The sequence below is a fragment of the Streptomyces sp. NPDC056734 genome (assembly GCF_042790455.1).
In the GTDB taxonomy this organism is placed as follows: Bacteria; Actinomycetota; Actinomycetes; order Streptomycetales; family Streptomycetaceae; genus Streptomyces.
Map to the genome: position 1 here is coordinate 188,295 of NZ_JBHTZD010000005.1, position 85,348 is coordinate 273,642.

Consider the following 85,348-nt stretch of genomic DNA (forward strand, 5'->3'; position numbering starts at 1 on the left):
GCATCGTCCCTGTCCGGGACTCCAAGAATCCCCAAGGGCCTTCGCTGACCTTCCCCGTTGAGCAGTGGCGGAGCTTCGTGGCGCACCTCACTGCCTGATTCTCCGAAGCGCCGACGAGAGCCCCAGCCGTATCGCGCCGCCGTGCACCCGGCCGCCGTCCCGGGCTAGCCGGAGGATCTCCGATCGCCTGTTGCCGCTCCGGTGCGTAGATGTCCGTTCGCCTGCGCCTGTGCCCACATAGGTTCCTCAGCCATCCGCGTGGACGCGGCCGAGGGGCCCGGCGCCTCCCCCGCGCGCCGGGCCCCTTCCCCTCCTGTCCTCCGCTGCTCAGTGGACCAACTCCGGCTCGGCCCCGTCTCGCGCCTCCGCCGGTTCCGGGCCGGACGCGCCCTCGACATGCTGCGCGGAGCGCTTCGGCAGGGCGAACATCACCAGGAAGATCACGGCCATCAGCCCCGCCACCCAGCCGAGCGCCTGCTGGAAGCCGTCCAGGTACGCCGCTCCCAGCCCGCCGCTCCCGTCCGCGCCCGGCGCCGACCGGTCGTCGATCACGCCGAAGAACACGACGGACACCAGACCGAGGCCGAGCGCGTTGCCCATCTGCATCACGGTGTTGACCAGCCCGGACGCGGCGCCCGCATGCTCGCGCGGCACCTCGGACAGCACCGCGTCGGTCAGCGGGGCGACGATCAGGCCCATGCCGACGCCCATCACGATCAGCGGCAGTGCCATCTGCCAGGGCGCGATGTCCAGCCCGTAACGCCCGGACTCCCACAGGTAGATCAGTACGCCCGCGGCCATGGTCGCGGCGCCCGCCTGGAGCACCTTGCGCCCGAACCTCGGCACCAGCTTCTGCACGGAGATCCCCGCCGCCACCGACACGGCGATCGAGAACGGCACCCCGGTCAGCCCGGCCCGCAGCGGCGTCCAGCCCAGCCCGACCTGCATGTACAGCGTCCAGACCAGGAAGAACACGCCCATCACCACACCGAACACGGTCTGTACGGCGATCCCGGCCGCGAAGCTCTTCACCTTGAACAGCGACAGCTCGACCAGCGGGGAGCCGTCCCGCGCCGACTTGCCCCGCTCGTACGCCACCAGCGCGGCGAACACCGCGAGCGAGCCCGCCATCGACACGAAGCCCCAGGCCGGCCAGTCGTTCTCGCGGCCGTGGGTGAGCGGGTAGATCAGCATCAGCAGCGCGGCGGTGACCAGGACGACACCGACGAGATCCAGCCGCAGCGCGCGCGGCGCCTTGGACTCGGAGATGAACCGGCCGCCCAGGATCAGCGCCGCGATCCCGACCGGCAGATTGATCAGGAAGATGGGCCGCCATTCCAGCCCGAAGAGGTTCCACTCCGTCAGCAGCGCGCCGAGCAGCGGACCGGACACCGCGCCCAGGCCGACGATCGCGCCGAACAGGCCGAAGACCTTGCCGCGTTCGTGCGCCGGGAAGGTGGCGTGCACGATCGCCAGCACCTGCGGCACCATCAGCGCCGCCGTCGCGCCCTGGAGGATGCGGGACGCGACCAGCATCTCCGGGTTCGCGGCGAGCCCGCACAGTGCGGAGGCGACGGTGAAGCCGCCGACGCCGATCAGGAAGATCCGCTTGCGGCCGTAGATGTCGCCGAGCCGTCCGCCGGTGATCAGTCCGGCCGCGAAGGCGAGCGCGTACCCGGCGGTGATCCACTGGATCTGGCTGAAAGTCGCGCCCTCGTCGCGCTGGATGGACGGGATGGCGATGTTGACGATCGTGACGTCCACGAGGTCCATGAAGGCCGCCGTCATCACGATGGCGAGCGCGAACCAGCGCCGCCGGTCGCCTGCGGCGCTTTCCGGGGTGCCTGTGCTGTCTGTGGTGCCGGTGGCCCCTTGGCGTCCTGTGCCCTCTCGGCTGCCTGTGGCCTCTTGGCTGCCTGTGGCCGCTGGGCTGCCTGCGCTCTCTGGGTCGGGACTGCTGACGGTCTTGTCCGTGGAGATCATGCGCTAAAGCTATGGGTCCACTAGGCCAGATCATGTCCTAGTGATCAGGCATCCTCGAACTCATGACGACGGACACTCCGGCACGGCTGCTCCAGCTCCTCTCCCTTCTCCAGACACCCCGCGAGTGGCCCGGCGGAGAACTCGCCGGGCGGCTCGGGGTCTCCCGGCGCACGGTCCGCCGGGACATCGACCGGCTGCGTGACCTCGGCTATCCCGTCCAGGCCAGCATGGGTTCCGAGGGCGGTTACCGGCTGGTCGCGGGCAAGGCGATGCCGCCGCTGGTGCTGGACGACGAGGAGGCGGTGGCCATCGCGGTGGGGCTGCGGGCCGGCGCCGGGCACGCGGTGGAGGGCGTGGACGAGGCGTCGGTGCGTGCCCTCGCCAAGCTGGAGCAGGTGCTGCCCGGCCGGCTGCGGCATCGCGTGGCCACGTTCCAGGCCGCGACGACCCCGCTGACCAGCGGCGACGGCGCCAGTATCGCGCCCGAGACACTGACCGTCATGGCCTCCGCCATCGCCGGTCACGAGCGGCTGCGGTTCGGCTACCGCTCCGGCGACGGCACCGGGTCCCGACGGCTCACCGAACCCCATCGACTGGTCTCCACCGGCCGCCGCTGGTATCTCGTCGCCTACGACATCGACCGCGAGGACTGGCGCACCTTCCGCGTCGACCGGGTGAGCGACCCCTTCGCCACCGGCGCCCGCTTCACACCCCGCGAACCGCCTACCGGCGACGCGGCGGAGTACCTGCGGCGCTCTATCAGGGGGCAGCGTCCGTCGTACGACTACGCCGTCACCTTCGCCGCCTCCGCCGAGGACGTGACCGTGAAGCTCCCGGCGTGGATGGGCCCGCCCGAGCCCCTCGCCGCCGACCGCTGCGCCCTGCGCGGCACGACCGAGGACCCGGTGGAGTGGCTCGCGGTACGCCTGGCAACCCTCGGCTTCGAGTTCACGATCCTGGAACCGGCTGAACTTGTCGCGTACGTGCGGGAGTTGGGGGGACGGATGGTGCGGGGGGCGGGGGGTGGGGGGTGACTGTTCTGTGGCTGGGGCGGCCGTCGGGGGGGCGGATTCGGGGGCGGAGCCGATGACCCGCCCGGGAGGGCTGGCCTGAGGGGCAGGGCTGACCCCGGGAGGGCTGGCCTGAGGGGCAGGGCTGACCCCGGGAGGGCTGGCCTGAGGGGCAGGGCTAACCCCGGGGGGGCAGGCCCGGGGGGCTGGCGGGCTGGCCCGGGCTGACTGTCCTACGGTCGGGGGCGGAACGGGCGGCCCGAGGTCGACCCACCAGGCCGCCCGGCGCTGACCGTGCCACCCGGGGACGTCGTCGGCACCGGCGGCTGTGTCTGCGGCTGCGGCTGCGGCTGCGGCTGCGGCTGCGGCTGGAGGTGGGGTCCATCCCGGCGACTCCGCCGCTATGCCGCTATGCCGCTGTGGCAGAATCTGCCATCCGGCGGGCCACCCCGGGGTTCAGGTTCGGGGTGCCCCGCCTTTTACGTCCCCGGCGGCCAAGCCCCGTGACGCCCCTGCCCCGCCGACGAGGCTTGCCGGTGCCCCGCCCTGTGCGTCCCCGGCGACCGCCTTCGCGCCTCCCACGGCCACCCTCACACCCCCGGTGGCCAGACCGCCGCCCCCGGCTACGGCGCCGCGTCCCGGTGACCGCCCTTGCCCATCCCCCGGCGACCGCCCTCACATCCACGGCGACCGCACTCCCCCATCCCCGGACGACCACCCTCACCACCCCGGGCAGCCCCCCACTCACACAGACATGGAGCCGGGCCCTGGCGCCAGGGGGGAGGCGCGCAGAGCCCGGCTCTGGGAAAGTCCCGGCGCCGGGGGGGGTGAAGCGTCGGGACGTGGCTTGATTCTCGGTGTGAACTCCTGTGCCCTGAAGGTTTGTTCCCGGTGCCCCGCCACTTGAAGCGGCATCGCATCGGCCCGTCGCGCCGGCTCGCGGCACCCGGCGTACGCCCTCCCCCGCCGGGGCGGCACGGTGGCTCACGCCACCGCGTCGAACCCGGTGTCCCGCGCCAGCTTCTTCAGCTCCAGCAGCGCGTGCTTCTCGATCTGCCGGATGCGCTCCCGCGTGAGGCCGTGCTCCTTGCCGACCTCGGTCAGCGTACGCTCGCGGCCGTCGTCGATGCCGTACCGCATCTTGATGATCGACGCCGTGCGCTGGTCGAGGCGGCCGATCAGGTCGTCCAGCTCCTCGCTGCGCAGCAGCGTCAGCACCGACTGCTCCGGCGACACCGCGGAGGTGTCCTCCAGCAGGTCGCCGAACTGGGTCTCGCCCTCGTCGTCCACCGACATGTTCAGCGAGACCGGGTCGCGCGCCCAGTCGAGGACGTCGACGACCCGCTCCGGCGTGGAGGCCAGCTCCGCCGCGATCTCCTCCGGCTCCGGCTCCCGGCCCTGATCGCGGTTGAACTCGCGCTGCACGCGCCGGATCCGGCCCAGCTCCTCCACGAGGTGCACGGGCAGCCGGATGGTGCGCGACTGGTCGGCTATGGAGCGGGTGATGGCCTGACGGATCCACCAGGTGGCGTACGTCGAGAACTTGAAGCCCTTGCGGTAGTCGAACTTCTCGACCGCGCGGACCAGTCCGGCGTTGCCCTCCTGGATGAGGTCCAGCAGGGGCAGTCCGCTGCGCGGGTAGCGGCGGGCGACCGCGACGACCAGGCGGAGGTTGGACCGGATGAAGACGTCCTTGGCCCGCTCGCCCGCGGCGACCAGGGCCTCCAGCTCCGCCCGGCTGGCGTCGGCCTTCGTCTCCTCGGAGCCCTCCAGGACCTGGCGGGCGAACACACCCGCCTCGATCGTCTGGGACAGCTCGACCTCTTTCGCGGCGTCGAGCAGCGGGGTGCGCGCGATCTCGTCGAGATACATGCCGACCAGGTCGCGGTCGGCGATCTCGCCGCCAGAGGCGCGAACGCTGTTTGCCGCGCCGGAAGTCCCACCGGCGGCGGTCTTACGACGGGCGACGGCACGGGTTGCCATGCGTGCTCCCTTGCGATGGTGAGGTCAGCGGGTGGCTGTGGGATGCCCGGCACCCTCGGTACGATCACGGCCTCCCGACCGTCTCGGTACCTTCACCGAGTGCCCTGCATTCGATGGAAACAACGACTGGAATCCGGACAGAATTCCCACCCGCTCCCCTGTTTTTCTGATCATGCAGTACCCTGTGCCGCCGCAGCGGGAGGCAGGATGTCATCGGAACCTACAGAGGTGCAGGTCAGGCGGGGAGTCGAGAGCGATCTCGATGCCCTCACCGCGCTCTACAACCACTATGTGTCTGAGACACCCATCACGTTCGACACAGCGGCCTTCACTCCGGAAGAGCGGCGTCCTTGGCTGCTCTCCCATCTGAAAGACGGACCGCACCTGCTGATGGTTGCCACACAGGCGGACTCACGGCAAATCCTTGGTTACGCCACAACCAGCTCTTACCGTCCGAAGGCCGCGTACTCGACCTCCGTGGAGGTCACCGTCCATGTCGCCCCGGACGCGGGCGGCCGGGGCGTGGCCTCCCTCACCTCCCCCACCTGACTCACCCGAACTGCACCGACCGCTTCGCCAGTCCCATCCAGAACCCGTCGATCACCGATCGGCCGGTGTCCGTGGTGTCCGGCGTCTGGGCCGCGCCCAGGGTCACGAAGAGCGGGGCGAAGTGCTCGGTGCGCGGGTGGGCGTAACGGCCGGCCGGGGCCTTGTTCAGGAAGTCGAGCAGGACGTCCCAGTCGCGGGACTCCAGCGCCCGCCGCCCCCAGTCGTCGAACTCCGCCGACCAGCTCGGCACCCCGCCGCCGGTGTGGCGCAGGGCGGCCAGGTTGTGGGTGAAGAAACCGGAGCCGACGATCAGCACCCCCTCGTCGCGCAGCGGCGCGAGGCGGCGGCCGATCTCCATCAGCCGGGCCGGATCCAGCGTCGGCATGGAGACCTGGAGGACCGGTATGCCAGCGGCCGGGAACATCTCGACCAGCGGGACATAGGCGCCGTGGTCGAGCCCCCGGTCCGGGATGTCCTGGACCGGCATGCCGGGGGCGCGCAGCAGCTTGCGGACCGACTCGGCGAGCGCGGGGGCGCCCGGGGCCTCGTAGCGGACCTGGTAGTAGCGCTCGGGGAAGCCCCAGAAGTCGTGGACCAGGGGGACGGTCTCGGTGGCGCCGAGGGCCAGCGGGGCCTCCTCCCAGTGGGCGGAGACCATCAGGATCGCCGTGGGGCGGGGCAGCGTGGCCGACCAGGCGGCCAGTTCGCCGGGCCAGACGGGGTCGTCGGCGAGCGGCGGGGCGCCATGGCTGAGGTAGAGGGCGGGCATGCGCGCGGGCCCGGGGGCGGGGGTCTGAGCCTGGGGGGCGGGGGCCCCGGAGGCGCGGGCCCCGGAGGCGCGGGCGGTGGCGGACATGGCGACCACTCCATCACTCCATCACTTGATTGCCTGATTACTCGATTGCTTGATTGCTTGAAAGCTAAAGCATTACCGATGCCGCCACCGTACGACCACTTTGTTCAAAGTTCAAGCAGGGCGCCGTACAGTTGGGGTATGAACACGGTCCCGGCATCCACCCCCGTCAGCGCCGCGCCCCCGTGGCTCACCGCCGAGGAGCAGCGGGTCTGGCAGGCGTATCTGCATGCCACCACGCTGCTGGAGGACCATCTCGACCGGCAGCTCCAGCGGGACGCGGGCATGCCGCACATCTACTACGGGCTGCTCGTGCAGCTCTCCGAGGCGCCCGGACGGCAGCTGCGGATGACCCAGCTGGCCCGGCACGCGAAGATCACCCGGTCCCGGCTCTCGCACGCGGTCGCCCGGCTGGAACAGCACGGCTGGGTGCGCCGCGAGGACTGCCCCTCCGACAAGCGCGGCCAGCTGGCGGTGCTCACCGACGCGGGGTACGAGGTGCTGCGCCGCACCGCGCCGGGCCATGTCACCGCCGTACGGCAGGCGCTGTTCGCGCGGCTCTCGGCGGAACAGCAGAAGTCCCTCGGCGAGATCATGCAGATCGTCGCCGAGGGACTTCAGCCGAGCGAAGCGGGTGCGGACCTGCCCTGGCTGCGCTGAGCCGCTCTCTCGGCGCGAGCCGGGGCAGGTCCTTCAGTGCCGTACGAGGGAGGCGTCCCCTCCTCCCGCGTGCGACAGGTCACAGGCGCCCTCTCGGGGGCGCGTCAGCGCCGGGTCGGCGCCGAGTCAGCGCCGGGTCAGTGGGCGACCACCGGCACCGGCAGCTCGTCCCCGGCGGACTCGGCGCCGTCGCCCGAGGACGCCACCGGCGTGGAGCCCGGCCGGCCGGCGTTGACCATGGTGGCGGCGATCAGCGCGGCGGCCACCAGGATGCCCACGGCGAACCAGATGGCGCTGGTGTAGCCCTCGACCATGCCGCGCAGCTGCACCAGTTCCTGCGCCGAGCGTGAGGTGCCCGCGCCCGCGATGTTGTCGGCGATGTACGACGTGGTCGCGGAGGCGGCGATGGTGTTCAGCAGCGCCGTACCGATCGCGCCGCCCACCTGCTGCGAGGTGTTGACCATCGCGGAGGCGACCCCGGAGTCGCGCGGCGCGACGCCCTGGGTGGCCAGCGACATGGCCGGCATGAACGCCGTACCCATACCGAGGCCGAGCAGCAGCATCCCCGGCAGCAGCAGGGCCGCGTAGGACGAGTCGATCTTCAGCTGGGTCAGCAGCAGCATGCCGATCGCGGCGACCAGGAAGCCCGGTCCCATCAGCAGCCGGGGCGGGACCCGGGTCATCAGCCGGGTGCCGATCTGGGTGGAACCCACGATCATGCCGACGATCATCGGCAGGAAGGCGAAGCCGGTGCGCACCGGGGTGTAGCCCCGCACGATCTGGAGGTAGTAGGTCAGGAACAGGAACAGGCCGAACATGCCGATCACGGCCAGACCCAGCGAGAGGTAGATCCCGCCGCGGTTGCGCTCGGTGATCACGCGCAGCGGCAGCAGCGGCGCCTTGACCTTTGCCTCGACGGCGACGAAGGCGAGCAGCAGCAGACCGGAGGCGACGAACATGCCGATGGTCAGGGAGTCGCCCCAGCCCTCGGACTCGGCGCGGGTGAAGCCGTAGACCAGCGCGACCAGACCGAGGGTGGACAGGATCACGCCGGGGATGTCGAGCGGCGCGCGGTTGCGGGCGCCCTTGGGCTCACGGATGACGTACCAGGCACCGACGGCGGCGACGATCGCGAACGGGATGTTCACGAAGAAGGTCCAGCGCCAGTTCAGGTACTCGGTGAGGAAGCCGCCGAGGATCAGGCCCACGGCACCACCGCCACCGGCGATCGCGCCGTAGATGCCGAACGCCTTGGCGCGCTCCTTGGCGTCGGTGAACATCACCGCCAGCAGCGACAGCGCGGCGGGCGCGAGCAGGGCACCGAAGACACCCTGGAGGGCGCGGGAGCCGAACATCATGGCCTCGTTGGTGGCCGCGCCGCCGAGCGCGGAGGCCACGGCGAAGCCGACCAGACCTATGACGAAGGCGCGCTTGCGGCCCCACAGGTCGGCGATCCGGCCGCCGAAGAGCAGCAGTCCGCCGAAGGCGAGGGCGTAGGCCGTGACGACCCACTGCCGATTGCCGTCGGAGATGCCCAGGTCCTGCTGGGCGGAGGGCAGGGCGATATTCACGATGGTGGCGTCCAGCACCACCATCAGCTGGGCGAGCGCGATGAAGATCAGGGCTTTCCAGCGGCCCGGATCCGGGACGGACACCGCGGAGGTGCCGGATGCCTTGACGGCACTTTCAGACATGGAGGTACCCACTTCGGGACTTCGTGACGGATAGCTATGGATAGCGACCGATGGCTATGAATAGCGATGGATAGCAACGGATCTACGATGATCCGCCGGGACTATGTGAAATTTCGGGCCTGATCTGAGCCGCGTATGACCTAGGACGGATCAGGCTGGGAGTTTGTGACAGATGTCCGGGAGTTCGTGGTGGGCAGATGTGGTGATGGATGTGGTGGCAGATGTGGTGACTGTGGTGTCTGTGGTGTCTGTGGTGTCTGTGGTGTGGTGACTGTGGCCGGGGGCCGGACTCATCGCACGGCGCTGCTCCGGCGCAGATCCTCCATGGTGACGGCGGTTCCCGGCAGCGTGGAGCGGGCCGGGGCCCGCAGTCCGTCCAGGAACAGCTGAAGATGACGGCGTACGAACGGGTCTACGCCGACGCAGGCCGTCCCGGCCGGGGGCCGGCTGAGCTGGGCGACGGCGAGCATCACATCTCCGACGCCGATGTCCTCGCGCAGCTGCCCGGCCGCCTTGGCGCGGTCGAGGACCTGCTCGATCAGCCCCTCGTACCGCATCCGGGCCGCCTCCAGGTCGGGGTGGCTGCGGTCGAAGGCGTGGGACATCATCGGGCACAGCGCGCTGATCCGTTCGTCGACGGCGGCGTGCGCGATGCGCTCCACGGCCGCGAACGGGTCCTCGCACTCCGCCAGCGCCAGTTCCGCCGCGCGTGCGCTGCGGTCCAGGATCGAGCAGACCACCTCACGGACCAGTGAGTCACGGTCGGGGAAGTTCCGGTACACCGTGGCGTTGCCGACGGCGGCGCGGCGGGCGATCTCGTCGAGCGGGACATCGGCCCCGTGCTCGACGAACATCTCCCGGGCGGCCGCGACGATCCGCTCCCGGTTGCGCAGGGCGTCGGCGCGGGGCCGGGGTGCCTTGCGACGCTCGGGAATCACGGTGTCCACGGTGTCCTCCTCGGGAGCGGAAGCTCGCCGTCCGTCCGGTATCGGGTGGTCGGGTATCGGGTCCGTCCGGCGCTCTGTCCGGTCGACGTCCGGGTCGACGTCCGGTCGACATTCTGCTTGCTCGGCGTGAACCGGGGAATCGGTCCCCGGATCGTCCGTACGCGTGGTTAAACGGGGACCAGGTCCCCGGTTATTTCCCGATCCCGAAGACAATCCATGTGACCTGAGTCACAACTTATCGCGGGCGGAATTCGCTCCCCTGCCGACGGCAACCCCACGTTCGGTCTCCTCCAACGCGCGCCCGCGACCACCTCGACCCAGGGTGAGGACAAGGAAGCAGCCGGTCGCCGGCGGCTGCTCCGGAGCGAAAGGCCCCCTGCATGCAGTCGTCCCGCAGCCGGATACGCCCGCGCCGAATCGCCGCCCTCGCGTCCGTGACCGCCCTGACCTTCGCCGTCAGCACCGCGGCCGGGACCGGCCGGCACACCGTCGGCTCCACGGCGGCCGGGGCGGGCCCGATCGCCCTGTCCCGCTCCTCCGCCCTGGGCCCCTGCATGATCACCGGCCGGGCCGAGGTCCTGATGTCCGAGGGCGTGCCGACCCCCGCCGGCTACTCCCCCTCCACCGGGACCGTGCGCGCGCTCAGCCTGATGGTCGACTTCCCCGACGCGCCCGGCCAGGGCAGTGCGCTGGACCGCTACGGCGAGTTCTTCCCGCAGACCACCCAGTGGTTCCGCACCAGCTCCTACGGCCGCCTCGACTACCGCTCCGAGGCCCCCATCACACACTGGCTGCGGATGCCCAGGACCTTCGCGGAGTACGGCATAGAGCGCGGCGCCCCCTTCGACCCCGGCTACCGCCGGCTGGTCCAGGACCTGGTGGCCGCCGCCGACCCCGACGTCGACTTCAGCCGCTACGACCTGCTGAATGTGCTGGTCACCCCGAACGCGGGCCCGTCCGCGCTGGACACCGTGCTGTCGGTGACCTTCGCCGGGAACCCGGAGGCGCCCACCGCCGACGGCGTCCCGGTGGCCAACGCGTCCTTCGTCTACTCCCGCCAGGACGACGGCTCCGGCTCATACGCGCGCACCGGCTTCCGGGTGCTGCCGCACGAGAACGGCCATGTCTTCGGCCTGCCCGACCTCTACACCCAGGAGGGCGGCGGCGCGGTCGGCCACTGGGACATCATGAGCGAGGACTGGGGCGCCAACAACGATCTGCTCGGCTGGCACAAGTGGAAGCTGGGCTGGCTGGACGCGACCCAGGTCGTCTGCGCGGCCGCCCCCGGCACCACCGAGCACACCCTGACCCCGCTGTCCCGGGCCGGCGGCACCAAACTGGTCGTCATCCCCCTCGACGCGCGCACCGGTTACGCGGTGGAGTCACGCACCCCCGACGGCAACGACGAGGCGGTGTGCCGGGCCGGCGTCCTGATCTACAAGGTGGACGCCGACGTCGACACCGGGCAGGGGCCGGTGCAGGTCTACGACTCCCGCCGGGACAGCGGGGGCTGCACCCGCTCCCCCAATGTGCACGCCGAACTCTCCGACGCGCCCTTCGTCTCCGGCGAGACCTTCGAGGACCCGAAGCTGGGCATCCGCATCGCCGTCGCCTCGGCGGACGCGGACGGGAACCAGGTGGTGCGGGTGACACGCGGGTGACACCCGGCGGGCGGTGGGATGGGTTCAGCCGGTCATGCCGGAGGAGGTGTAGCCCTCGATGAAGCGGCGTTGGAGCAGGATGAAGGCGATGAGGACGGGGATGACCATGATGAGGCCGCCGGCGCTGATGAGGGTGTAGTCCTGGGTGTAGCCGGATTTGAAGGCGAAGAAGGCGGTGGAGACGGGCATCTTTTCGGTGCTCTGGATGAAGGTGACGGCGAGGAGGAACTCGTTGTACGCCTGGAGTCCGGAGACCAGGGCGGCGGTCAGCAGTCCCGGCCACACCATCGGCAGCACCACCCGGGAGAACACCCGCCATTCCCCCGCCCCGTCGAGCCGGGCGGCCTCTTCGTACTCCTTGGGCAGGGCGACCATGAAGGAGCGGACGAGGAGGGTGGCGAAGGGGCTGAAGACGGCCCAGTAGATGATGATCAGGCCGAGGAGGCTGTCGTAGAGGCCGGCCTTGGTCCACATGTAGAACAGCGGGACCAGGAACAGCTGGATCGGCAGGGCTGTGGTGACCAGCAGGTAGTAGATGAAGAAGGTGGAGCCCGCCACGCGCAGGCGGCTCATCGCGTAGGCGGCGGTGCAGGCGATGACGCAGACGCCGAGTGCGGTGGCGGTGACGATGATGAGGCTGTTGCGCAGGCCGACGCCCATGCCGGCCTGCTGCCAGGCGTCGAGGAAGTTGTGCCAGCGCGGGCTGGTGGGCACACCCAGGGGTGACTCGGCGAGGGCGGAGCGGCTCTTGAGGGCGTTGAACGCGAACAGGAGCATCGGGCCGACGGCGAACATCGCGAGGAGCAGCAGGACGGCGTAGACGGCGTAGCGGCCCAGGGACATGCGGCGTGGGCGGAGGGGGGTGGTGGTCATATGTCCCAGCCTTTGCGGCGCAGCCAGAGGAATCCGGAGACGGCGATGACGCTGATGAGGGCCATGACGACGCCGATGGAGGCGGCGTAGCCGGCTTCCTGGTTGGCGAAGGCGGTGCGGTAGAGGAGGGTGCCCAGGACGTCGGTGGAGCCGGCGGGGCCGCCCTGGGTGAGGATGTAGATGTAGTCGAAGATGAGGAATGACCAGATGACGGTCATCAGGCCGAGGAACATGAGGGTGGGGCGGATGCCGGGCAGGGTGACGTGCCAGAACTCCTGCCACATGGTGGCTCCGTCGAGGCGGGCGGCTTCGTAGAGCGAGGGGTTCACGGCCTGCATGGAGGCGAGGAAGATGACGACGAGGAAGCCCCACCACTGCCAGGTGTTGACGAAGGCGACGGTGCCCAGGGCGAGGTCGGGGTCGCCGAGGAAGTTGGTGTCGGTGAGCCAGGGGATGCCGAGGCCGGCGAGGCCGTTGCCGATGCCCTGGTCGGGGTCGAGGAGGCTCTCCCAGATGGACCCGGAGACGACGGTGGCGACGACGTAGGGGATGAAGTAGGCGACCCGGAACAGCATCTGGAACCGTGTGACGCGGGTCAGCAGGAACGCTCCGAACAGGCCCATCGCCATGGGCACGGTGAGGAAGAACGCCGTCCACAGGGTGTTGTGCCACAGCGCGCTGCGGAACTCCGGGTCACCGAAGAGCCGGGTGTAGTTGTCGAGCCCGACGAAACTGGCGGGACCCAGCCCGGTCCAGTCGGTGAAGGAGTACCAGACGGAGAGGGACGCGGGCACCGCGATCACGACGATGTTCACCACGAGCAGCGGCGTCATGAAGGCGAACCCGATGAGATTGCGCCGCACCTTGGAGCGGCGGGCACCCGGGCTGGGCGGCACGTGTGACGCCTTGGGGCGGTCGGCGCGCAGGACGGCCATGGCTCACGCGCCCTTCGGGACGGGCATGGCTGACATGGCGGCTCACGCCCCCTGGGGTGCGGGGATGGGCGGCAGGCTGCCGGCCTTCAGCTCCTCCTGGAACAGCTTGTCCAGGCCCGCGCAGTACTCCGCGGGGCTGACCTGGCCGACCAGCACCTTCTCCAGCTCCTCGTAGATGTAGGTGTCCGACTTGGGCGGCCAGAAGGTCCAGGTGGTGTAGCCGATGTGCTGGGCCTGGCTGAGCTGGAGGTACTGCCGCTTGACCCGGGGGTCGGTGTCGGCCGGGAAGTCCTGCTCGGTGACCTTGACCGGGCTGGGCGGCAGGCCGGTCGCGGCGAGCGAGGCGAACTGGCTCTGCGGGCGGGCGAACAGAAAGTCCAGCACGGCGGCGGCGTCGGCGGGCTGCGCACAGTCCTTGTTGACCGAGGCGGCCATGCCGACCGACAGCGGGTAGACGCCCGCGGGAACACCGTCCCGCAGGGTGGGCAGCGGCGCCCAGTCCCAGGTGGCGTCGTTGCCGGCCGCCTCGCCGAAGTACGCGCCGATCTCGGTGAAGGTCCAGCCCCCATTGAAGAACAGGGCGGTGCCGCCGCGCGCCAGGTCCTCGTAGATGGCGGTGAACTTATTGGTGAAGTACCGGTCGGTGCTCCCTCCGAACCACCCCTTGTCGAACCATCCCTTGAGCAGCGCGATGGAGTCGACGAAGACCGGATCGGTCCACCTCAGCTTCCCCGTGAGCGCCTGATACAGCGCCTCGGGCCCGGCGAAGGCGTTCCACACCCAGGTGACATGCCACTCGGAGGCGGGCTTCCACTCGGCATTGCCCGCGCCGACCGGCGTGAGCCCCTTGCCCTTGGCGTCGGCGCACAGCGCCTCGAACTCGGCGAGGGTGGTGGGCGCCGTCCACCCGTTGTCCTCCAGGGTGCGGGGGTTGAAGTAGACGGCCATGGTCTCGAAGTTGCTGGGCAGCGAGTAGAGCTTGCCGTCGACCCGTCCGACGTCGAGCGCCCACGGCAGAAAGGCGTCCTGCCAGCCGAACTGCTCGACATACCCGTCCAGCGGCCGGAGGTTGCCGTTGCTGACATAGCTGAGGGTCTGGGCCGGACCGGTGGTGGTGACGATGTCCGGTCCGCTGCCGGAGGCGACGGCGGTCTGGGTGAGCCGGTCGAGGGTGTCGATCTGCTTGACGGTCATCTTCAGCGGGAGCGCGTCGGCTCCGGCGGAGTCGTTGTAGCCGTCGATGAAGTGCTGGGCGAAGTAGTTCTCGATGTCCTTGCTGGCGAACGCGCCCCAGAAATCGATCTGGTCGCCGCCCGCCCCGCTCCCGGAACCACAGGCACTCAGCACGGTGGCACCGAGCGCGGCTCCCCCGGTGAGGGCCAGAAATCGACGGCGGGAGAGGGAGGCGAAGGGTGAGGTGGCCGGTACGGGCATGGGAGTGACCTCCGAGTCCTGAGCTGTCCGAAGGCTGTGGTGCGGGTGGTGGTGCCACCGGTACGAGGGAGTCATCTGCGGGTCACCAGCCGTCCGGTCCGTTCGGCGAGGTCCGAGATACGGGACCCGTCGAAGCCGCGGATCGCGCTGCGGGCGGTGTCGTGCAGCGGCTCGGTCCAGTGCGCGGGCACCTTCCCGGCACCGGCGAGGATCCCGGCGACGCTCCCGGCGGTGGCCCCGTTGGAGTCGGTGTCCCAGCCGCCCTGCACGGTCAGCCCCACGGTGGCGCTGAAGTCGCCGTCCCCCCACAGCACCCCGGCCGCGACGAGAGCGGCGTTGTTGACGGTGTGCACCCAGGAGTAGTGGCCGTACCGCTCCTCGATACCGGCCCGCGCCTGCTCCCACGAGTCCCCGGCCGCGTGCCGTTCGAGTACGAAGGTCAGCGCCTCGGCGAGCCGGCTGCGCGGCGGGACACAGGTGAGGGAGACCTCGACGGCGTCCCGTGCGGTGGGCGCGGTGAAGGCGGCGGCGACCAGGGCCGCGGACCACATCTCGCCGTACACCCCGTTCGCGGTGTGCGACAGCACGGCGTCCCGGTAGGCGAGTTCGGCGGCGGCACGCGGGTCGCCGGGATGGACGTACCCGTAGATATCGGCGCGGATCTGGGCGCCGATCCACTCCCGGTAGGGGTTGTCGACCCGCCCGGCGGTGTCCGGGCCGAGCCCGATCACCAGGTTGCGGTAGGTGGCCCGCTCGGCGGTGTAGGTCTGCGTGTACGGCAGCCGGTCCAGCCACTCCGTGGCCACATCGGCGGTCGTGAACCCGAAGCCGTACTCCTCCAGGAGGTGCAGCCCGAGGATCGTGTAGTCGATGTCGTCGTCCCGGGCGCTCTCGGTGATCCGGCCGCGGGTGGTGTACGTCCAGAACTCCCGCAGCTCGTACCCCGCCGGCATCGGGTCGAGGACGGGGAAGTAGTCGCGCAGGGGGTAGGCGTCCGCGAGTTCCAGATACGAGCGCAGGTGCTGGGCGGTCCAGTGGTCACCCTTCTCGACGGGCTTGCCGAGGTTGCAGCCGGCGCACCGGCCGAGCCAGGCGCCGAGCAGCCGGTCGGCCAGCTCGGCCGCCCCGGGAACCTCGGCGACCGGCGTGTCCGGCAGCACGGCGAGGATCTCGTCCAGGCTCTCGGGCTCCTCGTAGGCCCAGTCCGGGTCACGGGTGGTGGTGGCGAGCCGGTCGAGGAACTCGCGGGCGACGGCGGGATCGTCACCTCGGGTGGCGGGTCGGGCGGCCTGGGCGAGATCACCGAGAAGGTAGCCGCTCTCCGCACGCTGGGCCAGCTCGAAGAGGAGGAGGGTGCGGGGGTCGTGGGGCTCGTACTCGAACACGGGTGGGGCTCCTGGTGGGTTGGGGGGTGGGGTTCTTGTGCCGGGGGTGGGGGGTCGTACGACGTACGCGGGAGGTCGTACGGCGTACGCGGGAGGTCGTACGGCGTACGCGCCCGGCGCCGAAGGGGCATGAAGAGGCGTGAAGAGGTACGAAGGGCGATTAAGTGGGCCACATATGGATATTGCGGGTCAGGCGGATTCGCGGCGGACGAAGGACTGGGCGATGACGAGTTCCCGGGCGGGCTCGGAGAGGTTGTCGTCGTCATCGGCGGTGAGCCGGCGCAGCAGGGCCTGGCCGCAGGCGCGGCCGACCTCGCGGGCCGGGTTGACGACGGTGGTGAGGGCCGGGGTGACCAGGGACGCGGCGTCGATGTCGTCGTAGCCGGTGACGGCGAGGGCGCCGGGCACGGTGAGCCGGAGCTTGCGGGCGGTGTCGAGGACGCCGATGGCGATGAGGTCGTTGGCGCAGGCGATGGCGTCGGGCCGGTCGTCGCGGTCGAGCAGCAGCGCGGCGGCGTCGCGGCCGGCGTCGCGGGTGAAGTCGCCGCGGATGACGAGGTCCTCGTCGACGGTACGGCCGATCTCGGCGAGGGCGCGGCGGAAGCCGTTCTCGCGGACGTCGCTGGGCCCGGCGTGCCGGGGGCCGCCGATGTACGCGACGCGCCGGCGACCCTGTTCGAGGAGATAGCGCACGGCCTGGGCCATGCCGCCCTCGTCATCGCTGCGGACCAGGTCACCGAGGTCGGCGTCGAGCGGCCCGGAGCCGAGCCGGACCAGCGGCATGGTCCGCCGCTGGGCGAGCAGGTCTTTGCGGGTGAGCTGGAAGGGGGCGATGACGACACCGTCGACGCGGCGGGTGGCCATCTCCTTGAGGAAGGCGGTCTCCTGTTCGCGGATGCCGTCGGTGTTGCAGACGAGGGTGTGGTAGCCGGCCGGGACGAGGATGTCGTCCAGCCCGCGCAGCACCATCGGGTAGAAGGGGTTGGTCAGGTCGGGGACCAGCAGCCCGACGGTCATGGTCCGCCGTAGCCGCAGCCCTTGGGCGAGCGAGTTGGGCTGGTAGCCCAGTTCCTCGATCACCTTGAGCACCTTGGCGCGGGTGCGTTCGGCGACCGGTCGGCGACCGGACAGCACATGGGACACCGTGGTGACCGAAACCCCGGCCTGTGCCGCGACCTCTGTCATCCCGACCTCTGCCACCTTGAACAACCTCCACGCAAAACGTTTGGCATGACGTGGGAGTCACGGTGAACCCGGGTTCTGGGGGATGTCAAGAGGTGAATCACGCATTGGCGGCGGATTCCTCGGCCAGGCGATACGTCATGACGCGGGTATTGACGATGGCGGGGGTAGGGGTTTGAGTAGGGACGCAAATCGTATTGCGGAGAGGCGCCGGGGGGCTCGGCCCTCACGCCCCGACGACTTGGCTCAGTCCTTGCGCCCCGTGACGGCGACGGTGACCCCGAGCCCGATCATGGCGATGCCTCCGGCGCCCCCGACGGCGGACAGCCGCCGCGGTGAGCGTGCGAACCAGTCCCGCGCGGTCGCCGCGGCCAGCCCCCACACCGTGTCGGAGACGACGCCGATCAGGCTGAACACCAGCCCGAGCAGCAGCATCTGCGCGGCGACGTGCCCCTGCCCGCGGTCGACGAACTGGGGCAGGACGGCGGCGAAGAAGACGATGGTCTTGGGGTTGGTGACTCCTACGGCGAAGCCTTCCCAGAAGGTGCGCAGCCCGCCCTTCCCGTCTCCTTCCTGACCCACCGCGTCCCACAGCGCCCCCCGCGCCCGCCACGCCTTGACCCCCAGATACACCAGGTACGCGGCACCGGTGAGCTTGAGCACGGTGAACACCACCACCGACCGCTCCACCAGCGATCCGATGCCCAGCGCGACGGCGACGATCAGCACATACGCCCCGGCGGTGTTCCCCACGACCGAGGTCAGCGCGGCCCGGCGGCCCTGGGCGAGGGCCCGGCCTATGACGAACAGGACGCTGGGGCCCGGGATCACTATCAGCAGGAACGACATGGCACTGAAGGCCAGCACGCGCTCAAGGGAGACCATGGGGGCATGGAAGCACGGGTGCCCCGGCGGCTTCCAGCCCTATTCCCGGCCCCGCCGGACTTCCGTCAGCCGCGCAGCAGGTCACCGGACCCCACCTGTGCGCACAGGGGTGGCTCCGTTTCTCCCTCGTACCCCAGGTGGAGTTCACGTCGTGCCCGGGTGGCCAGAACGTAGTACGTCATGCGCAGGGCGGCCGAGGTGGGGTCGACCGCCGCGTCCGTATGCGTGTCGGGGATGACGACGGTGTCGAAACCCAGCCCTTTGGCGCTCGCCCGGTGGACCAGGACGATGCCGGGTCGGCCGAGGTCCAGGGTGCGGTAGCGGCCGTGCGGGGCCTGCGCCTTGGCGGTGTACAGCTGTGGCCTGAGCCGGGGTGCTCTGCGCTCCAGGCCGGCGAGCAGCGAGAACTGGGTGTGGGTCGAGTTCACGATCACGCCGATGCTCTGCCGCGGATTCTTCTCCGCCAGGAGTATCAGCAGGTCCACGGCGCCCCGCGGCGGCAGCTGGTGCAGTCGCGGCGGCGGCCCGTCACGTTCGGGAAGAGCGGGCGCGGCGGCCCCCGTGTGGAAGTGGGCGGCGAAGGCGGCGATCTGGCGGGTGTTGCGGTGGTTCCCGTCGAGCTGGGAACTTGTGCACCGGCCCAGGCGCTCGGCGATCTCCGCCAGCGTGGAGTGGGTGTCGGTCAGGCGCTGGCACTCGTCGGCGTACACCGTCGTGCGGGCCTGGAGCAGTCGGCACAGGCGGTAGAACCCGGGCGGCAGGTCCTGGCCCTCGTCCACGACGAGGGTGAGACCGGGAACGGGACCGGTCTGCGCGGCACGGTCGTAACACGCCTCCCAGTCGTACGAGCCGTCGCCGGTACGCGGGACTGTCCCGCCGTACCAGTCGGTGAGCCAGGTATGTGCGGTCGCCACCCGTACGCCGCGGTCCGCCGGGCCCAGTGCGTGGACGATCGCGGCCAGGGACTGCCGCAGGAGGTTGGAGCGGGTCAGCAGGGTCACCGGTGCGCCGGTGAGCGCGAGCATGACGGCCCGCTGGGCGGCCAGGAGGCTTTTGCCGCTGCCCGGCGGACCGCTGACCAGGTGGTTGCCGTCGAAGGGAAGCGCGTCGAGGGATGCCCGCTGCTCCGGGAGGAGGTCGAGGTAGGTGAGTGTCATGTCTGCTCCAGAGCGGTGGCCGCGGCGGCGCGGGCGGCGGCGACGATCACTTCCAGATAGCCGGGGACCCGCTCGCCGCCCACGACGAGGGCGCGGTCGAGGAGCGCGTTGCCGGTCTCGCAGCTGGTTTCGGGGAGCAGGGCGCAGGCATGGCAGGCCGCGCGGTTGAGGTTGCCGAAGCCCTGTCCGGTGTGCTCGGCGCAGAGCGGGTCGGCCGAGCACCAGGCGGCCGCCTCCGCCATCCGCAGCAGCGACTCCGCCAGGCGTGGGGGTTCGCCCTGCCGGACGAGCCCGCCGAGGGTGCCCTCGGCGTCTCCGGCGGCGGTGTAGACGAGGATGCCGTGCTGGTCCTGCTCCGGCCGCGCGTAGATCCGTTCGCGCAGGCTGGCCGTCGTGTATCCGGAGTCGAAGGAGAGCTGGCGGATCAGCAGGTGCGCCAGGGTGTGCAGGAGGACGAACCGGGGTGCGAGTTCCGGTCCGGTGAGGGCCTCCAGCCGGTCCTTCTGGAAGGAGCGGTCGAGGTCGGCGCGGAGTCCGGCCACGCGCCGGCGAACGCGCGCATCGCTCTCCCAGGAGGCCAGACGGCTCTTGTCGAGGGTGAGGAAGATCCCCTCGCCGAAGACCTCCACGGCGGGCAGCCACTTCAGGCGCCGTGCGGTGTCGGCGGGGACGACGGTGGCGTCGGGGGAGACCCGGGTGAAACCGGACAGGGCGCGTACCTCCCGCAGCCGTTCGGCGAGGACGACTGTGCCGAAGCGGGTCCGCAGGCCCGCCCAGGGATCCTCGCTCTCGCCGTCCAGGCCGAGGGTGGTCCCGCGCAGCGCGAAGTCCCGGGTGGCGGGTGGGACGGGTGCCGTGAAAGCGGCCCACTCCTCCCGGCTCAGATCGGGACGGGCCGCGGCGGCGGCCGAGGTCGCCGGGCTCTGTCCGGTCTCCTCGGCGATGAGGGCGTCGAGGAGTTCCTCGTCGGCGCCGGTGTCCTCCTGGATCATCGTGCGGAACACCGTGGCGCGCGGTGTTCCGGCCACCCGGCACAGCGACACCCACAGATCGTGCTCGCGTACCCGGGCGGCGAGGGCGTCGTCGGCGTGGGCGGGCAGGTCGGTCTCGGGAATGTCCAGGGCGGAGTGCACCACCGGGTAGTACAGGTTTCCCGCGGTGCGCTGCACCACCTGCACCGGCTTGACACAGTCCACGGCTTCGCCCGCCCGCTGCCAGGGGTTCCGTCCGGAGCAGCGCATACCGTGGGTGCCGAGCACGTCGAGGAGATCGCGGGTGGCCCCGCAGCCCTTGGCCGTGCAGGCGACGGAGAGCGCTTCGAGTCCGGAGGCGCGCTCGGAGACGAGGAAGCGCAGCTTCTCGCGTTCGCCGCACTGCCGCCGCTCACCGGCCTCGCGCCGTGAATGCGCCCAGAACCACCAGTCGATGTCGCTGAGGTGCCCGGCCGCGCAGATCTGCACGAACCGCATGGGTGCGAGCGTCCGGGCCGGCGAGCAGGAGGGGCAGCGGGGTGGCTGCCCGGCCTTCTCGTCGGCGATGCGCCAGCGTTTCATGCGCCGGCAGGCACCGCAGAACAGCCAGGAGGGGAAGCGGATGTACGGGGCTCCGGGCGCGTCCGGGGTGTCGTAGCGGTCGTTGGCCGTGGCGGGAGCGGCGTAGAAGCCCGTCACTCCGAGCCGCGAGGCGAGCCGGGCCGACTCGACCTTCTGCTTGCCGCGACCGGGCCAGTCGCCGATCCCGGTCGCGACGAACGACTCACCCTGGATGTCGAAGACGGCTCCGACGCCGAAGGGCAGCACGGTCTGTGCCTGGCGTACCCGCAGGGTGCGGCTCACAGGTCGGCCCCCTTCACCATCACCTGGCATTCACGGTCGACATTGCGCATGGAGTTCGGTGTCTCCCACAGTCCGTAGTTCTGCTCGAAGCTCTTGATGAGGTTGGACTGGCCCTTGCCCTGGCTGCGGTAGTAGAGCTCCCGGCCGTCCTTCCGGGCTTCGCGGGCGGCCTCTTCCCAGTCGGCGATGAGATCCGCCAGCTCCTGCCGTACGGCTCCACCGGTCGTCGGCTCGCACACCTCGGCGCGGGCCGCCAGTTCATCGGCCAGGGCTTCCAGTTCGGGTACGCGGTCGAGCACGAGCCCGGCCTGGTTCTCGCCGGTGAGGCCGAGACGGTGCCGGACGAGGATGACGAACGCGGCATGCAGGGCACGACGCCGTGACGGCACCGACCAGGGGGTGACACTGGTGGGTTCCACATGGCGGTAGAGGGAGCGGTGGTAGACGTCGAAGGTCTCGTAGTGCGAACGGTCCCGTGGGCGGGTGGCGTTGAAGAACGCGACGACGAGGCCGGGCACGGTGTGCCGGCCGACGCGGCTGGTGGCCTGGATGTACTCGGCGGTCGTCTTGGGCTGCCCCTGCATGAGCAGCAGCGCGAGACGCTTCACGTCGACACCGACGGACAGCATGTTGGTGCAGGCCAGGAAGGACACGGCCTGCGGGTCCCGCCAGTGTTTCTCCAGCCGGTCGAGCAGTACGGGCTGTTCCGCCCGCGGTAGATTGCTGGTCAGTTCCTTGACCTGATGGTCGGTCAGTTCCCGTGTTCCGGCGCCCGCGTCGAGGCCGGCGAGCTGCGCGGGGATGTCATCGGCGGCGGCGGTGACCGTGCGGCCGAGTTCGCGCAGGCTGTGGTGGTAGGCGACCAGGGTCCAGTAGGCGTCCCGGTCCGCCTCGGGAAGTTCCCAGGCGCCCTGGAGCATGGCGGCGGCGGTGGCGACGGCCGCGCGGCCCGCGGTGTGTCCCTGGGCCATGACGCCGAGATAGCGGCGTCCGGGCCGGGAGGTGTCGGGCTCGGCGAAGTACGAGTGACGGGCGTCGAGCCCGGCGGGCGGGAAGAGCTGGACATCGCCGCCGTACAGGGCCCTGACCTGTTCGCCGGAGCGACGGATCGTCGCCGTGGACGCCACGACCTTGGGTCCGATGCCGTCGGCCGTGGTGCACAGTCCGAGGACGGCCGCCTCGTACAGGCCGACGGTGGTGCCGAGGGGGCCGGTGAGCAGATGCAGCTCGTCCTGGATGACGACCGACGGCGGAAGGTGTCCGCTCCCGGCGCCGAACAGCCGTCCCGCGCGGGGTTCCCAGGCCAGGCGGGCGAACTTGTCCACCGTGCCGAGGACGAAGGTGGGCGGCTTGTCGTAGAGGTGCTCGTCCACGACGGCGACCGGCAGCTCGTCGTGGAAGGCACACTCCTCACGCGGACAGAAAAAGGTGAACGAGTCCGCGGCGGCCCGCACCCCGTAGTCCGCGATGTCGGACGACTTGCGATCGGGCAGGATACGGGTCCCGCACCACGGGCAGCGGTCGAGGATGAAGACATCGTCGGGATGGGTGGCGGCCCGCTCGGCGTCGAAGGCCGCACGCGCCTTTTCGTAGGTGTTCGGGGTGGTGGTCTCGCCCACCCACAGACCGATCGTGAAGGGTTCCTGTCCGTAGGTGGCCGGGTCGGAGCGGCGCTGGGTCTCCAGGGCGCACACGGTGGTCGCCGCCCGCTGGAACTGCTGGGTGGTGAGCAGGCTGAGGGTGTAGCGGCTCAGTACGGCGGTACCGCCCCCGTCGGGCTCGCGCCTGCGGAGCACCATGGCGAAGGCCGCGAGCAGGAGGTACGCCTCGGTCTTGCCGCCGCCCGTCGGGAACCAGATCAGATCGGTGGTGGCCCGGTCCTGGTGCCGGGGGTCCACCACACCGTCGAGGGCGAGGAGGAAGAACGCCAGCTGGAACGGGCGCCAGGCCGCCGCCCCGTCCGGCTCGGGGTCGAGCAGCACGGCCTCGCGCCTGGATCTGCGGGTGCCCGCCAGATCGGGAGCGGAGTGGCGCATCTGGAGAGCCATGGCACGGTTCGCGGCGCGGAAGGCGTGCAGCAGTTCGGGGCGTTGTGGGTCGCAGAGGGTGCGCACGCCGGACTCGATACGGGTGAGGGCCGCGCCGATGCGCGCGAGGATACGGTGCGCGGCGGGACGGCCCCACTCGGGGATTCCGGCGTTGAGCTGACCCACGTACCAGGCCCGGTAGTCCGCGACGAACTCCACCAGTTCCTCACGCAGCTGGTCGACGGGGACACGGGGGTCGGCGAGATGGCGGACGCCGAGGACCGGAGAGCCGCTCATTCCGGCCGCCCGGACTCCGCTGACCTCGGCTTGTGGCATCACGGCCGCCCTGAGGCCGACGACCCGTCCGGTTTCCTGGTCGTGGCGTTCCTCCACCGCACACCCATGACCGACGGCATGCGTGCGCACATGCTCGTACTGGAGGCGCAGTTCCTGTTCCTCCGGGTCGCGGCTGGCCAGGCGGACGCTCGGGTACTGGCGGATCTCCCCGTCCACGGGCCGGGCCTCCAGGCCGGTCTGGAAGAGCATCCGGTCCCATTGAGCGGCCTTGCCGAGAGCCTGCTCCTGGCGTGCGGTGTTGACCAGAGCGACGGTGACCAGTCGGCCGTTGCCGAACTCACGTCGGCGGACCCGGAGTTCGGCCCGGCCGTCGAGCACCGGCAGGTGATCCCGGTCCGGTCCGAGCAGATGTGTCTCGGCGGGCAGCGGAACACGTTCCCAGCGCCGTCCGCGTTCGCCGGTGGCGGCGTGGGTCTCGTAGCGGGCGCCGGTGCAGCCGATCTCGATGGTGGTGGCGTCGGTGAAGAAGCTGAAGCCGAGTGAGGAGGGCAGCCAGGAGTTCGACTCGGGGATGGGATCGGTGGCGGGGGCGGTGTCCTCGGCCCTGCCTTCCGTCCCGGCGCCCTCCAGCTCCTCCGCCGCGTTGTTCAGCTGCCGTTGCAGGTCGGCCTCCTGCGGGTACAGCGTGCCCATCAGGTACTGCCGGTCGGGCGGGGCATCGAGCGTCTCGGTCTCCCCTCCGGCGGGGCCGACGAGTTGCCGGTACAGGTAGGCGACGAGTTCCTGTCTGGGGTCCATGGTGTTCCTCAGGGGGTACGCGGGCGGCGGCTGAGCGGGGTGCGGATCAGGACGGGCGTCGTTGGTCCTGGTGGGGCGGACGGCCGATGGCCCCGCGCTCCGCGGCGAGCTGTTCCTGTAGTTCGGAGATGCGGGCCCAGGCGTCGCGCTCGGCCTGAACGACGCGCTGCTCGGCCGCCGCCGTCTGCCGGCGGGCCTCCCGAAGGGCGTTGTCCCGTTCGGCGAGCAGGGATTCGGCCCGGCTGAGCCGGGCTTCGGCGGCGGCGAGACGTTCCTCGGCGTGCTCGGTTCGTCCGAGTGCGGCGCGGTACGCCTCGCCGTGCTCTTCCCGCAGCTGTGCGACGCGTTCCTCACCCTCGGTCCGCACGTGCCGTTCACGGCGGGCGAGGGATCTGTCGACACGGCTCAGCAGTGCCTGTTCCAGCGCGTCGAGTTGCGCTTCGGTGTTCGCCCGGGACTCGGCGAGGTCCGCTCGGGCGGCCCGGCGCTCTTCGTCCAATTGCCGCCGGTGATCCTGCCGCAGCTGCTCCAGCCGCGCCTCGTGCGCTCGGCGGACTTCGGCGAGGCTCGTGTCGGCGGGGGGCTCTTCGCGGTCCGTTGTCGTGGCGCGGTCCGCTGTCGCGGCGCGGTCCGCTGTCGCGGCCTGATGCGTCTTCTTGGCGTGGTCCATGTCGGCAGCGTGTCCCGCATTCTCGGCGTGAGTCATTTCGTGAGCCTGAGCCGCGTCCTGGGTATGAGCCTCACCATCGGCCGGGACCGCGTCATCGGCCTGGGCCCCTTCATCGGCCGGGACCGCACCCTCGGCTTGGGCTCCCCCGTCGGCCAAGACCGCACTCTCGGCTTGGGCCCCCTCGCCGGCCGGGACCGCACCCTCGGCCTGGGCTCCCCCGTCGGCCAAGACCGCACCCTCGGCCTGGGCCCCCTCGCCGGCCAAGACCCCACCCTCAACCCCGACCGCACCATCAGCCAAGACCCCACCCTCAGCCCCGACCCCACCACCGGCCTCGGCGGCCATCCCCGCCTGGCCCGGCTTGCGTTGCGCAATCGCGGTGAACTCCCGCAGCGCGTCCCGCGCGGCGAGCCGCGATTCGATGTGCACCAAGGGCTTCCTGGCCAGGTAGGCACGAGGGGTGAGGCCGACCAGTGCCTCGGACGGCCGCTCGAAGAAGTCCTCGGGTCGCTGCCCGGACTCCCCCACGGCGTCGAAGACGCGCCGCAGCACCTCCAGCGCCGCGAGCACAGGGCGGTCGATGGCCTCGGGCTCCTGACCGGCGCGCGCCACACGGTCGGCGGCAGGCTGTCCGAGCAGCACCGCCAGTTGCAGGTACCCGACCGAGACCAGCGCGTACTCGGCGAGCCAGGCCACGCCTTCGGCCGGTGCGGCGGCCATGCGCCGTGCCGCGTCCCAGTCGGACGTGTGCCGCCCTGCCGCGGCCGGCTGTGGTACTCCCTCGGTGTCAACCGTCGCCACGGAGTCACCCTCCCTGTCAACCGTCGCCACCGATCCGCCCTCCGTGGCGACGGTCGCCGCAGAGTCCTCAACCGGCACGACGGCGGTCGTCGGCTCCGCCGGAAGCTGCGCCTCGGGTGCCCGCACCCCGGTGGGCTTCGCCACCGCCCGCCGAGCGACCTCCGGCCCAGCCTCGGCCCGCCCAGCGACCTCCCGCCCAGCCTCGGCCCGCCCAGCGACCTCCCGCCCAGCCTCGGCCCGCCCAGCAACCTCCCGCCCAGCCTCGGCCCGCCCAGCCACCTCCCGCCCGGCCACGGCCTGCCCGGCCTCGGCCCGCCCAGCCGCGGTCCGCCTCTTACCCGCCTTGCCCCCTCCCGTCACCCCAGGCTCGTCGTCCTTCTCTCGTGCCCCGTCCATGCCCAGGATTCCGGCCACCCGCAGCCTCTCCTTCAGCACGGGACGGAGCTTGACCTCAAGCTGCCGAATGCGCTCCCGGGTCACCCCGAACTCACGCCCCAGTTCCTCCAGCGTCGACGGCTCGTCCCCGTCCAGGCCGAGGCGCCGTACGAGAATGCGCTGGTCCCGTCCGCCGAAGGTGGCCACGACCGCCATGACCTGTTCCGTGACCAGCTCCGCCAGGACCACCTGCTCGACCGACGGCACCGGCCGCAGCCACCCCACGAAGTCAGCGAGGGTCGCACCCTCACCCACGACACGGTCGAGCGAGTCCGTACGCCGGCTCAACCGCCGGCACTCCTCCACCTTCGCCAGGCCGACATCGCACAGCACGGCCACATCGGCGGCACTCGCCGGCTTGCCCTGCGCGAGAAGAGACCGTTCCGCGTTCCCCACCTTGCGGATCTGCTCATGCATATGGACCGGGATCCTGATGACGGTGCCCTCGTCCGCGACGGCCCTGCCCAGGGCCTGCCGAACCCACCAGGTCGCATACGTCGAGAACTTGAAGCCCTTGACCGGATCGAACTTCCGGGCAGCGGTCATCAGCCCCAACGCGCCGTGCTGGAACAGGTCGTCGTAGTCCAGCCCCTGTTCCAGATAGCCGCGCAGCAGTGAGTGGACGAGCCGCTGGTTGTGCAGGACCAGACAGTCGCGTGCCCGGATCCTGAGGTCGCCGGGCGGCAGCCCGCCCAGCTCCGCCTGATCCGGCTCACGCGCGGCCTCGCTCGCGCCACCTCGTATCAGCACCCCGAGGCCGGTCTCCGCCTCGGCGCTCAGAAGGCGGTTCTGCGGGCGCCGCTGAAGCCGGTCCTCCGCCAGCACGGCCAGCGCCGCCGCGACAGCCTCCGTGAAGTCCCCCGCCTCCGGCTCCCGCCGGGTCACCGCGACCGCCGGAGCAGGCGGATCGGCCTCCCTGGGCGGCGAGTCCGCGATCCCGCCCAGGGCGCCCGATTCCTGGCCGTCGGATTCCCGCACCAGGGCCCCGGCCCGCAACCCCGCGACCTCCCGGGCATCGAGCCCGGCCATCCGGGCCACCCCGTCCACCACCCGTCGGGTCACATATCCCTCGGCGTCGGCGTAACGCGACAGCAGCCGCCTCACCGGCTCCACACGGGTAAGCGCGTTTTCTTCACGAGTCTGTGCAACCTTTTCGACGATTTCACCGTCGGGGTCTGTATGCACGCGCTCCGCCCGCACCGGCAGCCCCAGCCGGGCCAGCTCGTCCCGCAGCCGATCCCGCTCCCCAGGAGCGAGCCCCAGGACGCGCACGCTCTCCGTGAAGACATCGTCCGGCACCACCCCGTCCACTGCGGCCTGGCGGAACCGGATCAACAGCTCCGCCAGGGTGGCCCTCATACCGGACGCGCCCGCTCCATCGACAGACCGAGGCATCTTTCCCACCCCCCACCTCATGTCACCACGAACCCTAGAGGCGATGCGTTGACGATGTCAACAGACTGACTTCTTCACGGAAGCGACCCTTCCGTGTACAGTGACGGCTGCCGCGCTCCTCCCCTGCGACGATGAGCGGTGCGGCAGCAGGTCAAGGGGTCGCGTTCCGGTGCGGGACCTCGGGCAGAGGACAGAGGAGCGGCAGTGAGCCACGATCTGATCGACGGCAGATTCCGTATCGGCCCTGTCATCGGCCGGGGCAACATGGGCGAGGTGCACCGGGCGGAGGACCTCCAGGCCGCCGAGGGTTCTCCCGAGCGCACGGTCGCCGTGAAGACCGTCCTGCGCCGCCGTACCGGCGTCCTGGTCAGCAGCGGCGGCGACCCCAAGGCCGTGCAGCGCTTCGACCGCGAGGTGCGCATCATGCGCCGGCTGCGGCACCGGAACCTCACCCGGCTCATCGCGGGCGGCATCGCCGCGGACAGCGGCGATCTCCCCTATCTCGCCATGGAGCTGCTGGACGGGGAGACACTGCGGGACCTGATCGCGGAGGAACGGCAGCTGCCCGTCGGCTGGGCCGCCGCGATCGGCGCCCAGATCGCCGACGGCCTCGCCGCCGCGCACACCGCGGGCATCGTGCACCGCGATCTGAAGCCGGCCAATGTCATGCTCACCCAGGGCGGCACGGTGAAGGTCCTCGACTTCGGTATGGGTCGCATCGTCGACGACCCGGACGAGGCCCGGCTGACCAGCACGGGCGTCAGCGTCGGCACGGCCCGGTACATGGCTCCCGAACAGTTCGAGGCCAAGCATGTCACCCAGGCCGCCGATCTCTACGCGCTCGGCTGTGTCCTGTACGAAATGCTGGTCGCCGTACCGCCGTTCACCAGCGAGTCCCCGTACGAGCTGGCCCGCAAGCACACCGGAGTGGACCCGACGCCCGTCGCCGGGATCCGCGGCGAGATCCCCGTCGGGCTGGCCCGTCTGGTGCACCGGCTGCTCGCCAAGGACCCGGCGGCCCGCCCCGCGGACGCCGTGGCGGTCCGGGACGCGCTGCTCCCCCTCGCCGCCGCCGAGGGCGAGACCTCGTCGCTGCCCCACTGGGCCGCCCTGGACCCCACCCGTGTCCTGCGCCCCGCCTCGGCCCTACAGGAGCCGCAGCCACTGCCCGCCGCGCCGAAGGCCGCACCGGCCGGGATGCCCGGCGGCGGCATGGACGTGTTCGGTGTCCACAAGGAGCTGATCGCGGACTACCGGTCCTTCACCGAGGGCGGCACGATCATCCGCGACGACCGCATCGCCGGGTACGTCGAGGAGGACCTCGACAAGAAGTCGCAGTGGCCGAACCCCTGGCTCTCGCTCAACCCCTTCTTCCAGAGCGGCGGCACGGTCGCGGAGCTGGCCGGGCAGCAGGTGCTGCACCCCGAGTGCGCCCGCATCTTCCAGGCGAACAAGACCGCGGGCGGGACCGTCCCCGACGGCCGCCCGCTGACCCTCCACCAGCATCAGCGCGAGGCGCTCGACGCCGCCGCGTCCGGTGCGTCGTACGTGCTGACCACCGGCACCGGGTCCGGCAAGTCGCTCGCCTACATCGTCCCGATCGTCGACAAGGTGCTGCGCCAGCGGGACACCGAGGGCCCGAAGGCGCCCGAGCGGGTCCGGGCGATCATCGTGTATCCGATGAACGCGCTCGCCAACAGCCAGCTCAGGGAGCTGGAGAAGTATCTGCGGGACGGGTACGGGACGGATCGCGAGCCCGTCACCTTCGCCCGGTACACGGGCCAGGAGGACGACGAGAAGCGCAAGGAGATCCGCCGGAATCCGCCGGACATCCTGCTCACCAACTACGTGATGCTGGAGCTGATGCTGACCCGCCCGGCCGACCGGGACAGCCTCATCGACATGGCGCGGGGACTGGAGTTCCTGGTCTTCGACGAACTGCACACCTACCGCGGCCGTCAGGGCGCCGACGTCGCCCTGCTGATCCGCCGGGTCCGCGAGGCCTGCCAGGCCGAGCGGCTCCAGTGCATCGGCACCTCGGCCACCATGTCCACCGAGGGCACGGTGGAGGACCAGAAGCGGGTGGTCGCCGAGGTGGCGAGCACCCTGTTCGGTACGCCGGTCTCGCCCGGGCAGGTCATCGGCGAGACCCTCGTCCGCGCGACCCACGAGACGCCCGCCGCCGTGCCCGCCGACCGTCTCACCTCCCCCGCCGCTCCCCGCGCGTACGACGATCTCGTCCGTGATCCGCTGGCCCGCTGGATCGAGACCCGCTTCGGCCTGGCAACGGACGGCACGACCGGACGGCTCGTACGCCGGCGGCCGGCCCGTATCGAGGACGCGGCGCGGGAACTGCACGAGGGGTCCGGGGTCGACGAGGAGGTGTGCGCCAAGGCCATCCGCGCCACGCTGGAGGCCGGCTCACAGGCCCGTCACCCGGTGACCGAACGGCCGCTGTTCGCGTTCCGGCTGCACCAGTTCCTCTCCAAGGGTGACACCGTCCACGTCACCCTGGAGCACAAGCTCTCCCGCTACCTGACCCGCTCCTACCAGCTCGAAAAGCCGGACAAGAGCGGCAAGCTGCTGATGCCGCTGGCGTTCTGCCGGGAGTGCGGCCAGGAATATCTCACGGTGTGGCGGACCGAGAAGGACGGCGACATCCGCTACGAGGCCCGCCGGGACACCTCCGCGACCGGCGGACGGCAGGGCGACGGCTATCTGTACGTCGACCACGAGCGGGAATGGCCCTCCAGCGTCCAGTACGCGGTGGACGACCGCCGGCTGCCCGAGTCCTGGCTGGAGCTGGACGACAAGGGCCAGGAGGTCCTGAAGAAGTCGTACCGCGACCGGGTGCCGCGTGCGGTCACCGTGGACCCGTTCGGCTACGAGGGGCGCGGCGAGCTGAAGGCCGCGTTCATCCCCTCCCCCTTCCTGTTCTGCCCGCACTGCCAAGTGGCGTACGAGCAGACGCGCGGCCGGGACTTCGCGAAGCTGGCGACCCTGGACCAGGAAGGCCGGTCCTCGGCGACCTCGCTGATCTCGGCGTCGGTGGTGCGGCAGCTCAAGTCGGTGCCGGAGGAGGCGCTGGACAAGGAGGCGCGCAAGCTCCTCACCTTCGTCGACAACCGCCAGGACGCCTCCCTCCAGGCGGGCCACTTCAACGACTTCGTGCAGATCACCCAGTTGCGCGGGGCGCTGTACCGGGCGGCCCTGGACGCGGGCGACGACGGCGTGCACCACGAGGAACTGGCCACCTCGGTCACCAACGCGCTCGCCCTCGACCTGGCGGACTGCACCGGCGACGCCGATCTGCCGCCGTCCCTCGCCCGCAACGCGACCCGGACACTGCGCGAGGTGATCGCCGTCCGGCTCTATCTGGACCTGGAGCGCGGCTGGCGGATCACCATGCCGAACCTGGAGCAGACGGGTCTGCTGGAGATCGGCTACGAGGATCTGGAATGGGTGGCGGGCCGGGAGGACCGGTGGGCGGCCACCCACACGGCGCTGCGGGACGCGGACCCGGCGCTGCGGGCCGAGATCATGAAGGCGCTGCTCAATGAGATGCGCCGGTCGCTGGCCATCGAGGTGTCCTACTTCCGCGACGATGTCTTCGACTCCTTGCAGCGGGCCAGCGAGGAGCGGCTGGTGGACCCGTGGGTCCTGTCGGCGGCCGACAAACCGCGCGTCACCACCGCCTATCCGCATCCCTCCCGCCCCGGCATGGACCGTTCCGGTCTGTTCCTGTCGGCGCGCGGCAAGTTCGGCAAGTATCTGGGGCGCGCGGACGAATCGTTCAGGGTGCGGCCCGGCGGCATGGAGCAGGCCGATGTGCAGGTGGTCATCGCGGACCTGCTGAAGGTGCTGGCGAAGGCGGGCCTGGTGAAGGAGGTGGAGGTCACGCCCCAGCGCGCGGGACGCTATCGCAGGCCCACCGGCCCGGCGGCGACGGGCTACCGGGTGGCCGCCCAGTCGCTCGTCTGGCGGGCGGGCAAGGGCGAGACCGGAACGCACGACCCGCTGACCCGGACGTACCAGAGCGGTGACGGCCCGCGCGTGAACACGTTCTTCCGGGATCTGTACAAGGACGCGGCGGGCGCGCTGTCCGGCCTGTTCGCCCGTGAGCACACCGCGCAGGTCTCCCCCGAGGACCGGGTGCAGCGTGAGGAGGCGTTCCGCAAGGCGGAGCTGAAGCTGCTGTACTGCTCCCCGACGATGGAGCTGGGCGTCGACATCTCGTCGCTGAACGCGGTGATGATGCGCAATGTGCCGCCCACCCCGGCGAACTACGCGCAGCGCTCGGGCCGCGCGGGGCGCAGTGGCCAGCCCGCGCTGGTCACCACGTACTGCGCGACCGGCAACAGCCACGACCAGTACTACTTCCAGCGCTCGGAGCGGATGGTGGCGGGTGCGGTCGCCCCGCCCCGGCTGGATCTGGCCAACGAGGATCTCGTCCTCTCGCATCTCCAGGGCATCTGGATCGCGGAGGCGGGGCTCAGGCTGGGCCGTTCCATCCCCGATGTGCTGGATGTGTCGTACCCGGACACCGGGGAGCGTCCCCACCCGGACCTGGCGCTGCTGAGCGAGATCTCCCTCGCCTCCCACGACGAGGGCGCCCGGCGGCGCACGGTCGAGGCGGCCCTGCGGGTCCTGGGTCCGCTGCTGCCCGACTTCGCCGAGACGACCTGGTGGCACGACGACTGGATCCAGGACAAGGTGCGGACGGTGGCCACGCGGTTCGACGGTGCCTTCGACCGCTGGCGGAATCTGTTCCGTGCCGCGCTGGACGATCAGTACGTGCAGAACCGGCGGCGTCTGGACTACAGCCTGACCGAGGGCGACCGGGTCCGGGCCAACGCCCGCCGCCGGGAGGCCGAGACCCAGCTGAACCTGCTGATGAACGAGAGCGTCGACAGCAAGTCGGTGCTGTCCGACTTCAACCCGTACCGCTATCTGGCGTCCGAGGGCTTCCTGCCGGGGTACAGCTTCCCGCGGCTGCCGCTCGCCGCGTACATCCCGAAGAGCGGGCCGCGCCGGGGCGACGGCGACTATCTCCAGCGGCCCCGTTTCCTCGCGATCCGGGAGTTCGGCCCGGGTGCGCTGATCTATCACGAGGGCGCCCGCTACCAGGTGACCCGCATCCAGCTGCCGCCGGACTCCTCGGGCGAGCTGACGACCGGCGAGGCCCGCCGCTGCCCGCACTGCGGCTACCACCACCCCCCGGAGATCCGGGAGGACCGCTGCGGCTTCTGCGACGAGGAGCTGAGGTCGGCGACGTACGGGCTGCTGCAACTGCACACCGTGTACACCACCCGCCGCGAGCGGATCTCCTCGGACGAGGAGGAGCGGCGCCGGGCGGGCTTCAAGCTGGAGACGTCGTACCGCTTCCACCAGCGTGACGCCACCGACAAGGGCCGGCTGGAGGCGTCCGTCCATGACGACCTGGGCGACCGGATCGCACAGGTGGCGTACGGCGACTCGGCGACCGTCCGGATCACCAACACCGGGCGGGTGCGCGCCAAGCACGACGAACCGGCGGGCTACTGGCTGGATCTGACGGACGGCCGCTGGATGAACGACAAGGACGCCGCCGAGGCGTCCGGCGACTCCAGCGAGCTTCCGGTGATCGACCCGGACGGCAACGAGCGGCGGCGCAAGAAGCGGGTCATCCCTTATGTGGAGGACCGTCGCAACATCCTTGTCCTGACGCTCGCCGAGCCGCTGCCGGAGCCGATCGCGCTGTCCCTGATGTACGCGCTGGAGCGGGGCATCGAGGCGGCGTTCGAGCTGGAGGACGCGGAGCTGTCCAGCGAGCTGCTGCCGCCGGACGACGGTCCGCGTGGCCGCATCCTGTTCACGGAGGCGGCCGAGGGCGGCGCCGGGGTGCTGCGCCGCCTCCAGGCGGAGGACGACGCGGTGGCGAAGGCGGCGCAGCGCGCCCTGGACATCTGCCACTTCGGGCCGGACGGCGAGGACCTGGGCGACGAGGACCACCGCCCCGGCCGGGCCTGTGCGCGCGGCTGCTACGACTGTCTGCTGACGTACGGCAATCAGCTCAACCACCAGCTGATCGACCGGCACACGGTGTCCGCTCTGCTGGTCCGGCTCGCGTCGGCCACCGCACGGCGGGAGTCCCGGGGCGAGTCCCGCTCCGAGCAGTACCGGCGCCTCCTCGCCGACTCCCCCGCCGAGCCGACACCCGCCAACCCGACGTCCTCCGGGCCGACACCCGCCGAGCCGATGTCCACCGAGCTGACACCCGCCGAGCCGACGCCTGTCGAGACCTCGGCCGCCGGACTCGCCGCGCGGGGCGACTTCCTGGGCTGGGCGAAGGCGTGCGGTCTGCGGCTGCCGGACGAGCCCGGCACCTTCCTCACGGAGGCGAACGCGACGCCCGACTTCGTGTACCGGCTGCCCGGCGTGAACGTCGCCGTCTTCGTCGACTCGCCCGACAAGGAGCAGGACGCCTTCCGCGACGAGGACGCCGAGGAACGCCTGTTCAACGCCCGCTGGGACGTCGTCCGCTTCCCGCAGGGCGAGGACTGGACCGCCATCGCCGAGGCCAACGCCCAGTACTTCGGCACTCCCGCCGCCGACTGACCGCCTTCCGCAGAACCAGAGGATCTGACCGACATGTCCCAGACTTACGCCACCGGTTCCCTGGTGAAGGCCCGAGGCCGCGAGTGGGTGGTGCTCCCGAAGAGCAAGCCCGATCTGCTGGTGCTGCGTCCGCTGGGCGGCTCGGACGACGACATCGCCGCCGTGTTCCCGGCGTTCGAGACCGTGGAGGAGGCCCGGTTCGCGCCCCCGGAACCCGGCGACCTGGGCAACCAGCGCGCCGCCGGTCTGCTCCGCACGGCCCTGCGCGTGGGGTTCCGCTCCGGCGCGGGCCCCTTCCGCTCGCTGGCCGGGATCGCGGTGGAGCCACGCGCCTACCAGCTCGTACCGCTGCTGATGGCGCTGCGGCAGAAGACGGTCCGGATGCTGATCTCCGACGATGTCGGCATCGGCAAGACGATCGAGGCGGGCCTGATCGCGAGCGAACTCCTCGCGCAGGGCGAGGCGACGGGTCTGGCCGTACTGTGCTCGCCCGCGCTGGCCGAGCAGTGGCAGCAGGAGCTGCGGAGCAAGTTCGGCATCGACGCCGAACTGGTCCTGTCGTCGACCGTCTCGCGTCTCGAACGCGGCCTGGACCTGGGCCAGTCCCTCTTCGACAAGTACCCGAACGTGATCGTGTCGACGGACTTCATCAAGTCCCCGCGCCACCGCGACGACTTCGTCCGCCACTGCCCCGACCTGGTGATCGTGGACGAGGCGCACACCTGTGTGGCCGCCGACGACACCTCCGCGAACACCCAGAACCAGCTCCGCTACGAGCTGCTGCGCCGGGTCGCCGAGGACACCGGCCGACATCTGCTGCTGGTGACGGCGACCCCGCACAGCGGCAAGGAGTCCGCGTTCCGCAATCTGCTGGGGCTGGTCAAGCCCGAACTGGCGACGGTCAGCCTGGACTCCGAGTCCGGCCGGAGACTGCTGGCCCAGCATTTCGTGGCCCGCAAGCGGGCGGATGTGCGCCAGTACCTCACCAAGGAGGACGGGCTCGGCGACGACTCGCTGGCCGAGCGCACGGCGTTCCCCTCGGACCGCTACTTCAAGGACGAGACCTACAAGCTGTCCCCCGAGTACCGGGCCCTGCTGGACGACGCCATCGCGTACGCCGGTGAGCGGGTCGAGGAGGCGGGCGGACAGGGCAGGCGGGAGGCGCGGATCGCCTGGTGGTCGGCGATCGCGCTGCTGCGGTCGCTGGTGTCGTCGCCGCGGGCCGCCGCGCAGACCCTGCGGACCCGCTCGGCGGCGGCCATCGCCGCGTCGGCGGAGGAGGCCGACCTGCTGGGCGCCCCGCTCACCAGCGACGCGGCCGACAGCGACGCCATGGAGGGCATGGACGTGGCCCCGGGCGCGGAGATCGCCGAGAACGACCCGCGGTCCCGGCTGGGTGAACTCGCGCTCCGCGCCGCGGAGTTGGAGGGCCCTGCCAAGGATCTCAAGCTCAAGGCGCTGATCAAGCATCTCAAGGCGCTCCTCGCGGACGGCCACAACCCGATCGTGTTCTGCCGCTACATCCCGACCGCCGAGTACCTCGCCGACCAGCTGGCGAACGACAAGGAGAGCGGCAGGCGCGGCCCGCTCGGTGCCAGGACCGTCGTCAAGGCGGTCACCGGCACGATCTCCCCGCAGCAGCGCATCGAGCGCATCGAGCGGCTCGCCGCCGAGGCGGGCGAGGACGCCGCCGCCCGCCGCGTGCTGATCGCCACCGACTGTCTGTCCGAGGGTGTCAACCTCCAGCATCACTTCGATGCCGTCGTCCACTACGACCTGGCCTGGAACCCGACCCGCCACGACCAGCGCGAGGGCCGCGTCGACCGGTACGGCCAGCGCCGCGACCAGGTCCGGGTCATCACGGTCTACGGCGACGACAACGGCATCGACGGCAAGGTCCTCGAAGTCCTGATCAGGAAGCACCGCCAGATCAAGAAGGACCTCGGCATCTCCGTCTCCATCCCCGACGAACTGTCGACGGGCGTCACGGACGCGATCGTGGAATGGCTGCTGATGCGCGGCCGGGAGGGCCAGCAGGACACCCTGTTCGGCTCCGAAGCCCTGGACACGGCCGCGGACAAGGTGGCGAGCGACTGGAACTCGGCGGCCGAGCGCGAGAAGGCGTCGCGCTCCCGGTTCGCACAGCGCTCGATCCACCCGCAGGACGTGGCCCGCGAGGTCACCTCGATCCGGCAGGCACTGGGCGGCGCGGGCGAGATCACGACGTTCGTACGGGAGTCGCTGGAGGCCCTGGGGGCGGTGCTGCGCGTCACCGGCGAGGACTTCACCGCGCAGGTGGGCGGCACGCCCGCCGGACTGCGGGACGCGCTCGCTCCGGCCATAGGCGCGGAGGCGATCGACAAGGACCGGCCGATCCCCTTCCGTACCGATCCGGCGGTGGCACGCGGCGAGGCGGCCCTGGTCCGCACGGACCCGGTGGTCGGCGCGCTGGCGACCCATGTCCTGAACGCGGCGCTCGACAAGAAGGCGCCCGGTGCCCGCCCGGCCCGCCGCTGCGGAGTCGTCACGACGGACGCCGTCGGCACCGCGACGACCCTGCTCCTGGTCCGCTACCGCTTCCACCTCACCCTGCCCTCCCGCAACGGCGAGAAGCAGCTCGTCGCGGAGGACGCGAGGCTGGTGGCCTTCGAGGGCTCCGCGAAGAACGCCGTGTGGCTGGCCCCCGAACGGGCGGCGGAGCTGCTCGACGCGCGGGCGTCCCTGAGCACGGACCCCCACTACGGCGAGCGCACGATGACCCGCGTGCTCGGCCGGCTCGACGAGGTGCGCGAGCATCTGGCGTCGTACGGCGAGGAACTGGCCGCCGAGCTGGACACCTCGCACCGACGGGTCCGGGCCGCCTCCGGCGAGATCGTCCGGGGCCTGTCCGTCACGGCCCAGAAGCCCGCCGACGTCCTCGGCGTGTACGTCTACCTGCCCACCACCGCCACCACCGCGACCGCTCCGGGAGTGTCCGCCTGATGTCCGCCACCACCCGCCACCAGGTGTTCACCGCCGTCCACACGGTCGGCGGGCTGCTGCCGGCCGACATGCTGGTACGGATCTCCGAGGGCAAGGCCACCAAGGATCTCAAGGGTCTCGCCCCCGCCGACTACCGCATCCCGGGTTCCCGCTCGGTCCGTGACGAGGCGGAGCGCCAGTGGGAGAACCTGAAGTCGCTGTGGCGCGAGCTGCGCGAGAAGCTGCCGCCGGAGCCGGAGGTGTCGGTCCGCCCCGACAGCACGGGGTACGCCCGCGCCAACTGGGTGGAACCGCTGTTCGAGGCCCTGGGCTTCGGCCGTCTCACCCCGGTGGGGGGCGGCGGCATCGCGGCCGCCGACGGCACGAAGACGTTCCCCGTCACCCACCGCCGGGACAACACGCTGGTCCATGTGACGGCATGGAACGTCCGGTTGGACAAGCACCAGGGCCCGGGCTCACCCGCCCCCCAGTCACTGCTCCAGGAGACACTCAACCGCACCGACGCCCACCTGTGGGCCCTGCTCACCAACGGCCGCCAGCTCCGCCTCCTGCGCGACTCGAACGCCCTCGCCACCACGTCGTACGTCGAGTTCGACCTCGAAGCCATCTTCGACGGCGAACTGTTCAGCGAGTTCGTCGTCCTCTACCGCCTGCTGCACGCCTCCCGCTTCGAGAGCCCCCAGGGCGGCTCCCAGCTGACGTGCTGGCTGGAGGTCTGGCGGGACGCCGCGATCCGTCTCGGCGCGCGCTTCCTGGACGACATAAGCGAAGGCGTCCGGCTGGCCATCAGGGAGCTGGGCACCGGCTTCCTGAAGCACCCGGACAACAGCGCCCTGCGCGAGAACTTCGACCGCGACGACTACCACAAGGCGCTGCTGCGCCTGGTCTACCGCCTGCTCTTCGTCTTCGTCGCCGAGGACCGTGACGCGCTCCACCCGCCGGAGGCGACCGCGCAGGCACGCGAGCGGTACGCCGACTACTTCGCGACGTCCCGCCTGCGCGAGCAGTCCCGCCGCCGCCGGGGCACCTCGCACTCCGACCGCTGGCAGGCCCTGAGCCTGGTGCTGGGGGCGCTGGGCGACGAGGACGGCCGCCCGGAACTGGGCCTGCCCGGCCTCGGCGGCCTCTTCGACCCCACCCCGGCGGACGCGCCCCTGCACGGCCTGTCCCTCTCCAACGAACACCTGCTCTCCGCCGTACGCCACCTCGCGGCCGTCCGCGACTCGGAGGCGGCCCGCCTGCGGACCGTCGACTACCGCACCCTCGACGCGGAGGAACTGGGCGCGATCTACGAGTCCCTCCTCGACCTCGTCCCCCAGGCGGGCCCGGACCGCACCTTCGAGCTGGTGCCCCGCGCGGGCAACGAACGCAAGAAGACGGGCTCGTACTACACGCCGAGTTCGCTGGTGGAGGTGCTCCTCGACTCCACCCTCGATCCCGTCATCCAGGCCGCGCAGGAGCGTGGCGAGAAAAAGGCGGCGGAGGCTCGGCAGTCCGACGCCGCCGCCCGCGAGACCATCGCCGCCGAGCTGCTCACCCTGACGGTCTGCGACCCCGCCTGCGGCTCCGGCCACTTCCTGGTCGCCGCCGCACGCCGTATCGCCAAGCGGGTGGCGGCCGTGCGCGACCAGACGCCGGAGCCCACGCCGGAGAGCGTCCGGCACGCGCTGCACGATGTGATCGCCCGGTGCGTGTACGGCGTCGACCTCAACCCGATGGCCGTCGAGCTGGCCAAGGTCTCCCTGTGGATGGAGGCCCTGGAGCCCGGCAAGGCGCTCGGCTTCCTGGACGCCCACGTGAAGCTGGGCAACGGGCTGATCGGGGCGACGCCCGCGCTCTTGCGGGGTGGGATTCCGGAGGCGGCGTTCAAGGTCGTGGAGGGCGACGAGAAGTCGGTCGCGACGGCCTGGCTGAAGCGCAACAAGGAGGAACACCAGGGGATCGTCATGCTCGACGCCGCCCTGGAGGAGTCGGTGAGCGTCACCAACACAGTCTTCGGCTCCGAGCTGCGCACCCTCGTGGACACGTCCCCCACGGACAAACTCGGCCAGGTCCGCAAGCTCGCCGAGCGGTATCACGCGTGGGAGAAGTCCCGGGCGTACACGGACGCCCTCAAGATCGCCGACGCGTGGTGCGCGGCGTTCATGTGGGAGAAGACGGGGGATGCGGCACCGCCGGTGACTCAGCGGGTGTTCTTGTCACTCCAGGATGCCGAGGGGGAGGGGGCGCTGGAGGAGACGCATCGGGAGATCGAGCGGCTCAGTGGGGAGTACCGGTTCTTCCATTGGCATTTGGAGTTTCCGGATGTGTTCCATGTGCCGGGGGATCTGGCGGCGGTGGGGGTTGATCCGGTCACGGGGTGGGCGGGGGGATTTGACTGTGTGTTGGGGAATCCGCCGTGGGACAGACTTGAATTTGAGGACAAGAAATACTTCAGTGCGGTGGCGCCGTCCATCGCTGAAATCTCTGGCGATACAGCACGCAGGAAACGCATCGAAGCGTGGATGTCAGAGAGCCCCGAGGCTGGCCAGCAGTACACGGAAGCTAGGCGCAAACTGAAGTCGACGTTCATGTTCACAGGAGCCTCTGACGCTTTCCCCTTGTGTGCAAAGGGACTTTCACTTGGTGGCGTCACCAAGCTTCAAGTGGACCAGTTGTTCACCGAGAGGTTTGTTTCTGTTACGGCGCCCAAGGGGCGCTGCGGAACGATCGTACCCACTCAGATCGCTACCGGTGCAGGTGCGCAGTTCCTCTTTCAGGATCTGACGCGGCGGGCCGCCTTGAAGCATCTTTACGACTTCGAGAACGGCCGACGGGAGAAGCTTTTCCCAGCGGTGGACTCCCGTTACTCCTTCTCTCTGATCTCGCTCACGGGCCGGGACCTGGCTGAGTCCTCTGCTCGCTTCGCCTTCTCTCTAGGACACGCCGACGAGCTAGCCGATGGCCAGGCCGTGTTCGAGTTGTCGCCTAGTGAGATCCAGCTCATCAACCCGAACACGGGAACGCTGCCAGTATTCCGAACGCGTCGGGATGCCGACCTTACGGCAGACATTCAGCGCCGGATTCCAGTGCTGGTCAATGAAAAACAAGTCGACGGCAACCCATGGGCCGTCGTCTTCAAATACCTGGTCCGGAGTGCAAACGACGCAGACTTGCTCCGCGATCGAACTTCATTGGAGGACGAAGGCTGGGAGCTGACGGGAAACGTCTTCGTTCGGGACGGCGAACGGATGCTGCCGTTGTACGAGGCAAAGATGGTTGACTTCTTCAATCCTCGTGCGGCTGATGTAGTGAAAAGCCTTACAGCCGTGAACCGCCAAAACCAGCCCAGCTATCTCACGGAATCGGAACTGTGCGATCCTTACCGTCTTCCGATCCCGCTCTACTGGGTCACCGAATCTGGCCGAGTGCGAGCAGTTCACAAAGGAAAGGAATCCTATGTCCCAGGGGTTTCCCTCCGCCTAGACGAGGTGAATTGGAAGCGTGAGTGGCTGATCGGCTGGTGCGACGTGACATCTGCAACCAATGAGCGGACCGCCATCCCTACCATCCTTCCAAGAGTCGCTGCCCTCCACACATTGCCGTTGATGTTTCCGGGCAAACCCGCCCGCCAGACCGCAGCGCTTGTCGCGGCCCAGAGTTCCCTGGTCTTCGACTTCGTGGCTCGCCAGAAGGTCGGCGGCATTCATCTAGCACTCATGACCTGGAAACAGCTCCCCGTCCCTCACCCCGACGACTTGGCCAGCCACACCCCGTTCATCTCCTCCCGCATTCTCGAACTCATCTATACGGCCTGGGACATGGACGCTTTCGCCAAGGATCTCGGGGACACCGGATCCCCCTTCATCTGGAGCAGGGATCGCCGCGTCCAGCTTCGCGCTGAACTGGATGCCTATTTTCTCCGCCTCTATGGAGTGTCAGCCGAGGACGCTGACTACATCCTGGAGTCGTTCCAGACCAGGAACGGCGGCCTCAAGAACAACGAGATCGCCAAGTACGGCGAGTACCGCACCAAGCGCCTGGTCCTCACCGAGTACGACCGCATGGCACAGGCCGGACTCAGCCTGGAGACCCCGCTGATCGACGGCGAGAACTACACCTCCACCCTCACCCCGCCCCCGGGCCAGGGCCCCCGACACGAGGCCCGGCCCGAGGCCGGATGACGTTCCGCCGCCGTACGGCTGGGTCCCCGAAGGGCTCAGCCGCGCGAGGCGTACCGCACGAACGACGTCCAGCCGTCGCGCCCGACCGCGAAGTGAGGTCGGGCCACGTCCTTGGAGTCCCGTACGCAGATGGCCTGACCGGTAAGGGCGACCTCTATGCAGTCGTCGCCCTGACTGCCGCTGTAGCTCGACTTGAACCAGGCGAGTTCGGTCATCCTCATAGCTCTCCTCGAATTCGCTCCAACAGGCCCCGCGAGTCTTCGGGGTTCAGAGCCTGCGAGCGCAGTGTGTCATAGCGCTGCTGGAGGAGACTCACCTCTTTCGCGTCAGCGATTAGGCGACCGTTCTGCTGTCCCTCGGAGTATCCGAACCGCCGTCCCGTCGGTGTCTCCAGCAACCGCACCGGTCCATCCAGACACGCATGCAACCGCCCCTCCAGCGGCATGATCTGAAGCGTCACGTTGCGGGTCGCACTGTGCTCCAGCACGTGATCGAGCATGTCCCGCATCTGCTCGGCGTCCCCGAATCGGCGTCGGAAGACATGCTCCTCCACGATGAAGCTGAACGGAACAGTCGGCCGCTCGTGCAGCATCCTCTGCCGCTTCAGCCGCCCGGCCATCCATTTGTCCAACTGGTCATCCGTGGCCACCGGAATCGTGCCCTCGAACACCGCCCGCGCGTACCCCTCCGACTGCAAAAGCCCCGGCACCAGCCGACACTCATACGTGCACAGACTCACCGCCCGCTTCTCCAGCCTCGCCCACTGCTGGAACCAGGCCGCCAGCCCCACCTCCGCCCGCGTGAGAAACCGCGCCCCACTCCGGAGGGCGCCCGTGTTCCCCAGCGCCTCCTCCCCCCGTTCCACGAACGACTCGTCCGGCATCCGGCGCCCCCGCTCCACCGACTCCACCGTGTGTTTGGAGTACCGGACCATGTCCGCGAACTCGACCCTGCTGTACCCGGCGTGTTCGCGCAGGGCCTGGACGACGGCCCCGAAGGTCCGCAGACTGTCCGAGGGGGCGGGCTCGCGCTCCACCTCGTCGGCCGTCAGCTCATCGTCGTCGCCGATCTCCGTACCGTCGTCCGTCATGCGCGGCCACCTCCAGGTGCGTACGTGCGCGGGTCCCCGCGATCGATCCACCCAGAGTGACGGCGAGACCGACGTACCGTCTACAGATTGTCCCCGTACGCTGACTCACCGTACGGACCCCGCTCCTGGAACGCGCCTCCGCGCGCCCGCCACAGTTGCCCCATGAACGCCCCCACGCCCCATATCCCTGCTACCGTACAGATTTTCGCTCAGCGCCTGTCCCCCACTCGCCGCGGCGCCCGCCTCGCCCGGCTACTGGCTGTTGAGCAACTCCGCGCCTGGCAGGTATCACCGTGCGTCACTGAACGCGCGGAGTGCATCGTCGCGGAACTGGCCTCCAACGCGGCGCTGCACGGCCGGGTCCAGGGCCGCGACTTCCGGATCGCCCTCACCCTCGACAAGGCGACCGGCACCGTACGGGTCTCGGTCACTGATGCCCGCGGAGAGCGGCTTCCGCTCGCGCCCGGAGCCGCCGCCGACGCACCCACCGACAGCGAGTCGGGCCGCGGGCTACTCCTGGTCGCGGCGCTCGCCGACCGCTGGGGCACGAAGCCGTACCCGCCGAGCGGGAAGACCGTGTGGGCGGAGGTGAGTCCGCGATCCGGCTGAAGCCCCTTTGGCCACACGTCAGTTGGGGCGGCTCGCCCATCCGCCCCTCCCTGACGTCCCCGCCGCGATGCGGTCCCCGCCAGGGGACGCGAGGGACCGTACGGCCTCTTGCGCAGGGACGGGACGACGGGGGTGCCAGTGGTGGCGAAGGACACGACGACCCGTGCGGAGAGCCGGGGCCTGTTCGACGACTTCGGGGCCTTCCGGACCCCGACGGCCGACGACTTCACCGCCGTACTCACGGGCGGCCTGGTCACCCCCGACGCCAACGTCCTGCTGAACCTGTACCGGTACACCGAGCAGGCGCGCGGCGATCTGCTGCGCGCGCTCGGCGGGCTGGAGAACCGCCTGTGGGTGCCGCACCAGGCCCTCGTGGAGTTCTGGCGGAACCGTGAGGGGACCCTCAGCGACGCGCGGTCGTCCGGTACGCGGGCCGCCGACGAGATGGCGAGCCATGCGGCTCAGGCGGACCGGACCTTCCTTGAGTTCAGCCTCCAGGTGGGGTCCGTGGAGGACATCGAACGGGTCGAGCGGATCGGAACGGAGGAGAAGTACGGCGGCTGGACGGCCGACGCTCTCCGGGAACTCTTCGCCCTCTTGCGCTACGAAGGGTACGAGGACCGGGTCGCCGTGATCAGGCACGCGGCGGCGAAGAACGGGGTCGCGGACGCCAAGAGCGTCTACAACATCTGCGGCTACGACCCGGACCGCACCCTCAAGCACTTCACCACCCCGGTCAATCGCATCACCGTGGGCCTCCGCGGGCTGGGACTGATCTCCGAATCGGCGGTCCGGGTCCTCACCACCGAATACGGCCCCGGCCAGGGCCACGCCTCCGGTTTCTCCGTCCACCCCCTCCTGGTACCGCTGATCAACGAACAGGCCGACGACGACGAGTAGGGGCACGGTCGCCGGCATCGTGGAGAGGAGCCACCATGTCCGTCGAAGCGAAGCCTTCGCCCGCGAGCGACGCCCGCGACGCAAGGTGTGTCAGTGGATCCCAGTACGCTGCGAGCGGGGTCGGATCAGCGAGGTGAGGGGGGCGTCATGGCCGGGGAGTTTCCGGAGTTCCGGTTGCAGTTGCCGAAGAGCAAGCTGGTGGCCCGGGGGTGGTTGAAACCCGAGAAGGGCTCGGCGAAGAAGCCCTTCGTCGTGGCCGCGGGCTCCCCGGTCCGGGCCACCATGGTGCGGTCCTTCGCCACGCGAAAGCCCACGGCCTACCACACCCGGCAGCGGCTGATCGCCGACGGAGCGATCCGGGACTCCGAGAGCCAACCGGGGTGGCTGGAGACGACCCGGGACATCACGTGCAGCTCGCCCTCGGCCGCCGCCTCGATCCTGATGGGGTGCAGCGTCAATGGGCTCGGCGTGTGGCGGGGGCCCGACGGGCGCTCCCTCGCGGCCTATCTGGGGCAGGCGGCGGCCGGTTCCGGCGGCCCCTGGCTGATCCGCGGTTCGAACGTCAACGGGCTCGATCTGGTCCGGCGCCTCTGGCACCCCAAGGGCCTCGTCAGCCTCGCCGCTTCCCGTCTGCGGCAAGGCGTGGCGGAGGACACCGGCAAGGACGAGTTGCGCGCCTTCGTGGGGGAGGACTACGAAGCGGCCACGTACGCCCAGAAACAGCAGCTGGTCGAGGAGCTGCACACCTTCCTCTCCCGTATGAAGCCCGGCGACACCGTGTGCACGATCTCCAGCGGTGAGCTGTACGTCGGGGAGATCAGCGGCGACGCGGAGCAGACGGAGTCCGAGGACCAGCGGTCCAATCTGCGTCGGCGGGTGGACTGGCAGCCGAGCGGATATCCGTACGACGGACTGCCGGAGGAGCTTCAGCAGAAGCTGTCGATCCAGCACGACGTCATCGACCTCTCCGCGGTCGGGGCCATCGTCGAAGGGCTGGGCCTGACCGACGCGGAGCTGAAGGAGGAGGCCGAGGCCATAGAGCGCGACCCGACGGTCGAGCTGCCCGCCCTGGTCGCCCGGCGGGAACTGAAGCTGCCGGACCCCACGGACGCGCTGGCCGCCGAGTTGCTGGTGCACGACATCGAGTGGCTGCGCGAGGTGCGCGACCTGCTCGCGGACGAACGCCAGCTGGTGCTGTACGGGCCGCCGGGGACCGGCAAGACCTATCTGGCGCTGAAGCTGGCCGAGTTCCTGGGCGGCGGGCCCGAGCAGGTCAAGCTCGTCCAGTTCCATCCCGCGTACGCGTACGAGGACTTCGTCGAGGGCTTCCGGCCGAAGGAGGATCCGGACACGAAGGAGGTCGCCTTCCGGCTGAACGCCGGTCCCCTGCGCACCCTGGCCGACCTCGCGGGCGGCGAGGGCAACCGCCACATCCCGCACTTCCTGATCATCGACGAGATCAACCGCGCCAACCTGGCCAAGGTCTTCGGCGAGCTGTACTTCCTCCTGGAGTACCGCAACAGATCCGTCCAGCTCCCCTACTCCGGTGCGGACTTCGCCCTCCCGCCCAATCTGTTCGTGATCGGCACGATGAACACCGCCGACCGGTCCATCGCGCTCGTGGACGCGGCGATGCGCCGCCGTTTCGCGTTCGTGGAACTGTCGCCGCGTACGGAACCCACGAGCGGGCTCCTTCGCCGCTGGCTGGCCAGGGAGGGCAAGGACGCGGAGCCCGCCGAGCTGCTCGACGCCCTCAACGCCCGCATCGACGACCCCGACTTCCGGATCGGGCCCTCGTACCTGATGAAGAAGGGTGTCCACCGGGAGGGCGGCCTGGAGCGGACCTGGCGGACGAAGATCCTGCCCCTGCTGGAGGAGCACCACTACGGGGAGGGCGTGGACATCGAGAAGCGGTACGGGCTCGCGGCGCTGCGGAAGTCGCTGGGGTGACCGCCGACGCCGAGCCCGTGCACCTCATTGAGCACGCGCGGGCTGTTCCCCGGGCTCTGCCCGACGCCGTCGGCCACGCCCTCGCCGCGGCACGCATCGTGGACGCCACCCCGGACCCGTACACACCGGGCCACTGGTCGCTGCGGGCGGGCAGCAAGGTCGGTGCCGTGGCCGTCGCCGTGCCGGGCGGCGAGCCGGTGATCGTCCGCATCACGCCGAAGGTGCCGATCGCCCGGCTCTTCTTCCTGCTGGGCCACAGCCGCGGCCCCAAAAGTGTGTGGCGCGACGGGCAGGTGCCGGTGGCCGAGCACCGGGAAGTGCTGCCCGCGCTCGCCCACGCCGTCGAGCGGCAGGTGGACCGTGCCCTGCGGCAAGGGCTGTTGCAGGGCTACCGGGAGACGGAGGAGACCGCCCTCGTCGTCCGCGGACGTATCCGCGAGGCCGAGCAGCTGCGGCGGCACTTCGGCATGCCGCTCCCCGCGGAAGTGACGTACGACGAGTTCACCACCGACATCGCGGAGAACCGGATCCTGCGGGCCGCCGTCGAACGGCTGCTGCGGCTGCCCGGCGTGCCGGTCGAGGTGCGCCGCAGACTGCTGCACCAGCGCGCCCGCCTGGCCGATGTCACCCCGCTCGTACGGGGACAGCCGATACCGGGCTGGCGGCCCACCCGTCTCAACGCCCGGTACCACCACGCCCTTCACCTCGCCCGTGCCGTCCTGGACGGGTCCTCCGCCGAGCACGCGCCCGGCGGGCTCCGCGTCGACGGCTTCCTGTTCGACATGAACAGGCTCTTCGAGGACTTCGTGACGGTGGCGCTGCGGGAGGTGCTCCGGGGCACAGGGCACACCGCCCGTCTCCAGGACGCCCACCACCTCGACACCGCCGACGCGATCCGGATGAAGCCCGACCTGGTGCTGTACGGCGCCGACGGAGCGCCGTGCGCCGTGGTGGACGCCAAGTACAAGGAGGAGAAGCGGCACGGCTATCCGGACGCCGACCTCTACCAGCTGCTGGCGTACTGCACGGCCCTCGGTCTGCGCGAGGGACACCTGGTGTACGCGAAGGGCAACGCGCCGCACGCCGCCCACCAGGTGCGTCACGCGGGCATCCTCCTGCACCAGCACGCCCTGGACCTCGACCAGGAACCCGGCGCGCTGCTCTCGGACATCGCGGCGCTGGCCCGGCGGATGACCGGCCCGGGCGGCCCGTAGACGGACGCCGGGACGAACAGGAACACATGGGCCCGAAGGCATGGGCGCCGAACACTCCGCGCGTATGATCGACTGCCCAGTGTCGAAGTGTCCGTCCAGGGTGGGGAGTTCACCTCGTGCCACAGCTCGCGTTCGCCAATAGCTTCTGGGAGAGCTACGACGTCCTGGAGAAGCAGGTCAAGGCCGGCGTGCGCAAGGCGATGCAGAAGTTCCAGCTGCTCACCGTGCCCGAACTCCAGGCGGACAAGGGCCTCCACCTGGAGTCCGTGCGCAAGGCCCAGGACACCCGCCTGCGGACCATCCGCATCAATGACTTCTGGCGCGGTGTCGTCCTCGCGCCGGATGACGGCAGTGATGTGTTCCTGCTCGTCAACGTCGTCCCCCATGACGATGCCTACAGCTGGGCGGCCAAGCGGCTGTACACGACGAACTCCGTGACGCGGGCGCTCGAAGTCCGCAACGTGGTCGCGATCGAGCAGCTGACCCCCGCTCTGGAGAAGGCGGCCGCCGCGGCCGGCTCGCTGCTCTTCGCGGAGTACTCGGACACGGTGCTGCGCGAACTCGGCATCGACGAGCAGGTGCTGCGGGCGGTGCGGACCATCGTCGACAAGCCGCAGCTCAAGGCGTTCGAGACGCTGCTGCCCGAGGATCAGTGCGAGGTGCTCCAGTACCTCGCGGAGGGGTTCAGCCCCGACGAGGTGTACCGGGACGTCGTCGCCGTCCGCCGTCCGGTCGACGCGGGACCCGACCCGGACGAGAGCCTCGCCGTCGCCATCGCCAACACCACGAGCCGGATCACCCTCGTCACCGGGCCACAAGAGCTGGCGGACATCCTGGAGAAGCCGTTCGCGGCCTGGCGGGTGTTCCTGCATCCCTCGCAGCGCCGGGTCGCCTACCGGGTGTCGTACGGCGGCCCGGTCCAGATCACGGGTGGTCCGGGCACCGGCAAGACGGTCGCGGCCCTGCACCGGGTCAAGCATCTCCTCGCCCGCTCCCCCGGCACCCGGATACTGCTCACCACGTACACCAACGCCCTGGCCACCTCGCTGCGCGAGAACCTGTCGCTGCTCCTGGACGGCGACGCGGCCCTGCTCGGCCGCGTGGATGTGACCACGGTCAACGCCTACGCGCACGGTGTCGTGACCCGTCTCGACGGCAAGCCCCCCTCCCCCGTGAACGACGAGGTGGAGCGGCAGCTGTGGCAGCGGGTCGTCAAGCGGCTGGGGCTGCCGTGGTCGGAACAGTTCCTGGCCCAGGAGTACCGGCATGTCATCCTCGCCCAGAACCTCCGCACCGCCGACGCGTACCGCAACGCCCTGCGGCGCGGACGCGGCAGCGCCCTGCCGGCCGTACGACGCGACCGGCTGTGGTCCGCGGTCGAGCAGTTCGAGTCGATGCTGCGTGCCCAGAAGGCGACCACACATCTGAGGGTGTGCGCGCGGGCCGCCGAACTGCTGGCCGCCTCGGCGCCCTCCCACGACCATGTCGTGGTGGACGAGGCCCAGGACCTGCACCCCGCCCAGTGGCGCGTCCTGCGGGGCGCGGTGGCACCCGGCAGCGACGACCTCTTCATCACGGGCGACCCCCACCAGCGGATCTACGACTCGAAGGTCTCCCTGGGCTCCCTGGGCATCCCGGTGGCCGGACGCACCCACCGGCTGCGCATCAACTACCGCTCCACGGAGGAGATCCTCGTCTGGTCCACCGGCATCCTCAGCCCGGTCTCGGTCGACGACCTCGGCGGTGAGGGCAGCGACAGTCTGGCCGGATACCGCTCCCTGCTGCACGGCCGCACCCCCCACACGGACGGCCACGCCTCCCAGCAGGCGGAGGTGGCGGCCCTGGTGGAGCGCGTCGAGGGCTGGATCGCCCAGGGGATTCGGCCCTCGGAGATCGGAGTGTGCTCGCGCTTCAACGTGCTCCTGGACAAGGTGTACGACACGCTGGCCGCGGCCCGGGTGCCCGTGGTCAGGGTCAGGGAGAGTCCGGGGCCCGGTGCCGACGGGGTGCGGCTGGCCACCATGCATGCCATGAAGGGGCTGGAGTTCCGCTGCGTCGCCGTGCTGGGGGTGACGGCGAGCGCGGTGCCGTTCGCCCGCGAGGTGACGCCCGCCGCAGTGGACCCCATCCAGCACGAGTCGGATCTGCTCCGGGAGCGGTGCCTGCTGTTCGTGGCGTGCACCCGGGCGCGGGAGGCGCTCGCCGTGTCGTGGAGCGGGACGGCCAGCCCGTTCCTGCCACAGCCGGACTGACGTACCCGGCCTCCGGGATGACGGCCCCCTCACCTGTCCGGTGTGAGCCCCCCATTACCGAGGCCGTCCCGCGCCACACCGGCCACATCCCGGCTCAGCTCCACCACCCTGCGCGCTCGCTCCTCGAACTCCTGGAGGGCACGGAAGGCGGCCCCGTAACGGCGTTGTCCGGCGATGTCCATCTGCGGGATGCGGGCACCCTTTCCATCGAGGCGGAAGGTGCCGCTGGCGCTGGTGGAGCGCCGGGTGTTGGCCGCGCTGCGCAGGAAGCCCTGGAGGTAGTCGGTGTCGAGCTGGTCGCTCACCGACACCGGTTCCGGATCCCCGTACGCGACGAGCCCCGCCTGGGCGAGGTCGGCGACACTGACGGTGGGTCCGTCCAGCGAGCCGGGGCCGGCGCCCGCGGCCAGCGCCGGGAGCAGTTCCGCCAGCAGCCGCACCTGTTCGGTCAGCTCACCGCGCAGGGAGTCGTACTCGGCCGCGTAGTCGCGACAGGACTCCTGCACATGGCGGCCGGGGGTGAGGTCCACGGTGTCGTCGAGCAGCTCGATCAGCGGAATCTCCGCCAGCTGGCCGGGGTCGGGTTCCAGCGGCCCGTCCGGATCACCCGCCGTCAGATCGACCATCCGGACGGCGGTGGCGGCATCGCCCAGGGCGCGCGGCCGACGCAGGTGCCAGAGGTGCACCGGGAGCGCGTGCGAGGCCGCGGTGCCGGACGGCAGCGCGGTCACCTGGGTGAGAACACCCCGGCGTACCAGCTCGGCCCGGATACGGCGGCCCGCCTTGCGGTAGGCGACCGAAGCGGGCATGACCATGAGCACGCGACCGCCGGGAGCGGTGTGCGCGTACGCGTGCTGCAACCAGGCGAGTTCGCCCTCGGCGCGCGAGGGGATACCGAACTCCCAGCGCGTGTCGAGCAGCAGGTCCTCGCGCCCCCAGTCGGGCTCACCCACCGGCGGGTCGCACACGACCAGATCGGCCCGCAGGTCCGCCCATCGGTCGTCGCGCAGCGAGTCCCCGGTGGCGACGACCAGACCGGTCCGTCCGGTCAGATCGGCCCGCAGCTGGGCGAATCCGGCGCTGCGGGCGTCGGACTCCTGACCCCGGCGCGTGGGCCCGCGCTCGGGGCCCACGGCGAGCAGCAGTGTGCCGATTCCGCAGGCCGGGTCGAAGACCGTCGCCTCGGGCGCCACCTCGCCGACGAAGTGCCGTACGGCACGGACGACGCGCACCGCGGTGACCTGGTCCGATCCGGCCCGCCGCACCGAGTCGGTGAAGCGCTCCGCGAGGGCGCCCACCACCTCCCCGGCGCCGCCGCCCTCCGCCAGCTCCCCCGCGAGCCGCGCCACGTCGGCGGGAAGTCCCGCGGGCGTCCGCCGCTCGGCGAGGAGGCGGGCGACATCGGCGATCCCGCCGAGGATGTCGTCACCGTAGACCCCGCGCAGTGCCTGCCACAGCCGCACGTCCGGCGAGACCTCTTGCCCCTTACGCTGTCCGTCCAGCCAGACCTGCACCTCGGCCAGATCGAACAGCGGACTGTTGGCGCCACCACCGGCCGGTGCCGGAAAGTCGTCGTACCGCCGCCGCCAGTTCGAGACGGCGGCGCGGGTGACGCCCGCGAGTCTGGCGATCTCGGAGCCGGTGACCAGCGGGCCGGCCGGTGAGGCAGGGGTGTCGGTCATACGCGCAACCGTACACAGTATCGATCATTTCATCAATACACGAATTCGTTGACGTCGTTCACAGACCCCTGCCGGGCGGTGTAGCGGGGTCGGGGGCGGTCCGCTCGGTCCTTGAGGTCTTGGCCCTTGGGGTCTTGGCCCTTGGGGTCTTGGCCCTTGGGGTCTTGGCCCTTGGGGCCCTCTCTCAGCGGAGGTCGGGGCCGCCCGCGTCCGCGAGCTCGCCGAGCAAGCTGATCTCCTCGTCGGCGTCGTCCGGGGTGTCCGGGATATCCCGGGTGTCCGGGCCGCCATCGGTGAACGGTCCGGATTCTTCCCCGTCATCGAGATGGGGGTACTTCTCAAGGAGGAACCGCCGCCGGTACGCCGTGTCGGCGGCGTCGACGATCGCCTCCAGGGTGGTCCAGTTGAGGGTGCCTCCGACAATGATCCCGAACGCGGGTACGGCCTTGCCGAGACCCTTCTTGGTGAGGCGGAAGCCGAATGCCTTCGCGAACTGCTGGGAGACCTTGGCGACAACCGTCTCGCTCAGGACGTCCCATGTCTTGCCGCGGACGAGTGCCTGGGTGAGCCGTGAGATGTCGGCCATCGCGGCGCTCTTGGCGGTGGCCGACCTCGCCGTCCCGGCGTTGACGACCGACATCACGAAGAGCTTCTCGGCGGGCTCTTCGGGGTCGTAGCCGTAGAGCAGCGAGATCTGGCCGACGGAGCGGGACGCGAGTCCGAGGACGACCGCGGCATCAGCGGTGAAAGCGCCGACGATCGCACCTCCCGAAGGCGCTGCGGCGGCACCTGCGGAGACGGCGACCGCGAGTTGCCCTCCGGAGATCACCAGGCCCGCACCCGCTCCCGAGAGCGCCGCGGCGGCCGGGTAGTACCAACTCGCCGCTCGTCCACGGACAGCGTCGATCTGTTCCAGGTCGAGGCGGCGCAGATCGGACAGCGACGCGATGTCATGCCCGTGCTTCTTGTGGAGCCTCACCACGCGTTGCGAGGAGAGCCCCGCCCGCGAGACCCGCCCCACGGTCTGCCGCACGGACTGAAAAGCGGTGCCGCTCCACTCGGGGAGGGCATCGACGGCTCCATGCGCCCCGGCGCTGACCTTGCGAGCGCCCGTGGCAGCGATCTCCTGCCCGCGCGAAACCGCCGTTCGAGCCCGTGGGTGGTTCTCCAGGTACTTCGTGGCCCGCTTGCCGAGTTCCGCGGCGCCGGTGGCCACCCGCTCACCGGCACCTCTCATCGCTCGGGACAGCGGACGGCCCTTGAACCGCTGGATGTCACGCCACGCCGCGATCTCGTAATCCGAGGGATCTGCCATGGCGCGATGGTAATGGCCGAACCACGGGCCCACGCGGCGCAGTTCGCGGCTCACCCCCAGAGGAACCGGACACCCTCATCGTCGTCACCCTCAAGGAACAGCCCCGACCCGTTCACACGGGTGAGGTGGGGAACGTTTCACCCGGCATCCTGGCCGGCTCCATGGCCCTCACGGCGACCGCCGGTCCATCCGCCCGACGGTGCCCCGGTTGGCCCGGTCCCGCCAACAGAACTCACTCCCGCCCCGGGCCGCACCACCCGCCACAAGATCACACCACCCGAATCGGACAGCAGACCCGCGATCCCCACCCGCTATACTGACGCCGGTGCGCAGCCTTGACATGCGCACCCACGCAAGATCCTGGGACGACGTGCAGGACATCACGGGTTCACCCCGATTTCCTGCCCGCTTTCCCACAGATCCCGGCCTTCGTAGCTCAGGGGATAGAGCACCGCTCTCCTAAAGCGGGTGTCGCAGGTTCGAATCCTGCCGGGGGCACGACGCGGACGGGAAACGGCGCCCCGTCCGCACATGGCCCGCATCGCTACTTCCGCGATGCGGGCCTCATCTCCCTGGTGGCGAGTCGGGCGGCCGGCCAGTGACCGGCCCGTCGGCCAGGTGTACCCGGACGGGCCCCATCGGGCACGTCCGCCGCACCCGCCCACCCCCGCCCGGGCCGCAAGGGCCGTCGTAGCCGCCCCCGCCCACCCCCGCCCGGGCCGCAAGGGCCGCCGTAGCCGCCCCCGCCCAGGACCGGTGTCAGTCGCACGCCGACGCGTACCCCATCTCCGGCAGCACCGCCCGCCACTCCTCCCGCCCGAGCGACCCGGCGCTGGCCGCGCACACCTGCCGGGTGGCGGCGTCGATGTCGAGGGGCCACAGGCGCAGGGTGCCGTCCGAGTCGGATGCCGTTGTCAGTACGTTCTCGTGCGGGGCGAAGACGGCCGCTTCGGCGCCGGATGTGTGGCCGGTGAGGGGGCCGCCCCTGGGACGCAGTTCCGTGTCCTCCAGGTGCCAGAGCCGGAGGTGACCGTCCTGCCCTCCGGTCGCCACGGTGCCGGTTCCGGGCTGTACGGCGATGGAATCCACGGGGCCGGTCCGCGCGGTCGGTATCTCGTGGGGATTGTCCGGGCCGACCGGGCGCGCAACGTCCCAGATCCACACGCTGTCGGTGAGGACCGTCGTGGACAGTCCCGTCAGGAGCGCCCGGGTCGCCGTGACGAAGACCGCGGACTCGAGGGTGTACGCCGTGTCGGTGCCCGCGCGCTCCCGGTCCCGTGGGGAGGCGGGGTCCCGGACGTCCCAGAACCCTGCCCCGGCCGAGTCGAGCGTGAGCAGCCCCCGGCCGTCCGGGGCGAAGAACACCCGCGTCACTCCCTCCGGTGCCTCGAACCCGCCCGCCCGCCGGGGGTGTTCGGCATCGCCGACGTCCCACAGGCTCACGCCCTCGTCGACCGCGACGGCGAGCAGCCGTCCGTCCGGGGACAGGGCGGAGGAGCGGATCTCCCCCTCCCCCGGGTCGAACGCCGCTGCGGTGCGGCGCGGTGCGTCCGGGGAGCCGATGTCCCAGAAGGCGACCTCGCCCAGGCCGTCGTACGTGATCAGGGTCCGCTCGTCGGGGACGAACACTCCGTCGGCGAGGTACGGCGCGTCCAGTTCGGCCAGGAAGCGGGGGTGGAGAGGGGTGGACGTGTCCCAGAGCTGGAGCCGCTCGCCCAGGACCTTGACCAGCAGCAGGTCGCCGTCCTGCGGGTAGGTGAGGGGGCCCGTCGAGCGGAAGCTGTCCAGCGTCGCCGGGGCGGACGCCGGAAGCCGCCACAGCCGTACGGTCGTCTCGTCCATGGTGGCCAGGGAGGTGCCGTCGGGGGCGAAGGCGAGTGCGGCGACCGGGGTGGTGTGGCCGGTCAGGGGTGGGCCCACTTCGTCCGGGTGGGACGGCTCGGCGTTCCAGAGCTGCACCACCGGCCGGTCCGTGTACGCCGTGGCCAGGCGGCTTCCGTCCCGGTTGTAGGCGAGCGCGCCGACCCTCGCGGGCGGGTTGCCGAGGACGGTCGCCGTGGGCGGGCCGTTGTCCAGCCGCCACACACTCGCCCGCTCGCCCGCTCGCACGGCGATCGCCCGCGCGTCCGGGCGCAGGTCGAAGCCGCTCGCGCCATGGCCGAAGGGCTTGCCGAGCGGTTCGGGGCGGCGCGAGCCGGGCGACTCCTGCGCGATCCGCCAGAGCTGGATGGCCCCCGCCTGCCTCAGCTCCGCCGTGGCCACGGTCCGCCCGCCGTTCGCCAGGGACACCGCGTCGATCGCGGTCCCGGGCGCGCCGAAGGGCTCGGTCATCGGTCGGGGGCGGGCCGGGTCGGCGATGTCCCACACCCGTACGCGCGTCTCGTCCGCGCCTGAGACAAGCTCGGCGTCGCCGTCGGCGTCCGCCACGGTCGCCATCACGGCGGTGTCCGGGGCGAACTCCACTGCGACCACGGACGGTTCGAGGAGGGTCAGCAGGCGGGGGCGGGCCGGGTCACGTGTGTCCCACAGGCCCGTGCGGCCCCCGTCGTCGCGCACCGCCATCACCGGGACGGCCGGGCTCACGCTCAGCCAGCGCACCGGACGCCAGTCCGGCGGCAGCGCCTCGGTCAGCCCCCGGCCCGGTCGCTCCTCGCCGATCCGCCACGCGTTCACCGTCGTGTCGTCGGACAGCGGCAGCACCTCGAAGCCGTAGAGGGTGGTGCTGTCGGCGCCGAAAGTGACCAGGTCCTCTCGGTACAGCTCCCAGGGCAGTGGTTCGGACAGCGGTTTCGCGGCGGCGGACACCACCTCGGCCCCAGGTGTCCTCGGCGAGGTCCAGCCGGTGGGCTGGCGGCGTCGAGCAGCGCCGCCAGCGACACATCGGTGGGGCGGACCCGGTCGGCCCCGACGCGCCGAACGCCTCCATGCCGGGGTACGGGCATCCGTCGACCCCGGTGGCAGCGCCCCGGAGCGCGCGCTCGCGCAGGGCGAGCAGGGTGTCGGCGGGCAGGTCCAGGGCGCGGGCCAGGGCACGTACCGTCGTGGTGCTGGGCACCTTGCGGCCGTTGAGGGCCTGGCTGACGGTGGTGTGCTTGAGCCCGGACCGCCGCTCCAGCTGGCCGACCTGGAGGCCGCGGCGGCGCATCCCCTCGCGCAGGGCCCGCGTCAGCGCGTCCAGCGGATCGTCGTCCCCCATGTCCCGGCCCCCCTCCGGTCCGGTCCGGCGCCTGTGTCCCTCCCCGGCGGCGACCGCGTTCATTGTGTTCGCGGCGAACGCCGGTGAACCGGAACGCCGAAAGTCGGGGCTCACCCCGTCCGGAACGCCCGTCCGGAACGCCCGGGCGGCGGCTCGTGCCCGGGAGGCCCGACATGAACGGATCCCCGTCCTCCGTACTGCTCGCCGTACTGCTCGCCGTACTGGTGCTGCTGATCGTGGTGCTCGGCGCCGCGCTCACCGCGGGGGCCGCCGGGTGGCTGGCACGCCGTGAGGGGGCCGGCCTTACGGCGGCCGCGGCCGTCTCACGCGCCGCCCGCGCCTTCGCCGCCGCACTGACGCTCCAGTTGCTGGACCAATGATGTGTACTAGCGGTACACCCTACCAGTACGTACACTCATTCTCATGACACCACCCCTCCCCCGCTTCCACCGCCTGCCGTCCGAACGGCAGGCGGAGATCCTGGCCGTGGCCCGCGCGCACTTCGCCGAGCAGGGCACACAGGACGCCTCGTACAACCGGATCATCGAGGCGGCGGGGATGTCGAAGACCGCCGCCTACCACTACTTCGACGGCCGTGAGGATCTGCTCGGGGCCGTGCTGGACGAGGTGCTGGCCCGGCTGCTGGCGGCGCTCGGCCCGCAGTCCCCCGCGCCGGATCCGGCGGCCTTCTGGTCCCGGCTGGAGTCGAGCGCGGACACGCTGGCCCGGCATCTGGCCGCGCACCCGGACGATCTGGCGCTCGCGCAGGCGGCGCTCACTCGGGCCGGGGGCACGGCGTGGCGGGGGTGGTTCGTCGCACTGGTCGAGGACGGGCGGCGGCTCGGGGTCGTCCGTACGGACGTCGACACCGCACTGATGGCCTCGGCCACCGCCGCCGTACTGGGGGCGGCGGACGAGTGGGCGTTGCCCGACCTCGCGGCGGGCCGCGCGGTGGACCGTGCCCCGGTGTGGCTGCTGCTGCGGGGGCTCTGGGGCGGTACGGAAGGAGCCGGGGATGCGCGCTGAACCCGTGGTGGACCGGGAGATACCGCCGACGCCTCCGGGAGCGGCGGGCCTCCTCGAACGGTTCCTCGGTCCCGGCAAGACCCGTGGCGAATCGGCGGTGGAGATCGGTGGCGGGCTGCTGTGCGCGGCGCTGCTGGTGGCCGGGCTGTGGTCGCCGGCGGCCTCCGGGGCGCGGGAGTCCTGGTCCGCCGTGCAGCTGACCGTCGTCCTGGTGGCCGGGCTGGATCTGATCGGCGGGATCCTCACCAACGCCACGAACGCGGCCAAGCGCTGGTACCACCGGTCGGCCCCGGGGGCCCGGCGGGCGCGGCTGCTCTTCGTGGCGGCGCATCTGCTGCACCTCGCCGTGCTGGGCACGGTGGTCCTGGAGGGGGATCTCGGCTGGGCGCTGGGCAACGCGGGGCTGCTGCTCGCCGGGGCGGCGGCGGTGGAGTTCGCGCCGGTCCAGCTGGCCCGTCCGGTGGCGGTGGGGGTCTGGACCGCGGTGGTGCTGGTCAATCTCTTCTGGCTGACGGTGCCGCTCGCGCTGGTGTGGTTCGCGCCGCTGTTCCATCTGAAGCTGCTGGTGTGTCATCTCGTACCGGAGGCTCCGCCGAGGGGGGCACATGACTGACGGTTCCCTTCCCCCTGCGTCCCTTCCCCCTGCGCGCGAGAACGCCTCTGTCGAGGAGTGCCGTGCCGTCCTCGCCGCCGCCTTCGCCCGGGAACCGGCCACCCGTTGGATCTGCGGCGACTCGGCAGGCGTACGGGAGCGGTGGTTCGCGGCGACCCTGGCCACGCAGGCGACCCTCGCGGGCGCCCGGCGGACGGTCCTGACCGACGCCCCGCACGAGGCACCGGTCGCCGCCGCCGTGCTCACCCCGCCCGGCGTCGAGCCCTCCGCCCGCGCGGCGACGGCCTGGACCCTGGCCGTCCTGCGCCACTGCGGCCCCCGCGCGCTGCTCCGCACCCTGCGCTACCTCCGCGTCACGGAGCCTCAGGCGCCGCCCGGCGCGTGGACCCTGGAGTTCCTCGGCGTCGCCCCGCACGCACGCGGCCGGGGCACCGGGGGGCGCCTGCTCACCCACGTCATGGATACCGTCCTGGCCCGCGAAGGCATCTTCCTCACCACGGCCGACCCCGCCAACGAGGCGCTCTACGAGCATTTCGGCTTCGGCGTACTCGCGCGCACCGGCCTCGGTGGCCTGACCGTGACGGCGATGTGGCGACCGGGGGGTGGGGGTGGGGGTGGGGGTGGGTGATACGGAGGGCTGCTCGCCGTCGGCGGACGGTCGGCCCGAACTCCGCCGGGCCCGCAGCCCCGCAGCGCCCGCACCCCCGCAGCGCCCACAGCCCCCCGCAGCCCCCGCCCGACGATGCGGCCGTTGCCCGCAACACCCGCCGCCACCCCGCCCCGACCCCGCTCCCACCCCGCCCCGCCCCGCCCCGGCTCCTGCCTCTCCCACCTCCGGTCATGAAGTGTTGCGGGGCGTCAAGTGACGTCGGCAACAACCCCTGGATGTTGCCGGTTTGTCGGTTGTCGGGCGCAACGGATTCATCTGGCGCCATTGTGTGGCCCATCACGACGCGCGCCCGCTCGGGGCGTGCCGTCCTGGCCGGCGGTGCACGGCCAGGCTGTGGAAGGGGTGGGTTCGATGGATCGGTCGTTCGTCTCGGTACGGGGCGCGCTGGTGCTGTTACTGGCCGGGCAGGCCGGCGCGGGGATCGGCCTGCTGTCGGCGCTGGCCGGGGGCGGGGTGATGGGGGCCGTGCTCGCCGGGCTCACCGACGCGGGTGGGGCCGTGCCGGTGTTCAACCAGGTGATCGCCCCCGACCCCTGCCCCAGCGGGCCTGCCGTCGGGCGGGACGCGGCGAGGGGCGGGAGCGACCGTGCGTGAACTGCGCCCTCTCCCTCAGGGACTGACACCGCAGTCGCGGGCGCTGGCCATGGCGCTGCGGGAGCTGTTCGAGGGGCTGGAGGTCTCCGTCCGGCGCTACGCCGCCCGTCGGCTGCGCGATGCCGGCACCTTCTCGCGGTACCTCAGCGGCACCCGCGTACCGCCCTGGGAAGTGGTGATGAACCTCTTCACCGATGTCGCCGAGCACCGCGGCACGGCCGCCACCCCGGAAGCCATCGACCTCGTGCGCCGCCTGCACCGGGAGGCCGTCAGATCCGCCGCGTCACCCCGTCACGCCGTCGAGGTCCTGGAGTTGCAGCTCGCCGAGGCCGACCATGTCTCCCGCCGCTCCACGGCACGCGGCGACGCGCTCGGCGACGCGCTGCTGGAGCGCAAGCATCGCATCGCCGACCTGGAGGTGCGCCTGAACCAACTCGAAGCGGAATGGAACGCCGAACGGGCCCGAGCCGAACGCCTGGCCGCCGCGAGCCCCGACGTGACGGGCCTGCTGCGCGAACGCGACCAGTTGCAGGAGGAGGTCTACTGCCTCTCCGCCAAGCTGCACGAGGCGGCGAAGCAACGCGACGAGGCCGAACAGCGCTGCACCCTGCTCGAACGGCAACTGGAGGCGGTCGAACAGGTGGATCCGGTGGATCAGGTGGATCAGGTGGATCCGGTGGAACAGGTGGATCAGGTGGAACAGGCCGGGCACGTCGATCAGGATCAGACCGCCGACGTCGTACAACCCGCTGCCGTGGAGACCACTGCGGAGACCATGCCCAAGGTGCTCATCGTCGACGATCAGCCGGACAATCTGCTGGCGATGACCGCCGTACTGGCCACCCTCGACCAGGAACTCGTCGCGGTCTCCTCCGGCCGTGAGGCCCTCAAGGCGCTCCTCGGCCATGACGACTTCGCCGTGATCATCATGGACATCCAGATGCCCGACATGGACGGCTACGAGACCGCCGCCCACATCAAGCGCCGCCCGCGCACCCGTGACGTACCGATCATCTTCCTCACCGCCATGGGTACCGACCCCGAACACTCGGCCCGCGGTTACGCCGCCGGCGCCGTCGACTACATCGGCAAGCCCTTCGACCCGTGGGTCCTGCGCGCCAAGGTCGCCGTGTTCACCGGCATCTACCTCGAACAGCGACGCGTACTGTCCCGCTGACCGCGCCACCTGGGTACTGAAGGGGCTGCCCGGCGCCACGGCACCCGACTTGTTCCCAGACCCTCACCCCCCTCACCCCCTCCCCCTCACCACCTCCCCCTCCCCCCTCAGGCCCCCAGCACCCCCCGCACCATCACCGACAGCTCACCCACCGCCACCGCCAGCGGGGTGACCGGCTGGGCGAAGGCGGTCAGGCGGTCGAGGGCGCGGCGCAGGACCCCCGGCTGGGGCTCCTCCTCGTCGAGTTCCTCGCGCAGCCGGCGCAGTTCCCGGGTGGTGGCGTCGGGGTCGGCGAGCGCGTCGCGGTTCTCCGCCAGCAACCGTTCGATGAGCGCGAGGAGTTCGGCCGTACGGGCGGCGGCCTCGTCACCGGCCCGCTGCTGGAAACTCACCGAGCCGGAGAACGCCTGGGCGCGGTGCCCGATGGCCTGGTTGCCGACGTAGTGGGTGCCGCCCTTGATCACGAGGCCGTTGTTGACGGGCGGTTCGCTGCGGCCGTCGTCGTTGCCCATGCCGGTACTCCCTGTCCGCGATGTCGCCGATGTTCGTCATGCTTCTGATGTCCGCCACGTCGATCGCGCGGGTGGCTCAGGGCTTCTGCCCGGCACCGGCCCCGGCAGCCCCCGCGGCCGCCGCGGCCCCCTGCCCCGGCTCCCCGCTCCCCTGCCCCACATTCTGCGTCGCGCTGGCCCCCGTGCCGATGGCCTGGTTGCCGATGATGCTCATGCCGCCCTGCTGGATGAGGCCCTGGTTGAGGATGGTCTGCTGCTGGCTGCGGAAGTCGGTGATGTCGTAGCCGCGGGCGTCGAGGAACGCGCGGATCGCGGCGAGGGTGTGGCGCTGGACGGTGGAGACGATGCGGGCGGCGTCCACGACCTGGAAGTAGTTCTGGTAGTTCGGGCTCAGACCCAGCTCGCGGATGCTGACGCGGGCGCCGAAGTCGAAGACCGGGTCCTCTTCCAGCGCGGTCAGTTCGTCCAGCATCCGGCGGTTGTGCCGGGTTTCGAAGCGGGCGTGGCGCAGGGCGGCGAGGGGCGCGCGGTACAGGACGCGGGCGGTGCGGGCGACGGCCGCGAGCAGCAGCCCGCGTTCACCGGCCTTGCCGAGCGGTCCGCGCAGCCGGTCCACGACGTGGTAGTCCGCGGCGACGGGGCCAAGGACATGGTTGTCGCAGTGCAGATGGAGGGTGCGTCCGGCGGTGGAGAAGTGCAGGAACACACTCGGTACGACGTCCCCGCCCCACAGCGGCACATGCACCGCCAGATAGTGCCGGACCGTGCCGGTCGGGTGGAGCATGATCTCCTCGACCGCCTCGGGGGTGAGCCGGGCGGCCGGGGCGAGCTGGCTCGACAGGATGAACCGGCTGTCATCGCCGATGCTCGTACCGCTGGCGAAGATCCGGTCCTCGATGCTGAGGGACCGGAGACTCTCCCCGTCGTCCGGCACCGGCCCGTCCACCGGTCCATCCACCGGCCCATCCACCGGCCCATCCGCCGGGTCGCCGCGCCGCGCGACGGACCGCAGATGTTCCCGTACGTGATCGACGAGTTCCGTGACGGTGAAGGGCCGGGGCCCGTCGGCGGCAGTGCCGGTGTCGAGGGGCTCGTCGGCGGGCAGCAGCGGGACGGCGAGGGACCAGGTGGAGCGGGTCGGCGAGTAGCCCATGAACGGGGAGTAGCCGCTGTAGACGGTGACATTGCCGTCCCGTGCCTCCCGCAGGGCGGCCAGCCGGCTCGCGATCCAGGGGTCCGGCGGGACCGGCGGGAGCGGCAGCCGGTAGAAGCGCTCCCGGGTCATGGTCTCGCGCAGCTTGCGGTCGGTCTCGATGTCATGGCGTACGACGGTGGCGTACGCGTACGCCGTGGCCGCCAGGGAGATCAGCACCGCCGGAAGCCCGCCGCCGTAGCCGCCGAGCAGCCAGCCGGGGAAGCCGGGCAGGGAGAGCCGGCCCAGGCCGAGGCCGATCAGGAAGGCGCCGAGCACCACGGCGGCGGCCTGGAGCGCGGCGGCGACCAGGACCCGGCCGCCGGGCTGATGGCTGCCACGGGTGGCGAGACTGGGCCGGGAGCGGCCCGCGGCGCCGGTGACGGCCAGGAACACGGCGGGCAGCAGCGCCCACAGGGGTGCGCAGACGGCGACGACGCCGAGGGCGGCGGCCAGCCGCAGATCACGGTGGTACCGGATCTCCTTGGCGGCCAGACAATGATGGGCCACCGCCACCAGGTCGACATCGGGCGAGGGCGCCGCGGCACCGGCCTCATCGGCGACCACGTCCTCCACCACCCGGTCGGCGAAGTCCTCATCGACATGGGCGGCGGCGCACAGATACCGGGTGACATCGCCCGGCGTCCGCCCGACCGGCATGTGCACCTGCGGAGTCGTCATACCGGGGGTTCCCTTCAGGCGGCGGAACGGGCGGGGTGCGGGGGTGGCGGTGGTGGTGGCGAATCCCTGCGCGGCGGGCCCGGTCAACCCGGCCGACCCTGCCGGGGCGGGCCCACTCAGCCCCACCAAGCGGGCCCGCCCCGGCAGCCCCGCCGTGAGCAGCCCGAGCAGCACCCCGGCCAGCAGGGCGAAGTCGAGGGCCGGGCCGCGCATATAGCCGCTCAGCGTGGTCCCGTCGTCGAGGATGGAGTCGTCCAGGAAGCGGGTGACGAGCAGCCAGCGCACCCCGGCGGCGAGTTGGGAGGCGATCAGCGCGGCGGCGAAGGACCGCATCCACCCGGGGACGCCCCGGCCGACGAGCCGGGCGGCGAACAGCCCGAAGCCGAGGATCAGCACGGCCGCGCTGATGTCGGCGACGGCGAGCACGTCGGCCCCCCAGTACCTCTCGCTGGAGACGTCCCAGCTCACGGCGTACGTCGCATCCGCGAACCAGCGCAGGATCTCGTTGTCGTAGTGGTCGCCGTGGACGAACTCCATGACGGGTTCGCTCACCCATGGGCTGCCGAGCACGACGAAGAAGACACACAGCAGAACGATCCGCCTGCGCACCGACACGAGCGTTCCCCCCTCGCCGTTCCCCGGCCCCAGTGCCGTCACCCTAGGCCCATCCCCGGTAACCGCAACCGCGAATCCGGTCAACTACCGTGCGGGAAGGGAAAGTTGCCGCCCCCTGCCTCCCTGGTCGCCTCCCTCGTCCCCTCCTCGTCACCACGCCCGCCCCACCCCGCCAACACCCCCGTGACCACCAGCGACCCCCCGGCCATCACCGAGATCGCCACCCCCGGCGAGGTCAGCTGCGCCACCGCCCCCGCCACCGCCGCCCCGACCCCCTGCATGGTCAGCATCCCCGCCGAGTGCAGGCCGAGGACGTGACCCGCGTGGGTGTCCGGGGTCAGGGACATCAGCCGTTCCTGCTGGACCAGGCTCGCCCCGAACCCCACCGAGGCGAGGGCGGTGAGGACCGCCGCCAGGGGCAGGGGCGGGTGGAGGGCGAAGAGGAGGTACGGGGCCGCGAGGAGGACCAGGAGGGGGTGCCCCAGGCGGCGTCTGCGCGGCGGCGGCACGAGACGGCCCACCGTGACGTCCCCGACGAGCATCCCCAGTGCCGCGCACGCGAAGAGGGTTCCGGCGGCGGTGGGGTCGTACGGCACGAAGAGCGACTCGCAGCCGACCACCAGGCCGTTCGGGATCCACAGGGCCAGCAGGATCAGGCGGCGCGGGCGGGAGGAGAACAGCAGGGCGTTCGTGCGCCAGGTCACCGACGGGGACGGGCGGCCATGGGCGCGGGGTGGGCGCCGCGTCAGGCCCGCTCCGGTCATCAGGGCCGAGGCGGTGTAGAGGAGGGCGGCGAGGACCAGGGCCGTGCGGGGGGACAGTACGGCCAGCAGGGCGCCGCCGGTCGCGAAGCCCACGATCTGCGCCAGGCCGCTCGTCATATTGAGGACGGAGCGGCCCAGGAGGTAGCCGTCCTTCGGCAGGATCTCGTTCAGCAGACCCCAGCGGACGCCGCCGCCCACCGACGCGATCAGGCCCTGGAGGAAGATCAGGGCGAAGACCGGCCAGAGGGGGAGGCCGGGCGCCGCCAGGACCGCCGTGCCGGTCTCGAAGGCGGCGAAGGACAGCGAGAGGGCCGTCAGGGCCGCCCTCGGCGGCAGCCGGTCCGCCGCCGACAGCAGGAACGTCGCCCCCACCACCTGGGCCAGCGAGGGACCGAACATGCTCACCGCCGACAGCAGCGGTGACCCCGTCGCCCGGTACACCAGCGTGGCGAGCGCCAGACCCGCCACCGTCTGGGCCGCGATCTGGGTCCCCGAGGCCAGGAACAGCGGCGTGAATTCCGGCGTGCGGAAGAGTGCCCGGTAACTACGCATGAAGGGGAGTCTCCGGCGCCCGGAAAGGCCCTCGGTAACGTTTCGCGCCTACGCGAAAGGTGGTGACCCGGCGTGGGGCTGGTGGCGGGCCGGCACGTTCCGCCCCTCTCTTCAGAGGTGATGGCCCAATGCGGGGTGGAGGCGGGCCGGCACGTTCCGCACCCTCGTCAGAGGTGATGGCCCGATGCGGGCTGGTGGCGGGCCGGCACGTTCCGCACCCTCGTCAGAGGTGATGGCCCGATGCGGGGCGGTGGCGGGCCGGCACGTTCCGCACCCTCGTCAGAGGTGATGGCCGGTCTGGGCTGGTGGCGGGTCACCACCTTCCGCACCCTCGTCAACGGAGGTGACCCGGCATGGGCTGGTGGCAGGTCAACGCGGACACGCTCGCCCGCAGCCGCTTCCTGCTCTCCCCGCTCGCCGAGACCTTCGCGGCCCTCAAGGTGCTGCACGCGGGTGCCGGTGCCCACCCCGGCGAGACGGCCTGGCTGCGCGCCCACCTGCCCGCCTACCGCGCCCGGCTCGCCGCCGACCCGGTCACCGCCCTGCTGGTGCGCTCGGGTCTGGGCCGGGACTGGATCGCCGACTTCCTCACCCCCACCCCGAGGGACGGCGAGAGCTTCGAGGCGGCCCTCGCCCGGGTCCGCGCCGCACCCCCGGACGCCGCCCGCGCCCAGGTGCGCCGCTCGCTGGCGGCCCCGCTCCCGCCCGCCCTCGACCGCGACGACCTCCCCGACCGCGCGGCCCGCCTCCTGACCCACGTCTGGGAGGACGCCGTACGTCCCTCCTGGCCCCGGCGCCGGCGCGTCCTGGAGGCCGATGTCATCGCCCGTACCGCGCAGGTCAGCCGGGGCGGCTGGGCCACGGTGCTGGACGCCCTGCGGCCCGGCACCCGCTGGCTCGGCGAGAGCCGCCTCCAGGTCAATGCACACGAGTACCCGCCCCGCGAGATCTCCGGCGCACAGCTCCTGCTGGTCCCGGTCACCCCGCAGACCGGCTGGGTCGCCTGGGAGGAACCGGACTCCTACGCCCTCGTCTACCCCTGCGCCGGTGTGCTGGCCGACGGCCCGGACCGGGTTCCGGCGCCGGCCGCCCTCGGTGCCCTCCTCGGTCCCGCCCGCGCGCGTGCCCTCGGCCTGCTGGCCACCCCGCTGACCACCACCCAGCTCACCGCCCTGACCGGGCAGAGCCTCGGGTCCGTAGGCCGCCATCTGCGCGTCCTGCTCGACGCCGGGCTGATCGAGCGCCGCCCGGCCGGGCGGTCCGTGTACTACGAACGGACGGCGGCGGGCCAGGTCCTCCTTGACGCCGCTGCTGGCCGGACCCCCTGAATCCGCCGCACCGGACCCCCCGGAACCGCCATGAGCGGGGCGCCTACGATTCCCCCATGACGGCACACTCCGTACTAGACGTCGAGATCAACTCCCTCAACGGCACCCCGGCCGACCTTTCCCGGTACACGGGCGGCCCCGTCCTCATCGTCAATGTCGCCTCCAAGTGCGGCCTCACCCCGCAGTACGCCGGTCTGGAGCGCCTCCAGCAGCGGTACGCGGACCGCGGTCTGACCGTGCTCGGCGTGCCCTGCAACCAGTTCGCGGGCCAGGAGCCCGGCAGCGCCGAGGAGATCGCCGAGTTCTGCTCCGCGACGTACGGCGTGAGCTTTCCCCTGACCGAGAAGGTGGACGTCAACGGCGACGGGCGCCACCCGCTCTACCAGCGCCTCACCGGCTTCGCCGACGCCGAGGGGCACAGCGGCGACATCCGCTGGAACTTCGAGAAGTTCCTGGTCGCCCGGGACGGCGGCGTCGTGGCCCGGTTCGCCCCGCAGACCGACCCCGAGTCCCCCGAGGTGACCGCCGCGGTGGAGGCCCAGCTGGGCTGATCTGGCCCCCGCGCCGGGGCACAAGCCGAGCCCCCTCGGCAAGGACGGCGGGCTGGTCGAGAGGGCTCTGTTGGTGGTGCTTGTTGAGTTGTGGTGGATCAGGAAGGTCAGGAAGGATCAGCGAGAATCAGGGAGGAGGATCGGGAAGATCCCTCCCTCACGCCTTCACGCCTTCATACCTTCACGCCTTGATCGAGGTCACGAACGCGTTCCACGTGTCCGTGGGGAAGGCCAGGATGGGACCGTCTTGGACCTTGGAGTCCCGGACGGCCATCGCCGGCAGGACAGGGGACTTGATCTCGACGCACGCGCCATTGCCCTGGGAGTAGGACGACTTGATCCAGGTGTCCGTCGCGCCCTGTGTGATTGCCATTTTCGCTCCGGTAAGCAGTTGCTGAGTTGCTGTCACCGTGCGGCACACGGTTTACGCCAACGTTGTTGCTTGATGGCGTGATCGACGCTACTCGCCAACGCTGCTGAACGGAGCGGCCATTCACTCGACCGGGGGGCATATTCCAGTGGAGACTTCCCTCTCCACTAGGCCACCCTGTAGAGTGCCCCGCCGCACATTCACGGGGCACAATCCAGGCGCCTTTGTCAGGTGTCAGGGCTTTCCGGCGTAGTCCTTCGCCGTGTCGGAGATGAATTGGCGGCTCTGCTCGACATTCAGCGCCTGCGCCCGCAGATGCTCGTACATCACGCTGTACTTTCCGACGTCCTGCGGCTTCTCCAGATAAAGATCACTGGTGACGCCCTCGATGTAGACCACGCTGGAGTCGGCCGCGTCGGGGAATTCGAGGATCGCGTACTGACCGCTGACACCCGGGTGGGCGCCCATCGAGAACGGGATCACCTGCACGGTGACATGCGGAAGATGGGACATCTCCAGCAGATGTTCCAACTGCTCGATCATCACCTGCTTGTTGCCCACCTCGCGGCGCAGCGCCGCCTCGTCCAGCACCGCCCACAGGCGCAGCGGGTTCTCGGCGGCAGAAATACGTTCCTGCCGGCGCAGCCGGACCTGTACCCGCTTGTCGATGTCCGCCGAGGCCGCCTCCGGCAGCGCGCCGACGATCAGGGACTCGGCGTATCCGCGGGTCTGGAGCAGGCCGGGAATGACCTGCGGGTCGTACACGCGCAGGCTCGCGGCGTCGGTCTCCAGACCGATGTAGACGCTGTACGGGATATCGCCGAAGGAATGCCACCAGCCCTGCTGACGGGAGTCCTTGGCCATCTGCATCAGCGAGTCGACGATCCGGACGTCCTCGACCTCATAGACCCCGCACAGATCGCGGACGTCACGCTGGCTGATGCTGCGCCGCCCGTTCTCCAGGCGGCTGATCTTCGACTGGGACACCAGCAGTCGCTCGGCGACCTCCTCGGCCGTCATGCCCTTCAGCTCACGGAGCCGGCGCAACTCCTGGCCCAGCCGACGTCGCCTGACGGTGGGATTGACATTGGACGCCACGGGACGTGCACCTCCGGCTGCGTGCCTGAAATTAACTGCAACTATGCGTATCTGCTGTTGAGCAGACTGCCATCAAGGTGCTTACTACCGCTGGGAAACGGCGGATATGCAGCGAGGACACACCGGTTCACGCCTCTGTGCCTCCGCACGCCCCCTGGTCGCCCCTGGAAACCTGAACAACTCAACACCTGGAAACACGGCCGAGCGGGGCGGCGAGGCCACGAAGGTCTCACCACCCCGCTCGAACCAGCGGCTCCCGAACCGGGTCTAGGGGCATACGGTCGTGCCGGCACGACCGTTCGTGCCGGTTTGTCGCCGCGCGTGCCGGTGTTCCTGGCGCGTGTGCTGCCGTGACTGCGGCTCAGTGAGCCACGGCACGTGCCATGGAACCCCGGTGCGGCTGCGCCGGAACCCCGCGAGCGGGTTCCGCCGCGGGCCTGCCCGCCGGGGCCGGACGCGCGGCCGTCGCCGGGTTGCGGCGTGGCTGTGCTCCCACACCGTTCTGGACGTCCATCACCGCGTGCGCGACGAGGCCGCCCATGGGGTCGTGCCTGATCAGATCCCGTAGCCGGGATCGAGAGGAACGCCCCTCGTTGCCCGGGTACAGGTGCTTGCCGAGCCCGACCGCGTGCGCCAGGGCGGCGAGCGCCGCGGTCCGCGGGTCCGGCGGTACGCCGGTGCGGATCGCGGAGTCCAGCCGGGTTCTGATCTCCCGGCTGATGTCGGTGTCCGTCGCCTGGTAGCGAGTCGTCGGCAGCACCCCGCACATCTGGCCCGCCACGGCATGCACCATGCCGCACCGCTCCAGATGCGAGAGATACGTCTGGCGAAGCCCCAGTCGTGGCCCGCCGATCCAGTGGACGGCACGCACCGGAGCGCCACGCCTGCGCAGCAGCTCCAACGCGCTGTCCAGAGTCGGATCTCCTGTCGGCCGTGGTGCCACCACGGCGATACGATCCCCATCTGGGGCTATCCGTCCGGCCAGCGCCAGCTCCACTAGCTGCGCTCCGGCCAGACCGAGGTCGAGCGACTGCGGCTGTGCGGTGGTACCCGTGGTCGGGTCCAGCGCCAGCAGCAGAAGCTCTTCCGGAATTGTTCTGCGGCTCCTGCCCATCCATGCCTCCCCGCGTGGATGAGTGACAGGGTGACTCCTCTCACATTGGTCTGTCGAGGGTGCGTGACCGGTTCGTAGTGGAACCGATAGGTATGTCGTTCTCGTCTACCGCAGGGGCCAGGCCCCCACACAGGACACTGGTACATGGTTCGGACAGCGCGCGGAAGCGTGTGGCGCACGGAGGAGGCATCGGTGGCGGGCGAGTCCCCCGACAGGTCGAAGCAGCGCGAGTCGTCGGCAGAACCGACGTCGGGGACCGGGGGACCGGTTCCCGATCCCCGCGACCCACGCCTCGCCGTCTCCCGAGACCCGGCCGAACCCAACGGCACGACGGACTCCGCGACCCGGATCCTCACGGTCCCGCCCCTCGACGACCCCGCCCGCCTCCGAGAGGCAGTGGCGACCTGGGTGACCCCCGGGGACGGGGCCCCGGACGACACGGCGACGGATACCGATACCGAGGCGGCGGATCCCGAGGCGGCGGATGACTCCGGCGAGCGCCGGGGCGGGGAGCGCTCCGGACGGACGTCCGGGGAGGAGGGCGAGCCGGGGGGCTCGGGCCGGGGGGCGGATGGTGACATCGCCGGCTCCGGCCAGGGCGAGGATGGCGGCACCGGCGGCTCCGGCCGGGCGGGGCACAGTGGCCTCAGCGGCTCCGGCGCTGCGGGAGACGGGGACGCGGGCGTGGGTGGCTCCGGTCAGACGGTGACCGGGGGCGGCGGCGCGGGTGACTCCGGCCTGGGCGAGGACGGATCCGGCCCGGCGGCGACGGGGAGTAGCCGCACAGGCCGCTCCAGCCAGGGCGAGAACGGGTCCGGCCCGGCGGCGACGGGGAGCAGCGGCACAGGCCGCTCCAGCCAGGGCGAGAACGGGTCCGGCCCGGCGACCGGAGGCGGCGGGGACGCGGGCCGCTCCAGCCCGGGTGCGGGCGAGTCCGGCCCGGAGGTGGCCGGAGACCAGAGCGCGAGCGGCTCCAGCGAGGGTGAGGGCCGGGGTACGGACGGGTCCGGCAACGCGGTGGGCGCCGGGAGCGCGTCCGGCTCCGCGCAGGTGTCGGAGGCCGCCGGGACGGCCCGCGAGGACGTGGGCGGTGCGACGCAGGTTCTGAGGACCGCCGGGACGGCGAACCGTTTCGACAGGGCGCCGGGGACGATAGCGACCCCGGCGGACACCACCGGCACACCCGGAAGCGCGGGAGCGCCCGAGAAGGCGGCTGACGCCACCGGAGGCTCCGGAGCGCCCCGAGCCCCCCGAACGGCCTCTGCGGGCGCCCAGGAGGCCCCTGAGGGCGCTCTGGGGGCCCCCGAGGGCGCCTCGACGGAGGTAAAGACTCCGGAGACTCCGGACGACGAGAAGCCTGCCGGGGAGACGACCGCGCCCGCCTCGGTCCGGGAGACCCGCGCGGCAGCGGCCGAACGGGACGCGGAGCCCGGGGCGGACGGGGACACCGGGTCAGAGGCCGGGCGGCGCGACGCGCCGGGAGCCGAACCGGTGCGGGACGCCACACCTGGGGCCGGGAAGCCGACCGGGACTGCCTCCGGGCCCGCCCCCCAGGCTGAAGCCGGGCGGCGCGACGCACCAGGAACCGAACCGGCGCGGGACGCCACACCCGAGGCCGGGAAGCCGACCGGGACTGCCCCCGAGCCCGACGTCGAGGCGGAAGCCGGGCGGCGCGCGACGCCGGAACCCGAGCCGGTACGGGACGGGAAGCCCGCCGGACCTGCCCCCGAGCCCACCACCGAGGCGGAAGCCGCGCACCGCACGACGCCGGGAACCGAACCGGTACGGGACACCACCCCCGGCGCCGGAAAGCCCGCCGGAGCCACCTCCAAGCCCACCACCGACGCACCCGCACCCGCCGACGGCGACCGCCCCCCGCAGGGGCCACCCGCACCCGTCGACGAGACCCGCACGGGTGGTGCGGGTGGGAACACGGCAAGGGCCGAAGGCGAAGCCGAGGCCCGCGCCGCAACCCGGGACGGCGGCGAAGCCGAGCACCGCACCGGCCGCGTCGATCACCCCACGACCACCCTCAAACTCCCCCCCGAGTCCGAAGCGGAACGCACCAGCAGGTTCATCGCGCTCAAGCCCCTGGACGCACCCCCCCGCGCCGAGCGGACGACCGCGCTGCCCCGCGTCGAGCCGGACCGCACGACGCAGCAGCCGCTGCCGCCGAGGCCCCCGCTGGACCTGCTGGCGGAGCTGACGAACACCCCGCCCCCCGCGGCGACCCCGCTGCGGACGGTGGTCCGGCGGGTCAAGATCTGGACCCCCCTGGTCCTGCTCCTGCTCGTGGTGTTTGCGATCGTGCAGACCGTACGCCCGCTCCCCGCCCCGTCGCTGGAACTGACCGCGCAGGACAGTCACACCTTCGAGGGCGAGAAGGCCGACATCCCCTGGCCCGCCGACGGCCAGGCCGCTCTCGATGTCCAGGGCATCGGCTCGTTCGGCTCGTCCGGTGAGCAGGAGCCCATGCCGATCGCCAGTGTCGCCAAGGTCATGACGGCGTACGTCATCCTGCGTGACCACCCGCTCAAGAGTGGCGAGGAGGGCCCGATGATCGACATCGATCAGCGCGCCGAGGACGAGTCGGACGCCGGGCAGGAGTCCACGGTCGATGTCACCGCCGGTGACCAGATCTCCGAGCGCGAGGCGGTGGAGAGCATCCTGATCGCGTCGGCGAACAACGTGGCCCGGCTGCTGGCCCGCTGGGACGCGACCTCGGACCAGGCGTTCGTGGACAAGATGAACGCCGCCGCCGCGGACCTCGGCATGACCGACACCACGTACACCGACCCCTCGGGGCTGAACGACACGACGGTCTCCACGGCCGTGGACCAGGTGAAGCTGGCGAAGGCCGCGATGGAGCAGCCCGCCTTCCGCGAGGTCGCCGCGATGATGTCGTACGACGACTACAAGGGTGTCAATCACTCCAACTGGAACCAGCTCGTCGGCTACAACGACGTCGTCGGGATCAAGACCGGCACCACCACCTCCGCGCTCGGCAATCTGGTCTTCGCGGCGACGAAGGACATCGGCGGCGAGACCCGGACCATCGTCGGCGCGGTGGTGCGCCAGCCGGCGGGCGGCTCGGACAACACGATCCTCCAGGGCGCGCTGTCCGCCGGTGACCAGCTCATGCGGGCCGCGCAGGCGGCGCTGACCGCGGAGACGATTCTGAAGAAGGGCGATGTCGTCGGGTATGTCGACGACGGTCTCGGCGGCCGTACGCCGGTCGTCGTCACCCGTGATGTCACCGCGGTGGGCTGGGCCGGGCTCGAGGTGAAGGTGTCCTTCGCGCCCAAGGAACTGCCGCGTACCGCGAAGGCCGGTACCGAGGTCGGTTCACTGACCGTCGGTGACGGCAGTGGTGGCGCGGTCGCGGTGCCCGTCGCGCTCCAGCGGGACCTGGTCGAGCCGGGCTGGGCGGACCGGCTCACCCGCATCGGCTGACCCGCACCGCCGTTCCCGTGGACCTCACCCCGTCGGCGGGCCCCCACCCCGGGGCCCACCGGCGGGGTCTCTGCTAGCGTCGCGAATCGGGACAGGTCGGCGGTCGCGGCAACGGCGCTGTGGCGCGGGGACGAACGAGGCGCGGCCGGGAGCAGAAGACGGGACACGGGGAGTGCCTCAGGTGGCCACAGCGGAGCCGACACGCGCCGACGGCGGCACGAGTGATACGGGTGAGGAGACGGCCGGAGGGACCGGTACCGGTGCGGACCCCTCGGCCCGGCCGCGAATAGGGCGTTTCGCCGCGGTCCTCCCCTCCGGGGGCGGCGACAAGAGCCCCCGTCCCCGGCTCGCCGCCCTGCGGGAGCGGCTGCTGAAGCATCCGGTCCTGTTCTCCACCGTCCTCGCCGGTGTCCTGCACGTCGTCTGGTTCTTCACGTTCGCCAGCAGCGGCGGCGATCTCGCGGCTCAGGACGCGTGGGCGGAGTTCGCCGGGCGGTATCCGGACTCGGCGTACAACCTCGCCTGGTACGGCGGGATGCATCCGGTGTCGTACAGCGCGGTGTCGCCGTATCTGATGTCGGTGCTCGGGGTGCGGACCACGATGATGATCGCCGGGACGGTCTCGGCGGCGCTGCTCGCGCTGGTCCTGGTGCGGGTCAGGGCGGTGCGCAATCCGCTGTGGGCGTCGCTGGCCGGGGTGTTCGCGCTGCTGTGCAACGCGGCGTCGGGGCGGGTGACGTTCGGGCTCGGCATGATGTTCGCGCTGGGCGCGGTCGCGGCGGTGTTCTGCTGGCCGTACCGCTGGCGCCGCAAGCGCTGGGTGAAGGCGCTGGTCGCGGCGCCGCTGGCCGCGCTGGCGACCCTGTCCTCGCCGGTCGCGGGGCTGTTCGTGGGGCTGGTGGCGGCGGCGCTGTTCCTCCAGAAGCGGCGGCCGGGCGCCTATGTGCTGGGGCTGCCGCCGGTCGCGGTGGTGGCGGTGTCGGCGTGGGCGTTCCCGTTCTCCGGCACCCAGCCGATGTCGTTCGCCTCGGGGATCCTGCCGTTCCTCTTCGCCGGGATCGTGTATTTCGCGGTGCCGCCCGCCTGGCAGACCGTACGGATCACGTCGGCCGTGTACGCGCTGTCGGTGCTGCTGGTGTGGCTGGTCAGTTCGCAGATCGGGTCGAACATCACGCGGCTGCCGATGCTGTTCGCGGGGGTGGCCCTGGCGGCGGCGGTGCCGTTCACGGTGCCGCGCTCGCGCAAGTGGTACGCGCTGGTCGTCGCGGCGACCGGGTTCACGGTGTGGATCGGCGTGAAGACGGTCGAGGACGTCGTGCACACCACCCCGGCCGCGTCCTGGGCGCGGGAGCTGGCGCCGCTGGTGAACGAGCTCCAGGAGGTCGGCGCCGAGAAGGGCCGGGTCGAGGTGGTCCCGGCCCGCTCGCACCGCGAGGCGTCCGCGCTGGCCCCGTACGTGAACCTGGCCCGGGGCTGGAACCGGCAGGCCGACATGGAGCTCAACCCGCTCTTCTACGACGACACCCTGAACTCGGCGAACTATCAGGAGTGGCTCAAGCGCTGGTCCGTGCACTACGTGGTGCTGCCCAAGGACGAGCCGGACGGCGACGGCGCGGAGCGGGAGCGGGAGCTGTTGCAGCGCGGGCAGCCGTATCTGACGCAGATCTGGGGCGACGCCAACTGGCAGCTGTTCGAGGTGAGCGATCCGGTGCCGCTGGCCGATCCGCCGGCCACCGTGGAGCGGGCCGGGCAGGACGGCTGGACGATCGAGGTGAGCCGGCCGGGCGAGGTGCTGGTGCGGGTGCCGTACTCGCCGTGGCTGGGGCTGGTGGACGCCGACGGCAAGGGTGTGGAGCCGCCGCAGGAGACGGAGGCGTCCAAGAACCGGCCGGAGGGCACACCGAAGACGTACGACAACGTCAACGGCTGTGTGATGGAGGCGGCCGAGGACGCGAACGGCGACAAGTGGACGGTACTGCTGGCCCCGGAGGCCGGGACGTACCGGCTGGGCGCCCCCTACCAGCTGCCGCGCGGCACCCAGTGCCCGGAGGAGCTGCGGGAGGGCGTGGCCCTGGGCCCGGACGTGCAGTGACCGGTGCCCTTCTTTTCTGTGTCTTTTCTTTGGCCGGTGTCCCGGTAGCGGCCCGGAAGGCGGAGGGCTGGGCGGTCAGCGGCCAAGGACCGGGCGGTCAGGCGCCCCGTGGGTAGCGGGTCAGCCAGGCCGGGGCCGCGCCTGTGGGGCCGTGGAGGGAGGGGCCCTGGGTCATCTCCATGGCGAAGTCGTCGGCCAGTTCCAGGAGGGTGGGGCGGCCCTCCAGTTCGGCCAGCCAGGCCGGGGGGAGGGCCGTTTCGCCGTGCAGGGCGCCCAGGAGGCCGCCGGTGAGGGCGGCCGTCGCGGCCGAGGGGCCGTCCTGGTTGGTGGCCAGGCGCAGGCTATGGCGTACGTCCTCGCCGACCAGCGCGCAGTACACCGCGGCGGACAGGGCTGAGTCGGCGGTGCCGTCCCCGGTCAGCTCGGTCACCCGGGCCGGGGTCGGGATGCCCTGGCGTACCGCGCCAAGGGCCAGTTGCAGGGCGGCCGAGACCGGCTGGTGGCCGGGACGGGCGGACAGCAGGGACAGCGCCCGCTGCACCGCACCGTCCAGGCTGTCGCCCCTGGCCAGCGTGTGCACGACCACCGCGTACGCGCCCGCCGCGAGGTACGCCACCGGGTCGCCGTGGGTCTGGGCCGCGCACTCCACCGCCAGCTGGACCACCAACTGGGGCTCCCAGCCGACCAGCAGACCGAAGGGCGCCGAGCGGGCCGCCGCCTCGGGGCCCGTCGCGGCCGGGTTCTTCGGCGCCTCCAGGGTGCCCATCGTCTCGTCGCCCAGGCCCAGCAGCAGGGCACGGGTCGGGTCGCGGCGGGCGTACAGCCACTCCTCGCGGGCCAGCCAGCCGTCCTCCGCGCGGCGCTCGTCCGGGCCCCAGTCGCGCTGGGTGGCCGCCCAGCGGAGGTAGGCGCGGTGCAGGTCCGTGGGCGGGTGCCAGGCGCCGGTGTCGCGGCGGACCTGGGCGCGTATCAGACCGTCCACGCTGAAGAGGGTGAGCTGGGTCAGATGGGTCACCGCGCCCCGGCGGCCGTAGGCGGGGGCCAGATCGGTCACGCCCTCGGCCCCGTACGCGGCACGGATCCCGTCCAGTGCGAGCCGGTCCACGGGTGCCCCCAGCGCGTCACCGACGGCCACGCCGAGCAGGGTGCCACGCACCCGGCTGCGGAAGTCCTGCTGCTCGGCACGGCCCCACACGGCACCGGACATCGGGCCGGAGGCCGGACCGGCAGCCTGAGCGTTGGCCCGACCGGAGGCCGGACCGGACGCCGATCCGGTCCTGGTGCCGGGCGCGGCACCCGTCGTCGTATCCACCCAGACCCCCTTCGCCCCGACCGTCCCGGCTACGACAGCTCAGCACTGTATTCGACGGGCAAGGGTCGGATCAGGGGTCGGAACGCTATGCGGAGAGTGAGTGTTCGGTCACGATCGCGCAGTGTTTGCGGGGGTGCGTACGGGAACCGGCGGGGCGTACGCGGGGCGCGGACGGAGGGGATGTGGAGGGATGTGGAAGAGGGTGTGGAGGGGGTGTCACGGGTGTGCCATCGCCCGGCGCTGGAAAGATCCGTGACATGACCACTTCCACCCCCCAGTCCCCTTCCGCGTCCGGTTCCGCGTCCGGTTCCGCTTCCGGTTCCTCCTCCGGTGCCGCTTCCGATGCACTCTCCGGTTCACCCTCCGGGTTCCCCGGGCTCGCGCTCGCCGCGCTGCTGCTCACCGGCACTCTCGCCCTCTACACCGCCTTCGTCGCCTTCGGGAACATCACCGACTTCGGGACGAACCAGCAGTTCGTACGGCATGTGCTGGCCATGGACACCACCTTCGGGGACGAGGACCTGAGGTGGCGGGCCATCACCAGCAGGGGGGTGCAGGACGCCGCCTATGTCGCGATCGTCGTCTGGGAGAGCGTCGCCGCGCTGGTGCTGATCGCCGGGACCTGGTTCTGGGCGCGGCGCGACACCGTACGGGCCCGGCGCTGGTCCACCTACGGGCTGCTGATGCTGATGCTGCTGTTCGGGGCCGGGTTCATCGCGATCGGCGGGGAGTGGTTCGCCATGTGGCAGTCCGAGGACTGGAACGGGCTGGACGCGGCGACCCGGGTGTTCCTGATGAGCGGGGTCGTGCTGCTGGTCAACCAGTTGCCGGCCGCTACTCGACGACGGTGACCGTCGTCCCCGCCGTGCCGAAGGTCCACAGCGCCGCGCTGTCCGCCGACTTCATCCGGATACCGCCGGTCTGCGCGCCCGCGGCGGCCGGCGGGGGCGAGGAGCCGTCCAGCGCGCTGGAGAAGCCGATGTTCACCCCGGACTTGGCGGCGAAGTACACGATGTTCTCGATCTCCACGCCGTCGGAGCCGGTGGTCGCCTCATTGCGGTCACCGACCGTGTAGCTGCCCGGGTCGGGGTCGACCGTGCCCGGCCAGACGGTGAAGGTACGGCGGGTCGCGTCACTGGCGTCGACCAGCCAGACGCGGCGGTCGCCGAGCGCGTACACGATCCGCCGTCCGCTGCCGGAGCCGTCCGGCACCCGCACGGAGGCCGGTTCGCTCGGGCCCGGCGTCGCGCTCGCACTCGCGGACGCGGAGGGGCTGGGCCCGCTCGCGGCGGCGACGGGACGGGGCCCCTGACCTGCCTGGACGGCCAGCGCCCCGACGGCCACGACAGCGCCCGTGGTCAGCCCGGCGATCCAGATCCACGAGGGCAGCCGACGAGCAGACACGGCACCCAACTCCTCAGTCTCCGGCGGACTCCGGCCCTGGACACCCCGTACGCCTTCGACGTCTCGGACATCTCCGACGGCACCAGGGTCGGATCATCGTACTGTGCGTGACGGATGCCCCCGGACGTCATGATCCCGGTCTCCCGCCCCGTCCGCCGTCCCCGCCCCATCCGCCGTCCTCACCCCGTCCGCCGTCCTCACCCCGTCCCCCGTGACGCCCGCCACATCGTGTGCTCCCTGCTGATCGCGTCCTCCGCGTCGGCCACCTCCTGGGGCCAGGTGGCCTCGCCGGCGTGGGACAGCCGGCCCTGGATGACGCTCAGTTCGGTGGCGGCGAAGGTGTAGGCGCGGCCGATGGTCTCGTACTGGCGGACCGCGAACCAGGCCGAGCCCGCGCCCAGGACGGCGGCCAGCACCCCGGCGAGGTCGAAGTCGTAGACGCCGACGAGCCGGAGCACGGCGGCGGTGAGGCCGAGGCCCTCCACGCCGATCAGCAGCAGCCGCCAGCGCCGGGCGGCGACCACATTGGCCCTGGCCTTGGTGGAGTACCAGTGCAGCTGGTCGCCTATCCGGCCCCGGAGATAGATCCGTTTGCGCTCGGCGAAGGGCAGCACCCGCAGCGCGTTCATCTCCTCGGTGACGGCGATGGAGCCGACCGGCGCCAGACTGGTCGGCGGCGCCTCGCGCAGCAGGGTCTCCAGACGGCGGTGGAAGCGCTGGTGGGCCGCCTCCAGCGGCAGATCCCCGGGGAAGGGGTCGCCGCCGACCGCGTACCGCCAGGACAGGGTCTTCGTGGACTCGGCCAGCGCGCGGCCGTCGTACCACGCCTGCTCGGGCCGTTCGGTGAGCTGCCAGATCTCCACGCAGACGGTCGCGACGAAGACCAGGACCAGCGCGATGACCGCGGTGCGGGAGCCGAGCGCGCCGCACACCGCCGCCCCGACCGCGAGCAGCAGCCGCCACTTGGTGCCGCTGATGTAGCGCCGCTGCCCCGTCAGCGACGCCCGGTCCGAGGACCGGAACACCACCGGCATCCCCTCGTCGCGCAGTCCCTCGGTACTCATCCGTGCCCCCGTCCCGGCACCGCGCGGACCGCTCCCCTCACTCCGGGGGCTCCGCACGGTAATCAACTGGCCCTTTCTACCCGGTTGTTGGCGTTCCATGGGCGGGAACGGTGAGCAACAATGGCGTGGACATCGATCGAACGGGGGGCTCCTTCGGTGCGCTACAACGCGTTCATCTCGTACAGCCACGGCGCCGACAGCCGCAAGGCGCACCAGCTCAGAGGGGCGCTGCACGACTTCGCCCGGCCCTGGAACCGGCTGCGCGCGCTGCGGGTGTTCCTCGACAATTCGGTGCTGTCGGCCGACCCGTCGGGGCTGTGGCCCATCCTGGAGCGGTCGCTGGAGGAGTCGGACTTCTTCCTGCTGCTGGCGTCCCCGGGCTCGGCCCGCTCGGAGTGGGTGGGCCAGGAGATCATCTGGTGGCGGGGCGGGCCCCGGCCGCGTCAGCTGATCGTCGTGGTGACCGGCGGCGAGGTGGCCTGGGACCATGCCGCGGGCGACTTCGACTGGGAGCGCAGCACCTGCCTCAACGAGGCGCTGCGCGGCCACTTCACCGAGGAGCCGCGCTGGGTCGACCTGCGCTGGATGGGCGAGGACCACTCCGGCGACCTGCGCGACGCCCGCTTCCAGGCGGCGGTGGCCGATCTCGCCGCGCCGCTGCACCGCCGCGCCAAGGACGAGCTGATCGGCGAGGACATCACCCAGCGCCGCCGCCTGAGGCGCTTTCGCCGGGGCATGACCGCCGGGGTCACCGCACTGGCCGTCCTCGCCGCCGTCGCCGCGGTGTTCGCCTTCGTCCAGCGGGACACGGCCCGTGACCAGGCCCGGCTCGCCACCGCCCGCCAGCTCGCCGCGCAGGCCCTGAACCTCAGCGGCGACAATCTGGAGGTCGCCTCGCTGCTGGCGCTCCAGGCGTACGAGCTGGAGCGGGACGACCCGGAGACGCGCTCGGCGCTGTACCGGCTGGCCACGTACAGCCCCCGGCTGGTGCGGTACGTGCGCGCCGATGACCCGGTGACGGCGGTGGCGCTGACCGCCGAGCCGCGCTATGTCGCCGTGGGCACGTCCGGTGGGGCGGTGGAGGTGTGGACGTCGGACGGTTCGCGCAAGGTGCGCACGATCGAGGTGCCGGGCACGGTCGACCGGCTGGCCTTCAGCGACGACGGGCAGGCGCTCGCGGTGTCGACCGTCTCGGGGCGGGTGGTGGTCCAGGGGCTGGGGGACGGGGGTGAGCGGCGGGAGCTGGCGGGCGGTGACAGGCGGTTGCACGGGCTGGCCTTCCAGCCCTTCGAGCAGCGGCTCGTCACCATCGACTCCGCCGGCGCCCTGAGGTTCTACGAGGACACCGGGGACGAGCCGGTGGAGACCGTGGACACCGGCATCGGCGGCAGCGTGGGGCTCAGCTTTCTCGACGTGGGCAGCAAGGTGTTCGTGGTCACCCCGGTGGGCTGGACCGTGTACGCCGCGGACGGCGAGGGGATGGCCGAGTACGCCTCGTCCGACCAGATCCTCTACCCGTTCAACGACTGGCTCTCGGCGGCCTCGCCGACCGGCCTCTGCTTCGGCTTCGTCAAGCACAGCGAGGTCGACCTGTACTCGCCCGCCGAGCTGATCCAGGGTGAGCTGGAGACACCGGAAGGGGAGCCGGTGGACACCGTGCCCGCGCAGCGGGCCTGCGGGGAGCGTCCCGGGATGCTCGACAAGGAGGCGCAGATCCTCGCCGTCTCCGACGGCGGCCGGGCCGCCGTGGGCACCAGTGACGGGCTGGTGGTGAGCACCCCGATGACCGAGGAGGGCAGGGGGTCGCTGGAGACCCTGACCGGCGTCGAGGCGCCGGACGCGCTGGCCTTCTCCCCCGGGGACGGCGACCGGCTGGCCTCGGCCGACGGCCGTACCGTCGCCCTGTGGAATCTGACCGCGCCCGGCCCCTCGGCGGGCGTGCCCGGCGTGGACGTACCGGACGCGACGATGATGGCGACCCAGCACCCGCTGACCGTGGGCCCGGACGGCAGCCTCGCCTGGAGCCACGACCCCGACGAGGACACGTCCGCCACGCTGGAGGCATGGTCGCCCGGCTCCCCGGGGGACCGGACCCTGACCGGCCCCGAGGCGGGGTCGTGGTACGAGTCCATGGCCTACGACGCCGAGGGCCGCACGCTCCACACCGCCGCCTTCGGGACGCTGGAGACCTGGGACGTCTCCTCGGCGGGCCTGACCCTGAAGCACACCGTGACGCTCCCGCGGACCGGCGACGACTACAGCGGGCGGGCGGAGATCGCCGCCCGGGCGGACGGCAAGGTCGCGGTGGTACCGAACGACGGCTCGGTCGTGCTGGTCGACCCCGGGACCGGGGAGACGTCCACCCTGGCCGATGGCCGTACGGCCCGGCTCACCGCCCAGCAGCGGGAGGAGTACGAGACGGCCGCGTACGCGCGGGCGCTCGGTGAGCGGGGCGGGCTGGCCGCGGTGGAGGACGAGGAGGGACGCGTGGACGTGTACGAACTGCCCTCCGGGCGCCGCACGTTCCGCCTGAACGTCGGCGCGTCCGGCAGCCGGGCGGCGGTGTCGGAGGGGCGGATGCGCACCCCGGCGCTCGCCGGTTCCGCGGTGCAGGGGCTGTACCTCGCCGAGGACGACCGTGCCCTGTACGCCGTCGTCGGTGACATCCTCCAGCGCTGGGACCTGCGTACCGGCAAGCTTCTCTGGCGCTCCGAGGGGGCCGACAGCCTCATGATCACGGCCGACCCGGCCGGGCGCTGGGTGGCGAGCCTGGCCTCCGACGGCACGGTGTGGCTGTGGGACGCCCGCACCGGGGGGCGGATGGGGAGCGTCCAGCTGCCGCTGGTGTTCACGCTCGACGGGATCACGTCGACGGGCCGGCACAGCTCGATCGCCTTCGCCCCCGATGGCGCGCGCCTGTGGTCGATCAGTGAGGGCGGCGCGCTGCTGTCCTGGGACACCACGGTGGAGGGCTGGCTCAAGAGCGTGTGCGACCGGGTGGGCCGCCCCCTGACGGAGGCGGAACGCACCCGGTACCTCACCTCGGTCTCCGACGGCCCGAGGCCGTGTTCCTAGTCTTCTTAGTGTTCTTGGCGTTCTTAGCCCCCATGTCCGCTGCTTCCGCTAGTCCAGGACCGGCAGCAGTGCCGGAAGGTGGCCGTCGGAATCGCGGGCGGCCCGCTGCCGTTCCTCCGGTACCTCGCCGTACAGGGTGGTGCGGGGGCGGGACGGGCGGCCCGCGGCCTCGGCGACGGCGATCAGGTCCTTGACCGACTTGTAGGAGCCGTAGGAGGAGCCCGCCATCCGGGAGATGGTCTCCTCCATGAGCGTGCCGCCCAGGTCGTTGGCGCCGGAGCGGAGCATCTCGGCGGCGCCGTCCGTGCCCAGTTTCACCCAGCTGGTCTGGATGTTGGGGATCCAGGGGTGGAGCAGGAGACGGGCCATGGCGGTCACCGCGCGGTTGTCGCGCAGGGTGGGGCCGGGGCGGGCGATCCCGGCGAGGTAGACGGGCGCGTTGGTGTGGATGAAGGGGAGGGTGACGAACTCCGTGAAGCCGCCGGTGCGCTGCTGGATGCCGGCCAGGGTGCGCAGATGGCCGAGCCAGTGCCGGGGCTGGTCGACATGGCCGTACATCATGGTGGACGAGGAGCGCAGGCCCAGTTCGTGGGCCGTGGTGATGACCTCGATCCAGGTGGCGGCGGGGAGCTTGCCCTTGGTGAGGATCCACCGGACCTCGTCGTCGAGGATCTCCGCCGCCGTGCCGGGGATCGAGTCGAGGCCGGACTCCTTGGCGGCGGTGAGCCACTCGCGGAGGGACAGGCCGGTGCGGGTGGCGCCGTTGACGACCTCCATGGGCGAGAAGGCGTGGACGTGCATGCCGGGCACGCGCTCCTTGACCGCCTTCGCGATGTCGAAGTAGGCGGTGCCGGGCAGGTCGGGGTGGATGCCGCCCTGCATGCACACCTCGACCGCGCCCAGGTCCCACGCCTGCTCGGCGCGGTCGGCGACCTGGTCCAGGGAGAGGGTGTAGGCGTCGGCGTCGGTGCGGCGCTGGGCGAAGGCGCAGAAACGGCAGCCGGTGTAGCAGACGTTGGTGAAGTTGATGTTGCGGGTGACGATGTACGTCACCTCGTCGCCGACCGCCGCTTTGCGCACGTCGTCGGCGACCGCGCACAGCGCGTCCAGCGCCGGGCCGTCGGCGTGCAGCAGGGCGAGCGCCTCGTCGTCGGTGAGCCTGGTGGGGTCGTCGGCGGCGGTGGCGAGGGCGGAGCGTACGTCGGTGTCGATGCGGGAGGGGACCATGCCGGGGGCGGCGGCCTCGCGCAGGGCGCCCCAGTCGCCGTAGACGACGTCGAAGTCCTCGCGGCGGTCGCCGGTGCGGCCCTCGGTGTCGATGGTGGTGTGCAGATCGGTGCGGCCGGTGGCGGTGAAGACCTCGTCGGGCTCCTGCCAGGGGTGGCCCTCGACGGTCGCGTCCGGGCGGGCGAGTCCCGTGGCCGGGTCGGCGAGGGCGGCCACGTGGGGGCGCAGCCGGGGGTCCAGCCAGGGTTCGCCGCGGGTGACGAACTCGGGGTAGACGCAGAGACGTTCCCGCAGGGTGAAACCGGCGGCCTCGGACCGCTCGGCGAGTTCCTCGATCTGCGGCCAGGGGCGCTCGGGGTTGACATGGTCGATGGTGAGCGGGGAGACCCCGCCCCAGTCGTCGATACCGGCGCCGATGAGCCGCTCGTACTCGGCGTCGACGAGGTTCGGCGGCGCCTGGATGCAGCCACCGGGGCCCATGATGTGCCGGGCGACGGCGATGGTGGCGACGAGTTCGTCGAGTTCCGCGTCCGGCATGCCGCGCATCGCGGTGTCGGGCTTGGCGCGGAAGTTCTGGATGATCAGTTCCTGGATGCCGTGGTAGGTCCGGGCGACCTTGCGCAGCGCGAACAGTGACTCGGCGCGCTCCTCGTAGGTCTCGCCGATGCCGATGAGGAGCCCGGAGGTGAAGGGGACGGAGGACCGCCCCGCGTCCTCCAGGACCCGTAGCCGTACGGCGGGTTCCTTGTCCGGGGAGCCGTGGTGCGGGCCGCCGGGCTCGGACCACAGCCGGGTCGCGGTGGTCTCCAGCATCATGCCCATGGAGGGCGCGACGGGCTTGAGCCGCTGGAAGTCGGTCCAGCTCATGACGCCCGGGTTGAGGTGGGGCAGCAGCCCGGTCTCCTCCAGGATCCGGATGGAGATCGCCCGCACATAGGCGATGGTGTCGTCATAGCCGTGCGCGTCCAGCCACTCGCGCGCCTCCGGCCAGCGGTCCTCCGGCTTGTCGCCGAGGGTGATGAGGGCTTCCTTGCAGCCGAGGGCCGCGCCCTTGCGGGCGATGTCCAGCACCTCGTCCGGCGACATGAACATCCCGTGCCCGGCGCGGCGCAGCTTGCCCGGGACGGTGACGAAGGTGCAGTAGTGGCAGGTGTCGCGGCAGAGCCGGGTGAGGGGGATGAAGACGCTCTTCGAGTACGTGATGACGCCGGGGCGGCCATGCGCTTCGAGCCCCGCGTCCCGGACCCGGGCGGCGGACGCGGTGAGATCGTCCAGGGCGGCGCCGCGGGCCTGGAGCAGCGTCGCCGCCTCCGCGGTGTCGAGGGCGACGCCGTCACGGGCACGTTTGAGGGCGCGACGCAGGGAGTTCTCGGTGGGTCCGGGTCCGGGGGTCGCGGGTGTCGTCATCCTTCGAGGATACGAGTGGGCTTCGGCGGGGTGGGTGGGGTGCGGGTGGAGGGGGTGCGGGGGTGGAGGGGGTGCGGGGGTGGAGGGGGTGCGGGGGTGGAGGGGGTGCGGGGTCGTTGCCGCCAACCTTCTGGGCCGGGCACTCGGGGCCAGTGGGTGCGCGGGGCAGCCGTGGCGCCTGGCGAACTTCACGAGACCGGCGAAGCCTTCACGGGTCGGGTGGCTTCCTTGTGGGCGAGGGCCGTTTCCTCCCTCGAAGTGGACGCCGTGACGTGGGCGGTCGTCTTCCAGGACGGCGGACGATGGATGGTCCGGCAGGGCGGCGCGGCGCGGCTGTGGGACGAGATCACCGAGCGGGTCACGCAGTGGCAGGCGGACGGGCGCCCGTCTACCGACCGTATGCGGCTGCATGTCGGCCCCGACGGGCAACGCCTCACCTGGGCGAGCCCTTCTTGAGTTTGCTCGGGGGCGGTTGACGAGATCCCGGCGATCTTCTTGATCGGTCGGGGTCTTTGTCGTTTCCGGGGTCTGTTCGAGACTGTTCGGGGTGGTGTGGATGGGGCGGCGGGCGTCGAGTAAGTCCGTGCCGCTGTCCCCCTTGTCCGTGTCGCAGGCATCACGGCCGGCCCCGGGGTGCCGGGGCTGCCTGCGGTTCACCGGCCCTCTTGAGAGGGCGCCCAGTCGGCTGTCAGCATCGGTCTGTGGCTCGCGGGTGCCCGGTCCCGGCGAAGGTGATCCAGCAGGTGTCCCGGAGAGTGTCGAGGAGGTACCAGATGCGGCCACCGCCGGTCACCTCGATCTGCCACTGCGCGCAGATCTGCCCGCGGTGGGTGCCGTGCGCCAGACCGCCCTTGAGCCGGTGGTGGCGGGGAGTCTCGATGGCCGGTCCGGGGGCGGTGCGCATGGTGATCCAGGCGCGGTAGGTGTTCTCACGGGCCTGCTGGGCGAGGCTCTCCCAGCCCTTGGCCGAGGCCGCGTCGGCGAAGCGGACCTCCCAGTGGCCGTCGGGTGCCGGGGGCGCGGCGCGGTCGCCGCGGCCTGCGGTCATGCGACGTCACGAGGGTCTGGTACCGGGCCGTGGTCCTCGCCGTGGTCCTGGGTCAGCGCGGCCAGCAGTTCGGGGTCGGAGTAGACCTCGGCGGTGTGCTGCCAGGCGATGAGAAGTTGAGCGATGGAGGCGCTGTTGCCGAGTGAGTCGGCGGCACGCATGGTGTCGACCAGTTCGACGGCGAAGGCGTGGAGATCGGGCTCGGGCAGGAAACGGACCCAGGGGAAGGCGTCCGGCAGTATGTCGAGGAGCAGTTCCATACTGCCGGGCTCCCGGCGTGCCATCGCCGCCAGCATCCGGGTGGCCGCCGACACCACCGTCTGGTCCTGCTCGGCCCGTGCGGCGGTGGTGAGGACCAGATCCTCGCCGTCTCTGCGGCGCAGGAGCAGTCTCGGCGATTCCTGGAGCCGGGCGAGGGTCTGTTTGTTCTTGTTCACGAGCTCGGAGAAGTTCACGGCCGCGTTCTCGGTACCCATGACTTTGAAACTACTTCGAAACTCACCTCGGCGCCATCACCCGGAAGAGGAGTGCCAGGACGGCGGACCGCTCACGTGCCCGTTACGAGTGGCCGAGCGGCGGCGTCCCTTTCCGGTCCTCCGGCGGCTGGGAAACGATCTTCAGAGCCTTGGGGCGGGCGTAAGCGTCAGGCCGGTGTCACGTACGGAGGCCCCCGCTCCGGCGACGGGGCGGAAGCGCTGGGGTACGTGGGTTACGGGCGGAACTCGTCGGCGCTGACGCCTCGGACGAATCCGGCCCAGTCCTCGCACGCAAACACCAGGACCGGACCGGCGAGGCTCTTGCTGTCACGGGCAGCGACCGCGCCCGGCAGGCCCGCGACCTCCACGCATTCGCCTTCGCCGCTGCTGTAGCTGCTCTTGATCCAGCGGGCAGTGCCGAAAGAGTCGGGAGTGCTCATGCTGTCTCCAGTTGTCGAGTCTGCTCGTGCCTTGTCTTGGCGAACCGGTGATTCGCGGGAGCGCTGGGGTGCGTGGGCTACGGGCGGAACCCAT

At 71.3% G+C, this 85,348-nt stretch carries 58 protein-coding genes, 1 tRNA gene and 2 pseudogenes; 27 read left to right on the forward strand and 34 right to left on the reverse strand.

Annotated elements, in window-relative coordinates:
• The first annotated feature begins 44 nt into the window (after positions 1 to 44).
• Positions 45 to 98, forward strand: a complete 54-nt coding sequence (locus ACFRFC_RS09290) for a hypothetical protein (RefSeq protein ID WP_383112606.1) — start codon at positions 45 to 47, stop codon at positions 96 to 98.
• A 229-nt stretch (positions 99 to 327) separates the two neighbouring features.
• On the opposite strand, the gene ACFRFC_RS09295 is transcribed toward ACFRFC_RS09290, so the two are convergent.
• Positions 328 to 1,788, reverse strand: a complete 1,461-nt coding sequence (locus tag ACFRFC_RS09295; RefSeq protein WP_382693692.1) for an MFS transporter — start codon at positions 1,786 to 1,788, stop codon at positions 328 to 330.
• Positions 1,789 to 2,045: 257 nt separating this feature from the next.
• On the opposite strand from ACFRFC_RS09295, the gene ACFRFC_RS09300 reads away from it, so the two are divergent.
• Positions 2,046 to 3,017 (forward strand): helix-turn-helix transcriptional regulator, encoded by a 972-nt coding sequence (locus ACFRFC_RS09300; RefSeq protein WP_382693675.1) that lies wholly within the window; start codon positions 2,046 to 2,048, stop codon positions 3,015 to 3,017.
• A 960-nt stretch (positions 3,018 to 3,977) separates the two neighbouring features.
• Here ACFRFC_RS09300 and ACFRFC_RS09305 read toward each other — a convergent pair.
• Positions 3,978 to 4,976, reverse strand: a complete 999-nt coding sequence (locus ACFRFC_RS09305; RefSeq protein ID WP_382693674.1) for an RNA polymerase sigma factor RpoD/SigA — start codon at positions 4,974 to 4,976, stop codon at positions 3,978 to 3,980.
• A 207-nt stretch (positions 4,977 to 5,183) separates the two neighbouring features.
• Here ACFRFC_RS09305 and ACFRFC_RS09310 point away from each other — a divergent pair.
• A pseudogene (locus ACFRFC_RS09310) lies at positions 5,184 to 5,510 on the forward strand (GNAT family N-acetyltransferase); the annotation flags it as partial.
• Between the two features lie 16 nt (positions 5,511 to 5,526).
• On the opposite strand, the gene ACFRFC_RS09315 reads toward ACFRFC_RS09310, so the two are convergent.
• Positions 5,527 to 6,294: a dioxygenase gene (locus ACFRFC_RS09315; RefSeq protein WP_382693691.1), complete on the reverse strand. Its 768-nt coding sequence runs from the start codon at positions 6,292 to 6,294 to the stop codon at positions 5,527 to 5,529.
• A gap of 225 nt (positions 6,295 to 6,519) precedes the next feature.
• Between ACFRFC_RS09315 and ACFRFC_RS09320 the strand changes: the two genes are divergently transcribed.
• Positions 6,520 to 7,038 carry a MarR family winged helix-turn-helix transcriptional regulator gene (locus tag ACFRFC_RS09320; RefSeq protein ID WP_382693673.1) on the forward strand — a complete coding sequence of 173 codons (519 nt, stop codon included), beginning with the start codon at positions 6,520 to 6,522 and terminating at the stop codon, positions 7,036 to 7,038.
• Between the two features lie 137 nt (positions 7,039 to 7,175).
• Here the strand turns inward: ACFRFC_RS09320 and ACFRFC_RS09325 are convergent, their stop codons facing one another.
• Both ACFRFC_RS09325 and ACFRFC_RS09330 read right to left on the reverse strand, forming a co-directional pair.
• Positions 7,176 to 8,732, reverse strand: coding sequence for an MFS transporter (locus ACFRFC_RS09325; RefSeq protein WP_382693672.1), 1,557 nt, complete (start codon positions 8,730 to 8,732; stop codon positions 7,176 to 7,178).
• 290 nt (positions 8,733 to 9,022) lie between these two features.
• Positions 9,023 to 9,679: a TetR/AcrR family transcriptional regulator gene (locus ACFRFC_RS09330; protein WP_382693671.1), complete on the reverse strand. Its 657-nt coding sequence runs from the start codon at positions 9,677 to 9,679 to the stop codon at positions 9,023 to 9,025.
• A gap of 380 nt (positions 9,680 to 10,059) precedes the next feature.
• On the opposite strand from ACFRFC_RS09330, the gene ACFRFC_RS09335 reads away from it, so the two are divergent.
• Positions 10,060 to 11,340 carry a M6 family metalloprotease domain-containing protein gene (locus ACFRFC_RS09335; protein ID WP_382693669.1) on the forward strand — a complete coding sequence of 427 codons (1,281 nt, stop codon included), beginning with the start codon at positions 10,060 to 10,062 and terminating at the stop codon, positions 11,338 to 11,340.
• 24 nt (positions 11,341 to 11,364) lie between these two features.
• Here the strand turns inward: ACFRFC_RS09335 and ACFRFC_RS09340 are convergent, their stop codons facing one another.
• The 10 genes from ACFRFC_RS09340 to ACFRFC_RS09385 form a co-directional block, all read right to left on the reverse strand.
• Positions 11,365 to 12,213, reverse strand: coding sequence for a carbohydrate ABC transporter permease (locus ACFRFC_RS09340; protein ID WP_382693667.1), 849 nt, complete (start codon positions 12,211 to 12,213; stop codon positions 11,365 to 11,367).
• Positions 12,210 to 13,148: a carbohydrate ABC transporter permease gene (locus ACFRFC_RS09345; protein ID WP_383112602.1), complete on the reverse strand. Its 939-nt coding sequence runs from the start codon at positions 13,146 to 13,148 to the stop codon at positions 12,210 to 12,212. The genes ACFRFC_RS09340 and ACFRFC_RS09345 overlap by 4 nt, the downstream gene beginning before the upstream one ends.
• A gap of 42 nt (positions 13,149 to 13,190) precedes the next feature.
• Complete coding sequence (locus tag ACFRFC_RS09350; protein WP_382684467.1) at positions 13,191 to 14,582, reverse strand: ABC transporter substrate-binding protein; 1,392 nt, start codon at positions 14,580 to 14,582, stop codon at positions 13,191 to 13,193.
• A gap of 71 nt (positions 14,583 to 14,653) precedes the next feature.
• On the reverse strand, positions 14,654 to 15,967 hold the full coding sequence (locus ACFRFC_RS09355; RefSeq protein ID WP_382684464.1) for an ADP-ribosylglycohydrolase family protein: 1,314 nt from the start codon (positions 15,965 to 15,967) through the stop codon (positions 14,654 to 14,656).
• A 189-nt stretch (positions 15,968 to 16,156) separates the two neighbouring features.
• Positions 16,157 to 17,152 carry a LacI family DNA-binding transcriptional regulator gene (locus ACFRFC_RS09360; protein ID WP_382684462.1) on the reverse strand — a complete coding sequence of 332 codons (996 nt, stop codon included), beginning with the start codon at positions 17,150 to 17,152 and terminating at the stop codon, positions 16,157 to 16,159.
• Between the two features lie 243 nt (positions 17,153 to 17,395).
• The gene (locus ACFRFC_RS09365) at positions 17,396 to 18,034 is read right to left on the reverse strand and encodes a LysE family translocator (RefSeq protein ID WP_382684460.1); all 639 of its coding nucleotides are present in this window, start codon (positions 18,032 to 18,034) and stop codon (positions 17,396 to 17,398) included.
• 65 nt (positions 18,035 to 18,099) lie between these two features.
• Entirely contained in the window at positions 18,100 to 19,191 is a 1,092-nt protein-coding gene (locus ACFRFC_RS09370; protein ID WP_382684458.1) for a DNA helicase, read from the reverse strand.
• Positions 19,188 to 21,026 (reverse strand): DrmB family protein, encoded by a 1,839-nt coding sequence (gene drmB, locus ACFRFC_RS09375; protein WP_382684455.1) that lies wholly within the window; start codon positions 21,024 to 21,026, stop codon positions 19,188 to 19,190. Before drmB ends, ACFRFC_RS09370 begins: the two co-directional genes overlap by 4 nt.
• Positions 21,023 to 24,148 (reverse strand): helicase-related protein, encoded by a 3,126-nt coding sequence (locus ACFRFC_RS09380; protein ID WP_382684452.1) that lies wholly within the window; start codon positions 24,146 to 24,148, stop codon positions 21,023 to 21,025. Before ACFRFC_RS09380 ends, drmB begins: the two co-directional genes overlap by 4 nt.
• A gap of 46 nt (positions 24,149 to 24,194) precedes the next feature.
• The gene (locus ACFRFC_RS09385; protein ID WP_382684449.1) at positions 24,195 to 27,413 is read right to left on the reverse strand and encodes a sigma-70 family RNA polymerase sigma factor; all 3,219 of its coding nucleotides are present in this window, start codon (positions 27,411 to 27,413) and stop codon (positions 24,195 to 24,197) included.
• A gap of 240 nt (positions 27,414 to 27,653) precedes the next feature.
• Here ACFRFC_RS09385 and ACFRFC_RS09390 point away from each other — a divergent pair, with 240 nt between their 5' ends.
• The 3 genes from ACFRFC_RS09390 to ACFRFC_RS09400 are packed head-to-tail and all read left to right on the forward strand — an operon-like array spanning position 27,654 to position 41,191.
• Positions 27,654 to 34,046, forward strand: a complete 6,393-nt coding sequence (locus ACFRFC_RS09390) for a protein kinase (RefSeq protein WP_382684446.1) — start codon at positions 27,654 to 27,656, stop codon at positions 34,044 to 34,046.
• A gap of 33 nt (positions 34,047 to 34,079) precedes the next feature.
• Positions 34,080 to 37,028 (forward strand): helicase-related protein, encoded by a 2,949-nt coding sequence (locus ACFRFC_RS09395; protein ID WP_382684443.1) that lies wholly within the window; start codon positions 34,080 to 34,082, stop codon positions 37,026 to 37,028.
• A complete protein-coding gene (locus ACFRFC_RS09400) occupies positions 37,028 to 41,191 on the forward strand; it encodes an Eco57I restriction-modification methylase domain-containing protein (RefSeq protein ID WP_382684440.1) in 4,164 nt (1,387 codons plus the stop codon). Before ACFRFC_RS09395 ends, ACFRFC_RS09400 begins: the two co-directional genes overlap by 1 nt.
• 35 nt (positions 41,192 to 41,226) lie before the next feature.
• On the opposite strand, the gene ACFRFC_RS09405 is transcribed toward ACFRFC_RS09400, so the two are convergent.
• Positions 41,227 to 41,412: a DUF397 domain-containing protein gene (locus tag ACFRFC_RS09405; RefSeq protein WP_382684438.1), complete on the reverse strand. Its 186-nt coding sequence runs from the start codon at positions 41,410 to 41,412 to the stop codon at positions 41,227 to 41,229.
• The gene (locus ACFRFC_RS09410) at positions 41,409 to 42,281 is read right to left on the reverse strand and encodes a Scr1 family TA system antitoxin-like transcriptional regulator (protein ID WP_382684435.1); all 873 of its coding nucleotides are present in this window, start codon (positions 42,279 to 42,281) and stop codon (positions 41,409 to 41,411) included. The genes ACFRFC_RS09405 and ACFRFC_RS09410 overlap by 4 nt, the downstream gene beginning before the upstream one ends.
• Positions 42,282 to 42,443: 162 nt before the next feature.
• On the opposite strand from ACFRFC_RS09410, the gene ACFRFC_RS09415 reads away from it, so the two are divergent.
• From ACFRFC_RS09415 to ACFRFC_RS09435, 5 genes are all read left to right on the forward strand, one after another.
• Positions 42,444 to 42,890, forward strand: coding sequence for an ATP-binding protein (locus ACFRFC_RS09415; RefSeq protein WP_382684432.1), 447 nt, complete (start codon positions 42,444 to 42,446; stop codon positions 42,888 to 42,890).
• 141 nt (positions 42,891 to 43,031) lie between these two features.
• Positions 43,032 to 43,790 (forward strand): PIN-like domain-containing protein, encoded by a 759-nt coding sequence (locus tag ACFRFC_RS09420; RefSeq protein WP_382684429.1) that lies wholly within the window; start codon positions 43,032 to 43,034, stop codon positions 43,788 to 43,790.
• A 147-nt stretch (positions 43,791 to 43,937) separates the two neighbouring features.
• Positions 43,938 to 45,740, forward strand: coding sequence for a DUF4357 domain-containing protein (locus ACFRFC_RS09425; protein WP_382684427.1), 1,803 nt, complete (start codon positions 43,938 to 43,940; stop codon positions 45,738 to 45,740).
• The gene (locus ACFRFC_RS09430) at positions 45,737 to 46,954 is read left to right on the forward strand and encodes an McrC family protein (protein ID WP_382684424.1); all 1,218 of its coding nucleotides are present in this window, start codon (positions 45,737 to 45,739) and stop codon (positions 46,952 to 46,954) included. Before ACFRFC_RS09425 ends, ACFRFC_RS09430 begins: the two co-directional genes overlap by 4 nt.
• Positions 46,955 to 47,070: 116 nt before the next feature.
• Positions 47,071 to 49,206 carry a UvrD-helicase domain-containing protein gene (locus tag ACFRFC_RS09435; protein WP_382684422.1) on the forward strand — a complete coding sequence of 712 codons (2,136 nt, stop codon included), beginning with the start codon at positions 47,071 to 47,073 and terminating at the stop codon, positions 49,204 to 49,206.
• A gap of 29 nt (positions 49,207 to 49,235) precedes the next feature.
• Here ACFRFC_RS09435 and ACFRFC_RS09440 read toward each other — a convergent pair whose 3' ends face one another.
• A complete protein-coding gene (locus ACFRFC_RS09440) occupies positions 49,236 to 50,888 on the reverse strand; it encodes an N-6 DNA methylase (RefSeq protein WP_382684419.1) in 1,653 nt (550 codons plus the stop codon).
• 184 nt (positions 50,889 to 51,072) lie between these two features.
• Positions 51,073 to 52,203, reverse strand: coding sequence for an EcsC family protein (locus tag ACFRFC_RS09445; RefSeq protein WP_382684418.1), 1,131 nt, complete (start codon positions 52,201 to 52,203; stop codon positions 51,073 to 51,075).
• Between the two features lie 425 nt (positions 52,204 to 52,628).
• On the opposite strand from ACFRFC_RS09445, the gene ACFRFC_RS09450 reads away from it, so the two are divergent.
• A tRNA-Arg gene (locus tag ACFRFC_RS09450) sits at positions 52,629 to 52,701 on the forward strand.
• Between the two features lie 261 nt (positions 52,702 to 52,962).
• On the opposite strand, the gene ACFRFC_RS09455 is transcribed toward ACFRFC_RS09450, so the two are convergent.
• Complete coding sequence (locus ACFRFC_RS09455; protein WP_382684416.1) at positions 52,963 to 55,008, reverse strand: WD40 repeat domain-containing protein; 2,046 nt, start codon at positions 55,006 to 55,008, stop codon at positions 52,963 to 52,965.
• 196 nt (positions 55,009 to 55,204) lie between these two features.
• Positions 55,205 to 55,462, reverse strand: a pseudogene (locus tag ACFRFC_RS09460) (helix-turn-helix domain-containing protein); the annotation flags it as partial.
• A gap of 110 nt (positions 55,463 to 55,572) precedes the next feature.
• On the opposite strand from ACFRFC_RS09460, the gene ACFRFC_RS09465 reads away from it, so the two are divergent.
• From ACFRFC_RS09465 to ACFRFC_RS09490, 6 genes are all read left to right on the forward strand, one after another.
• Positions 55,573 to 55,779 carry a hypothetical protein gene (locus ACFRFC_RS09465; protein ID WP_382684413.1) on the forward strand — a complete coding sequence of 69 codons (207 nt, stop codon included), beginning with the start codon at positions 55,573 to 55,575 and terminating at the stop codon, positions 55,777 to 55,779.
• A 43-nt stretch (positions 55,780 to 55,822) separates the two neighbouring features.
• Complete coding sequence (locus ACFRFC_RS09470) at positions 55,823 to 56,425, forward strand: TetR/AcrR family transcriptional regulator (RefSeq protein ID WP_382684410.1); 603 nt, start codon at positions 55,823 to 55,825, stop codon at positions 56,423 to 56,425.
• Positions 56,415 to 57,038: a hypothetical protein gene (locus ACFRFC_RS09475; protein ID WP_382684408.1), complete on the forward strand. Its 624-nt coding sequence runs from the start codon at positions 56,415 to 56,417 to the stop codon at positions 57,036 to 57,038. The genes ACFRFC_RS09470 and ACFRFC_RS09475 overlap by 11 nt, the downstream gene beginning before the upstream one ends.
• A complete protein-coding gene (locus tag ACFRFC_RS09480; RefSeq protein WP_382684406.1) occupies positions 57,031 to 57,666 on the forward strand; it encodes a GNAT family N-acetyltransferase in 636 nt (211 codons plus the stop codon). Before ACFRFC_RS09475 ends, ACFRFC_RS09480 begins: the two co-directional genes overlap by 8 nt.
• 393 nt (positions 57,667 to 58,059) lie before the next feature.
• Positions 58,060 to 58,302 (forward strand): hypothetical protein, encoded by a 243-nt coding sequence (locus tag ACFRFC_RS09485; protein WP_382684404.1) that lies wholly within the window; start codon positions 58,060 to 58,062, stop codon positions 58,300 to 58,302.
• Positions 58,295 to 59,479: a two-component system response regulator gene (locus ACFRFC_RS09490; RefSeq protein WP_382684402.1), complete on the forward strand. Its 1,185-nt coding sequence runs from the start codon at positions 58,295 to 58,297 to the stop codon at positions 59,477 to 59,479. The genes ACFRFC_RS09485 and ACFRFC_RS09490 overlap by 8 nt, the downstream gene beginning before the upstream one ends.
• A 107-nt stretch (positions 59,480 to 59,586) precedes the next feature.
• On the opposite strand, the gene ACFRFC_RS09495 is transcribed toward ACFRFC_RS09490, so the two are convergent.
• The 3 genes from ACFRFC_RS09495 to ACFRFC_RS09505 form a co-directional block, all read right to left on the reverse strand.
• Positions 59,587 to 59,991, reverse strand: coding sequence for a hypothetical protein (locus tag ACFRFC_RS09495; RefSeq protein ID WP_382684399.1), 405 nt, complete (start codon positions 59,989 to 59,991; stop codon positions 59,587 to 59,589).
• A 76-nt stretch (positions 59,992 to 60,067) separates the two neighbouring features.
• Positions 60,068 to 62,479, reverse strand: a complete 2,412-nt coding sequence (locus tag ACFRFC_RS09500) for a hypothetical protein (protein ID WP_382684397.1) — start codon at positions 62,477 to 62,479, stop codon at positions 60,068 to 60,070.
• Positions 62,480 to 62,559: 80 nt separating this feature from the next.
• Entirely contained in the window at positions 62,560 to 63,795 is a 1,236-nt protein-coding gene (locus ACFRFC_RS09505) for an MFS transporter (protein ID WP_382684394.1), read from the reverse strand.
• A gap of 353 nt (positions 63,796 to 64,148) precedes the next feature.
• On the opposite strand from ACFRFC_RS09505, the gene ACFRFC_RS09510 reads away from it, so the two are divergent.
• Entirely contained in the window at positions 64,149 to 65,123 is a 975-nt protein-coding gene (locus ACFRFC_RS09510; protein ID WP_382684392.1) for a winged helix-turn-helix domain-containing protein, read from the forward strand.
• Between the two features lie 56 nt (positions 65,124 to 65,179).
• Complete coding sequence (locus ACFRFC_RS09515; RefSeq protein WP_382684389.1) at positions 65,180 to 65,674, forward strand: glutathione peroxidase; 495 nt, start codon at positions 65,180 to 65,182, stop codon at positions 65,672 to 65,674.
• Between the two features lie 181 nt (positions 65,675 to 65,855).
• Here the strand turns inward: ACFRFC_RS09515 and ACFRFC_RS09520 are convergent, their stop codons facing one another.
• From ACFRFC_RS09520 to ACFRFC_RS09530, 3 genes are all read right to left on the reverse strand, one after another.
• On the reverse strand, positions 65,856 to 66,047 hold the full coding sequence (locus ACFRFC_RS09520) for a DUF397 domain-containing protein (RefSeq protein ID WP_382684387.1): 192 nt from the start codon (positions 66,045 to 66,047) through the stop codon (positions 65,856 to 65,858).
• 231 nt (positions 66,048 to 66,278) lie between these two features.
• The gene (locus tag ACFRFC_RS09525) at positions 66,279 to 67,142 is read right to left on the reverse strand and encodes a helix-turn-helix domain-containing protein (RefSeq protein WP_382684384.1); all 864 of its coding nucleotides are present in this window, start codon (positions 67,140 to 67,142) and stop codon (positions 66,279 to 66,281) included.
• 361 nt (positions 67,143 to 67,503) lie between these two features.
• Positions 67,504 to 68,256 (reverse strand): GPP34 family phosphoprotein, encoded by a 753-nt coding sequence (locus ACFRFC_RS09530; protein WP_382684381.1) that lies wholly within the window; start codon positions 68,254 to 68,256, stop codon positions 67,504 to 67,506.
• A 192-nt stretch (positions 68,257 to 68,448) separates the two neighbouring features.
• On the opposite strand from ACFRFC_RS09530, the gene ACFRFC_RS09535 reads away from it, so the two are divergent.
• Entirely contained in the window at positions 68,449 to 71,709 is a 3,261-nt protein-coding gene (locus tag ACFRFC_RS09535) for a D-alanyl-D-alanine carboxypeptidase (protein ID WP_382684378.1), read from the forward strand.
• Positions 71,710 to 71,890: 181 nt separating this feature from the next.
• Positions 71,891 to 73,801 (forward strand): MFS transporter, encoded by a 1,911-nt coding sequence (locus tag ACFRFC_RS09540; RefSeq protein WP_382684375.1) that lies wholly within the window; start codon positions 71,891 to 71,893, stop codon positions 73,799 to 73,801.
• Positions 73,802 to 73,898: 97 nt separating this feature from the next.
• Here ACFRFC_RS09540 and ACFRFC_RS09545 read toward each other — a convergent pair whose 3' ends face one another.
• Positions 73,899 to 75,008 (reverse strand): ADP-ribosylglycohydrolase family protein, encoded by a 1,110-nt coding sequence (locus ACFRFC_RS09545; protein WP_382684506.1) that lies wholly within the window; start codon positions 75,006 to 75,008, stop codon positions 73,899 to 73,901.
• Positions 75,009 to 75,370: 362 nt separating this feature from the next.
• Here ACFRFC_RS09545 and ACFRFC_RS09550 point away from each other — a divergent pair, with 362 nt between their 5' ends.
• Positions 75,371 to 75,964 (forward strand): DUF2165 domain-containing protein, encoded by a 594-nt coding sequence (locus ACFRFC_RS09550; RefSeq protein ID WP_382684372.1) that lies wholly within the window; start codon positions 75,371 to 75,373, stop codon positions 75,962 to 75,964.
• On the opposite strand, the gene ACFRFC_RS09555 is transcribed toward ACFRFC_RS09550, so the two are convergent.
• Together ACFRFC_RS09555 and ACFRFC_RS09560 are read right to left on the reverse strand one after the other, a co-directional pair.
• Positions 75,948 to 76,517, reverse strand: a complete 570-nt coding sequence (locus ACFRFC_RS09555; protein WP_382684370.1) for a hypothetical protein — start codon at positions 76,515 to 76,517, stop codon at positions 75,948 to 75,950. The genes ACFRFC_RS09550 and ACFRFC_RS09555 overlap by 17 nt on opposite strands.
• 197 nt (positions 76,518 to 76,714) lie before the next feature.
• Positions 76,715 to 77,581: a DUF4231 domain-containing protein gene (locus ACFRFC_RS09560; RefSeq protein ID WP_382684367.1), complete on the reverse strand. Its 867-nt coding sequence runs from the start codon at positions 77,579 to 77,581 to the stop codon at positions 76,715 to 76,717.
• Between the two features lie 120 nt (positions 77,582 to 77,701).
• Here ACFRFC_RS09560 and ACFRFC_RS09565 point away from each other — a divergent pair, with 120 nt between their 5' ends.
• Complete coding sequence (locus tag ACFRFC_RS09565; RefSeq protein WP_382684364.1) at positions 77,702 to 80,656, forward strand: hypothetical protein; 2,955 nt, start codon at positions 77,702 to 77,704, stop codon at positions 80,654 to 80,656.
• 48 nt (positions 80,657 to 80,704) lie between these two features.
• Here ACFRFC_RS09565 and ACFRFC_RS09570 read toward each other — a convergent pair whose 3' ends face one another.
• Positions 80,705 to 83,290 carry a bifunctional FO biosynthesis protein CofGH gene (locus ACFRFC_RS09570; protein WP_382684361.1) on the reverse strand — a complete coding sequence of 862 codons (2,586 nt, stop codon included), beginning with the start codon at positions 83,288 to 83,290 and terminating at the stop codon, positions 80,705 to 80,707.
• 258 nt (positions 83,291 to 83,548) lie between these two features.
• On the opposite strand from ACFRFC_RS09570, the gene ACFRFC_RS09575 reads away from it, so the two are divergent.
• Positions 83,549 to 83,746, forward strand: coding sequence for a hypothetical protein (locus tag ACFRFC_RS09575; protein WP_382684359.1), 198 nt, complete (start codon positions 83,549 to 83,551; stop codon positions 83,744 to 83,746).
• 232 nt (positions 83,747 to 83,978) lie between these two features.
• Here ACFRFC_RS09575 and ACFRFC_RS09580 read toward each other — a convergent pair whose 3' ends face one another.
• From ACFRFC_RS09580 to ACFRFC_RS09590, 3 genes are all read right to left on the reverse strand, one after another.
• Positions 83,979 to 84,338 (reverse strand): hypothetical protein, encoded by a 360-nt coding sequence (locus ACFRFC_RS09580; protein ID WP_382684356.1) that lies wholly within the window; start codon positions 84,336 to 84,338, stop codon positions 83,979 to 83,981.
• Entirely contained in the window at positions 84,335 to 84,814 is a 480-nt protein-coding gene (locus tag ACFRFC_RS09585; RefSeq protein WP_382684353.1) for a hypothetical protein, read from the reverse strand. Before ACFRFC_RS09585 ends, ACFRFC_RS09580 begins: the two co-directional genes overlap by 4 nt.
• Before the next feature lie 233 nt (positions 84,815 to 85,047).
• Positions 85,048 to 85,254, reverse strand: a complete 207-nt coding sequence (locus tag ACFRFC_RS09590) for a DUF397 domain-containing protein (protein WP_382684350.1) — start codon at positions 85,252 to 85,254, stop codon at positions 85,048 to 85,050.
• Between the last annotated feature and the right edge of the window lie 94 nt (positions 85,255 to 85,348).

Excerpts from the sequence above, each read along its gene's own strand:
- ACFRFC_RS09545 (WP_382684506.1), bottom strand. The coding sequence starts at position 75,008 with ATGTCCGGTGCCGTGTGGGGCCGTGCCGAGCAGCAGGACTTCCGCAGC.
- ACFRFC_RS09370 (WP_382684458.1), bottom strand. The coding sequence starts at position 19,191 with ATGACACTCACCTACCTCGACCTCCTCCCGGAGCAGCGGGCATCCCTC.
- ACFRFC_RS09465 (WP_382684413.1), top strand. The coding sequence starts at position 55,573 with ATGAACGGATCCCCGTCCTCCGTACTGCTCGCCGTACTGCTCGCCGTA.
- ACFRFC_RS09485 (WP_382684404.1), top strand. The coding sequence starts at position 58,060 with ATGGATCGGTCGTTCGTCTCGGTACGGGGCGCGCTGGTGCTGTTACTG.
- ACFRFC_RS09505 (WP_382684394.1), bottom strand. The coding sequence starts at position 63,795 with ATGCGTAGTTACCGGGCACTCTTCCGCACGCCGGAATTCACGCCGCTG.
- ACFRFC_RS09425 (WP_382684427.1), top strand. The coding sequence starts at position 43,938 with ATGGCCGGGGAGTTTCCGGAGTTCCGGTTGCAGTTGCCGAAGAGCAAG.
- ACFRFC_RS09470 (WP_382684410.1), top strand. The coding sequence starts at position 55,823 with ATGACACCACCCCTCCCCCGCTTCCACCGCCTGCCGTCCGAACGGCAG.
- ACFRFC_RS09510 (WP_382684392.1), top strand. The coding sequence starts at position 64,149 with ATGGGCTGGTGGCAGGTCAACGCGGACACGCTCGCCCGCAGCCGCTTC.
- ACFRFC_RS09565 (WP_382684364.1), top strand. The coding sequence starts at position 77,702 with ATGGCGTGGACATCGATCGAACGGGGGGCTCCTTCGGTGCGCTACAAC.
- ACFRFC_RS09300 (WP_382693675.1), top strand. The coding sequence starts at position 2,046 with ATGACGACGGACACTCCGGCACGGCTGCTCCAGCTCCTCTCCCTTCTC.
- ACFRFC_RS09335 (WP_382693669.1), top strand. The coding sequence starts at position 10,060 with ATGCAGTCGTCCCGCAGCCGGATACGCCCGCGCCGAATCGCCGCCCTC.
- ACFRFC_RS09400 (WP_382684440.1), top strand. The coding sequence starts at position 37,028 with ATGTCCGCCACCACCCGCCACCAGGTGTTCACCGCCGTCCACACGGTC.
- ACFRFC_RS09295 (WP_382693692.1), bottom strand. The coding sequence starts at position 1,788 with ATGACGGCGGCCTTCATGGACCTCGTGGACGTCACGATCGTCAACATC.
- ACFRFC_RS09475 (WP_382684408.1), top strand. The coding sequence starts at position 56,415 with ATGCGCGCTGAACCCGTGGTGGACCGGGAGATACCGCCGACGCCTCCG.
- ACFRFC_RS09405 (WP_382684438.1), bottom strand. The coding sequence starts at position 41,412 with ATGAGGATGACCGAACTCGCCTGGTTCAAGTCGAGCTACAGCGGCAGT.
- ACFRFC_RS09530 (WP_382684381.1), bottom strand. The coding sequence starts at position 68,256 with ATGGGCAGGAGCCGCAGAACAATTCCGGAAGAGCTTCTGCTGCTGGCG.
- ACFRFC_RS09585 (WP_382684353.1), bottom strand. The coding sequence starts at position 84,814 with ATGGGTACCGAGAACGCGGCCGTGAACTTCTCCGAGCTCGTGAACAAG.
- ACFRFC_RS09410 (WP_382684435.1), bottom strand. The coding sequence starts at position 42,281 with ATGACGGACGACGGTACGGAGATCGGCGACGACGATGAGCTGACGGCC.
- ACFRFC_RS09570 (WP_382684361.1), bottom strand. The coding sequence starts at position 83,290 with ATGACGACACCCGCGACCCCCGGACCCGGACCCACCGAGAACTCCCTG.
- ACFRFC_RS09345 (WP_383112602.1), bottom strand. The coding sequence starts at position 13,148 with ATGGCCGTCCTGCGCGCCGACCGCCCCAAGGCGTCACACGTGCCGCCC.
- ACFRFC_RS09580 (WP_382684356.1), bottom strand. The coding sequence starts at position 84,338 with ATGACCGCAGGCCGCGGCGACCGCGCCGCGCCCCCGGCACCCGACGGC.
- ACFRFC_RS09560 (WP_382684367.1), bottom strand. The coding sequence starts at position 77,581 with ATGAGTACCGAGGGACTGCGCGACGAGGGGATGCCGGTGGTGTTCCGG.
- ACFRFC_RS09365 (WP_382684460.1), bottom strand. The coding sequence starts at position 18,034 with ATGGTCTCCCTTGAGCGCGTGCTGGCCTTCAGTGCCATGTCGTTCCTG.
- ACFRFC_RS09315 (WP_382693691.1), bottom strand. The coding sequence starts at position 6,294 with ATGCCCGCCCTCTACCTCAGCCATGGCGCCCCGCCGCTCGCCGACGAC.
- ACFRFC_RS09320 (WP_382693673.1), top strand. The coding sequence starts at position 6,520 with ATGAACACGGTCCCGGCATCCACCCCCGTCAGCGCCGCGCCCCCGTGG.
- ACFRFC_RS09590 (WP_382684350.1), bottom strand. The coding sequence starts at position 85,254 with ATGAGCACTCCCGACTCTTTCGGCACTGCCCGCTGGATCAAGAGCAGC.
- ACFRFC_RS09385 (WP_382684449.1), bottom strand. The coding sequence starts at position 27,413 with ATGAGGGCCACCCTGGCGGAGCTGTTGATCCGGTTCCGCCAGGCCGCA.
- ACFRFC_RS09440 (WP_382684419.1), bottom strand. The coding sequence starts at position 50,888 with ATGACCGACACCCCTGCCTCACCGGCCGGCCCGCTGGTCACCGGCTCC.
- ACFRFC_RS09395 (WP_382684443.1), top strand. The coding sequence starts at position 34,080 with ATGTCCCAGACTTACGCCACCGGTTCCCTGGTGAAGGCCCGAGGCCGC.
- ACFRFC_RS09360 (WP_382684462.1), bottom strand. The coding sequence starts at position 17,152 with ATGACAGAGGTCGCGGCACAGGCCGGGGTTTCGGTCACCACGGTGTCC.
- ACFRFC_RS09305 (WP_382693674.1), bottom strand. The coding sequence starts at position 4,976 with ATGGCAACCCGTGCCGTCGCCCGTCGTAAGACCGCCGCCGGTGGGACT.
- ACFRFC_RS09380 (WP_382684452.1), bottom strand. The coding sequence starts at position 24,148 with ATGGACCCCAGACAGGAACTCGTCGCCTACCTGTACCGGCAACTCGTC.
- ACFRFC_RS09550 (WP_382684372.1), top strand. The coding sequence starts at position 75,371 with ATGACCACTTCCACCCCCCAGTCCCCTTCCGCGTCCGGTTCCGCGTCC.
- ACFRFC_RS09340 (WP_382693667.1), bottom strand. The coding sequence starts at position 12,213 with ATGACCACCACCCCCCTCCGCCCACGCCGCATGTCCCTGGGCCGCTAC.
- ACFRFC_RS09445 (WP_382684418.1), bottom strand. The coding sequence starts at position 52,203 with ATGGCAGATCCCTCGGATTACGAGATCGCGGCGTGGCGTGACATCCAG.
- ACFRFC_RS09480 (WP_382684406.1), top strand. The coding sequence starts at position 57,031 with ATGACTGACGGTTCCCTTCCCCCTGCGTCCCTTCCCCCTGCGCGCGAG.
- ACFRFC_RS09520 (WP_382684387.1), bottom strand. The coding sequence starts at position 66,047 with ATGGCAATCACACAGGGCGCGACGGACACCTGGATCAAGTCGTCCTAC.
- ACFRFC_RS09515 (WP_382684389.1), top strand. The coding sequence starts at position 65,180 with ATGACGGCACACTCCGTACTAGACGTCGAGATCAACTCCCTCAACGGC.
- ACFRFC_RS09325 (WP_382693672.1), bottom strand. The coding sequence starts at position 8,732 with ATGTCTGAAAGTGCCGTCAAGGCATCCGGCACCTCCGCGGTGTCCGTC.
- ACFRFC_RS09415 (WP_382684432.1), top strand. The coding sequence starts at position 42,444 with ATGAACGCCCCCACGCCCCATATCCCTGCTACCGTACAGATTTTCGCT.
- ACFRFC_RS09495 (WP_382684399.1), bottom strand. The coding sequence starts at position 59,991 with ATGGGCAACGACGACGGCCGCAGCGAACCGCCCGTCAACAACGGCCTC.
- ACFRFC_RS09350 (WP_382684467.1), bottom strand. The coding sequence starts at position 14,582 with ATGCCCGTACCGGCCACCTCACCCTTCGCCTCCCTCTCCCGCCGTCGA.